At 67.5% G+C, this 115,343-nt stretch carries 90 protein-coding genes (1 of these 90 running past the window's edge); 57 read left to right on the plus strand and 33 right to left on the minus strand.

What is annotated here, in order from left to right:
* The 8 genes from LK539_RS17890 to LK539_RS17925 form a co-directional block, all read left to right on the plus strand.
* Nucleotides 1-1,251, plus strand: a 1,251-nt coding sequence (locus LK539_RS17890) for a multicopper oxidase family protein (RefSeq protein ID WP_227802416.1), incomplete at its 5' end; no start/stop codon positions are given.
* A gap of 29 nt (nt 1,252-1,280) precedes the next feature.
* Nucleotides 1,281-1,625, plus strand: a complete 345-nt coding sequence (locus tag LK539_RS17895; RefSeq protein WP_227802417.1) for a copper-binding protein — start codon at nt 1,281-1,283, stop codon at nt 1,623-1,625.
* Between the two features lie 14 nt (nt 1,626-1,639).
* The gene (locus LK539_RS17900; protein ID WP_227802418.1) at nt 1,640-2,098 is read left to right on the plus strand and encodes a DUF4440 domain-containing protein; all 459 of its coding nucleotides are present in this window, start codon (nt 1,640-1,642) and stop codon (nt 2,096-2,098) included.
* A gap of 84 nt (nt 2,099-2,182) precedes the next feature.
* Nucleotides 2,183-3,319 carry a DUF3616 domain-containing protein gene (locus LK539_RS17905; RefSeq protein ID WP_227802419.1) on the plus strand — a complete coding sequence of 379 codons (1,137 nt, stop codon included), beginning with the start codon at nt 2,183-2,185 and terminating at the stop codon, nt 3,317-3,319.
* A gap of 305 nt (nt 3,320-3,624) precedes the next feature.
* Entirely contained in the window at nt 3,625-3,990 is a 366-nt protein-coding gene (locus LK539_RS17910; protein WP_227802420.1) for a hypothetical protein, read from the plus strand.
* Between the two features lie 314 nt (nt 3,991-4,304).
* On the plus strand, nt 4,305-5,699 hold the full coding sequence (locus LK539_RS17915; protein ID WP_227802421.1) for an amino acid permease: 1,395 nt from the start codon (nt 4,305-4,307) through the stop codon (nt 5,697-5,699).
* A 134-nt stretch (nt 5,700-5,833) separates the two neighbouring features.
* Nucleotides 5,834-7,726 carry a CocE/NonD family hydrolase gene (locus LK539_RS17920; protein WP_227802422.1) on the plus strand — a complete coding sequence of 631 codons (1,893 nt, stop codon included), beginning with the start codon at nt 5,834-5,836 and terminating at the stop codon, nt 7,724-7,726.
* Nucleotides 7,727-7,730: 4 nt separating this feature from the next.
* Entirely contained in the window at nt 7,731-8,126 is a 396-nt protein-coding gene (locus LK539_RS17925; protein WP_227802423.1) for a GFA family protein, read from the plus strand.
* Between the two features lie 6 nt (nt 8,127-8,132).
* Here the strand turns inward: LK539_RS17925 and LK539_RS17930 are convergent, their stop codons facing one another.
* A complete protein-coding gene (locus tag LK539_RS17930) occupies nt 8,133-9,722 on the minus strand; it encodes an EAL domain-containing protein (RefSeq protein ID WP_227802424.1) in 1,590 nt (529 codons plus the stop codon).
* A 204-nt stretch (nt 9,723-9,926) separates the two neighbouring features.
* Here LK539_RS17930 and LK539_RS17935 point away from each other — a divergent pair, with 204 nt between their 5' ends.
* The 6 genes from LK539_RS17935 (at nt 9,927) to LK539_RS17960 (ending at nt 16,496) form a co-directional block, all read left to right on the plus strand.
* Nucleotides 9,927-11,159, plus strand: a complete 1,233-nt coding sequence (locus LK539_RS17935; RefSeq protein ID WP_227802425.1) for a 3-methyl-2-oxobutanoate dehydrogenase (2-methylpropanoyl-transferring) subunit alpha — start codon at nt 9,927-9,929, stop codon at nt 11,157-11,159.
* A gap of 2 nt (nt 11,160-11,161) precedes the next feature.
* Entirely contained in the window at nt 11,162-12,229 is a 1,068-nt protein-coding gene (locus LK539_RS17940) for an alpha-ketoacid dehydrogenase subunit beta (protein ID WP_373889564.1), read from the plus strand.
* 2 nt (nt 12,230-12,231) lie between these two features.
* The gene (locus tag LK539_RS17945; protein ID WP_227802426.1) at nt 12,232-13,590 is read left to right on the plus strand and encodes a dihydrolipoamide acetyltransferase family protein; all 1,359 of its coding nucleotides are present in this window, start codon (nt 12,232-12,234) and stop codon (nt 13,588-13,590) included.
* Between the two features lie 4 nt (nt 13,591-13,594).
* Nucleotides 13,595-14,995: a dihydrolipoyl dehydrogenase gene (gene lpdA / locus LK539_RS17950; protein ID WP_227802427.1), complete on the plus strand. Its 1,401-nt coding sequence runs from the start codon at nt 13,595-13,597 to the stop codon at nt 14,993-14,995.
* Nucleotides 14,996-15,236: 241 nt separating this feature from the next.
* Nucleotides 15,237-15,755, plus strand: coding sequence for an outer membrane beta-barrel protein (locus LK539_RS17955; RefSeq protein ID WP_227802428.1), 519 nt, complete (start codon nt 15,237-15,239; stop codon nt 15,753-15,755).
* A gap of 237 nt (nt 15,756-15,992) precedes the next feature.
* The gene (locus LK539_RS17960; protein WP_227802429.1) at nt 15,993-16,496 is read left to right on the plus strand and encodes an outer membrane beta-barrel protein; all 504 of its coding nucleotides are present in this window, start codon (nt 15,993-15,995) and stop codon (nt 16,494-16,496) included.
* Nucleotides 16,497-16,575: 79 nt separating this feature from the next.
* Here the strand turns inward: LK539_RS17960 and LK539_RS17965 are convergent, their stop codons facing one another.
* Complete coding sequence (locus tag LK539_RS17965; RefSeq protein ID WP_227802430.1) at nt 16,576-17,211, minus strand: TetR/AcrR family transcriptional regulator; 636 nt, start codon at nt 17,209-17,211, stop codon at nt 16,576-16,578.
* Nucleotides 17,212-17,291: 80 nt separating this feature from the next.
* On the opposite strand from LK539_RS17965, the gene LK539_RS17970 reads away from it, so the two are divergent.
* The 3 genes from LK539_RS17970 to LK539_RS17980 are packed head-to-tail and all read left to right on the plus strand — an operon-like array spanning nt 17,292 to nt 20,550.
* Nucleotides 17,292-18,791, plus strand: a complete 1,500-nt coding sequence (locus LK539_RS17970) for an NAD(P)/FAD-dependent oxidoreductase (RefSeq protein WP_227802431.1) — start codon at nt 17,292-17,294, stop codon at nt 18,789-18,791.
* Nucleotides 18,788-19,597, plus strand: coding sequence for an SDR family oxidoreductase (locus LK539_RS17975; RefSeq protein ID WP_227802432.1), 810 nt, complete (start codon nt 18,788-18,790; stop codon nt 19,595-19,597). The genes LK539_RS17970 and LK539_RS17975 overlap by 4 nt, the downstream gene beginning before the upstream one ends.
* Entirely contained in the window at nt 19,594-20,550 is a 957-nt protein-coding gene (locus LK539_RS17980) for an alpha/beta fold hydrolase (RefSeq protein ID WP_227802433.1), read from the plus strand. Before LK539_RS17975 ends, LK539_RS17980 begins: the two co-directional genes overlap by 4 nt.
* Before the next feature lie 7 nt (nt 20,551-20,557).
* Here LK539_RS17980 and LK539_RS17985 read toward each other — a convergent pair whose 3' ends face one another.
* The 3 genes from LK539_RS17985 to LK539_RS17995 form a co-directional block, all read right to left on the minus strand.
* Entirely contained in the window at nt 20,558-20,953 is a 396-nt protein-coding gene (locus LK539_RS17985; RefSeq protein WP_227802434.1) for a hypothetical protein, read from the minus strand.
* Between the two features lie 112 nt (nt 20,954-21,065).
* On the minus strand, nt 21,066-21,956 hold the full coding sequence (locus LK539_RS17990) for a flagellin (RefSeq protein WP_227802435.1): 891 nt from the start codon (nt 21,954-21,956) through the stop codon (nt 21,066-21,068).
* A 94-nt stretch (nt 21,957-22,050) separates the two neighbouring features.
* Complete coding sequence (locus LK539_RS17995; protein WP_227802436.1) at nt 22,051-25,269, minus strand: PAS domain S-box protein; 3,219 nt, start codon at nt 25,267-25,269, stop codon at nt 22,051-22,053.
* Nucleotides 25,270-25,437: 168 nt separating this feature from the next.
* Between LK539_RS17995 and LK539_RS18000 the strand changes: the two genes are divergently transcribed.
* From LK539_RS18000 to LK539_RS18010, 3 genes are all read left to right on the plus strand, one after another.
* On the plus strand, nt 25,438-26,022 hold the full coding sequence (locus LK539_RS18000; protein ID WP_227802437.1) for an NAD(P)H-dependent oxidoreductase: 585 nt from the start codon (nt 25,438-25,440) through the stop codon (nt 26,020-26,022).
* Nucleotides 26,012-27,811 carry a glutathione-regulated potassium-efflux system protein KefC gene (gene kefC, locus LK539_RS18005; RefSeq protein ID WP_227802438.1) on the plus strand — a complete coding sequence of 600 codons (1,800 nt, stop codon included), beginning with the start codon at nt 26,012-26,014 and terminating at the stop codon, nt 27,809-27,811. The genes LK539_RS18000 and kefC overlap by 11 nt, the downstream gene beginning before the upstream one ends.
* 154 nt (nt 27,812-27,965) lie before the next feature.
* Complete coding sequence (locus tag LK539_RS18010) at nt 27,966-30,755, plus strand: EAL domain-containing protein (protein WP_227802439.1); 2,790 nt, start codon at nt 27,966-27,968, stop codon at nt 30,753-30,755.
* Here LK539_RS18010 and LK539_RS18015 read toward each other — a convergent pair.
* The gene (locus tag LK539_RS18015) at nt 30,752-31,885 is read right to left on the minus strand and encodes an SMP-30/gluconolactonase/LRE family protein (protein ID WP_373889560.1); all 1,134 of its coding nucleotides are present in this window, start codon (nt 31,883-31,885) and stop codon (nt 30,752-30,754) included. The two genes, LK539_RS18010 and LK539_RS18015, sit on opposite strands and share 4 nt — an antisense overlap.
* 118 nt (nt 31,886-32,003) lie before the next feature.
* Between LK539_RS18015 and LK539_RS18020 the strand changes: the two genes are divergently transcribed.
* Together LK539_RS18020 and LK539_RS18025 are read left to right on the plus strand one after the other, a co-directional pair.
* Nucleotides 32,004-32,954 (plus strand): 2-hydroxyacid dehydrogenase, encoded by a 951-nt coding sequence (locus tag LK539_RS18020; protein ID WP_227802440.1) that lies wholly within the window; start codon nt 32,004-32,006, stop codon nt 32,952-32,954.
* 4 nt (nt 32,955-32,958) lie between these two features.
* On the plus strand, nt 32,959-33,939 hold the full coding sequence (locus LK539_RS18025; protein WP_227802441.1) for an alpha/beta hydrolase: 981 nt from the start codon (nt 32,959-32,961) through the stop codon (nt 33,937-33,939).
* Here the strand turns inward: LK539_RS18025 and LK539_RS18030 are convergent.
* From LK539_RS18030 to LK539_RS18060, 7 genes are all read right to left on the minus strand, one after another.
* On the minus strand, nt 33,902-34,867 hold the full coding sequence (locus LK539_RS18030) for a glycoside hydrolase family 43 protein (protein ID WP_227802442.1): 966 nt from the start codon (nt 34,865-34,867) through the stop codon (nt 33,902-33,904). The two genes, LK539_RS18025 and LK539_RS18030, sit on opposite strands and share 38 nt — an antisense overlap.
* 10 nt (nt 34,868-34,877) lie before the next feature.
* Entirely contained in the window at nt 34,878-37,706 is a 2,829-nt protein-coding gene (locus LK539_RS18035) for a TonB-dependent receptor (protein WP_227802443.1), read from the minus strand.
* Between the two features lie 163 nt (nt 37,707-37,869).
* Complete coding sequence (locus LK539_RS18040; RefSeq protein ID WP_227802444.1) at nt 37,870-38,877, minus strand: LacI family DNA-binding transcriptional regulator; 1,008 nt, start codon at nt 38,875-38,877, stop codon at nt 37,870-37,872.
* A gap of 29 nt (nt 38,878-38,906) precedes the next feature.
* Nucleotides 38,907-40,013 (minus strand): ABC transporter ATP-binding protein, encoded by a 1,107-nt coding sequence (locus tag LK539_RS18045; protein ID WP_227802445.1) that lies wholly within the window; start codon nt 40,011-40,013, stop codon nt 38,907-38,909.
* 14 nt (nt 40,014-40,027) lie between these two features.
* Nucleotides 40,028-40,873, minus strand: a complete 846-nt coding sequence (locus LK539_RS18050; RefSeq protein ID WP_227802446.1) for a carbohydrate ABC transporter permease — start codon at nt 40,871-40,873, stop codon at nt 40,028-40,030.
* On the minus strand, nt 40,870-41,751 hold the full coding sequence (locus tag LK539_RS18055) for a carbohydrate ABC transporter permease (protein ID WP_227802447.1): 882 nt from the start codon (nt 41,749-41,751) through the stop codon (nt 40,870-40,872). Before LK539_RS18055 ends, LK539_RS18050 begins: the two co-directional genes overlap by 4 nt.
* Before the next feature lie 8 nt (nt 41,752-41,759).
* The gene (locus LK539_RS18060) at nt 41,760-43,055 is read right to left on the minus strand and encodes an extracellular solute-binding protein (protein ID WP_227802448.1); all 1,296 of its coding nucleotides are present in this window, start codon (nt 43,053-43,055) and stop codon (nt 41,760-41,762) included.
* Between the two features lie 133 nt (nt 43,056-43,188).
* Between LK539_RS18060 and LK539_RS18065 the strand changes: the two genes are divergently transcribed.
* Nucleotides 43,189-44,187 carry a DMT family transporter gene (locus tag LK539_RS18065; RefSeq protein WP_227802449.1) on the plus strand — a complete coding sequence of 333 codons (999 nt, stop codon included), beginning with the start codon at nt 43,189-43,191 and terminating at the stop codon, nt 44,185-44,187.
* On the opposite strand, the gene LK539_RS18070 is transcribed toward LK539_RS18065, so the two are convergent.
* Nucleotides 44,110-45,921, minus strand: coding sequence for a family 43 glycosylhydrolase (locus LK539_RS18070; RefSeq protein ID WP_227802450.1), 1,812 nt, complete (start codon nt 45,919-45,921; stop codon nt 44,110-44,112). The two genes, LK539_RS18065 and LK539_RS18070, sit on opposite strands and share 78 nt — an antisense overlap.
* A gap of 299 nt (nt 45,922-46,220) precedes the next feature.
* On the opposite strand from LK539_RS18070, the gene LK539_RS18075 reads away from it, so the two are divergent.
* The 4 genes from LK539_RS18075 to LK539_RS18090 are packed head-to-tail and all read left to right on the plus strand — an operon-like array spanning nt 46,221 to nt 54,277.
* Nucleotides 46,221-48,464 (plus strand): TonB-dependent receptor, encoded by a 2,244-nt coding sequence (locus LK539_RS18075; RefSeq protein ID WP_227802451.1) that lies wholly within the window; start codon nt 46,221-46,223, stop codon nt 48,462-48,464.
* Between the two features lie 58 nt (nt 48,465-48,522).
* The gene (locus tag LK539_RS18080; RefSeq protein WP_227802452.1) at nt 48,523-49,890 is read left to right on the plus strand and encodes an oxygenase MpaB family protein; all 1,368 of its coding nucleotides are present in this window, start codon (nt 48,523-48,525) and stop codon (nt 49,888-49,890) included.
* Complete coding sequence (locus LK539_RS18085) at nt 49,887-53,351, plus strand: hybrid sensor histidine kinase/response regulator (RefSeq protein WP_227802453.1); 3,465 nt, start codon at nt 49,887-49,889, stop codon at nt 53,349-53,351. Before LK539_RS18080 ends, LK539_RS18085 begins: the two co-directional genes overlap by 4 nt.
* Nucleotides 53,348-54,277: a diguanylate cyclase gene (locus LK539_RS18090; RefSeq protein WP_227802454.1), complete on the plus strand. Its 930-nt coding sequence runs from the start codon at nt 53,348-53,350 to the stop codon at nt 54,275-54,277. Before LK539_RS18085 ends, LK539_RS18090 begins: the two co-directional genes overlap by 4 nt.
* Before the next feature lie 9 nt (nt 54,278-54,286).
* Here LK539_RS18090 and LK539_RS18095 read toward each other — a convergent pair whose 3' ends face one another.
* Entirely contained in the window at nt 54,287-54,997 is a 711-nt protein-coding gene (locus LK539_RS18095; RefSeq protein ID WP_227802455.1) for a hypothetical protein, read from the minus strand.
* Between the two features lie 360 nt (nt 54,998-55,357).
* Nucleotides 55,358-55,960 carry a DedA family protein gene (locus tag LK539_RS18100; RefSeq protein WP_227802456.1) on the minus strand — a complete coding sequence of 201 codons (603 nt, stop codon included), beginning with the start codon at nt 55,958-55,960 and terminating at the stop codon, nt 55,358-55,360.
* 126 nt (nt 55,961-56,086) lie between these two features.
* Between LK539_RS18100 and LK539_RS18105 the strand changes: the two genes are divergently transcribed.
* Entirely contained in the window at nt 56,087-57,043 is a 957-nt protein-coding gene (locus LK539_RS18105; protein WP_227802457.1) for a LysR family transcriptional regulator, read from the plus strand.
* Here LK539_RS18105 and LK539_RS18110 read toward each other — a convergent pair.
* Both LK539_RS18110 and LK539_RS18115 read right to left on the minus strand, forming a co-directional pair.
* On the minus strand, nt 57,040-57,423 hold the full coding sequence (locus LK539_RS18110; protein WP_227802458.1) for an OsmC family protein: 384 nt from the start codon (nt 57,421-57,423) through the stop codon (nt 57,040-57,042). The genes LK539_RS18105 and LK539_RS18110 overlap by 4 nt on opposite strands.
* A gap of 23 nt (nt 57,424-57,446) precedes the next feature.
* On the minus strand, nt 57,447-58,148 hold the full coding sequence (locus tag LK539_RS18115; RefSeq protein WP_227802459.1) for a pirin family protein: 702 nt from the start codon (nt 58,146-58,148) through the stop codon (nt 57,447-57,449).
* A 232-nt stretch (nt 58,149-58,380) separates the two neighbouring features.
* Between LK539_RS18115 and LK539_RS18120 the strand changes: the two genes are divergently transcribed.
* The 3 genes from LK539_RS18120 (at nt 58,381) to LK539_RS18130 (ending at nt 61,395) form a co-directional block, all read left to right on the plus strand.
* Nucleotides 58,381-58,899, plus strand: coding sequence for an ankyrin repeat domain-containing protein (locus tag LK539_RS18120; protein ID WP_227802460.1), 519 nt, complete (start codon nt 58,381-58,383; stop codon nt 58,897-58,899).
* 88 nt (nt 58,900-58,987) lie between these two features.
* Nucleotides 58,988-60,865, plus strand: coding sequence for a bifunctional diguanylate cyclase/phosphodiesterase (locus tag LK539_RS18125; protein ID WP_227802461.1), 1,878 nt, complete (start codon nt 58,988-58,990; stop codon nt 60,863-60,865).
* 68 nt (nt 60,866-60,933) lie between these two features.
* Nucleotides 60,934-61,395 carry a hypothetical protein gene (locus LK539_RS18130; protein ID WP_227802462.1) on the plus strand — a complete coding sequence of 154 codons (462 nt, stop codon included), beginning with the start codon at nt 60,934-60,936 and terminating at the stop codon, nt 61,393-61,395.
* On the opposite strand, the gene LK539_RS18135 is transcribed toward LK539_RS18130, so the two are convergent.
* Nucleotides 61,346-61,855, minus strand: coding sequence for a GNAT family N-acetyltransferase (locus LK539_RS18135; RefSeq protein ID WP_227802463.1), 510 nt, complete (start codon nt 61,853-61,855; stop codon nt 61,346-61,348). The genes LK539_RS18130 and LK539_RS18135 overlap by 50 nt on opposite strands.
* Nucleotides 61,856-62,035: 180 nt before the next feature.
* Between LK539_RS18135 and LK539_RS18140 the strand changes: the two genes are divergently transcribed.
* From LK539_RS18140 to purU, 5 genes are all read left to right on the plus strand, one after another.
* Complete coding sequence (locus LK539_RS18140) at nt 62,036-63,250, plus strand: sensor histidine kinase (RefSeq protein ID WP_227802464.1); 1,215 nt, start codon at nt 62,036-62,038, stop codon at nt 63,248-63,250.
* Nucleotides 63,247-63,993 (plus strand): response regulator, encoded by a 747-nt coding sequence (locus tag LK539_RS18145; RefSeq protein ID WP_227802465.1) that lies wholly within the window; start codon nt 63,247-63,249, stop codon nt 63,991-63,993. The genes LK539_RS18140 and LK539_RS18145 overlap by 4 nt, the downstream gene beginning before the upstream one ends.
* A gap of 133 nt (nt 63,994-64,126) precedes the next feature.
* Nucleotides 64,127-65,881, plus strand: coding sequence for a histidine kinase famiy protein (locus tag LK539_RS18150; RefSeq protein ID WP_227802466.1), 1,755 nt, complete (start codon nt 64,127-64,129; stop codon nt 65,879-65,881).
* 5 nt (nt 65,882-65,886) lie between these two features.
* Nucleotides 65,887-66,246, plus strand: coding sequence for a response regulator (locus LK539_RS18155; RefSeq protein ID WP_227802467.1), 360 nt, complete (start codon nt 65,887-65,889; stop codon nt 66,244-66,246).
* A 188-nt stretch (nt 66,247-66,434) separates the two neighbouring features.
* Nucleotides 66,435-67,331 (plus strand): formyltetrahydrofolate deformylase, encoded by an 897-nt coding sequence (gene purU, locus LK539_RS18160; protein ID WP_227802468.1) that lies wholly within the window; start codon nt 66,435-66,437, stop codon nt 67,329-67,331.
* A gap of 6 nt (nt 67,332-67,337) precedes the next feature.
* Here purU and LK539_RS18165 read toward each other — a convergent pair whose 3' ends face one another.
* Complete coding sequence (locus LK539_RS18165) at nt 67,338-69,104, minus strand: ABC transporter ATP-binding protein/permease (protein WP_227802469.1); 1,767 nt, start codon at nt 69,102-69,104, stop codon at nt 67,338-67,340.
* Nucleotides 69,105-69,282: 178 nt separating this feature from the next.
* On the opposite strand from LK539_RS18165, the gene LK539_RS18170 reads away from it, so the two are divergent.
* From LK539_RS18170 to LK539_RS18190, 5 genes are all read left to right on the plus strand, one after another.
* The gene (locus LK539_RS18170) at nt 69,283-69,696 is read left to right on the plus strand and encodes a hypothetical protein (protein WP_227802470.1); all 414 of its coding nucleotides are present in this window, start codon (nt 69,283-69,285) and stop codon (nt 69,694-69,696) included.
* Nucleotides 69,696-70,481, plus strand: a complete 786-nt coding sequence (locus LK539_RS18175) for a DUF2145 domain-containing protein (protein WP_227802471.1) — start codon at nt 69,696-69,698, stop codon at nt 70,479-70,481. Before LK539_RS18170 ends, LK539_RS18175 begins: the two co-directional genes overlap by 1 nt.
* Before the next feature lie 100 nt (nt 70,482-70,581).
* A complete protein-coding gene (locus LK539_RS18180; protein ID WP_227802472.1) occupies nt 70,582-71,106 on the plus strand; it encodes a (2Fe-2S)-binding protein in 525 nt (174 codons plus the stop codon).
* Nucleotides 71,103-72,107, plus strand: a complete 1,005-nt coding sequence (locus LK539_RS18185) for a xanthine dehydrogenase family protein subunit M (RefSeq protein ID WP_227802473.1) — start codon at nt 71,103-71,105, stop codon at nt 72,105-72,107. The genes LK539_RS18180 and LK539_RS18185 overlap by 4 nt, the downstream gene beginning before the upstream one ends.
* Nucleotides 72,104-74,425, plus strand: coding sequence for a xanthine dehydrogenase family protein molybdopterin-binding subunit (locus LK539_RS18190; protein ID WP_227802474.1), 2,322 nt, complete (start codon nt 72,104-72,106; stop codon nt 74,423-74,425). Before LK539_RS18185 ends, LK539_RS18190 begins: the two co-directional genes overlap by 4 nt.
* Nucleotides 74,426-75,134: 709 nt before the next feature.
* Here the strand turns inward: LK539_RS18190 and LK539_RS18195 are convergent.
* The 3 genes from LK539_RS18195 to LK539_RS24445 are packed head-to-tail and all read right to left on the minus strand — an operon-like array spanning nt 75,135 to nt 84,121.
* Entirely contained in the window at nt 75,135-76,292 is a 1,158-nt protein-coding gene (locus LK539_RS18195; protein WP_227802475.1) for a serine hydrolase, read from the minus strand.
* A gap of 27 nt (nt 76,293-76,319) precedes the next feature.
* Nucleotides 76,320-78,395, minus strand: coding sequence for a penicillin-binding protein 1C (pbpC, locus tag LK539_RS18200; protein WP_227802476.1), 2,076 nt, complete (start codon nt 78,393-78,395; stop codon nt 76,320-76,322).
* On the minus strand, nt 78,395-84,121 hold the full coding sequence (locus tag LK539_RS24445; protein ID WP_267877687.1) for an alpha-2-macroglobulin family protein: 5,727 nt from the start codon (nt 84,119-84,121) through the stop codon (nt 78,395-78,397). The genes pbpC and LK539_RS24445 overlap by 1 nt, the downstream gene beginning before the upstream one ends.
* Nucleotides 84,122-84,490: 369 nt before the next feature.
* Here LK539_RS24445 and LK539_RS18220 point away from each other — a divergent pair, with 369 nt between their 5' ends.
* The 3 genes from LK539_RS18220 to LK539_RS18230 all read left to right on the plus strand — a co-directional run bounded on the left by LK539_RS18220 (nt 84,491) and on the right by LK539_RS18230 (nt 87,542).
* On the plus strand, nt 84,491-85,468 hold the full coding sequence (locus LK539_RS18220; protein ID WP_227802477.1) for a tripartite tricarboxylate transporter substrate binding protein BugD: 978 nt from the start codon (nt 84,491-84,493) through the stop codon (nt 85,466-85,468).
* 87 nt (nt 85,469-85,555) lie between these two features.
* Complete coding sequence (locus LK539_RS18225) at nt 85,556-86,032, plus strand: tripartite tricarboxylate transporter TctB family protein (protein WP_227802478.1); 477 nt, start codon at nt 85,556-85,558, stop codon at nt 86,030-86,032.
* Between the two features lie 4 nt (nt 86,033-86,036).
* Nucleotides 86,037-87,542: a tripartite tricarboxylate transporter permease gene (locus LK539_RS18230; RefSeq protein WP_227802479.1), complete on the plus strand. Its 1,506-nt coding sequence runs from the start codon at nt 86,037-86,039 to the stop codon at nt 87,540-87,542.
* A gap of 202 nt (nt 87,543-87,744) precedes the next feature.
* Here the strand turns inward: LK539_RS18230 and LK539_RS18235 are convergent, their stop codons facing one another.
* Together LK539_RS18235 and LK539_RS18240 are read right to left on the minus strand one after the other, a co-directional pair.
* Nucleotides 87,745-90,126 (minus strand): DNA polymerase II, encoded by a 2,382-nt coding sequence (locus tag LK539_RS18235; protein ID WP_227802480.1) that lies wholly within the window; start codon nt 90,124-90,126, stop codon nt 87,745-87,747.
* Between the two features lie 4 nt (nt 90,127-90,130).
* The gene (locus tag LK539_RS18240) at nt 90,131-90,931 is read right to left on the minus strand and encodes a ferritin-like domain-containing protein (RefSeq protein ID WP_227802660.1); all 801 of its coding nucleotides are present in this window, start codon (nt 90,929-90,931) and stop codon (nt 90,131-90,133) included.
* Nucleotides 90,932-91,029: 98 nt separating this feature from the next.
* Between LK539_RS18240 and LK539_RS18245 the strand changes: the two genes are divergently transcribed.
* Both LK539_RS18245 and LK539_RS18250 read left to right on the plus strand, forming a co-directional pair.
* Nucleotides 91,030-91,587 (plus strand): cysteine hydrolase family protein, encoded by a 558-nt coding sequence (locus tag LK539_RS18245; protein WP_227802481.1) that lies wholly within the window; start codon nt 91,030-91,032, stop codon nt 91,585-91,587.
* 105 nt (nt 91,588-91,692) lie between these two features.
* On the plus strand, nt 91,693-92,253 hold the full coding sequence (locus LK539_RS18250; protein ID WP_227802482.1) for a hypothetical protein: 561 nt from the start codon (nt 91,693-91,695) through the stop codon (nt 92,251-92,253).
* Here the strand turns inward: LK539_RS18250 and LK539_RS18255 are convergent.
* Together LK539_RS18255 and LK539_RS18260 are read right to left on the minus strand one after the other, a co-directional pair.
* Entirely contained in the window at nt 92,216-93,001 is a 786-nt protein-coding gene (locus LK539_RS18255) for a LytTR family DNA-binding domain-containing protein (protein ID WP_227802483.1), read from the minus strand. The genes LK539_RS18250 and LK539_RS18255 overlap by 38 nt on opposite strands.
* On the minus strand, nt 92,998-94,116 hold the full coding sequence (locus LK539_RS18260) for a sensor histidine kinase (RefSeq protein ID WP_227802484.1): 1,119 nt from the start codon (nt 94,114-94,116) through the stop codon (nt 92,998-93,000). The genes LK539_RS18255 and LK539_RS18260 overlap by 4 nt, the downstream gene beginning before the upstream one ends.
* A 333-nt stretch (nt 94,117-94,449) precedes the next feature.
* Here LK539_RS18260 and LK539_RS18265 point away from each other — a divergent pair, with 333 nt between their 5' ends.
* From LK539_RS18265 to LK539_RS18275, 3 genes are read left to right on the plus strand one after another with little or no spacing between them, the layout of a single operon-like run.
* Nucleotides 94,450-95,613, plus strand: a complete 1,164-nt coding sequence (locus tag LK539_RS18265; protein WP_227802485.1) for a sialidase family protein — start codon at nt 94,450-94,452, stop codon at nt 95,611-95,613.
* Nucleotides 95,613-96,308 carry a hypothetical protein gene (locus LK539_RS18270; RefSeq protein ID WP_227802486.1) on the plus strand — a complete coding sequence of 232 codons (696 nt, stop codon included), beginning with the start codon at nt 95,613-95,615 and terminating at the stop codon, nt 96,306-96,308. The genes LK539_RS18265 and LK539_RS18270 overlap by 1 nt, the downstream gene beginning before the upstream one ends.
* A gap of 3 nt (nt 96,309-96,311) precedes the next feature.
* Nucleotides 96,312-97,124 (plus strand): hypothetical protein, encoded by an 813-nt coding sequence (locus tag LK539_RS18275; RefSeq protein ID WP_227802487.1) that lies wholly within the window; start codon nt 96,312-96,314, stop codon nt 97,122-97,124.
* A gap of 125 nt (nt 97,125-97,249) precedes the next feature.
* Here LK539_RS18275 and LK539_RS18280 read toward each other — a convergent pair whose 3' ends face one another.
* Nucleotides 97,250-99,745: a TonB-dependent siderophore receptor gene (locus tag LK539_RS18280; RefSeq protein WP_227802488.1), complete on the minus strand. Its 2,496-nt coding sequence runs from the start codon at nt 99,743-99,745 to the stop codon at nt 97,250-97,252.
* 194 nt (nt 99,746-99,939) lie between these two features.
* On the opposite strand from LK539_RS18280, the gene LK539_RS18285 reads away from it, so the two are divergent.
* From LK539_RS18285 to LK539_RS18300, 4 genes are all read left to right on the plus strand, one after another.
* Nucleotides 99,940-100,845: an alpha/beta fold hydrolase gene (locus LK539_RS18285; RefSeq protein ID WP_227802489.1), complete on the plus strand. Its 906-nt coding sequence runs from the start codon at nt 99,940-99,942 to the stop codon at nt 100,843-100,845.
* A gap of 91 nt (nt 100,846-100,936) precedes the next feature.
* Nucleotides 100,937-101,740: an SPFH domain-containing protein gene (locus tag LK539_RS18290; protein ID WP_227802490.1), complete on the plus strand. Its 804-nt coding sequence runs from the start codon at nt 100,937-100,939 to the stop codon at nt 101,738-101,740.
* 179 nt (nt 101,741-101,919) lie between these two features.
* Nucleotides 101,920-103,314 carry an APC family permease gene (locus tag LK539_RS18295; RefSeq protein WP_227802491.1) on the plus strand — a complete coding sequence of 465 codons (1,395 nt, stop codon included), beginning with the start codon at nt 101,920-101,922 and terminating at the stop codon, nt 103,312-103,314.
* A gap of 32 nt (nt 103,315-103,346) precedes the next feature.
* Nucleotides 103,347-103,940: a cyclopropane-fatty-acyl-phospholipid synthase family protein gene (locus tag LK539_RS18300; protein ID WP_227802492.1), complete on the plus strand. Its 594-nt coding sequence runs from the start codon at nt 103,347-103,349 to the stop codon at nt 103,938-103,940.
* 19 nt (nt 103,941-103,959) lie between these two features.
* On the opposite strand, the gene LK539_RS18305 is transcribed toward LK539_RS18300, so the two are convergent.
* The gene (locus LK539_RS18305) at nt 103,960-105,081 is read right to left on the minus strand and encodes an MBL fold metallo-hydrolase (RefSeq protein ID WP_227802493.1); all 1,122 of its coding nucleotides are present in this window, start codon (nt 105,079-105,081) and stop codon (nt 103,960-103,962) included.
* Nucleotides 105,082-105,499: 418 nt separating this feature from the next.
* On the opposite strand from LK539_RS18305, the gene zwf reads away from it, so the two are divergent.
* A complete protein-coding gene (gene zwf, locus LK539_RS18310; protein WP_227802494.1) occupies nt 105,500-106,966 on the plus strand; it encodes a glucose-6-phosphate dehydrogenase in 1,467 nt (488 codons plus the stop codon).
* On the opposite strand, the gene LK539_RS18315 is transcribed toward zwf, so the two are convergent.
* Nucleotides 106,891-107,310 carry a DUF2784 family protein gene (locus LK539_RS18315; protein WP_227802495.1) on the minus strand — a complete coding sequence of 140 codons (420 nt, stop codon included), beginning with the start codon at nt 107,308-107,310 and terminating at the stop codon, nt 106,891-106,893. The two genes, zwf and LK539_RS18315, sit on opposite strands and share 76 nt — an antisense overlap.
* 136 nt (nt 107,311-107,446) lie before the next feature.
* Here LK539_RS18315 and LK539_RS18320 point away from each other — a divergent pair, with 136 nt between their 5' ends.
* On the plus strand, nt 107,447-108,562 hold the full coding sequence (locus LK539_RS18320) for an alpha/beta fold hydrolase (RefSeq protein ID WP_227802496.1): 1,116 nt from the start codon (nt 107,447-107,449) through the stop codon (nt 108,560-108,562).
* Between the two features lie 107 nt (nt 108,563-108,669).
* Nucleotides 108,670-109,326 carry a trimeric intracellular cation channel family protein gene (locus LK539_RS18325; protein WP_227802497.1) on the plus strand — a complete coding sequence of 219 codons (657 nt, stop codon included), beginning with the start codon at nt 108,670-108,672 and terminating at the stop codon, nt 109,324-109,326.
* A gap of 10 nt (nt 109,327-109,336) precedes the next feature.
* Here the strand turns inward: LK539_RS18325 and bglX are convergent, their stop codons facing one another.
* Complete coding sequence (gene bglX, locus LK539_RS18330; RefSeq protein WP_227802498.1) at nt 109,337-111,580, minus strand: beta-glucosidase BglX; 2,244 nt, start codon at nt 111,578-111,580, stop codon at nt 109,337-109,339.
* 91 nt (nt 111,581-111,671) lie between these two features.
* Entirely contained in the window at nt 111,672-112,889 is a 1,218-nt protein-coding gene (locus LK539_RS18335) for a YeeE/YedE family protein (protein ID WP_227802499.1), read from the minus strand.
* 241 nt (nt 112,890-113,130) lie between these two features.
* Between LK539_RS18335 and LK539_RS18340 the strand changes: the two genes are divergently transcribed.
* Entirely contained in the window at nt 113,131-114,261 is a 1,131-nt protein-coding gene (locus LK539_RS18340) for an acyltransferase (RefSeq protein ID WP_227802500.1), read from the plus strand.
* Here the strand turns inward: LK539_RS18340 and LK539_RS18345 are convergent.
* Nucleotides 114,258-115,343, minus strand: partial view of an MFS transporter gene (locus LK539_RS18345; protein WP_227802501.1) — the 3' portion only. Its footprint extends 231 nt past the window's final position; only the last 1,086 of its 1,317 coding nucleotides appear in the window; the start codon falls outside the window, past its right edge — the gene reads right to left on this strand; its stop codon occupies nt 114,258-114,260. The genes LK539_RS18340 and LK539_RS18345 overlap by 4 nt on opposite strands.

The following is a 115,343-nucleotide window of genomic DNA, read 5'->3' on the forward strand; positions in this document are numbered from 1 at the left end:
GGCCGGCCGTACAACCCGGTCGTCACCCTGAACGGCTGGTCGCTACCCTGGCGCATGAACAATGGCGTCAAGGAGTTCCACCTGATCGCCGAACCGGTAGTGCGCGAGATCGCCCCGGGCATGAAGGCCAACCTGTGGGGCTACAACGGCCAGAGCCCGGGCCCCACGATCGAGGTGGTCGAAGGCGACCGGGTGCGCATCTTTGTCACCAACCGCCTGCCCGAGCACACCAGCATCCACTGGCACGGCCAGCGCCTGCCCAACGGCATGGACGGCGTGACGGGACTGACCCAGCCCGGCATCCAGCCTGGCAAGACCTTTGTCTACGAATTCGTCGCGCGCCGGCCCGGCACCTTCATGTACCACCCGCACGCGGACGAGATGGTGCAGATGGCGATGGGCATGATGGGCTTCTGGGTCACGCACCCGAAGAACCCGGCCCAGCATCGGGTCGATCGCGATTTCGTGTTCCTGCTGAACGCCTACGACATCGAGCCGGGCAGCTATACGCCACGGGTCAACGAGATGCTCGACTTTAACCTGTGGACCTTCAACAGCCGCGCCTTCCCCGGCATCGACACCATGAACGTGCGCCAGGGCGACCGCGTGCGCATCCGCGCCGGCAACCTGACCATGACCAACCACCCGATCCACCTGCACGGGCACGAGTTCGAGGTCACCGGCACCGACGGCGGGTGGACCCGGCCCGAGTCGCGTTGGCCGGAGGTCACCACCGACATCGGCGTGGGCCAGATGCGCGCCATCGAGTTCATCGCCGATGAACCCGGCGACTGGGCCTTCCACTGCCACAAGTCGCACCACACCATGAACGCCATGGGCCACGACGTACCGAACCTGATCGGCGTCGACCACCGCGGCGTGGCCGAGAAGATCACGAAGCTCGTGCCCGACTACATGGTAATGGGCGAGAAAGGCGGCTCCATGGGCGACATGGAAATGCCGCTCCCGGAAAACACCCTGCCGATGATGACCGGCCAGGGTCCCTTCGGCGGCGTCGAGATGGGCGGCATGTTCACCGTGCTCAAGGTGCGCAAGGACCAGAAAGCGGGCGACTACAAGGACCCGGGCTGGTACAAGCACCCGGCCGGCACCGTCGCCTACGAATGGAAAGGCGAGCCTCCGGCCGCGGTACGCAACCAGGGCGCGGGTGGCCAGTCCATGCCGGCGAAGAAACCGGCGGACGCGGAAGTCACCGTCCGCAAACCGGGCGGCCACAAGGGCCATCATTGAATAATAACCCACGATAAAAGGAGAACCCCATGAACGCAATTCCAACACTGATGCTGGCAGCCGTCATGGCCGCCGCAACTTCGATGGCGGTGGCCCAGGACAGCGGGCACGCGCATCACGAACATGCCGCCCAAGGCGCGCCGGCCGCCGCCGAACTGGCGGACGGCGAGGTGAGGAAGATCGACAAGGACGCCGGCAAGATCACGCTGCGCCATGGCGAACTCAAAAACCTCAACATGTCCGCCATGACCATGGTGTTCCGGGTCAAGGACTCGGCCATGCTGGATGCGGTCAAGCCAGGCGACAAGGTCAGGTTCGCGGCCGAGCGCGTGGACGGCGCCATCACGATCGTCCAGCTCCAGGCGGCCCAGTGAACCGGGAGCCCGGCATGGAAACCACCTCCGTCCTGCGGGCTGCGGCGAGGGCCCTGGCCCTCGGTGCTGTCCTGTTCACCGTATCCCCGCTTACTCTGGCGGCAACGCCGAAAGAGACGCTCGAAGCCTTCCACCAGGCTCTCGCCAGCGGCGACAAGGCCAGGGCCCTCGCCCTGCTGTCGCCGGAAGTGGCGATCCACGAATCCGGCTATGTCGAGCGTTCGCGCGACGAGTACGCCAGCCACCATCTAGGCGGCGACATGGAGTTCGCCAGGACCACGAGCCGCAAGCTGCTGAAACAGACCGAGCGTATCGACGGCAACACGGCGGTCGTGTGGGAAGAAACCGAAACCACGGGCACGTCGCGCGGCAAGCCCGTGCACCTGTTCGGCACCGGCACGGCAGTCCTGGAGAAGAAGGGCGATGGCTGGGCCATCGTTCACGTGCACTGGTCCTCGCGCAAGGCAAAGTAAGAGCACTCCAAGCCAGCCATGCGCCTGCCCCGGCGGGCGCATGCTATCGTGCCCCTGCAATGTCGCAGGCCAGCAGGGACACGCATGCACCCGTCGAACATCGTCCTCCTCGAATTCCATCCCGAACGCGACGAGCTTTGCTACGGCAAGGAGCTGCGCGACGGCCTGTCGGTGGCCCTGCGCACCGGCAGCTCGCTGTGGGTCGCCAACGACGAATCGGTCAGCCTCGAACGACTCACCGTGTGCGCGGAAGACAGCACCGGAAAAAGCAGCTTAACGCGCGATCATCGCCAGTACGCACTGCACGATTTTTTCAATCTGCCGCTGCCGCCGCACGGCGACACCCCGAACGATATCAACGAAGCCGACATCGAAGGCCTGGCCTGCGATGGCAAATACCTGTGGATCGCCGGCTCGCACAGCCTGCGCCGCAAGCAGCCGAAGGACGGCGACGGCGTGAAAAAGGCGCAGAAGCGCCTGGCCACCATCAGCGCCGACGGCAACCGCTACCTGCTCGGGCGCATTCCCCTGGTCAAAGACGGCGACGGCTATACCCTGGCCCGTGAAACCACCCACAAGGACAAGCTGCGCAGCGCCGCCCTGCTGCGCGGCGACGAACACGGCAACGAACTGACGGCGCTGCTGCGCGAGGATGAACACCTCGGTCCCTTCCTCGCCATCCCCGGCAAGGATAACGGCTTCGACATCGAAGGCCTGGCGGTGGCCGGCAAGCACCTGCTGCTCGGCCTGCGCGGCCCGGTCTTGCGTGGCTGGGCGGTGGTGGTGGAAATCGCGCCGGTGGACGATGCCGAACCGGGACGCCTGCGGCTCGGGCCGGTGGACGACGAGGGCCGCCCCTACCGCAAGCACTTCCTCGACCTGCACGGTCTCGGCATCCGCGACCTGTGCGTGCAGGGCAAGGACATCCTGGTGCTGGCCGGACCCACCATGGACCTGGATGGCCCGGTGACCCTGTTGCGCTGGCGTGGCGGGGCCGAGCCGGGCAAGGACTGCGTGCTGGCGGCGCAGGAACTCGAAAAGGTGCTGGAACTGCCCTACGGCCACGGCGTCGACCATCCCGAGGGCATAGCGCTGTTCGCCGACGACAGGCAGGGTGGCGCAGCGCTCCTGGTGGTGCACGACGCGGCCTCGCCGAGCCGGCAGATCGGCGACAGCACCCTGGTGGCGGACGTGTTTACGCTGCCGCGCCGCGGTAAATAGCCGCGCGCCGCTTAATGCCGGTCACTTAAGGCCATCGCTCATCCGTAGGGTGGGCGGGTCTTCCGCCCACGCGGTCAAATCACAGTACTGCAGCCTGTGCGGCTGTTCATATCACAACTATCACCGCGTGGGCGGGCAAGCCGCCCACCCTACCATTCTCACTAACTGACCGGCATAAGCGCGCCGCTACCCTTTGTGCATAAGCTTCACGACATTATGCATATTTCATCCGCTTCGTGAGTTTTGTTGAATTTCGTGCCCCGGGCCCGGTGGTATTCTCGCCGCCTTGCTTTAGCTTGCACCCAATGACACCCAAGAACACCCTGCTGGCGCTGCTCGCGCTGATGTTTGCCTGCGGCCTCACCCAGGCCATGTACGACGCCGCGCACATGCGCATGCCTTCCTGGTGGGCGATCCTGTCGGCCTTGCTGTCGAACTTCCTGCCTTTCTACTGGTACCGCCTCGACAGCGAAGCGCGCCGCTTCCGGCGCTCGCGCTGGATGAGTTCTGCCGTGGTCGCCGTCTCGCCGCTCGCCATTCCGCTCTACCTGCTGCGCAGCCGCCCGAAGGGCGCCCGCCTCGCTTCCCTGGCCCGCATGTCGGGATTCGTGCTGCTGATGCTGGGCGCCACCGTTGTCGGCGGCGTGGCCTTCTTTGCCATGCCCGGCTGAAGCGCGCGAGGCCTGCGCCCCATCCGCCGCGTTTTTGATAAGGTGGCCTCAACGCCGCGCGCCGCGCGGCCGCGGGGGATTCCCCGCCCTTTTCACGAATGGGAGAACAGCATGCGCAAGATGATCATGATGGCCATTGCAGGCCTGCTCTGGAAGAAGTTTGGCGGCAAGATGGCGCAACGTTACCCGATGGGCCGCGGCGGCTATCGCCGCTACTGACGCACGGACGGCCAAATGGCCGTCCCAAGCAGTCCACCTTGCAGTAGAATCGCTGGCTTTAAGGCAACTTTCGTATCACCACCTTAAGGCCGACGATGGAACACGCTCAGCAAGAACACCGCAACGAACTCCGGCGCGGGCTCAAGAACCGCCACATCCAGCTGATCGCCCTCGGCGGCGCCATCGGCACCGGGCTGTTCCTGGGCGTGGCCCAGACCATCCAGCAGGCCGGCCCATCCGCCCTGCTCGGCTACGCCATCGCCGGCCTGGTCGCCTTTCTGATCATGCGCCAGCTCGGCGAGATGATCGTCGACGAACCGGTCGCCGGTTCCTTCGGCTATTTCGCCACTAAATATGGCAGCCCGATGATCGGCTTCATCTCGGGCTGGAACTACTGGGTGATGTACATCCTCGTCAGCATGGCCGAGCTCTCGGCGCTCGGCATCTACGTCCAGTACTGGTTCCCCGAGATCCCGACCTGGATGTCGGCGCTGGCCTTCTTCTTCCTCGTCAACGCCTTCAGCCTGCTGAACGTGAAAGCCTTCGGCGAGCTCGAATTCTGGTTCGCGATTATCAAGGTGGCGGCCGTAGTCGGCATGATCGTGTTCGGCGTCTATCTCCTGGTCAGCGACACGGCCGGCCCGCAAGCCGGCGTGGCCAACCTGTGGCAGCACGGCGGCTTCTTCCCCTACGGCCTCACCGGCCTCGCGCTCTCGATGGCCGTGATCATGTTCTCCTTCGGCGGCCTCGAGATGATCGGCATCACCGCCGCCGAAGCGGACAATCCGGGTCGCACCATCCCGCGCGCGATCAACCAGGCCATCTGGCGCATCGCCATCTTCTATGTCGGCGCACTGGCCGTGCTCCTGATGCTCTACCCGTGGCAGAAGGTGGTCACGGGCGGCAGCCCCTTCGTCCTGATCTTCGCCGCGCTCGACAGCAATGTCGTGGCCAATGTCCTGAACCTGGTAGTGCTGACGGCCGCGCTGTCGGTCTACAACGGCTGCGTCTACGCCAACAGCCGCATGCTGTTCGGCCTGGCCGAACAGGGCAATGCCCCGCGCGCCCTGCTCAAGGTGTCGCGGCGCGGCGTGCCGCTGGCGGCGCTGGGTGTGTCCGCCATCGCAACCGGCATCTGCATCTGCATCAACTACTTCCTTCCGAAGGAAGCCTTCGGCATGCTGATGGGCCTGGCCGTGGCGGCACTGGTCATCAACTGGGGCATGGTGTGCTGGAGCCACCTGCGCTTTCGCCGCACCAAGGAGGCCGCCGGCCTGGCGACCGCCTTCCGCAGCCCGTTCTTCCCCTTCACCAACTACCTGTGCCTGGCCTTCCTGGCCGGCATCGTGGTGGTGATGTACCTGACGCCGGGCCTGCAGCTGTCGGTCTGGATGATTCCGGCCTGGCTCGCCCTGCTGGCGGTCGGCTACTTGCTCCGCCAGCGCAACGCGGCGGCGGTGGCGGGCGTGTTGGCCGTAGGCGAAGATTAGCGCGCGCGCCAACGGCGGTGCACTGGATTTAGTGCCGGGCTATTGCTACAGTATGCCGATGGGGCCGGTGTTGATCCGGCCCTCGATGTATTTACCGACCGTCATCACACCATCCACGCGCTGAAGGAAATGCCTTGAAGAAGATCGTCGCCAGTCTCGTCGCCCTCTCCCTGTTCTCCGCCGATGCAGTGTCCATCGCAGCGGCCCAGGACTATGCCAAGTACTCCGCCGAAGCCCTGGACAAGGAACTGGCCGCCATCGCCAGCGCGCGCCTGTCGGTGATGGTGCCGATGCGCGACGGCGTGGGACTGTCGACCGACATCTACCTGCCGAAGAATGCCACCGGCAGGCTGCCGGTCATCCTGTGGAAGACGCCCTACAACGAAGGCAAGCTGAAGGGCTCGACCCAGCGCTACGTGCTGGAGTCGGTCAAGCGCGGCTACGTCTTCGTCGTCCAGAACGAGCGCGGCCGTTACTTCTCGCAGGGCAAATGGGAAATCCTCGGCAACCCGCAGACCGATGGATACGACACCCTGTCCTGGATCGCGCAGCAAGCCTGGTCGAACGGCAAGGTCGGCACCCTCGGCTGCTCCTCGTCCGCGGAATGGCAGTTGGCCCTCGCCGGCCTGAACCATCCGGCGCACGCGGCCATGGTGCCGATGGCCTCGGGCGCCGGCATCGGCAAGGTCGGGCGCTTCCAGGAACAGGGCAACTGGTACACCGGCGGCGTGCCGCGCAACCTGTTCTTCGTCTGGCTCTACGGGGTCGACAATCCGCTGCGCGCCCAGCTGCCGGCGATCGCTAACGACAAGCTGCGCGCCCGCATCGAGGCCTACAACGACCTGAATCCGAGCAAGCCGCAAGTCGACTGGAACAAGCAGATCAAGCACCTGCCGGTCGACGGCTTGCTCAGCTCCCTGGGCGAACCCGCCGGCACCTTCGAACAGCTCATCAAGCGCACGCCAGGCGACCCGGCCTGGCGCCAGGGCGGCCTGTACCACGAAGGCATGGGCTGGGGCGTGCCGGCGCTGTGGTTCAACAGCTGGTACGACGTGTCGATCGGCCCGAACCTCGAGCTGTACAACCACGCGCGCGCGGCCGGCACCGACAAGGAAGCCAGCGCCAACCAGTACGTCGTGGTGGCGCCGAATACCCACTGCGCCTACGCCCGCCTGGGTCCGGACATGACGGTCGGCGAGCGCTCGATGGGCAACGCCAGCTTCGACGTCGACGGCGCCATCTACGGCTGGTTCGACCGCTGGCTCAAGGGCGATACCAAAGCCTTCCCGTCCACGACCGCGCATGTGCGCTACTTCGAGATGGGCGCCAACCGCTGGCAGAGCGCAGGCACCTGGCCGCCGGAGACGGCGAAACCGATGCGCCTCTACCTGCGCTCGGGCGGCCGCGCCAACTCCTTGTGGGGCGACGGACGCCTGAGCAGCGAAGCCCCAGGCGCGGGCGAGGCGGCGGACCGCTACCGCTACGATCCGATGAACCCGGTGCAGACCGTCGGCGGCGGCGACTGCTGCAATGGCGGCATCGTGGTGCCGGGCGCGTTCGACCAGCGTGCGGTCGAGGCGAGGAACGACGTGCTGGTCTACACCAGCGATCCGCTGCCCAAGCCGGTGAGCGTGGCCGGGTTCGTCGACGCCGTGCTGAAGGTCTCGTCCAACGCGAAGGACACCGACTTCGCCGTGAAGCTGGTCGACGTGGCACCGGACGGCATCGCCTGGATCATTGGCGACACCATCTTCCGCGCGCGCTACCGCAACGGGTTCGACAAGCCGGAAATGCTCGCGCCGGGCCAGGTCGTGACCATCCGCCCGACCCCGATCGCCACCGCCATCCAGTTCGGCGCCGGGCACCGGATCCGGGTCGAGGTGACGTCCTCGAACTTCCCGAAGTTCGTGCGCAACCTGAACACGGGCGGGCCGAACGAGAGCGAGAAGCAAGGCGTGGTTGCGGACAATGCCGTCCACCACGACGCGGCAAACCAGAGCTACATCGAACTGCCGGTGCTACGCTAGGTCCATGACCACCCGCCTCGCCTCCTGCACCTGCGGCCAGCTCACCGCGCAAGTAAGCGGTGAGCCGGTGCGCATCTCGATCTGCCACTGCCTGAACTGCCAGCGCCGCAGCGGTGGGCCGTTCGCGCAGAAGGCGCGCTTCCTGCGCGAGCAGGTACGCCTTGATGGGCGTTCGACCGAGTTCGTGCTGGCCGGCGACTCGGGCGCGCGCGCCCGCTTCCACTTCTGCCCCCAGTGCGGCGCCACGGTATGGTACGAGCCCGAGGCACTGCCGGAATACATCATGATCCCGGTCGGCGCCTTTGCCGACCCGGGCTTTCCCGCCCCGACGGTGTCGGTCTACGAGGAACGCATGCACGGCTGGGTGGTCCCGCCGCCGGACGCCGACCACTACCCTTGATGCCGGCTAACCGGCTGCCCCTAGCGCGGCCTCCGGTTCCGTCATCTCCTGCATCCGGCGCACGATGTCGGGAAAAGCCATCGGCCGCCCGAACAGCCAGCCCTGGGCATACTGCACGCCCTGCTTGCGCAGGAAGTCGGCTTGCGCCTGGCTTTCCACCCCTTCCGCGATCATGCGCAGCCCGAGGTCCTTGGCCATCCGGATGATGTGGCCGACCACCTGGCTGGTCGGCGCCCCGGTGCCGATCGCCTCGATGAAGCCGCGGTCGATCTTCAGGTAGTCGAGTTCCAGCGATTCCAGGTAGGACAGGCTCGAGTAGCCGGTGCCGAAGTCGTCGATCGCGAGGGCGAAGCCGTGGCGCCGCAGGACGCCCGAGGTCTCGCGCGCCACGACCGGGTCGAGCAGGCCGCGCTCGGTCACTTCGAGGATCAGGCTGGCCGGGCGCGCGCCCATGCGGCGCAGCGTGTCGTGCAGCTTCTCGACGAAACCCGGCGAATGGAAATCGGCCGGCGACACGTTGATCCCGATGTGGAAGCCCGGGTGCATCTCCAGGTAGAAACCCGTATCGCGACAGACCCGGTCCAGCACCTGGCGCGTCAGGCGCACGATCAGGCCGTTCTGTTCGGCGATCGGGATGAACAGGTCGGGCATGACGATCTCGCCGGTCGGCCGGCGCCAGCGCACCAGGGCCTCGACCCCGATCCAGGCGCCGCTATGCAGGTCGACCACCGGCTGGTATTCGAGGAACAGCTCCCGGCGCCGCAGCGCGGTCTTGACCGCCTGCGGCAGGGCCAGCTGCTGGCGCGCCAGGTACAGGATGGCCAGGGTGAGCGCGATCCCCGCAAGCAATCCTGCCGGCACCAGGCGCAGCGCCACATCGTGCGAACGTCCCTGCAGGTAATGCAGCGGCACCGCGGCGATCCCCGCTGCCCGATAGTTGGTGGAGCGCACCACCGCCACGATATGGCCGCCTTCCTCGAACACCACTTCAGGCGCGCCGCCCAGGCGTTGCAGCCAGCGCGGGTCGACCGGGCCGCGGGCGCTGATCGGCGCCGGAAAATCGAAGGACATCACGGCCAGCCCCACGTCCGGCTCGCTCTTGGCCGTGTCGATCGCCAGCTCCGAATGCAGGATGCCGGCAAAGCGCCCGAACTGGACCACCAGGAAGCGCTGCTGCGGCGCGAACGGAAAGCGCACCGCCCTGCGTACCAGTGCGCCAGACGCGCTCGTATAGTCCGGCGGACCGAGTTCGAGCACGGTTGCAGCGCCAACGATCGAGGAACACGGCATGCGGTTGCCCTCGACATAGCCGACCGCCTGGATATAGGTCGAGCCGAGGTCGATCTCGCGCATCTCGTCGATGCTGGCCGGCGAACACGGCGCCCGCGCATAACCTTCCAGCCGCGCGACGGCGGCCTCGACCTGGCGCCCTGTCTCATTGGCGCGCAGCACGACATCGCGGGCGTAACCTAGCGCATGGGCACTTTCCGCATTGAATGCCTGACGTTGCGACTCTTCGATGGCGAGCCAGATCGGCAGACCGATGCCGGCGATCGCCACCAGCAGCGTCAAGAGCATGACGGCAGTTTTTTTCATGTTCGCCTGCGAACGGGCATGAACGGGATGCTGCGCCAGTCCCATACTACAGACGCCGCGGCCGGCCCGCAAATCGCCGGCGTCCGCAGCATCCGGGGCCCTATGCTGCATAGCAATATGAAAATAGTTCGCCAGGGTCTTCGTGTGCGCGGCCGTAAGCCTTATCATGCTTGCCGCAAGTCACCTTACAAAGGGGAAGCGTTTATGAGTCAGAGTAAGCCTCTGTCGCTGCATGTACCGGAGCCTACCGGCCGCCCGGGATGCAAGACCGATTTTTCGTATCTGCAATTGAGTCCCGCCGGCGCCATCCGGCGCCCACCCGTCGATGTGGCGCCGCTCGACACGAGCGACATCGCAACCGGCCTGATCCGCGTCCTGGATGAGAACGGCGACGCCGTCGGCCCCTGGGCCCCGGAACCGGATCCCGAACTGCTGCGCTTCGGCCTGCGCACCATGATGAAAACGCGCATCTTTGACGCGCGCATGGTGATCGCCCAGCGCCAGAAGAAAATGTCCTTCTATATGCTGTCGCTCGGCGAAGAGGCCCTTGGCACCGCCCAGGCGCTCGCCCTGGAAGACGGCGACATGCACTTCCCGACCTACCGCCAGCAAAGCCTCCTGATCGCCAAGCAGGTGCCGCTGGTCGAGATGATCTGCCAGCTGCTGTCGAATGAAAAGGATCCACTCAAGGGCCGCCAGCTGCCGGTGATGTATTCGGTGCGCCGCGCCGGCTTCTTCACCATTTCCGGCAACCTCGCGACCCAGTACCCGCAAGCCGTGGGCTGGGCCATGGCCTCCGCCATCAAGGGCGACACGAAAATCGCCTCGGCCTGGATCGGCGACGGCGCGACTGCCGAATCCGACTTCTCCACCGCGCTCACCTTTGCCCACGTCTATCGCGCGCCGGTGATCCTCAACGTGGTGAACAACCAGTGGGCGATCTCGACCTTCCAGGCGATCGCCGGCGGCGAGAGCGTCACCTTTGCCACCCGCGGCATCGGCAGCGGCATCGCCTCGCTGCGCGTGGACGGCAATGACTTCCTGGCCGTGCTGTCGGCATCCAGGTGGGCGGCCGAACGGGCGCGTTCCAACCTGGGCCCGACCCTGATCGAATGGGTCACCTACCGCGCCGGCCCTCACTCCACCTCGGACGACCCGTCGCGCTACCGCCCGGCGGACGACTTCCAGCACTTCCCGCTGGGCGATCCTGTCGCCAGATTGCGCCAGTACCTGACCAAGCAGGGCTGGTGGTCGGATGAGGAGCACGAAAAGGTCCAGCTTGAGCTCGAAGCGGAAGTCCTCGCGGCCCAGAAAGAGGCCGAGTCCTACGGCATCCTGGGCGATGAGCGCGCCCCGAGCGCCGCCACGATGTTCGAGGACGTGTACAAGGAAATGCCGGAGCACCTGCGCCGGCAGCGCCAGGAACTGGGAGTCTGATGATGGCACGCGATGATCAAACGAAGGACCAGGAGAAGGACAAGGACGCGGCCACCATGCCGATGACCATGATCCAGGCGCTGCGCTCGGCGATGGACGTGGTGATGGAACGCGACAGCAATGTCGTCGTCTACGGCCAGGACGTGGGCTATTTCGGCGGCGTGTTCCGCGTCACCGATGGCCTGCAAGCGAAATACGGCAAGTCGCGTGTATTCGATGCGCCGATTTCCGAAGGCGGCATCGTCGGCACCGCGGTGGGCATGGCGGCCTATGGCCTGCGTCCGGTGGTCGAGATCCAGTTTGCCGACTATTTTTATCCGGCGACCGACCAGATCGTGTCGGAAGCGGCGCGCCTGCGCTACCGCTCGGCCGGCGAATTCACGTCGTCGATGGTGATCCGCATGCCCTGCGGCGGCGGCATCTACGGCGGCCAGACCCACAGCCAGAGTCCGGAAGCCTTCTTCACCCACGTGTGCGGCCTGCGCACCGTGATGCCGTCGAACCCGTACGACGCCAAGGGCCTCTTGATCGCCTCGATCGAGAACGACGACCCGGTGATCTTCCTGGAGCCGAAGCGCCTGTACAACGGCCCCTTCGACGGCCACCACGACCGTCCGGTCGTGCCCTGGTCCGGTCACCCGCTGGGCAACGTGCCGACCGGTCACTACACGGTGGAGCTGGACAAGGCCAACATCGTCCGCCCCGGCAGCGACGTCACCGTTCTGGCCTACGGCACCATGGTGTGGGTCTCGGAAGCGGCAGCGCGCGAGAGCGGTGTCGACGCGGAAGTCATCGACCTGCGCAGCATCTGGCCGCTCGACCTCGACACCATCGTCGAGTCGGTGAAGAAGACCGGCCGCTGCGTGATCGTGCACGAAGCCACCCGTACCAGCGGCTTCGGCGCCGAACTGGCGGCCCTGGTGCAGGAGCACTGCTTCTACCAGCTGGAGGCGCCGATCGAACGCGTTACCGGTTGGGACACCCCCTATCCGCACGCGCAGGAATGGGCATACTTCCCGGGCCCGGACCGCGTCGCGGCGGCCCTGAAACGCACGATGGAGGGTCGCTGAACATGGGTATTCACGTTATCAAGATGCCGGACCTGGGCGAAGGGATCGCCGAGGTCGAGGTCGTCGCCTGGCACGTCAAGCCGGGCGACACGGTCAAGGAAGACCAGGTACTGGCCGACGTCATGACCGACAAGGCCACGGTCGAGATCCCGTCGCCGGTGGCCGGCACCATCACCAGCCTGGGCGGCGAAGTCGGCCAGGCCCTGGCCGTGGGCGCGGAGCTGATCCGCCTCGAGGTCGAAGGCGCCGGCAACTATTCAGGCGAGCAAGCCAGGCAGCAAAAAGAGCAGGCCAAGGCGCCCGCCGCGACGGCGCCGGCCGAAGAAGTCGGCGATCCGCAGCTGGAAGCGGTGGCGCAGGCAGAAGCCAAGCAAGGCGCGACGGCGAAAGCGGCTGCTCCAGCTGCTGCGCCGCCGCCGAAGGCGCCTGCTCCGCAGCAGCGCAGCTACCAGAACGGCCCCACGCCGATGCGCGCCGAAGGCGAAAAGCCGCTGGCCGCACCGGCCGTGCGCCAGCGTGCCTGGGACCTAGGCATCGAGCTGCAGTTCGTGCACGGCACCGGTCCGGCCGGCCGCATCACGCACGCCGACCTCGACGCCCACGTGGCCGGCCGCCGCGGTGGTGGCCAGGGCGGCGGCAGCGACAATCGCTACGCGAAGCGTGACGGCGAACACGCCGCGCCGGTGATCGGCCTGCGCCGCAAGATCGCCGAGAAGATGCAGGAGGCCAAGCGCCAGATCCCGCACTTCACCTATGTCGAAGAGATCGACGTCACCGAACTGGAGCTGCTGCGCGCCCAGCTCAACGCCAGGTACGGCGCCGAGCGCGGCAAGCTGACCTTCCTGCCGCTGCTGATGCGCGCCGTGGTGCTGGCGCTGCGCCAATATCCGATGATGAACGCGCGTTTCGATGACGCCAACAACATCCTGACCCAGTATGACCCGGTCCATCTGGGTATCGCGGCCCAGACCGACGCAGGGCTGATGGTGCCGGTGGTGCGCCATGCGGAAGCGCGCGACCCGTGGGACAGCGCGCAGGAAGTCGCGCGCCTGGCCGACGCGGCGCGCACCGGCAAGGCCACACGCGACGAGCTCACCGGGTCGACCATCACCATCACCAGCCTGGGACCGCTGGGCGGCATCGTCACCACCCCGGTGATCAACCGTCCGGAAGTCGCGATCATCGGCACCAACCGCATCGTCGACCGTCCGGTCATCAAGGACGGCGCGATGGTGGCGCGCAAGATGATGAATCTGTCGTCCTCGTTCGACCATCGGGTGATCGACGGCCAGGTGGCGGCGAAGTTCATCCAGGCGATCCGCGGCTACCTCGAAACCCCGGCCACCATCTTCGTGGAGTGAAGCTATGGAGACCATTAATACAACCCTCCTGATCATCGGCGGCGGTCCCGGCGGCTACGTGGCCGGCATCCGTGCAGGCCAGCTGAACGTGCCGACCGTGCTGGTCGAAGGCGCCTCGCCCGGCGGCACCTGCCTGAACATCGGCTGCATCCCGTCCAAGGCGCTGATCCACGCGGCCGAGGAATTCTGCAAGGCCCGCAGCTACGCGGCCGAGACGTCGCCGCTGGGTATCACGAGTAGCGAGCCCAGGATCGACCTGGAACGCACGGTGGCCTGGAAGGACGGCATCGTCAAGAAGCTGACCGGTGGCGTCGGCGCCCTGCTCAAGAAGAACGGCGTCAAGCTGGTGAACGGCTGGGCCACCATCCTGGACGGCAAGACCGTCGAGGTGCGCCAGGAAGGAGAGCTCGAGGCCTCGGTGCGCATCCGCTGCGAGCACATGCTGCTGGCGGCCGGCTCGCTGCCCGTCGAACTGCCCTTCATGACCTTCGGTGGCCCGGTGATCTCGTCGACCGAGGCGCTCTCGCCCGACGCCGTGCCGCAGCGCCTGGTGGTGGTCGGCGCCGGCTACATCGGGCTGGAACTGGGTACCGCCTACAGGAAGCTGGGCAGCCAGGTGACCGTGGTGGAAGCAGCCGACCGCATCCTCCCCGCTTATGACGCCGACCTGGTCAAGCCGGTGGCGGCGGCGCTGGGACGCCTGGGCGTCGAGCTGCGCCTCGGCACCTCCGTGCTGGGCATGGACGGCAACAACGTCCGGGTACGCGATGCCTCCGGCGTGGAAGCGCTGCTGGAAGCGGACCGCGTGCTGGTCGCGGTCGGACGCAAGCCGCGCACCACCGGCTGGGGCCTGGAAAACCTGATGCTCGACATGATTGGGCCCGCGATCAAGGTCGACGACCAGTGCCGCACCTCGATGCGCAACGTATGGGCCATCGGCGACCTCGCCGGCGAGCCGATGCTGGCGCACCGCGCAATGGCGCAGGGCGAGATGGTGGCCGAGATCGTGTCCGGCAAGCGCCGCCACTTCGCCCCGGCGGCGATTCCGGCGGTGTGCTTCACCGACCCGGAGATCGTGGTAGTTGGCATGTCGCCGATGGAGGCGGACAAGGCCGGTGTGGAGATCGTCACCGCGAATTTCCCGTTCAGCGCCAACGGCCGCGCCATGACCATCGAAAGCACCGACGGTTTCGTGCGCGTGGTGGCCAGGAAGAGCGACCACCGCATCATCGGCTGGCAGGCCGTGGGCGGCGCCGTATCGGAACTGGCGGCCGGCTTCACCCAGTCGATCGAACTCGGCGCCCAGCTCGAGGACATCGCCGGCACCATCCATGCCCACCCGACCCTGGGCGAAGCGGTGCAGGAAGCCGCCTTGCGCGCGCTCGGACACGCCCTGCATATTTGAGGCATTCCTGTCTTCGCTTCCCATGCCGCCCCGAGAGGCGGCATTTTTCATTCTGAGCGCATGTTCTTTGCCAGCCGCCTTAGCATGGCAAACGTCATATGCATATTTTCTTACATTTGCAAACAATATTTGCAGTTTTGTGCCAAGTGAAAAATTGCGTGAAGTGTAACCCTGACGCAATAATCACTTTGCGCTCGGGAATGAGCCCCAGCGCGTCACCAAGATAAGAAAAGGCACAAACATGTTCAAGAATATTGCAGCCGCTACTGCCCTGATCCTCGCCGCATCGAGCGCCCTTGCCGCGCAGCCGAATACCTTCTACGGCGGCGTCGACGCCGGCCGCACCAAGATCGATGACTTCTCCAAGCGCGACACCAGTGTCGGTGCATTCGTGGGCTACAACATCAACCAGAACTTCGCCGTGGAGGGTGGCTATCGCCGCCTCGCCGACCAGGACATCTACCTCGACGGCGGCGCCGGCGTAGTAAAGGGCAGCGCGAAAGCCGACCAGGCGCACCTGTCCGTGATCGGCAGCCTGCCGGTCAGCGAGAACTTCAGCGTCTACGGCCGCCTCGGCCTCAACCGCCTGGAAGCCAAGGTCGACTCCAACGTGTACAGCGCCAAGGATCACACGACCAAGGCACTGTATGGCGTGGGCGTCAGCTATGCGATCACGCCGGCCGTATCGGCGCGGGTCGAGGTCCAGAAGCCGACCAGTGATTCGACCAATGTGAGCGCAGGCGTGGCCTTCCAGTTCTAAGCACAATGCCCGAAGGACGTGCCGCCTGCGGGCGGCATGTTTCATTCATCCGGCATATCTTTTGCATTTACGCCGCTTTGGCATAGGAGATATGCATACAAAGTTACATTTACAAACAATATTCGTGGTTTTTGCGCAAATCATGAATTGCGTAAAGTGTATCCTTAGTGCAATAATTCGCCCCGCGCTGGGAAATATTTTTCGGCCGCAATAACCAAGATAAAAAAAGGTACTAACATGTTCAAGAAAATCGCAGCCGCCACCGCCCTGATCATCGCTTCGTCGGCAGCCTTCGCCGCCCAGCCGAGCACCTTCTACGCAGGCGCCGATGTCGGCCGCACCAAGATCGACGACCTGGACCGTGACACCAGCTACGGCGCCTTCGTCGGCTACAACTTCACCCAGACCCTCGCTGTGGAAGCGGGCTTCCGCCGCCTGGCAGACGTGGACTACCGCGTCCTGAACGTGAACACCAAGGTCCGTGCCGACCAGCTGGCCCTGTCGGTCGTCGGTACCTACCCGATCGCTGAAAGCTTCAGCATCTTCGGCCGCCTGGGCCTGAACCGCCTGGAAGCCAAGGCAAGCGCCGGCGGCTTCAGCGCCAAGGACGACGAGACCAAGGCCCTGTACGGCATCGGCCTGAGCTACGCCTTCACCCCGGCCGTGTCGGCCCGCGTCGAAGTGCAGAAGCCTGCCAGCGACGTGACCAACGTCAGCGCCGGCGTGTCGTTCCAGTTCTAATCGGAACGTCGCTCCATGAAAAAACCCGGCCAAGGCCGGGTTTTTTCTTTGGCGCGCGCCCTAGATGTCGCGGAATGTATCAGGCGGCCGCCCGGCCCCTGCCCTGCGGCGCCGACAGCACCATGCCAAGCCGCAGCGCCGTGTCGACCACCTGCTCGATGTCGGGCGCGTAGCCCTTGTCGATCCAGCGCAGCGCGATGTGGATCACGCCGCCGACCACGCCGGCCTGCAGCAGCTCGTCGTCGGGTGCGCCCGGCGGCGCCACGATGCGCGCCACTTCGTGCCCGATCGCGCGCAGCGCACCGTCGAAGGCCTGGTCCACGGCGCGGCTGACGCCCCGGATCTCGACCAGGAACACGCGCGCCGACTGCGGCTCGCGCTGCAGCGCCGCGAAATACGCGTGCAGCATGGCGCGCGAACGCGCGATGCGCCCGCGCCCCGCTTCGCGCGCCGCCTGGGTGATCTCGTCCAGCACCGAATACGTGACGGCGTTGAAGGAGTCGATCAGCAGCGCTTCGCTGTTGGCGAAGGATTCGTAGAAGTAGCGCTCGGTCAGTCCGGCGGCTTCGCACACCGCCTTGACGGTGGCCTGGTGGTAGCCGCGTTCGCCGTAGACGGCGATCGCCGCGGCGATCAGGCGCGCCTTGCGGTCGGCGCGCCGCTCCTCCTGCGACATCCCGCGGTAGGAACGGGTGGTGGTGAGCTCTGGGTTCATGCCGACATTCTACACAGAAACTTGCCACGAAAATTCTGACAATGTACAGTGTCAACATAAGCTCAAAAATACGAGACAGCATGCATCCATCCGCACCTTCCCCCGCGTGGGCTGCGCCCGACCAGAGTCCGCTCGACGTCCTGATCGTCGGCGCCGGCCTGTCCGGCATCGGCGCCGCCAGCGCCCTGCAGCAGGGCTGCCCCGGCAAGCGCTATGCCATCCTCGAGGCGCGCGAGCGCCTGGGCGGCACCTGGGACCTGTTCCGCTATCCCGGGATCCGTTCCGATTCCGACATGTACACTCTCGGCTACTCCTTCCGTCCCTGGCTGGACGCCAAGGCGATTGCCGACGGCCCGGCCATCCTCGACTACGTGCGCAGCACCGCGCGCGAGAACGGCATCGAGCCCCACATCCGCTACGGCCACAAGGTGGTAGGCGCCAGCTGGTGCTCGCAACAAGCCCTGTGGACGGTCGAAGCGCAGCTGGCAAGCGGCGAGAAGCGCACGGTGCAGGCGCGCTTCCTCTACTTGTGCAGCGGCTACTATAGCTACGACGAAGCCTACCGCCCCCGCTTCGAGGGCGAGGACGGCTTCGCCGGCCGCATCGTGCAGCCGCAGTTCTGGCCCGAAGACCTCGACTACAGCGGCAAGCAGGTGGTGGTGGTCGGCAGCGGCGCCACCGCCGTCACCGTGGTGCCGGCCATGAGCGAACGGGCGGCCCACGTCACCATGCTGCAGCGCTCCCCTACCTACGTGGTGGCGCGGCCCTCGCGCTACCGCTTCGCCGAACGCATGCGCCGCCTGTTCCCCGAGCAGCTGGCCTACGGCCTGACGCGCTGGCGCGTGATCGGCGAGAGCATGTTCCTGTACTGGCTGGCGCGCAGCAAGCCGGAACTGGTCAAGCAGAAGATCGTCGAGATGGCCGGCCAGCAGCTCGGCTCCCAGGAAGCCGCGGCCGCCCACTTCACGCCCAGCTACAAGCCCTGGGACCAGCGCGTCTGCGTGGTCCCGGACGGCGACCTGTTCAAGGCGGTGCGCAAGGGCCGCGCCTCGGTGGTCACCGACCGCATCGCCCGCTTCACGCCGGGCGGGATTCAGCTCGAATCGGGACGCGAACTGCCTGCCGACCTGGTGGTCATGGCCACCGGCCTGACCCTCAAGCTGTTCGGCGGCGCCACCCTGGTGGTCGATGGCCGGGTGATCGACCCGAGCCGCGCCATGTCCTACAAGGGCATGATGCTGAGCGGCGTGCCGAATTGCGCGCTGGCCTTTGGCTACACCAACGCCTCCTGGACCCTGAAAGCCGACCTCACCGCCGCCTGGGTGTGCCGCCTGCTGCGCCACATGGATGCGCGCGGCCAGGCCATCGCGGTGGCGCACCGCGACCCGCAGGTTCCGGAAGCGCCCTTCCTCGACTTCAATTCCGGCTACGTCGAACGGGCCCGCCACATCCTGCCCAAGCAGGGCGCGCGCAAGCCCTGGCAGGTCTACCAGAACTACCTGCGCGACCTCCTGACCATCCGTTACGGCCGTATCGACGACGGCGTTCTGCGCTTCGGCGCGCAAGGAGCCATGCCATGAAACTCGCCAACCGCGTCGCGGTCGTTACCGGCGCCGGCGGCGGCATCGGCCGCGCCACCGCGCTCTCCCTGGCGCAGCGCGGCTGCCACCTGGCCCTGGCCGACATCGACGGCATGGCTGCCGCCGATACCGCCCAGGCCGCGCGCCAGCTGGGCGTGCGCGCCTCCAGCCATGCGCTCGACGTAGCCGACCGCGCAGCCGTGCGCGCGCTGCCGGAGGCGGTATTGGAAGCGCACGGCCGGGTCGACCTGGTCATTAACAATGCCGGCGTGGCCCTGGGCGGCAGCTTCGAACAGGTGCTTGAGACCGACTTCGACTGGCTCATGGAGATCAACTTCCACGCCGTGGTCCGCATGACGCGCGCCTTCCTGCCGCACCTGCACGCCAGCGACGACGCGCGCCTGGTGAACGTCTCGAGCATCTACGGCATCGTCTCGCCGCCCGGCCAGAGCGCCTACTCGGCCAGCAAGTTCGCGGTACGGGGTTTCAGCAATGCGCTGCGCCACGAACTCGAAGGCAGCAAGGTAGCGGTCAGCGTGGTCCACCCGGGCGGCATTGCGACTTCGATCGCGAAAAATGCCCGGGTGCCGCAGGGCGCCCCGGCGCACGAGATCGAGCGCGGCCGCGCGATCGCCCAGCGCCTGCTGCGCATGCCGCCGGAACGGGCGGGCGAGATCATCGTACGCGGCATCGAGCGGCGCCAGGCCCGCATCCTGGTCGGCAGCGACGCCAAATTCGTGGCCATGCTCGAACGCCTCAGCCCTGTCCATTACTGGAAACTTCTCAAGAAAGCGAGCGCCCGATGATTTCACCCCTGCTGTACGTGCTCGGCGGCCTCGCGCTGCTGCTGGTCCTGCTGGCTGTCTTCACCCGGCGCACCGCGCGCCGCATCGAAGCCTACCTGCCGCCCAGCGGCAGTTTCGTGGAGGTCGAGGGTGTGCGCCTGCACGTGCGCGACGAGGGCCGCGGCCCGGCCCTCCTGATGATCCATGGCCTGGGCGGCCAGATGGCGCACTTCAACTACGGCGCCGTGCGCGAACTCGCGCAGCGCTACCGCGTGGTGACCCTGGACCGTCCGGGTTCCGGCTACTCGACCCGCCCCGAGGGCGTGCCGGCCGACCTGGCGACCCAGGCGCGCGCCATCGCGTGTCTGATCGACAAGCTGGGGCTGGAGCGTCCGACCGTGGTCGGCCACTCGCTGGGCGGCGCTACCGCGCTCACGCTGGCGCTCGATCATCCGGGCCAGGTCGGCGCACTGGCCCTGGTGGCGCCGCTGACGCACGCACCAGGCACGGTGCCCTCGGCCTTCCGCGCCCTGACCATCGAAACCGGCTGGCTGCGCCGCCTGTTCGCCGCGACGCTGGCGGTTCCCTTGAGTATCGTGGCGAGCAAGGGCGTGCTGGCCGAGGTGTTCGGCCCGGAGCCCGTCCCGCGTGACTTCCCGACCCGCGGCGGCGGCCTGCTCAGCCTGCGTCCGGGCCAGTTCCTGGCGAGCAGCGCCGACCTGCAGGCGATTGGCGGCCACATGCCGCAGCTGGAACAACGCTACGGCGCGCTGCGCGTGCCGCTGCACATCCTGTTCGGCCGCGAAGACCGCCTGCTCGACTGGCGCGCCAACGGCCAAGCGCTGGCCGACAAGGTCGCCGGCGCACGCCTCGAACTGGTCGACGGCGGCCACATGCTGCCGGTGACCCAGCCCGAACTGACGGCGCGCTTCATCGAGGAAGCGGCGTCTACCCGCCTGGCCTTGGCCGGCTGAACGCGCTTTATTCGCGCGGCGCCGTACCCTGGTCGTACTGGTCGGCGTCGGTCTGGCTGCTGTCCTGGCCGCCCTGGCGGTTCTGGTCCTGGCCGGACTGCTGGCTCCCCGGCTGGCCGGACTGGCGCTTGCCCTGTCCGATGCCTTCCATCCCCGTCTGTACCTGGCCGGACTGGCTGCCGCCGCTGAAGGCCTGGTCGGCCTCCTGGTGCGTGGTGTCGCCGGCGAGCAGGTCATCGCTGCGGCTGGACTGCTGGTTGCCCTGGCCGACCGATTCGCTGCCCATGGCGCCGATGTCGCCGGTACCGCCGGTGCCGACACTGGCTGCGCTGCCCGTGCCGTCGCGCGTGGTCTGGTGGTAGTTGCGTCCCTTGGCGTTATTGCCTTCGCTTTGCATCGACATGCTGGCCTCCGTATTCATGGAATGATGCGAGCATCATAGACCCACGAGGAGCGCGCACGAATAGGCCGGCGCCTGCCGCGACTGTAGGAAGAGGCCGCCGGAAGACAGAAGTTTATTGCAGGAGGGATATGACCAACTGCGACATGCTGTTGGTTTGCTTGAGCATGGCAGTGCCGCTCTGCATCAGCATCTGGCTGGCCGTCATCGCTGCGGTCTCGCTGGCAAAATCCGTGTCCATGATGCGGCCGCGGGCGACCTCGGTATTGGTCTTGATGTTGCTGAGATTGCGATGCGCGCTTTCCAGGCGGTTGGCCGTGGCTCCCAGCTGGGCACGCACCTGCCCCACGTCCGCCAGTGCCTCGCCGACCTTGCCGACCAGCACATTGGCCGATGCACTGGAGGTCAGCTCGGTGCCGGCCGCGTCGACCGGGTAGCCTGCAAGATTGCCGCCATCGATCGCATAGTAGAGCGAGCCGTTCAGCCTTCCCAGTGCAGGACGGAAATCGACCGACATGGTCTCATCCGCGCTGGCGCCGATCTGGAACACCTGCGGGCCGCTGCCCAGCGTGCCCGGAGTGCTGACCGTATAGCGGATCAGCGGCGAGCCGTTATACGGCGTTTCGTGAATGGTGTCGAGCACCTGCTCGCTGAGCAGGACGTATTCCGCATGCAGGGCCGCACGGTCGTCGTCCGTACTCGAGGCGTCGGCAGCCTGGATCGCCAGGTCCTGGATGCGGATCAGGATGGTCCCGACCGTATCCATCAGCCCTTCCGCCGTCTGCAGCATCGAGATGCTGTTCCGGGTATTGCGCATCGCAACCGCCATCCCGCTGGATTGGGCCTTCAGGCGCGTGGCCACCTGCAGGCCGGACGCGTCATCCATCGCCGAGTTCACCCGGCGCCCCGTTGCGAGGCGGGTCTGGGACTGCGCCAGTGCCTGGCCCGAACGCTGGAGGGCGTTCTGGCTGACAAGAGAAGCGCGGTTGGTGTGGAGACTCAGCATGAAGCTGATTGTATCAGGAAATACATCTTGTCAAAAGGCAAGACGCCACATTACCCTTTCTGGGTGCGGCATCCTGCCAACCGTTTCCCTCCTGTCAAGCGGCCACTGCCTGTTGCCCCAGCACCCGCATCAGGCTCTGCAGGTCGTATGGCTTGCGCAAAACGAGCGCATCCGGCCAGTTCGCCACTTCTCCATTCCCGGTCGCGAACACGATGCGCACGCCCGGCGCATTGCTGCGCGCCTGGGCGGCCAGGGCGTCGCCCCACATGCCCGGCAGCTGCACGTCGGTGATCAGGACATCGGTGGCGGCGCTGATCATGGGCAGCGCGCTTTCCGCGTCGGGCGCCGACTGCACCCGGTGTCCCAGGTGCTCGAGCAGGGCCGCGGTGCTGGTCCGGATGTTTTCTTCATCCTCGACCAGCACGATCGCCAGGCCGGACGCCTTCGGCGGGGCCGGCGGCGCGGGCGGGGCCTCGGGCGCCCGCTTCTGGTTCGCCAGCACCTGGCGGATGCGCCGCGCCAGGCGCTCGCGGGTATAGGGCTTGCCCAGCAGTTCGACGCCCGGATCGAGGCGTCCGCCGTGCACGATCGCGTTCTCGGTATAGCCCGAGGTGAACAGCACCGCCAGGTTGGGCAGGCGCTCGCGCGCCATGCGCGCCAGCTCCGGGCTGCGCAGCCGCCCCGGCATGACGACGTCGGTGAACAGCAGGTCGATCGGCACGCCGCTGTCGATCACGGCCAGCGCGCTGGCGGCATCGGGCGCCTTCAGCACGCGGTAGCCCAGGCCCGACAGCATCTCGACCACGGTGGCGCGCACCGCTTCATCGTCCTCGGCCACCAGGATCGTTTCGCTGCCGCCAACCGCCTGCTGCTGCTCGACCGGGCCGAGCGGTTCTTCGGCGGCGGTGGAGCGCGGCAGGTAGAGCTTGACCGTGGTGCCCTGGCCGATCTCGCTGTAGATCTTGACGTGGCCGCCCGACTGCTTCACGAAACCGTACACCATCGACAACCCGAGGCCCGTGCCCTTGCCTTCTTCCTTGGTCGAGAAGAAGGGCTCGAAGGCGCGGTTGGCGACTTCCGGCGGCATGCCGCAGCCGGTGTCGCTCACCGCCAGCATCACGTACTGGCCGGGGATCACGTCGCCGTGCGCGCGGCAGTACAGGTCGTCGAGCACCGCATTGGTGGCTTCGATCGTCATGCGCCCGCTGCCCTCCATCGCGTCGCGCGCATTGATCGCCAGGTTCAGGAGCGCGTTCTCGACCTGGGCCACGTCGACCGCCGTGTTCCACAGGCCGCCCGAGATCACCATTTCGATCTCGATCTCTTCGCCCAGCGAGCGGCGCAGCAGGTCTTCCATGTTGGACACCAGGCGGCTGATCCTGATGACCTTCGGCTCGAGCGGCTGGCGACGCCCGAAGGCGAGCAGGTAGCTGGCCAGCTTGGCGCCCTTGTCCACCGCCAGGCGCGCGTTCTCGATCCAGCGCCCGCAGTCCGGGTTGGCGGCGCTTCTCGCCACGCCCGACATCTGCAGCAGCTGCAGGTTGCCCGAGATGATCTGCAGCAGGTTGTTGAAGTCGTGGGCCACGCCGCCGGTCAGCTTGCCAATGGTTTCCATCTTCTGCGACTGCTGCAGGGCCAGCTCGGTGCGGCGGATGGTTTCCACCTGCTCGCGATCGGCCGTGATGTCGCGCCCGATCGCATGCACGTAACGCTCGTCCGGCGACGCGGTCCAGGACAGCAGGCACCAGCTGCCGTCCTTGCGCCGGTAGCGGTTCTCGAACTTGTTGACGTAGGCGCCGCGGCCCAGCGCCGCCATCTGGGCGACGGTGGCGCTGCGGTCCTCGAGGTGTACCAGTTCGAGGAAGTTCTTGCCAAGGACGTCGGTTTCGGACCAGCCCAGCAGGGCGCCGAAGGCCGGACTGACCGCCTCCACCCGGCCATCGAAGGCGCACACCATCAGGATGTCCTTCGACAGCCGCCACATGCGGTCGCGCTCGGCCGTGCGCAGCGCCACCTGGCCTTGCAGGTCGTCGTTCAGGGCGGCGTAGCGCTGCGCCGTGTTCTTCTGCTCCTCGATGTCGGTATTGGTTCCCACCCAGCCGACCACCAGGCCATGCTCGCCGCGCAGCGGGACCGCGCGGTTCAGGTGCCAGCGGTAGCTGCCGTCGTAGCGGCGCAGGCGCACCTCGGCCTCGAACACGGTGCCGGTGGCCACCGCTTCGGTCCAGCGGGTGCGCACGGCGTGCAGGTCGCCCGGGTGGATCATGCGCCCCCAACCGTCCGCCGCCAGGTCGGCGTGGCTGAAGCCGCTGTAGCTGTAGATCTTTTCGTTGAACCAGTCGAGACGCCCCTGGGCATCGGCGCCCCAGACCTGGTTCGGCATCGCCTGCGCAAAGGTTCGGAAGCGCGCCTCGCTTTCGCGCAGGGCGCGCTCGGCCAGCACCCGCTCGGTGACGTCGTTGCCCTGTACGAAGATGCCGATTACGGCGCCGCCTTCTTCGCGTACCGGCTGGAACACGAAGTCGAGGTAGTGCAGGCAGCTCTCGCCAGAGGCGGCGGTGAGCCAGATCTCGGTGGCCTCGCCGGTGTGCGATTGGCCGCTTGCATACACCCGGTCGAGCAGCGCCAGGAAACCCTGGGCGGCGACTTCCGGCAGCACGTCGCGCACGGTGCGCCCGACCACGTCAAGCCGGTCGACCAGGCCGAGGTAGGCTTCGTTCACCAGCTCGTAGCGGTGCTCCGGGCCAAGCAGCATCGCCATGAAGCCGGGCGCCTGGGCGAACATCGCGCGCAGGCGGTCCTGCTCGCCGGCCAGGTAGCGCTCGGCCCGCACCTTGGCGGTGGTCTCCGTGAGCAGGGCGAGCACGCCGAGCACGCTGCCGTCCTCGGCGGCGACGGGCGAATAGTCGAGATTCAGCCAGACCTGCTCGGGTTCGCCGTGACGGCGCAGGTTCAGCTCGGCGTCGCGGTAGGACAGCGTGCCGCCGGCCAGGCAGACCCGCATCACGTTGTCGTTGAAGTCCGCTTCGTCGGGCCAGCTCTCGCGTACGGGCGCGCCCAGCTGCTGGGGATGGCGCTCGGCTGCGATTTCCGCATAGCCGTCGTTGTAGATCATCACACCGTCAGCGCCCCACATGGTCACCATCGGCACCGGCGAGCGCAGCATCAGCTCGACCGTGTTGCGCACGACGGCGGGCCAGCCGGCGATGGGTCCAAGACTGGTGGCGCTCCAGTCGAATTGCTCGATGAGTCTGCCGAGTTGGCCTGTGCCCTGAGCGAAAGGCCGGGATGCTGCAACTGCCGCTTGCGCCATGCTGAGTGATCCTCGTTTGTAGATAGGCAATTGTAATATCTATGCACTAACAATGAAACATGAATGTGACGCGTCATTACGCAGCGAAGACACATACCTGGAAAATGCGCCATGACATTCTTGCAATGTACAATCGCGCCATCCCAACGGCTTTCGCAGGAGCTGCCCATGACGCCCGACCAACCCGACGCGCCCGATTTGCGGGCTCTGGTCGTTTTCGCCGATCCCTCGCTGCACCGCTCGCGCATCAGCCGCCGGGTGGCCGAAGCCGTGGCCGCCCTGCCCGGGATCCAGGTCCAGGACCTGTACCAGCTGTACCCGGATTTCTACATCGACGTACGGCGCGAACGCAGCCTGCTCAAGGCGGCTCCGCTAGTCGTGTTCGTGTTCCAGCTGGCCTGGTACACGATGCCGGCCCTGTTGAAGGAATGGTTCGACAACGTGCTCAAGCCCGAGTGGACGCAGCCGCCGGGACGCCTGCAGGGCAAGGCGGTGTTCGCGGCAGTCGCCTGCGCCGGCGCTGCCATCGACTACCGCCCGGGCGGTGTCCATGGGCGGCCGCTGGAGGACTACCTGGCGCCGCTCGAACAAAGCGCGCGGGCCTGCGGCATGGACTGGCTGGCCCCGCACGTGTTCTACGGGGCCGACGCCCAGGACCTGGATGCCGCCGCACGCCACGCCGACGACCTGCGCTCGCTGCTGGCCCGGCATGCGGGCATCGATACCAAGGAAGGACTCGAGCATGGAGCATGACCTGCTGCTCAACGCGCTCGTCTACCTGAGCGCGGCCGTGATCGCGGTGCCGCTGGCCAAGCGCCTGGGCCTGGGCGCGGTGCTCGGCTACCTGCTGGCCGGGATCGCCATTGGTCCCTGGGGCCTGGGGCTGATCCGCGAAGTCGAGACCATCCTGCACTTTTCCGAGTTCGGCGTCGTGCTGCTGCTGTTCGTGATCGGGCTCGAACTCGAGCCGAGCCGCCTGTGGTCGCTGCGCCGCTCGATCTTCGGCTGGGGTACGGCCCAGGTGGTGGGCGTCACCGCCCTGCTGCTGCTTGCCGCCGTGCTGGCCGGGATCGGCTGGAAGACCGCCCTGATCGCCGCGCTCGGCCTGTCGCTGTCCTCGACCGCAATCGCGCTCACCACCATGCAGGAACGCAACCTGATCCCGACCCCGGCCGGCCAGGCGGGTTTCTCGATCCTGCTGTTCCAGGACATTGCCGCGATCCCGATGATCGCGCTGGTGCCGGTGCTGGGCGTGCCGGAAGCGCACGCGGGCTCGGGCTGGGTCGGCGTGCTCAAGGCGCTGGCCGTGATTGGCGCCCTGGTGGTGGCGGGACGCTTCCTGGTGCGCCCGCTGCTGCGCTTCATCGCGCGCACCGGCATGCGCGAGATCTTCACCGCCTGCGCCCTGCTCCTGATCATCGCGATTTCGCTGCTGATGGCCTCGAGCGGGATGTCGATGGCCCTGGGCGCCTTCATGGCCGGCGTGCTGCTGGCCGACTCCGAATACCGCCACGCGCTCGAAACCGACCTCGAACCCTTCAAGGGCCTGCTGCTCGGCCTGTTCTTCATCGCGGTCGGCATGTCGGTCGACTTCGGCGTGTTCCTGGCCCAGCCCTGGCGCATCGTCTTCATGGCGGCCGCCTTCCTGGCCATCAAGCTGGCCGTGCTGTGGTTCCTGGCGCGCTGGTTCAACATGAGCGGGCGCCAGCGGGTGCTGTTCGCCTTCCTGCTGTCGCAGGGCGGCGAGTTTGCCTTCGTCGTGTTCGGCGCGGCGGCCGCCGCCCGCGTGTTCTCGGCTGATACCGCGTCGACGCTGGTAGTCGTGGTGGCGCTGTCGATGCTGGCCACCCCGCTGCTCCTGATCCTGTACGACCGCGTGCTCGAGCCGCGCTGGCAGCGCCGCCACCAACGTGACGCCGATACCATCGACCCGAACCAGGGCCACGTGATCATCGCCGGCTTCGGGCGCTTCGGCCAGATCGTCGGCCGCCTGCTCCACGCCAACCAGGTGCCGCTCACCATGCTCGACCACGACCCGGACCAGATCGACACCCTGCGCGACTTCGGCTTCAAGGTGTTCTATGGGGACGCGACCCGCACCGACCTGCTGCACGCCGCCGGCGCCGGCCATGCGCGGGCCCTGGTGCTGGCGGTGGACGGCATCGACGACAGCCTGAAGCTGGCAGCCAGCGTGCGCGAGGAATTCCCCGACCTGCCGATCCTGGCGCGCGCCCGCAACGTCACCCACTACTACCAGCTGATGGACCTGGGCGTGACCGTGATCGAGCGCGAGACCTTCGAGTCGGCCCTGATGCTCGGACGCCGCACGATGGAGCAGCTGGGCTTCGGGGCCTACCTTGCGCGCCAGGCAGCGATGCGCTTCCGCGAGCACAACCTGCGGAGCGTGCTCGACGTCTACCCCTATTACAAGGACCGCAAGCAGTATGCGTCGATGGCGCGGCGCGCGCGCGAAGAGCTGCACGCCATGTTCGAGCGCGACTTCGTGGCGATCCGCGACGATCGCGAACCGGACCGGGATTGAGGGTCACCCAAGATACGGAAAGTTGCCTATACAAGTGTCGTAAATTCGCTCCCCCGGCACTGTTGCCCTAAGGTAACAGCTATACTCACGCATGCGGGGCGCATAAGCGGTCCTGCCATTCCAGGCGGCGCCGGCCGCGACACTCGTGAATATCTTGGACACTTCCACTGGCTCCACCGACGCTTCGGCGCTGCTCGCCGCCGAATACTCGGCCCTGATCGACAATGCGCTCGACCTCATGGTGGTGCACGACGGCGCCGGACGCATCCTGCGCGTGAACGCCGCCGCGCGCGCCCTGCTCGGCTACGAGCCGGAAGAACTGGCCGGGCGCCATTACACCGACCTCCTTGATCCCGGCCAGCACGCCGAAGCCCGCGCCATCGAGGCCAGCCTGCATGGCGATTGCCCGGAGCGTACCGACGTGGCCCTGCGAGTGCGGCGCAAGGACGGCAGTGTGATCCAGATGGCGAGCGCGGCGCGCTGGTCGGCCTCGCACCGCCGCATGTTCGTCACCGCGCGCGACGTCACCGGACAGCAGCAGGCGCGCGAAGCCTTGCTGCGCTCGGAGGCGGCGTTGGGCAGCATGTTGGAGAGCATCGGCGACGCCTTCTTCGCCATCGACAGCAACTGGCGCCTCACCTATGCCAATCGCAAGGCCGCCGCCTTTGTCGGCGTCGACGCCGCCGAATCGATCGGCAAGCCGCTGCTCGAGGTGGCGCCCGACCTGCAGCACTCGCCCTCGCTGCCGCGCTACCAGCGCGCGATGCAAACGCGCCAGGCCGACGCGTTCGAGGTGTTCTGGGAGCCGGGCCAGGTCTGGATCGAGGCGCGCGTCTATCCGCACGCGGACGGCATCTCGGTCTACTTTCACGAGATCACCGCCAAGCGCGAGGCCGAGCACGCGCTGAAGAAGAGCGAGCAGCGCTTCCGCAAGCTGTTCAACCAGGCCGGCGACAGCGTCATGATCGTCGACGGCGCGCTGCGCATCGTGTCGGTCAACGACCGCGCCTGCGCGCGCTTCGGCTACAGCCGCGACGAATTCCTCGGCATGCTGGCCACCGACGTCAATTTCGGCTTCCCCGAGGGTCGCGCCCTGCTGGCCGGCCTGCGTGCCGGCCAGGCACAGCTGCTGCGCACCGACAAGCGCTGCAAGGACGGGACCAGCTTCCCGGCCGAAGTGCAGATCTCGCGCTTCGACGATGAGGGCGAAGAATACTTCCTGGCGGTGATCCGCGACCTGAGCGACCGCGCCGAGGCCGAGCGCCAGCTGCGCGAGAGCGAACGGCGCTTCCGCGAGGTGATCGAGATGACGCCGGCCGGCTACCTGCTGGCCGGCCGCGACGGCGCCCTGCAGGACGTCAACCCGGCCCTGTGCGCCCTGTCCGGCTACCCGCGCGAGATGCTGCTGGCGCTGAGACTGGACGACCTGTTCGTGTCCTGCCCCTTGCCGACGCTCGACCTGTGGGACGCGGGGCCGGCCACGGTGCAGGGGGTGGAAGCGGTCCTGCAGCACCGCCACGGCTACCATATCCACGTGCTGTTCAACGGCAGCATCAAGCGTGACGACGAGGGTCGCGCGCTGTCGCTGACCGGCCTGATGACCGACATCACCGGACGCAAGGCGGCCGAGAACCGCCTGCAGGAACTGGCCACCCACGACACCCTGACCGGGCTGCCCAACCGCGCCCTGCTCGGCGAGCGGGTGCAGCAGATGCTCGATGCCGCCCCTTACGGCAGCTCGGTGGCGGTGATGTTCCTGGATCTGGACCGCTTCAAGGAAGTCAATGATTCCTTCGGCCACGAATCGGGCGATGTGCTGCTGTGCGAAGTCGCATCGCGCCTGCGCAAGGTGATCCGGCCGACCGACATCATCGCGCGCCTCGGCGGCGACGAGTTCGTGGTGGCGGCCCATTGCGCCACTGGCCAGGCGGCCGCGGCGCGCATCGCCGACAAGCTGCTCGACGTGCTCACCGCGCCCATTGCCGTGGGCGGCATCGATGTCATCGTCGGCGCCTCGATCGGCATCAGCATGTACCCGCAGGACGCGCAGACGCGCGAACTGCTGTTCCAGACCGCCGACACTGCGATGTACCGCGCCAAGAACAGCGGCCGCAACCGCTACCGTTTCTTCGAGCCCGAGATGACGGTAGCGACCCGCGAGCGCATGGCGCTCGAGGTCTCGCTGCGGCCGGCGCTGGCGCGCGGCGAGTTCGAACTGCACTACCAGCCGCGCTATGCGCTGGACGGGATGGCGCTGGTCGGCATGGAAGCGCTGATCCGCTGGAACCATCCGGAACGCGGCCAGGTCTCGCCCCAGCAGTTCATCGGTATCGCCGAAGAGACCGGGCTGATCGTCCCGATCGGGCGCTGGGTGCTGCGCGAAGCCTGCGCCCGCACGCGCCGCCTGATGGACGACTACGGCACCCGCGTCATGGTGTCGGTGAACGTCTCGGCGCGTCAGCTGGCCCAGCCCGGCTTCGCCGCCGAGGTCTGTGCGGCGCTGGCCGACAGCGGCCTGCCGCCGGCCTGCCTGGAACTGGAACTGACGGAAAGCGCCCTGATCGAGGACATCGAGCACACCGCCTCGATGCTGCGCGAACTGAAGCGGCTGGGCATCCGCATCGCTGTCGACGACTTCGGGACGGGATACTCCGGCCTGGCCTACCTGCGCCGCTTCCCGATCGACGTGCTGAAGCTCGACCGCTCCTTCGTCACCCAGCAGGACGAAAACGTCAGCACCTTCGACTTCGTGAAGGCCTTCGTGGACATGGCGCACGCGCTCAACATGGAGGTCGTGGCCGAGGGCGTCGAGACGCAGGAGGTGTGCGACTTCCTGCGTGCGGCGCGCTGCGACCAGGCCCAGGGATATTACCTGGCGCGGCCGATGCGGCTGGGGCAGTTGCGTGCACTCGTCGGCAGCCAGCCGCCGCCGAAGGAAGGCTAGAAGGCCGGACGTGGCAGCCAGCCCAGGGCCTTGCCGTCCACGTTGTGCAGGTAGAGCCGCTCGTCGGTTTCGGTCGCGCCGGTGATGGCAAGCGAAGCGCCGCCCGGGTCCTGGAGGCTGGCCACGACCGCGCCGTCGTCCGTGAATGCCAGCACGTGGCCATACGCCCGCGGCATGCGCCACAAGGCGCGCGGCACCCGCAGCACGAGTTTGCGCAAGAAGGGCCGCTCGCCCATCGCATCAAGGGCGTTGCGCTGGCCGGCCAGGCCAAGCCAGATCCTGCCCCCGCGCCCACGGGTCAGGTTGTCGGGGAAGCCCGGCAGGTTGTCGAGAAGGACGCTTGCCTCGGTGGACGCGATCCCGATGTCGAGCCGGTCCGAGGCCATCGCGATCTTCCACACCCGGTAGCGCCCCGACTCGGCCACGTAGAGCGAACGTCCGTCGCCGCCGACGGCGACGCCGTTCGCCAGCGAGAAGCCGTGGGCGACAATCCGGGTCATGCGCGTGGCCGGGTCGTATTCCAGCACGCGACCCGTCGCGCTCTGTTCGAGGACCTCCAGCAGCGCCGCCTCCTCGGTGCCACCCCATCGCCCCGGCGTGAAGCGTGTCGACGAGTCGGTAAAGTAGATGCGGCCATCGGGGGCGACCGTCACCGAATTGGCAAACGCGATCGGGCTCCCATCCACCGTGTCGCTCAGCACGGTCGTAGCGCCGTCCGGCGCTATCGAGAGCAGGCCCTTGATGGCATCCGCCACAATCAACGCGGCCTGCGCATCGAAAGCCAGGCCGAGCGGCCTGCCGCCGGTGGAAGCCACCAGCTCCCTGCCGCTGCCGTCTGCCTGCATGCGCAGGATGCGACCGTCCCGCAGTCCGGTGTAGATCCGGCCGTCGGGCGCCGCCAGCACGTGTTCAGGACCTTGTCCGCCCTCCAGCGCAATGAATCGCTGCTGTCCGAGCTTGTCGTTCGTGGCATAGGGCCCCGTGTAGCCAGGGGCGGGCAGCGCTTTCCAGGCAACCGGATCGACCGGCACCGGCCATAGGCTCAGGTAGGCGGCAAGCGCCAGGAGGATCAGCATGGCGGGAAGACAGCTGCGCAGGACAGCGACATGAGTGGCTCGTGATGGATGCACACCGGCAGTGTAGGTGCGATGTCCTGTTCCGGCAAATCGTCCCGCATAGACCCACAGGCAGCCATTCGGGCGAAACCGTGTAGGATGCGTCATCCGAACCAGAGATAGGTAAGCATCGATGAAACCGGCCATTGCGGTCTATGGGAATGTCTGGCCCGACGAGGCCTTGTCCGCGCTCGAAGCGGAATTTACCTGCTACGTGATGGGGCGCATGGCGCCGGCCGAGGTGGCGGCCTTCTTCGAGCGCGACGCGGCGCAGGTGCGCGGCGTGCTCACCACCGGCACCGTCGGGATCGATGCCGCGCTGGCGGCGCGCTTTCCGGCACTGGAAATCGTCGCCGTACACGGCGTCGGCGTGGATGCGGTCGACCTCGAGGCGCTGCATGCGCGCGACATCGTGGTCACCAATACGCCGGATGTGTTGACCGAGGACGTGGCCGACCTGGCCGCCACCCTGCTTCTCGCCGTGTCGCGCCGCATTCCCATGCTCGACCGCTACGTGCGCGCCGGCCACTGGCTGGAAAAGCGCCCCTTGCGTCCCGCGCGCAGCCTGCGCGGCAAGGTCGCCGGCATCTACGGCTACGGTCGCATCGGCCAGGCAGTGGCGGAGCGCCTGCGCGCCTTTGGCATGGCGATCCGCTATTACCAGCGCAGCACGGGGCCGGAGCCGGCGCTGCGCAGCGACTCGCTGATGGCGCTTGCCGCCGAGAGCGACTTCCTGGTGGCGTGCACGCCCGGCGGCGCCGCAACCGAGCGCAGCGTCGATGCGGCGGTGCTCGACGCCCTCGGTCCGGAGGGGACCCTGGTCAACATCGCGCGCGGCAGCGTGGTCGACGAAGCGGCGCTGGTGGCGGCCTTGCGCTCGGGCCGCCTGGGCGCGGCCGCGCTCGATGTGTTCGAAGACGAGCCGATCGTACCGCCGGCGCTGTGGGAGATGGACAATGTGGTGCTCACGCCCCACGTCGGCAGTCTCACGGTGGAGGCGCGCCAGACCATGCGCGAGCTGTGCTTCGACAACCTGCGTGCGCACTTCGCCGGCAAACCGACCCTCACCCCGGTAGCGCGCTGAACGCATGCAAGTCGACGAACGCATGCTGGAAGACCTGCGGCGCTTCAACCACAAGCTGGCGCGCGCGCCGCGCTTCAGCTACCGGCACCCGATCGTGCCCCGGCTTGGGCAGCTTCTCCTGCGCCTGAGCCAACTGGGCGCCGACCGCAAGTTGCGCCGCCAGGGCATTGCCGTCGAGCGGCTGACTGCCGTGGCGGATGGCATGCGGGTGCCGGTGCGCGTGCTGCGGCCCCCGGCTTCGCCGCGTGGCATCGTGCTGGACATCCATGGCGGTGGCTGGGTGATCGGCAATCCCGAGATGAACGACGCGCTGAATGCCGCCGTCGTGCGCGCCTGCCGGGTCACCGTGGTCTCGGTCGACTACCGCCTGGCGCCTGGAGCGTCGATCGGGGCCATGATGGATGACTGCCTGGCCGCGGCCAGGTGGCTGCTGGAAGGCGGCCTGGCCGCGAGCGCGCACTTGCCCGTGATCGTGCTCGGCGAATCGGCGGGCGGGCACCTGGCCGCCGCCACGCTGCTGCGGCTGAAGGCCTGGCCATCGCTATTGCAGCGGATTGCCGGGGCCGTGCTGTATTACGGCGTCTACGATCTGGCGGGCAGCCCCAGCGTACGCAACGCGGGCCGCGACACGCTGGTGCTCGACGGCCCGGCGATGCTCCCTGCCCTGCGCCTCTTGACGCCCGGGCTGGACGACACGCAGCGGCGCGCGCCGCCGCTGTCGCCGCTCTACGGCGACCTGGCCGGCATGCCGCCGGCGCTGATGTTCACGGGCGGGCGCGACCCGCTGCGCGACGACACGCTACAGATGGCTGCGCGCTGGCGCCACGTCGCGGACGTGGAATTGCAGGACCTGCCCGAGGCCCCGCATGGCGTGATCCACTTCCCCACTGCGATGGGCCGGGCGGCCTGCGCCCATGCCCATGCGTGGATCAATGCGCGCCTGGCGGCTAGAGCACCAGCCCGGCAGGCGCCGGCTGGCGCGTAAAGGTCGGTCCGGCGGTGCCCGGTTTGCCGCCGTCCCACACCAGGCGGTCGATGCACATCCGCCGCCCCGTCATGGCGGTGTCCCAGGCGTGGTACACGATCCAGTCCTGGCTGCCGTCGGGCGAGGCGGTGAAGGAATTGTGGCCGGGGCCGATCACGTTCCCGGGCCGCGAGCGCATCAGGAGCGCTTCGTCGCTCCCCTCCGGCCGGGTGAACGGCCCGAGCGGGTGGTCGGCCACCACGTAGCTCACGCCATAATTTTCCTTTTCCCAGGCGCCGCCGCTGTAGAAGCAGTAGTACTTGCCGCCGTGGACGAGCACCGAGGCGCCCTCCACCGTGTGCCAGTCGTACACCGCGTCGTACATCGCGCGCTGCTTCTTGAACAGGTGCCAGTCGGCGTGCGGGCGCGCCACCGTGCGCGGCTCTCCCGCCAGGCGGTCCATCGCCACCAGGCGGTCCACCACGATGCCGGTGCCGATGCGGTGGTCGTCCTCCAGTTCCAGGAAGTCGACGCAGTAGTACAAGTACCACTGGCCGTCCTTGTCGCGGAAAGGATGGGCGTCGATCGAGAATTGCAGGTTCGGCACCAGCAGCACGCCACAGTCCGTGAACGGGCCGACCGGATTGTCGGCCACCGCCACCCGCAGCTTCTGGTGCTTGCCTTCGATGTCGCCGCGCGAGTAGTACATCCAGAACTTGCCCTCGCTGTAGGCGACTTCTGGCGCCCAGAAGTGGTCGTCGCCCGGGGTCGTGATGGCATAGCAGGCGCGGTGCCAGTCGACCAGGTCGTTCGAGACCAGCACCGGGAAGCGCCCGCCCCCGGGACCGTCGGGGGCAGTGCCGTAGGCGTAGTAGCGTCCTTCGTGCTTGAGCACGAAGGGGTCGGCCATGATCTCGGGATAGACCGGGTTGCAGTAGGTCTTCAGCATCTGGCTTTCCTTACATTTGGTAGCGCAGGCTCAAGCCATACGTCGTCGGCGTGTAGCGGATGTCGCGCGGACGGATCGGGTCGCCCAGGTAGCTCTCGTAGCGTTCCTTGGTCAGGTTGATCGCGTCGAAATTCAGCGACAGGTTCGGCGTGATCGCATAGCCGATGCTCAGGTCGACATAAGTCGAGGCCTTGACGATGCGGTCCTGGCCGAAGCGCGGCTCGGCGATCTGCTCCACGAACTTGCCGCGCCGGGTGGCCGCCAGGCGCCCGGTCCAGCCGGCGTGCTCGTACAGCAGCGCGAAGTTGTAGCTCTGGCGCGCCACGTCGATCAGCGCGGTGGTGCGGTAGTCGCCGTTCGGGGTGCGGGTCTGGTTCTCGCCGTCGGTCCAGGTGTAGTTGAACTGCGCGCCCAGGCCGCTCCAGGCCCCCGGCAGGAAGTCGAAGAATTTCTGGATGCCGAACTCGGCGCCCTTCAGCTTGCCCTTGCCCGAGTTCTGCGGGCGGGTCACGCGGTAATTGACGCCGTTGATGGTTTCCTGCTGCTCGAAGCGCTGCAGGTAGCCGTCGATATCGCGGTGGAACAGCGCGATCTGGGCGTAGCCATTGTCCTTGAAGTAGTACTCGAGGGTCGCGTCGGTGCTGATCGACTCGGTCGGCGCCAGGTCCGGATTGCCGGCCGAACCGGTGCCCGGTGCGTTGACGGTCGGCGGAATCAGGGACAGGGCCGGATTCAGGTCCGCGAATGCCGGACGGGTGATGGTCTTGCCGATGCTCAGGTGCGACTGCAGGCGGTCGGTCCAGCTCACCACGGCCGAGGCGTTCGGCAGGAAGTTGGTCTCGTCGCTGTCGCGGTTGATCGGCGTGACGACGTCGCCGATGCGCTGGTTGCCTTCGAGCTTGCGGTCGACCTTGATCAGGCGGCCGCCGATATTGCCGGTCACGTCGATGCCGCCCAGCGCGGCCTTCCAGCGTGCGCCCAGGTGCAGCGCGGCGGTGCGCTCGCGCTGCTCGAATAGGCGCATCGGGTCGTCCGGCACCCGGCCCGCCGGCTGGCCGTAGAAGGCGCGTACCTGGTCGGCGTTATGGATCAGGAAGTCGCGCGACGGCGTGTACCACGGGCCGCCCAGGCGGTCCAGGCCCGGGGTCAGGTTCTGGAAGGACGGGCCAAAGGCGGCGATCGGCGACGGGCGCACGGCGCCGGCAGGCAGGTCGCTGGCGCGTTCGCCGCTATGGAAGCTGGCGTCGCGGGTGGACAGGCGGATGCCGCCGGTCAGGGCGGTAATGAAGCTGTCGCCGCCCAGGCGGTAGACGGCGTCGGTGCGGAACTGCGCCTGCTCGCCGCGCGACTCGGCCCAGTTCTGCACCATGCCGCGCAACACGAACTGGTTCGGATCGCGCAGCGGGTTGCTGGAAGTCGGCGTGGTGATGGCGTTGTAGCCGCCATGGCCGTCGCGCCCGTAGGTATAGACCGCGGAGCTGGCGCCCGGGATCTGCTGGTCGACGATCACGGTGTCGTTGATGAAGTCGGAGCGGGTGAAGGCCAGGTTGCTGTCGACCGACAGCGGGCCCTGGCGGTACTTCAGGCCAAAATTCAGGAAATGGGTGTCGGTACGCTCGCGCACGCCCCAGGTGCTGGTGGCGGTGTAGGGATCCCAGTCGTAGGGACCGCCGAACTGCGCTGCGGGCGCATAGGCCGACTGGATCGGGCAGATCACGCCGTCGGGCGTGTTGCAGTAGTCGCCCTGCGGGGCCAGCACCACGTTCTGCAGGCGCGGCGTCCAGGTGGCGATGTTCAGGATGTAGTCGACTTCGCTGCGCGACCGGTAGTTGGTACCGAGGTACTGGGCGGTGAATTCGGTCGCCGGGTTGAGCTTCCACTGGAAGGCGGCGTGCACGCTGCCGCGTTCCCGTTCGCCGGCATTGTAGATGCCGCCGATGTTCGGCAGTTCTCCCAGGCGGTCGCCCGGGCGCAGCGGGGCGATCGGCTGGTCGTCGTTCAGGCGGGTCGCGGTGCCGTCGGGGCTCACGGAGAAGATCCGGTCCGGACGGTCGACCCACTGCACCGGCATGCTCCAGTGGTTCTTGTTGTAGGCCACGTCCACCAGTACGCCGATCTCGCCGAGTCCGGTCTGCCAGCGGTTGCTCATCAACACGCCCAGGCCCGGGTTGTTCTTGTCCTTGGTGCCTTCGCTGCCCTCGACGTAGTTGCGGCGCGTCTCCAGGTAGCCGCTGGCGGTATAGCCCTTGAAGTCAAAGGGCGTGCGCAGGCGCACGTTGACCAGGCCCGCGATGCCGCCCTCGAACTGGTTGGCGGTCGAGGATTTATACACGTCCAGGCCGGCGATCGAATTCACCGGCAGGTCCTGGTAGGACAGGCGGCGGCCGGTACCCGTGAAGATCTCGTTGCCCTCGATGGTCGTGGCCACGTCCGGCAGGCCGCGGATAATCACGGTGCCGGTTTCGCCCAGGTTGCGTCCCACCTGGACGCCCGCGATGCGCTGCAGGGCGTCGCCGGCGGCGCGGTCGGGGAACTTGCCGATGTCGTCGGCGTTGATCGAATCGACCACCTGCTCGGCATCGCGCTTGATCTGCTCGGCCGAACGGATGCTGGCGCGGATGCCGCTCACCGTCACGGTGGCGACGCCGCCGCCGGCGGGGGCCGGCGCCGCGGCGCCGTCCTGGCCAGATTCTCGCGTGCCGCTTTCAGCGGTCGGCTGGGTAGCCTGGCCGGTTTCTCCTCCCGTTGCCTGGGTCGAAGTTTGGGCGGCGGCAAAGCCGACATGGGCGCACAGCAGCATGACGGCGGCGCAGACTGGCCGAACTTTCAAGGTGCTCATCGAGGTCTCCTGAAAAACGTGGCGATGCCGGCGTCCTCGTGGTGGACGGGCCCGCCCTTATTGGAATCGGGTTTGGTCATAAACATGAATTGCAATTCATAATTTATGACCAATATGACAAAACTATCCGAAATCGCACCGCAATGGCGCACTCAAGAAACGCTCAAATCCGGCAAAAAGGAGCGACGGAATCACGCTCCACCAGAGGGCAATCCATCTTCATGCTGGTGCGCCGGGCTACCCCGCCATTGACCTGGGCGACCAAACTTTCTGCAGCCCAGTGCCCCATTTCGTAGTTTGGTAACAACACTGTGGTGAGTGGCGGCTGGGTATAACGGGCGATGTCCTGGTCGTCGTAGCCGACCACGGAGACCTGGCGCGGCACGTCCAGCCCACGCTCGCGCACCGCTTCGATGGCGCCGACGGCCATTAGGTCGTTTGCGCAGAACAGGGCCGTGGGCGGGTCCGGCAGGTCGAGAAGCGCCCGCGCGTGCTCGTGGCCGCTGCTCACCTGCCAGTCGCCTTCGCACACCAGTTGCGCATCGAAGGGGACATCGCGCGTGGACAGGGCCTGGCGGTAGCCCTTGAGGCGCTCGGCGGCGGCCTCGATCCAGCCTTCGCCGTTGATCAGGCCGATGCGGCGGTGCCCGGCGTCGAGCAGGTGGGTGGTGGCCGCAAAGCCGCCCAGGACTTCGCTCGGCACCACCGAGGAGTACAGGCGCTCCCGCGTATGGCAGTTGAGCAGCACGGTCGGCACCCCGGCCAGCGGGGCTGGCACCGAGACCGAGCGCGTGAAGATGGTGGCGTAAACCACGCCCAGCAGGCTGGGGTCGCCCAGCACCCGCTGCAGGATGGTCTGTTCGTATTCGGGGTCGCTGCGGGTGGCGTACACGGAGAGCAGGCAGTCATGCTTCCACGCCGCGTCGCGGGCGCCGTCGATGGTCTGCATCGCGTGCGGGCTGGTGGACAGCTCGTCGGTGAGATACACGATCAGGTTGCGCTCGTGGACGGCGGCCGGATGGCCGGGCCGCTCCACCGGGTAGCCCAGCTCGCGCGCGATGCGCAGCACCTTGTTGCGGGTGGCGGCGGACACCTTGGCCCCGCTCATGTGGTTGATGACGAGGGACACCGTGGACTGCGACACGCCGGCCAGCTTGGCGATGTCGGTCATGGTGGGCCGCCGGGCGCGGCCCGTTTCGCTCATCGCGGCAGCGGCGCGCGCGGCAGCGCGGCGCCGTCGGCATCGAACAGGTGGCCGTGGGCTGGATCGAAGGCGAGCGTCACCCGTTCGCCGTTCTTCGGACAGGGCGCATCGGGACGGCACTTGAGCGACACCATCTCGGGCACGCCCTCGACCTGGGCGTAGACGATGGTGGAATCGCCCAGATACTCGACCAGGGTCACGGTGGCCGGGATCCCGGCGCTCCCTTCTCTCTCAACGCGCAGGTGCTCGGGCCGCACGCCCAGCGTGACCGCGCTGCCCGGCGCGGCATGGGCGGCGTCGGCGGCCACGTGAACCACGGCGCCGCCCGCGAGGCGCACATGGGCGGTTGCGCCCTCCTCGCCTGCCAGGGCCCCCGGCAGGAAATTCATGCGCGGCGAACCGAGGAAGCCGGCCACGAACTGGTTAGCCGGCCGCTCGTACAGCTCGAGCGGCGTGCCTGCCTGCTCGATGCGCCCGCCATTGAAGACCACGATCTTCTGACCCAGGGTCATGGCTTCGACCTGGTCGTGGGTCACGTAGATCATGGTCGCGCCCAGTTCGCGGTGCAGGCGCGCCAGCTCGACCCGGGTCTGGCCGCGAAGGGCCGCGTCCAGGTTCGACAGCGGCTCGTCGAACAGGAAGACCTCGGGCTTGCGCACGATGGCGCGGCCGATCGCCACGCGCTGACGCTGCCCGCCCGAGAGCGCCTTGGGACGGCGCTCGAGCAGGTGGCCGATCTGCAGGATCTCGGCGGCGCGCGCCACCCGTTCGGCGATCTCGTCGCGCGGGACCTTCGCCAGCTTGAGGGCGAAGCCCATGTTCTCTGCCACCGTCATGTGCGGGTACAGCGCATAGCTCTGGAACACCATGGCGATGCCGCGCCGCGCCGGCTCCACGCCGGTGCAGTCGCGGCCACCGATCTCCACGGTGCCGGAGCTGACGTCTTCCAGGCCCGCGACGATGCGCAGCAGGGTCGACTTGCCGCAGCCCGACGGGCCGACCAGCACCACGAACTCGCCGTCCGCGATGTCCAGGTCGATGCCCTTGATGACCAGGTTGTTCTCGTACTGCTTGGTAATGCCTTGCAGGCGCACAGATGCCATGCTCTCTCCGTCGATTAACCTTTGAGGCCGGTGGCGGCCAGGAAGCCGTGCGTCACCCGGCGCTGGAACAGCACATAGGCCAGCGCCACCGGCAGCGCGCCGAGCAGGGCCGCCGCCATCAGCTGGGCATAGATGACGCCATAGGCGTCGTAGGTCTGGGTCAGCCCGAGCGGGATCGTCATCATCTCGTTCGAGGTGACGATGATGAAAGGCCACAGGAAGTTGTTCCACGCGGCGATGAAGGTGACGATCGCCATCGCCCACACGATATTCCCCGAGAGCGGCAGGTAGACGCTCCACAGGATGCGAAGCGGCCCGGCGCCGTCCATCACGGCGGCTTCGCGGAAGTCCGCCGGCACGGTGTCGAAGAACTGCTTGAACACATAGATGACGACCGGCGCCACCACCTGCGGCAGCACGATCCCGGCATAGCTGTTGATCAGACCGAGCTGGTTCATGACGCGGAACAGCGGCACCAGCAAGGCTTCGAAAGGCACCAGGAAGGACAGCATCGTCAGGCCGAACAGCAGCGAGCGTCCGCGGAAGCGCAGCTGCGAAAAGGCGTAGGCGGCCATCAGGGACAGGGCCATCGTCGCCACCGTCACCAGCAGCGCCACCAGCGCGCTGTTGAATAGCCAGCGCCCGACCCGGCCCGCAGCCAGCACCTTGGCAAAGGCCGCCAAGGTCCATTGCTGCGGCAACCAATGGAAGACAGCGGAGACAGTCTCGTGCTCCGGGCGCAGCGCCGTGCTCATGGCCCACAGCAGCGGCGCCACCCACAATGCGACCAGCAGAACGGCCGCGACGGCGCCGACCATGCTCCAGCCGGCATTGGCGCGGGCGTGCAGCGTGCCCTTCATGCGCCCTCCCGCGACAGCCAGCGCGAGAACGCGGCCTGGGCCAGCGACAGCGCCACCACGATCGCCACGAACGCCATCGCGATCGCGGCCGCATAGCCGGCGTCGCTCTGGATGAAGGCGGTCTCGTACATGTAGTGCAGGGTCATGCGGGTGGTGTTGAAGGGGCCGCCGACGGTCAGGATATAGGTCTGGCCGAACACCTTCATCGAGGCGATCAGCTGCAGCACCAGGGCCAGGCCGACGACCGGGCGCATGGCCGGCCAGGTGATGGTCCGGAACAGGGTAAAGCCGCGGGCGCCGTCCAGCGCCGCCGCCTCGTACAGGTCGGCCGGAATGTTGCGCAGGCCAGCCAGGAAGAGCAGCATGTTGAAGCCGACCGTCCACCAGACCGTCGCGATGGCGACCGAAGGCAGGGCCCAGGTCAGGTCTGCCAGCCAGGCGCGCTGGGTATCGAAGATGTGGTTGATCACGCCCGATGATGGCTGCAGCATCCAGTCGGCGATCAGGGTCATCACCGAGATCGGCAGCACGTAGGGAAGGAAGAAGGCCCCCTGCAGCAGCGCGCTGGCGCGGGTGAAGTGGTCGACCAGCAGCGCCATCAAGAGGCCGAGCGCGGTCAGCGGCACCACGGTCAGCAGCGCGAAATAGAAAGTATTGCCGACCGCCGACCAAAAGGACGGGTCCTGCACCAGCGTCACGTAGTTGTCGATGCCGATGAAGGCATTGGTGCGGGTCAGGCTGCTCTCGGTCAGGCTCATGTAGAAGGTCTGGAGCGCCGGCAGCAAGAAGAACAGCAGGAACACGATGGCGAAGGGCGCCAGCAGTGTGAATGCCGACAGCGTGTCGCCGCGCCCGCCCTGGGTATGGTGCCTGGACATCGTCCCTCCTAGTAGCGCGGCGCGCGCTTGCGCAGCAAGAGTGCCGCTTCTGTTTCGAACATGCGCAGCGCCTGGGTAGGCGTGAGTTGCGACGAGAGCGCGGCCGGCAGGTACTTCGAGGCCATCGCCTCCAGCGGACCGGCGGCGCCCATGTACCAGGCGTCCGGCGCGTAGATCACGCTGCGCGCCACCTCCGCATACAGGCGATTGGGCATGAGGGACAACGCGGCCGGCGACTCGGCCACCGGCCGGTAGGCCAGCACGTGGCCGCCCTCGGCCCAGGTCAGCGAATTCTTGGTGACAAAGGCGATGAAGCGCATTACGGCGCGCAGCTTCTGCGGCGACATCGGCTCGCCTTCGTTGGCCGGGATCGCGAAGGCGTGCGAATCGGCCCAGACGCTGTCGTTGCCGTACATGCGCGGCAACGGCACGATGCCGTACTCGAAGCCGAGGGTGCCCTGCTTCGTCGCGCGCACCATCTCGGGCACTTCCCACACGCCGTTGATCATGAAGCCGGCATTACCGCCCATGAACTGGCTGGTCGAAGCCTGGTAGTTCAGCCCGGCCTGGGCATAGCCCTTGGCGAACCAGTCGCTGATGCGGGTCAGCGAATCCACGCCGGCGGCCCCGTAGGCGAAGCGCCCGTTCTGGATCAGCGGCACCTCGCGCTGGGCCAGCATCGAAAGCCACAACCGCAACACCGCGTAGGAACTCTGGTTGCTCTCCATCGTCATGCCGGGGCGGCCGGTGGCCTGGCGTACGGCGCGGAAGGCGCTTGTCAGGGCATCGATGCCTTGGATCGGCTTCAGATTGCCGCCCGCGTCGAGCAGTCCCGCGTTGCCGACCAGGTTCTTGTTGTAGTACAGGACCAGCGGGTGCAGGTCGAGCGGAATCGCATAGGTCTTGCCGGCGTGCTGGGATTTCTCCCACTGGCGCGGATAGAAGTCGCCCGGGTTCAGGCCCGCCTGACGCAGTTCGTTGGGCGCGATCGGGCGCAGCACGCCGCCGCCGGCCAGGTTGGTCATGCGCGACAGGTGCACGGTGGCGATATCGGGACCGGCGCCGACCACGGACGAGGTGATGAGCTTGGTGTAGAAAGGCTCGCCCCACTTCAGCGTGGTGCTGACCACCCTCACCTCGCGCTGGCTGGCATTGAAGCGTTCAACCAGCGCCGCCATGCGCGCACCATCGCCGCCGCTCAGCAGCGTCCACATGCGCACTTCGGTCTGCGCCAACGCGCACGTGGGTGCGCACAGCAGCGCTGCCAGCACCGCGCCGGCGAGGCGCAACGTGAATGGGGTCAAGCCTGTCTCCTGGTCGATCTGGTGGGATGCCACTCTTTTATCATTAATACTAGCAAATAATTATTAATAGGGGCTGTCCTGCAGGCATGAATGCGTGCGAGGTAGAATCAGCCTTTTTGGCGGGTGGACGGGGATGTGGATCGGTGTGCTGTGCGGCCTGGCTGCAGGGGCCTTGTGGGGCCTGGTGTTCATCGCGCCCGCCCTGCTCGCGGCGTTCTCGCCCCTGGAGCTGGCGGTCGGCCGCTATACCGCCTACGGCGCCATGGCCCTGGTGCTGCTGCTTCCGCGCCTGAAGTCCCTGCTGGCCAGCCTGCTGCCTGCCGATTACGCGGCGCTGCTGCGCCATGCGCTGGCGGGGAACATCGTGTATTACATGTTGCTCGCGGCCGGCGTGAAGTATGCCGGGGTGGCGCCGACTTCCCTGATCATCGGCATGCTGCCGGTGGTGGTCACCCTGATGGGCCGCAACGACCACGGCGCCCTGCCGCTGCGGCGCCTGGCGCTGCCGCTCCTGCTGGTGGCGGCCGGCATCGCCTGCATCAACGTCGACAGCTTCCTGCATGCCGGCCCTAGCACGTCTGCCGGCGACATCCTGCTCGGCATGCTGTGCGCGGCGGGCGCTCTGCTGTGCTGGAGCTGGTATGCCCTCGACAACGCGCGCTACCTGAAGCGCAATCCGCAGTTCTCCAGCACCCAGTGGTCGGCCCTGTATGGCCTCGCGACCGGCGTGATCGCACTGGCTCTGGGCTGCGTCGCCTGGGTCTTCGGCATCGGGGCGGACGCAGGGCCGGCGCGCGACTGGCAGCTGTTCTGGGCCTGCAATGCGCTGGTGGCGCTGGGCGCTTCGGTGATCGGCAACGGCCTGTGGAACGTGGCCAGCCGGCGCGTGCCGGTCACGCTGTCCGGCCAGCTGATCCTGTTCGAGACCCTGTTCGCGCTGCTGTATGGCTTCCTGTACCGCGGCCACGGCCCGCGCGCGCTGGAGCTGGCCGCGATCGTGCTGCTGGTGGCGGGCGTGACCTGGTCGGTGCACGCCCATGCAGCGCAAGACGACTCAGCGCGGCAGGCGCTCGATCCGGACCTCGTCGATCGTGACGGCGTGTCCGGCGCCGCCCATCGCCACCAGCCCTAGGCGGGCCTTGCCGCCCAGGCGGTGGGTCCAGGTCGTGCCGCCGACCCAGGCGCCCTTGGTCTTGCCCTCGGCCTGCGACCAGGCCGTGTAGTGCTCCTCGTCGCCGACGCGGCGGATGTCGATGCGCAGCCAGGTCCATTCGCCCGGCGTGCCGGCCACTGTGTTGCCGTAGCGCGGATAGCCCCTGGCGACCGGCGCCAGCTCCTTGCCGAACTCCACCTGGCGCAAGCCCTCGTGCGCCAGCTCCACCAGCTTGACGTAGTTGTCGTCGTCGCCCATCACCACGATCCCGGCTTGCACCGGCTTCTCGCAGCAGTCGAGCGGCGCGTCCAGGCGGATGCGCGCCAGGATGCGCAGGTCGCCTTCGGGCAGCGGCGTGGCCAGCACGGCGGCGCTGTTGGTGTCGACATGCAGGTCGGTCGGCTGGGTCGACAGGCGCAGGCCCGGCTGGCCGCTGCTCCAGCTGCCGGCTGCGCGCGGGCGGATCCAGCTCCAGCGTGCGTCCAGCTGGGCCTTGTCGAAGCGCTCGCTCCACAGCGGTGTGGTCGCCACCGGCGTAGGCGCCGCCGGCAGCGCCGCCGGCAGCGGTCCCGGGGTGACCGCAGGCCCCTGCATGGGGCGGTCCGACGGCCCGTCACCGCGGTTGATGACCGGCCACCCATCCACCCAATCGACACGGTCCAGCAGCAGCGGGCGCCGTGTGAGCTTGTCCTCGACGCTGAAATAACCCTGGTTGCGGTCCACCGCGTGGTACAGCGTCCACCACTGACCGGCCGCGTCCTGGAACACGCTGTTGTGGCCTGCGCCGACCCAGCGGTTAGCGTTCTGCGGCAGCACCGGGGTGCCGCCGGCGCGCGCGGCGGCCATGTCATTGCCCTCGCGGTCGAGGAAGGGGCCTTCCGGACTGGTCGCGCGGCCAACCATCAGGGCGTAACCGGTCAGCGGGCCGCGGCAGCAGTCGGTGGTGGACGCGAACATGTACCAGTATTTACCCACCCGCACCACTTCGGCGCCCTCGTAGCGGTTGGCGGCCCCCACGCGCACGGCATTGCCTTCGACCTGCAGCCCATCCTTCGACAAGCGCTGGACAAAAATGCCGCCGCCGTAGCTGCCGTAATACAGCCAGCGGTCGCCCTGCCCGTCCTCGACCACGTCCGGATCGAAGGTCCATTGGAAGTTACAGCCGGCGCCGGCGCGGCGCGGCGCCACCACCGGGCGCTCCACCGCTTTCCAAGGTCCGGCCGGCGAAGCGCTGGTCGCCACCGCGATGCCGCTGTCCGCCTCGCAGCCCTTTTCCGGGCTGTGGCGGTCGGCCACGTCGGTGACCGTGAAATACAGGTAGTAGCTGCCGTTCTGGTACACCGGCTCGGGCGCCCACAGCCCGGCCTTCGGGCCCGCGAGGCCGGCCGGGCGCCGGTCGAAGGAGTCGCGCACGAAGTGCCAGTTGACCAGGTCGACCGAGCGGTAGACCGGCATCATGCGGAACTTCCAGCCCGCTCCATCGCGTTCCTTGCGGCTGACCGGGTCCATGGTGCAGTACAGGTACCAGACGGTGGGCGACGAGGTGCGGTCGCGCAGCAGCGCCGGGTCGGCGCAGCTCTCGGCCAGGCTGCCGTCGGCCAAACGCAGCGGCAGCGGATTGGTATAGGTGCTCGCGGCAGCGGACTGGGCCGCGGCGCCGCAGGCCAGGAACAGCGCCGCCAGGCAGACGGGCAGTCGCAGGAATCGCATCATGGGGTCTCCTCGTGGGCGCCCGGGGCAGGACGCCTGTTATTGCCCAAAAAATATTCTATTCGTGTGTCCGGCGGCGCACGGGTGGGCCTCGGCCTTGCCATTCTGGCTAAATTGTCTAGTCAATCGTTGTAGCTGGATGATATTTTCGTTCAATTATTTTTGTAGGACTATTGCCCGTTGTCACTACCTGCTAGACTGCCCGGGCTGCATCCAAGCATCATCGCAAAGTTGTCGAAATAGAACAACAGGGATGCGGCCAAAGTGAGAGAATTAACAAGAAGAAACAGGGGAAGTCTGAAATGAAAGTCATGCAGGTCCGTCCGGCGCGCAAGCTGCTGGCGCTTGCCGTATCCAGCGTCGCCTGCGGCATGCTCAAGGCACAGGAAGTGCCGGCCGCCCACGAAGACGCCGTTCCGGAAGTCGTGGTCACGGCCCAGCGCACCGTTTCCACCATCTCGCGCACCCCGGTCGCGATCAGCGTGCTCCAGGGCGAGCAGCTGCGCGAGCTCGGCCTCGACAATCCGGCCTCGGTCGGTGCGCGGCTGCCCAACGTCCACGTCGACCAGGCCTTCTCGGGCCTGCGCGTGAGCATGCGCGGCATCAGCAATAACGACACCACCGACAAGGGCGACCCGTCCGCCGCCTTCATGCGGGATGGCGTCTACATCGCGCGGCCGGCCGGCCAGACCGCCAACTTCCTCGACGTCGACCGCATCGAAGTGCTGCGCGGTCCGCAGGGCACCCTGTACGGCCGCAATACCACGGCAGGCCTGATCAACGTGATCTCGAACGCGCCGACCGCACGGCTGGAAGGCCGCGTCGCCCTGGAGGCGGGCAGCTATCGCAACCGCAAGGTCGAGGGCGTCATCAACGTACCGGTGAACGATGCGCTGGCCCTGCGCGCCGCCGTCAGCGCGCGCAAGCAGGACCCTTTCCTGGAAAACCGGCAGGGCACGCGCTGGACGCCCGGCATGAACCGCGACGACCGCGATGCCCGGCTGAGCGCCAAGCTCGCGCTTGGATCCGACGCCGCGCTGCTGCTGCGCTACGACCACAGCCTCGTCACCGACAACAACGACCGCATCGTCCCCGACACCAATTTCTATACCGGCGTTTCGAGCGGCGCCCCGGCATGGAAAGCCGGTAGTACCGACGAGCGCCTGGCCATGGCCTTCCGCCCCGCGAACATCGCACCGGTGCAGGGCATGCAGGACCGCCGCGCGCGCGGCCTGTCGGCCGACCTGAGCTGGAAGCTGGGCCCGGCCACCTTCTACTACCTCGGCTCGCACCGTGAACTCGACCAGCAGATGGTCAACAATTACTATTACCGGATCGCGCCGACACTGGCCCTCGGCGTGATCAACACCTATGACGGCGCCAACGCCCAGGATTCGCACGAACTGCGCGTCGCCAGCAATGGCGATGGCCCGTTCAGTGCGCAGGGCGGCCTGTATTGGTTCAGCGAAGAATCCGACACCAGCTATGCCTTCCAGGGCCTGCGTCCGGTCGGCCTGCCGCCCTACTACTCCTTCCCGCTGCGTACCGAAGCGCGCAGCCGCGCCGCATTCGGCCAGTTGACCTGGCGCGCCCGCGCGGACCTGCGCCTGACCACCGGTGCGCGCCGCACGCTGGACCGCAAGTGGCGCGTCGGTTCGACCGACTTCCAGCAAGGCCCGGTGTTCAACCCGGCCCTTGATCGCCGAATCCTGAGCGCCGCCGACCTGTCGACAGGGCGCACGACCTGGCGCCTGGGCGCCGAGTTCGACCTGGCCCCAGGCACCATGGCCTACATCAGCCTGGCCACCGGCTACAAGGCGGGCGCCTTCAACGACGGCTGCGTGGCCGGCGCCAGCGCCCTCGGCATCGCCTGCCCGGCTGCCACCGCCGTCACGCCCGAGTACCTGTACTACCAGCCGGAAGAACTGCGCGCCTGGGAAGGCGGCGTCAAGTCGCGCCTGATGGGCGGCCGCCTCACGCTCAATGCGGCTGTATTCGACTACGACTACACCAACCTGCAGCTGACCGGCAATGCGATTGTCGCGGGCGCCCCGCGCCTCCTGACCCGCAACGCCGGCGCCGCGCGCAGCCGCGGCCTCGAGCTCGATGGCGAACTGCGCGTCGGCGCGGGAGGGCGCCTCAGCTACGGTCTCACCCTGCTCGACGCCCGCTACGTGCGCTATATGGCGACGCCGACCGTGTCCTGGGCAGGCCACAAGCTGGACCGGGCGCCGAGCCGCGTGATCACGCTCGGCTACCAGCAGCGGCTGGCGCTTGCGGGCGGCCAGCTCAGCGCCGGCGTATTCACGCGCGCCAGCAGCGCGTACATCCTCGGCATCCCGACCCAGCTGCTGACCTACCGCGTGCCCGCGCACACCAGCAGCGACGCCACGCTGGCGTGGGCGCCGGGAGCCGGCGCTTGGCGTCTGCTGGCGCGCGTGCGCAATATCGAGAACAAGGTGCGCCCGACGCTGATCGACAGCTTCGGCATGACCACGCCGAGCGCCCCGCGGACGGCCGACCTGCGCCTGGAGCTGCGTTTCTGACATGTGCCGGGAACCGCCCGGCTTTTCCTTATCCGTGAATTCTTCTGCTGGAGGCTGAATGAAGCGCGACGCCGTGCCCTTGACGTCCCCCTCGATGCGGGCCGACCCGCCCGCCGACGACACCGTCGCCCGCCTGCTGGCCGGCGCCGACGGTCCCCATGCACTGGCCGAGCGCGTCGCCGCGCTCAACCGCGAGCTCGCGCGCTGGGACAGCAACGGCGGTCTCGCAGCCTGGCAGCCAGGGCCGGATTGCGATCCGCAGCTCAGCGCTGCCCTGAAAGACTACTTGGCGCGCTGCTGGCAGCTTCCCGACTGGGCCGATGTGGAGAAGATCGACCGCGCGGAGCACCTGTTCATGGACATGAGCATGCTGTCCTGCACCCTGCTGTTCTGCGCAAGCCTGCCCGAGTGCTACGTGCTGCCAGACCTGTCCGCCGTGCTGCACGCCGCCGGCCAGCTGGAACAGCACACCGACTACCGGATCCGCTCCACCGCCGCCATGATCTTCCCGGTCATGATGCGCGGCGGCCTGACGTCGCCGCAGGGCTTCGGCGTGGCCCAGGCCCTCAAGGTGCGCCTGATCCACGCGACCATCCGCCACCTGATCCTGCGCGGCGCTCCGCCAGCTAGCGAAGCCGTGGCCGCGCCGCCGCTGGCGCCGCTGCGCCCGGCCGGCGGCGGCATGTACCACCTGCTCTACGCCCACGGCTGGGACAGCGCGGAGCGCGGCTTGCCCTGCAACCAGGAAGAACTGGCCTACACCCTCCTGACCTTCAACTTCGTGTTCCTGCGCGGGCTGCGCCGCCTCGGCCTGGGCCTCGAGCGCAGCGACGAGGAAGCCTACCTGCATGCCTGGAACGTGCTGGGCAACCTGCTCGGCATCGAGCGCGAGCTCATGGCCTGGACCATGATTGACGCCGAGGCGCGCTTCGCCGACATCCAGGCGCGCGCCCGCAAGGCGCCGCGCGAGAACGACCCGCGCCCGCCCCTCGCCGCGGCCCTCATGCGGGAAATGGAAAACCAGATCCCGCTGCGGATCCTGAAAAGCTTCCCGACCCTGTTGACGCGCCGCCTTTGCGGCCCCCAATCCAGCCGCGACCTCGGCCTCAACGGCCGCGTGTCGCTGGCCTCGCGCATCCTGTTCCGGCTGTGCTTCGGCGCCGTGCGCGCCTTCGACGCCGTGCTGCGCCTGTTCGTGCCGGGCTTTTCGATCAGCCGCATGCTGACGCGGGTAGCCGGCTACCGCCTGGTGTCGCGCTTCCTGATGGACCAGACCCGCCCGCTGCGCCTGCCCGATGCGCTGCTCAACCAGGTCGACGCCGCTTTCGAGGACTGGCGCAGCGACCCGGACGCACCGCGCTGGCTGAACCGGGTCGAGGACAGGCTCGCCGGCCGTTCCACCACGGCCGGAGGAACGCCCGCATGATCGCTACCCTCGCTATGCTGCGCGCGCACCTGCGCAGCTACCTGCTGCTGGCCCTGGTGCTGCTCCTGGCTTGCGCGAGCGCAGGCGCCGCCGCCCCCGCCCCGCTCGTGCTCGGCCCGGAAACCTCCAGCGTCGACGCCTGGCCCGCCACATCGGTGCTAGTCGACGAGGGTGGCCGGCTCGACGCCGCCGCCGCGCTGGCGCTTGGGGCCCGCTACGCTCCGCCGACCACCTCGCGCGGCGTGCTCAAGCTGGTTAAGGATCCCCACTGGGTGCGCATCCCGCTGCGCCTGGCCCCTGATGCGCCGCGCGACTGGGTGGTGCAGATCGACTTCGGCATGCTCGACGAAGTGGCGTTCTACCTGGAACACGAGGGGCGCCTGCGCAAGCTTGCCAGCAGTGGGCGCCGCCTGCCGGAAGACGGGGCGCTCAAGGGGCGTGTGCCGGCCGTGGCGCTGACGCTGGAACCTGGCGCCGACTACACCCTGCTGGTGCGGGTATTCACCGTGGGTTCGCGCGTGGCCCCGATCAGCATCATGCGGCCGGACGCCTACAACCGCGCCGCGCTGGGCGAGCAGATGCTGCAAGGCCTGCTGCTCGGCCTCGCGCTCTGCCTGGTCGCCTACAGCCTGGGCCAGTGGCTGGCCCTGCGTGAGACCCTGTACCTGAAATACGCCATGTACGTGGGCGGCCTGACCCTGTATTCGATGGCCTGGTTCGGCCTGGGCGAGCAGTTCCTGTGGCGTGGCCAGGCCTGGTTCAGCATCCACGTGCTGGGTATCGCCTCGCAGATCGGCTCCGCCGGCGCCTACCTGTTCGTGGAACAGATCCTGGCGCGGCCCGGCGTCGACCGCCGCTTCAGCCGCATCATGAGGGGCGGCGCGGCCGTCTGCATCCTGGCCGCCGTGCTGTGGGGCGCCGGCCTGGTGGGCCAACGCGCCCTGATGGTGTTCACCATGACGATCGGCGCCCTGCCGATGTTCCTCGGCCTGCCCGGCGCCTGGCGCCGCATGCGCGCCGGCGACGAGATCGGCTTGTTTTTCCTGTTCAGCTGGTTCTTCAGCGCAGGCGGCGCCGTGGTTCAGGGCATGCTGGCCGTGGGCGTGCTGCCGGCGAATTTCTGGACCCTGCACTCGCTGCAGCTGGGCGTCACGATCGACATGCTGATGTTCCTGCGCATGATCAGCATCCGCAGCAAGGCGACCCGGCAGGCGATGCTGCGCGCGGAAGCGGAGGCGCGCATGAAATCCGAATTCCTGGCCAACATGAGCCACGAGATCCGCACGCCGATGAACGCCATCATCGGCATGAGCCGCCTGGCCCTGATGGGCGACGCGCCGCCCAAGCTGCGCAACTATCTGAGCAAGATCCTGGGCGCGGGCGAGCACCTGCTAGGCTTGATCAACGACATCCTTGACTACTCCAAGATCGAAGCCGGCAAGCTGGCGATCGAGGACGTCGCCTTCGACCTGAACGAATCATTTGACCACCTCTCGAGCGTGATCAGCGTGAAGAGCGACGCCAAGGGTGTCGAGCTGGTCTTCCGAGTGGGCCCCGGCGTGCCGCAGCACCTGGTGGGCGACCCGTTGCGACTGGGCCAGGTGCTGGTCAACCTGGCCGGGAATGCCGTCAAGTTCACCGAACGCGGCGAGATCGTGGTGGCAGTCGAAGTGGTGGAACGCCTGGACGAGCGCGTGACCCTCGAATTCTCGGTGACCGATACCGGCATCGGCATGAGCGAGGAAGAGATCGCGCGCCTGTTCCAGTCCTTTACCCAGGCCGACAGCTCGACCACCCGCAAGTACGGCGGCACCGGCCTGGGCCTGTCGATCTCGCGCCAGCTGGTCGAGCTGATGGGTGGATCCATCGGCGCCACCAGCACGCCCGGCAAGGGCAGCCGCTTCGCCTTCACGCTGCCGCTCGGCATGCCAGCGGACGAGGCCGCGGCGGCGCGCCCGGTCGCCCTGCGCCAGGTGCGCGCCCTGGTGGTCGACGACAGCGCCACCGCGCGCGCGGCACTGGCCGAGATGCTGGACGCGCTCGGCGTGCAGACCGACACCGTTGCCTCGGGCGAGGAATGCCTGGCGGCGCTCGCCACGGCCCGCCAGGGCGACAAGCCGTACGGCGTGGTGCTGATGGACTACCTGATGCCGGGCCTGGACGGGGTCGAGACCATCCGCCGCATCCACGCCGCCAGCCCCGGCGCGGCGCCGCCGGCGATCCTGATGGTGTCGGTGTGCACCCGCGACGCCGTGCTGGAGCAGGAAGGCGAGCTCCCGGTTGACGCTTTCCTGCACAAGCCGGTTGCCCCGGCCCTGCTCTACCACAGCATGCTGCAGGCACTGTCTCCGCAGGGAGCGGGCCTCGGCCCGCTGGCCCCGCCCGCAATGGCGCCAATGAGCTCGGTGGCCGAGCTGCCGCGCCTCGATGGCGCCCGCATCCTGCTGGCCGAGGACAATGCCAACAACCGCGAAGTCGCACTCGACTTCATGGCCGCCGCCCGCATGCAGGTGGACGTGGCCTTCAACGGCGTCGAGGCGGTGCGCATGGCAAAAGCAGGCGACTACGACCTGGTGCTGATGGACATCCAGATGCCGGAACTCGACGGCCTGGACGCCGCCCGCGAGATCCTGGCCGATCCGCGCCTGCGCAAGCTGCCGATCGTGGCCATGACCGCGCATGCGCTGCCGAGCGACCGCGCCCGGAGCCTGGAAGCGGGCATGATCGACCACGTCACCAAGCCGATCGACCCCGACCTGCTGTTCTGCGCTCTGCTCAAGTGGATCGACCCGACGCGGCTGGCAGGACGCCCGCTGCCGGCCGCCCAGCCGCAACCGGCAATCCAGTTCGAGGGCCTGGCCGCGCTGCCCCGCGTGCCCGGACTCGACTGGCAGCGTGCGCTGGAAAAGGTCGACGGCCAGCGCAGCCGCCTGGAAAAGCGCGCCAGCAGCTTCGTGCGCGAATACGCCGATGCGCCGCGCATCCTGCGCGAAGCCCTGGGCTCCAGCGACCATCCGCGCCTGCAGTCGCTGGCGCACAACCTGAAGTCGAGCGCCGCCTACGTCGGCGCCTTCGAACTGGCGGCCAGCGCGCATCGCCTGGAACAGGACCTGCGCAACGGCCAGGCCGAGCGCCTGGCGACCCAGGTCCCGGGCCTGGTGCACGCCGCCGAGACCGTGCTGGCGGCCCTGGCGCAGCTGGCCGAGGCGGCGCAGCCACGCCGGGCCGACCCGGCCGCGCTGGCAGAGTTGCTGGGACGACTGCAGGAACACCTGCACCAGGACGACGCGCGCGCCGAGGACGTCCTGCGCGAGCTGGAAGCCCTGCTGCATGGTGGCGCCCACGACGCCGTGCTGGGCGAACTGCGGCGCGCGGTGCTGGACCTCGAATACGGCGCCGCCCTGGCGCCGCTGGCGCGCCTGGCCGCCAGCCTGGAACTGAGCATGGAGGACGCCCGATGAATGGGGTGGAGATGCAGAAGGTGCTGGTCGCCGACGACGACGCGGTCAACCGCGACGTGCTGGGCGAACTCCTGATGCCCGAATACACCGTACTGCTGGCCCGGAACGGCGCCCAGACCCTGGAGCGCGCCCTGCGCCACCTGCCCGACCTGATCCTGCTCGACGTGATGATGCCGGACATGGACGGCTACGAGGTGCTGCGCCGCCTGCGCGCCGAGCCGCAGACGGCGCACATCTCGGTGATTTTCATCTCGGGCCTGGACCGGCCGGAAGACGAAGCGAGCGGCCTCAAGATGGGCGCCTCGGACTACATCACGAAGCCCTTCAACCAGACCGTGGTGATGGCGCGCGTCGCGCTGCACCTGCAGGTGGTGCGCCAGCGCCGGATGCTCGAGCGCCTGGCCAACATCGATGGCCTGACCGAGCTGGCCAACCGGCGCCGCTTCGACGAAGTGTATGCGCTCGAGTGGCAGCGCGCGCGGCGCAGCAGCCGCCCGCTGTCGCTGGCCCTGCTCGACATCGACGCCTTCAAGCAGTACAACGACCGCTACGGCCACCCGGCCGGCGACCGCGCCCTGCGCGCGGTGGCGCGCCTGGCCGCGGGCGCGATGCGGCGCCCGGCCGACCTGGCGGCGCGCTACGGCGGCGAAGAGATGGTGCTGCTGCTGCCCGAGACCGGCGCCCTGGAAGCCTGCCAGGTGGTGGCGCAGCTGCGCGAGGCCGTGTCCGGCCTGATGATCACCCACGAAGCGTCGAGCGTCGCGCCGGTGCTGACCGCCAGCGTGGGCGGCGCCACCCTGGCGCCGGACGACCCAGGTTCGGCGGCCGACCTGTTCGAAGCTGCCGACGCCGAGCTCTACCGGGCCAAGCAGGCCGGCCGCAACCAGGTGGCCTGGCGCGGGCTCGATGCCTGCGCCGTCCAGTAGACGGAGCCTTCAGCCGCGACAGGCCAGGCCGTAGCGGGTCGCTTCGCAGCCGCGCTTGAGGCAGGCGGTGGCGTGGTAGCCCGCCGCGCGGCACATGCGCAGGGTTTCCGTGAGCGGATCGTCGACCGGCGGCGGCGCCGGCGGCGGTTCGGCCACAGGAGCGGCAGGCCTGGGCCTGACCGGCACGCTGGCCCGCGCCAGCACCCGTTCGCGGGGTGGGGCCGCCTTCGGCTTCGACGCGGTCTTTTTCAACTCGGGTCGCGGGCGCTTCACCGGTGCGGCGACGACCCGGCGCTCCGGCGGCGGCTTTGCAGCCACCGGCGCTTTCGGCTGCACGGTGGGTGGAGCGGGAGGGGGCGCGGCGGCAAGGATTTCTTCAGGCTCGGCGGCCGGTGCGGGAAGCGACGCCACAGCCACCGGCTCCGACGGCAGCATGCGCAAGGGCGGCGGCTCATCCTGCACGGCTGCGGGTGCGGGCGCTGGCGGCGGCGCAGCGATGGCGGGCGGCGCCGCCGCCGGCGTATGGTCGGCCACCACCGCCAGCGTCGACTGCACCTCGGTCTCGCGATACATCCACACGCCGGCGCCGGCCACGGCAAAGGCAGAAACCACGGCGGCCGTCCAACCCAGCACCTTGCGGCCCCAGCGCTCGGTCCAGGGCGCCGGTTCGGGCGGCAGCGGCCTGGCCCAGTCCGGCTGCGGGCTGGAGAACGAGGCCATCGCGGGGTCGATGCGCGGCCGCGCGGGGGCTTCGGGCGCGGGTGTGGGTTGTGGTGGAGGCGGCGGTGTCGGTGTCGGTGTCGGTGTCGGTGGCGACAATGCCGCGGCGTCGCGGCTGCGCCACACGCCCGCACGCTGGCGGGCGGCCGGCTGTGGAGCCGGGGCGATTGGCGCGGGGGCGGCAGCCGGGGCGCGGCGTAGCAGCCGTCGCGGCACGCTGGACTGGCTGTCGCCGAAATCTTCCAACAACTGATTCTTCATGGGCGGGCCTGCTTTGGAACAAGCCGAGTGTAGCCGAATCGCCGCGAACCTGCCTCCGCACGCCATGCTGCGGTGCGGCAGACACGCCACAACCCGGGTTCAAGCCTTGGCCGGGCGGTGCGTGACGACGCGGTAGAGGTACCAGGCCAGCAGGATGCCGAAGATGCCTTTCGAGATCGGGTCGATGTATTTCCCCACCTGCTCATAATTGCTTTCGAGCAGGTAACCGGCCCCGGTCAGCACGCCGGTCCAGGCCAGCGAACCGATACTCGAATACAGCAGGAACTGCCCGAGCGACATGCAGGCCAGGCCGGCGGGTACCGAAATCAGGGTGCGGATGGCGGGAATCAGGCGTCCGAACAGCACCACCGAGCGGCCATGCCTGTCGAAGGCGGCAATCGCCTTGTCGATGTCTTCGGAAGTGACGGTCATCCAGCGCGCGTGGCGATCGGCAAACTTCTTGAGGCGTTCCTTGCCGTAGACGCGCGCGCCGTAATACCAGGGCAAGGCGCCCGCAATCGAACCGGCAGTGCCGGCCGCCAGCACACCCACCACGTTGAGGTCGCCACGGGCGGCAACGAAGCCGGCAAAGGGCATGATGAGCTCGGACGGGATGGGCGGAAAAATGTTTTCCACTGCCATCAGGACAAAGACGCCCAGGTAGCCGCTGGTCTGGAGGAATTCGGTAATGAACTCGAACATGATTGGTCGCCACTCAAAACAGTCAGCCTGGACCTTATCATGTTGTCAAAAATACTTGCGCCCGCCTGCGCGTCCGGTACCATGCCGGATTAATTGCAAGCATTCTTACAGGAAAAAGGACCGCAATTGCTGAAGCTCAGCCTGGATGCCCTCGAAATCGTCGAAACCATCGCCCGCAAGGGTTCCTTCGCAGGCGCCGCGAAGGAATTGTTCCGCGTCCCTTCCACCATCTCATATACGGTCTCCAAGCTGGAAGACGACCTGGGCGTGCGCCTGTTCGACCGCTTCGGCCCCAAGGTGGCCTTGACGGCGGCCGGCAAGGAATTGCTGAAGGAGGGGCGTTTCCTGCTGCGCGCGGCCGGCGACCTGGAGTCGCGCGTGCGCCGCGTGGCGTCCGGCTGGGAAACGGAACTGGCGATCGGCATGGATTCGATGCTCGCACCGAGCGCCCTGGAAGACGACATCGCCGCTTTCTACGACGTGGCCGACCAGACCCGGCTGCGCATCGTGCGCGAGGTGTTGTCCGGCACCTGGGATGCGCTGCTGGACCGTCGGGTCGACCTGCTGGTGGGTGCGGCCGGCGAAGGCCCGTCGGGCGGCGGCTACACGGCCGAGCCGATCGGCAAGAGCAGCTTCGTGTTCGCGGTCGCCCCACACCATCCGCTGGCCGCGATCGACCGTGCGCTCGACAAGGCCGACCTGCTCGACTACCGGGCAGTGGCCGTGTCGGACTCGGCGCGCCAGCTGGGCCCGCGCACCGTCGGCCTGCTGTTCGGCCAGGACATGCTGGCGGTGCCGGACATGGAAACCAAGTACTCCTTCCAGCTCAGGGGAATCGGTTTCGGCTTCCTGCCCGAAGCCTGGGCCAGGCCCGCGATCGCGGCCGGCCTGCTGGTCGAGAAGCAGGTGGTCGAGCCCAAGCCGGACGAGACCTTCTATCTGGCCTGGCGCAGCGGCGAGGAAGGCGCCGCCCTGTCGTGGTGGCTCAAGCGACTGCGCGATCACCCGCCGTTCGCGGGGATGATCGCACGGCACTGTCACGAGGCTGAACGGGCACAGGCTGAGGGAGTGCGGGCGGGCTAGCGCGCTTCGGTCTCGATGCGGATGCTGCCGCTGAGCGTCTTGTGCACCGGGCACTTGTTGGCGATCTCGGTCAGGCGCTGGCGCTCCTCCTGGCCGAGACCACCCACGTACTCGATGTGGCGCCGGAAGGCGTATCCGCCTTCCTCCTGCCGATGCTCGATGCGCACCCGCACGTCGTCCAGCGCCATGCCCTTGCGCCGGGCATACATGGTGACGGTCAGCGTGGTGCAGGCCGCCAGCGCGGCGGCCAGCAGGTCGTGCGGTTCCGGCCCGCTGTCCTCGCCGCCGAAAGCTTCCGGCGCGTCGCTCAGCAGCTGGTGCCGGCCGACGGTGATTACCTGCTGCAGCTTGCCGCTGCCCTTCTGTGCGCGCACTTCCATGGCATTCCCCTTGTCGTCAATACTTACTGTGGCAGGTCGAACACCAGGATCTCGGCCGCTTCGGCGCCCTCCAGGCGCACTGCGTCCTCGTCGGTGACCTTCAGCGCGTCGCCGCCGTGCAGCTGCACGCCGTTAGCGCTGGCACGGCCGCGGATCACGTGCACATAGGCCTGGCGCCCTGCCGCAAGCGGGTGGCTCAGCGCGTCGCCGCCATTCATGATGGTGGCGTAGATCGACCCATCCTGGCGCATCGACACCGAACCCTCGCGGCCGTCGTTTGAGGCGATCAGGCGCAGCCGGCCCTGCTTGGAAGCGGTGTCGAAGTGCTTTTCCTCGTAGCCCGGCGGCTCGTTCGTGGTGTTCGGCTCGATCCAGATCTGCAGGAAGTGCACGCCCTCTTCCTTCGAGTGGTTGTACTCGCTGTGCACCACGCCGCTGCCGGCGCTCATGCGCTGGACATCGCCGTAGCGCAGCACCGAGCCGTTGCCCATGCTGTCCTTGTGCTCCAGCGCGCCTTCCAGCACATAGGAAATGATTTCCATGTTGCGGTGGCCGTGCGACTCGAAGCCGCGGCCCGGCGCCACGTGGTCTTCATTGATGACGCGCAGCGGACCGAAGCCCATGTGCTTCAAGTCATAGTAGTGGCCAAACGAGAAGCTGTGCTGGGATTTCAGCCAGCCAAAGCTGGCGGCGCCGCGTTCATTGCTTTTACGTACGTTCAACATGGTGTTCTCCTTGTGTCTGGTTGATCATCGACCGCTTCGATCCTCGGGTTCTCTCCCGTGCCGCTGTTCGTTCGATGCGATGGTCATTATGCGCGCCACACTCGGAATTGAAAAACGAGTAATTTACCGCCAATTAATCGAAATTTTCGATGATGCTCCTTGAGACCACCGCCCGTGCTCCCCGTGGCGCCGCCCTGTGGTCTAATCTTCGCATCACCCGATGGAGAAAACGATGCAGCAAGCCCCCGACCCGACCCAGCTCGACGAAGAGACGCTGGCCTTCGTCCGTTCCGTGTTCCAACACGCACGCACCGGCGAGACAGGGACGCTGGCCACGCTGCTGGGGCAAGGACTCCCGCCGAACCTGCGCAACGAACGCGGCGACAGCCTGCTGATGCTGGCCTGCTATCACGGCCATGCCGAGACCGCACGCGTGCTGCTCGAACATGGAGCCGATCCGGAACTGATGAACGACGCCGGCCAGACGCCGCTTGCGGGCGCCGCCTTCAAGGGCGACCTGCTTGTTGCGACGCTGCTGCTGGAGCATGGCGCCAGCGTGGACACCGCCGGGCCGAACGGCAAGCAGGCCCTGATGTTCGCGGCCATGTTCAACCGGCTCGACATCGCCCGCCTGCTGCTGGACCGCGGGGCCGATCCTGCCGCGCGCGATGCCGACGGCGTCTCGGCCATGGAGGCGGCACGGCGCATGGGCGCGGCCGACACCGCGGCACTGCTGGCGTCCCTGGGTTGACCCGGCAGTTCGTTTGCCTGCAGCAAGATTGCAAACTGTCTCTGGTTCTGGCGTAATACATCCAAGCAAAGAGATCGGACAACCCAGGATGGAACGACCCCGTATTCCGCTCGACGAAGCCCAGCGCCTCGCTGCCCTGCACGCCACCCGACTGCTCGGCAGCGCGCCGGAAGAAACCTTCGACCGCATCACCCGTACCGCCGCACGCCTGCTCGGCGTGCCGATCGCCCTGGTCTCCCTGATCGACAAGGACCGCCAGTGGTTCAAGTCGCGCACCGGACTCGACGCCTGCGAAACACCACGCGACGTGTCCTTCTGCGGGCACGCCATCCTGGCCGACGAGCCCATGGTGGTCCCTGACGCCGCCCAGGACGCGCGCTTCGTCGACAATCCCCTTGTCACCGGCTCGCCCCACCTGCGCTTCTACGCCGGGGTGCAGCTGTATTCGGTAGACCGCAAGAAGATCGGCACCCTGTGCGTGATTGACCGTGAGCCGCGCGAACTGAGCCCGGGCGACCTGGATGCGCTGCGCGACCTGGCGCGGATGGTCGAGCAGCTGGTCTACCACCGCCAGCTGGCGATGGCGGCGCAGTCCCTCAGCGAGCGGCTGGCGGACGAGACCTCCCCTGGCAAGGGCGCCCCGTCCGGCGAACTGGCCTGGCTGGTGGCGCACGACCTGCTTACCGGCCTGCCCAACCGCCAGGCCCTGCTGCGCGCCATCCAGCACAGCATCGCCGCCTGGCGCGAGGACGGCACGCCGGCCCTGATCGCCTGCATCAACGTCGACCGCTTCAAGCGCTTCAACGAAACGCTCGGCCACCGCGCCGGCGACGAGATCCTGGTGGCGCTGGCCACCAGCCTGCAAGCGCTGCTGCGCGAAGGGGACATGCTGGCGCGCGCCGGCAGCGACGAATTCCTGGTGCTGCTGCATGCACGTGGCGAGCACCCCGAGCCGGAACGGGCGCTGGAGCGCATCAGCGCCGCCGCCAACCGCGCGGTGCCGATCCCGGGCGGCGAGATCGCCCTCACCTGCAGCATCGGGACCACCCTGCTGCCGCAGGATGGCGAGGATGCCGACGCCCTGCTCAACAACGCGGTCACCGCCATGCGTCACGCCAAGGCCCAGGGACGCGGCGCTATTCAGCGCTTCACGCCTGACCTGCGCACCGAGCATGGCCGCCGCCTGACCCTCGAGAGCCACCTGCGGCGCGCGATCGCCCAGGACGAACTGTTCGTGCAGTACCAGCCCAAGGTCGACCTGAGGAGCGGCACCCTGGCCGGTTTCGAGGCCCTGGTACGCTGGCGCCATCCGGAATACGGGGTGATCCCGCCGGACGAATTCATCCCGATCGCCGAAGAAAGCGGCATGATCGTGCCGATCGGCGAATGGGTGCTGCGCACCGCCGTGGCCCAGCTGGCCGCCTGGCGTGCGGAGGGTCTGCCGCTGGCGCCGGTGGCGGTCAACCTGTCGGCGCGCCAGTTCCTGCAGAGCGACGTGATCGCCATGGTGGGCGACCAGCTGGCGCAGTCGGGGCTCGCCCCGGAACTGCTGGAACTGGAGCTGACCGAGAGCGTGTCGATGGCCGACCCGGAACGCAGCGTGGTGGTGATGCAAGGCCTCGGCGAGCTCGGCGTCATGCTCAGCATCGACGACTTCGGCACCGGCTACTCCAGCTTCGGCTACCTGCGCCGCCTGCCGCTCGACAAGCTCAAGATCGACAAGTCCTTCGTGCAGGACATGGCGTCCAGCGCCGAATCCTCGGCCATCGTGCAGGCGATCGTGGCGATGGCGCACCGGCTGCAGCTGGCCGTGATCGCCGAGGGTGTCGAGACCGCCGAACAGGTGGCGGCGCTGCGCAAGGCCGAGTGCGACCAGATCCAGGGCTACTACTATTCCAGGCCGCTGGCGGTCGAGGACTGCGCCGCATTCATCCGGCGCTACGCGGCCGAACCGGTGGGCGGCTGAGAACCCGTCCCGCCGGGCCGGCTTGTCGATATAATCCTTTGCTTGTGACAAACAAGCGAAGGATGACGATGAAAGCACTGCCCCTTTTCCTGCTCCTGCTGGCCGGCTCCGCATGCGCCAGCGATGCCGATGTGCTGAAGTGCCGCGCGCTCGCCGACACCGGTGCGCGCCTGGCCTGCTACGACGCGATTCCCGTCGGCGCGAAGCCTGCAGTGGCCACTGCCGCCCCTGCACCTGTTGCTGCGCCCATGCGCAACAAAGAAGAAAGCTTCGGCATGGAAGCGAAGAAGCAGCGCGAGGAAGAGCCGAAGTCGATCACCAGCACCATCGCCGGCGAATTCCAGGGCTGGGGCCCTGGGGCGCAGATCCGCCTCGCCAACGGCCAGGTCTGGCGCGTCATCGACGGCAGCGAAGCCGTGCTGCCACGCACGCGCGACCCGAAGGTCACCATCGAGCGCAACATGTTCGGGACCCTGTTCCTCAAGGTCGAAGGGACGAACAGCTCGGCGAAGGTACGCCGGGTCCAGTAAGGGGGCGCACCATGTAGCGCGCCTGGCCCGGGTAGGTCGCCAGCGCATCGGCACAGGCGCTGTTCGCGGGCCGGTAGCCGAGCGTTGTCCAGAAGCCTGCGGTGTCCTGCACCGAAACCAGCGCCGACGCCGACAACCCTTGTGCCCGCGCCAGGAGGTACGCGACCAATCGCCGCGCCAGGCCGCGGCCATGTACGCGCGGGGCTACTGCCAGGTCGTGCAGGTAAAGCGTGTCCGCATCCGCTGCGGGCGCGAACTCCGCGCCGAGCGGCGTCACCATCCCGAGCGTGCTCGGATAGGCGAACAGGTAGGCACACACCCCGCGGTCATCTTCAGCCACGATGCAGGTGTCGCCTGCCACCCGCATCCGCTTCCGAAGCACATCGCTCGCCTCCTGCATCGAAGGCGGATAGCAGGCCGCCTGCACCAGCACTACAGCTGCGTGGTCGTCGGGTTGCATCGGGCGGATTGTAAATGCTGGCATTGGCAGGTCTTTGCGAGTGGGCCGGCATGGTAGCACGGCCGCGCTTTCGTCCCTCGTCACCTCCCTTTCGTCGTCTGTCGCCTTTCAGTTCCGCCGACGCCTCCCAGTTTGTACACTGGCTCCATTGCCTTATAGTATTGAACAAAGGAGAACATCATGTGGCGCAAGCTGGTCAATTGGTATGACGCGCTCGAGAACGAACAGATTGCTGTCCTGGAGCGTCCGGAACTGGCGGAACTGGCGGCTCCGGGCTTTCGACGCTGGAACGCCAGGAAACTGGCGGCCCTGCCGCCGATCGAACGCGCGCGGGTGCGCGAGTTTTGCCTCACCTACCGCGGTCGCCGGCTGCACAAGGCGCTGGCGAAATGGGCCGCCTTTTTCACGCTGGCTGGTGTGCTGCTACACCTGGTCCGGGGCGCACCGGGGTTATTGGAAGCGACCCTGCTGGCCAACCTGATAGGCTTCGGCCTGCTCCCCGCGGTGCTCACGCTGTGGTACGCGCCGAGCGAGATCATGAAGACGAAACGCACGGTTCTGATCGGTGCCACGGGCGGCGCCCTGATCGGCGCCTTTGGCGCGTTCGCAGCGCTCATGCTGGCCAAAGGGCGTCCTGTGGACGCGATCTTTCCGCGGCTACAGGAACTGGCCATCGGCGCCGTCGTGGCGGGGCTGGCACTTTGGCTGCCGATGCTGCTGGTGAGCGCCTACCGGCGCCGCCACTACGTTGAACAGGCCGCGCGGCTGCAGCGCGAGGCCGAGCGCGAAAAGCTGGCGCGCGAACTGAGCGAGGCGCAGTTGCGCATGCTGCGCGCCCAGATCGAACCACACTTCCTGTTCAATACCCTCGGTGCGGTGCAGCAACTCTCGGCCGACGGCGCCCCGCGCGCCGCCGCGCTGACAGCCGACTTGATCGCCTTCCTGCGCGCGAGCTTCAGCGACATGCGCGCCGAAACGGTAAGCCTGGCGAGTGAATTTACCACCGTCGCTTCCTACCTGCGCGTGATGCAGGCACGCATGGGAGCGCGCCTGCGCTTCGAACTGTCGCTGCCCGACGCCCTGGCGCGGACCGCGGTGCCGAGCATGATCGTCCTGACCTTGGTCGAGAACGCAATCAAGCACGGAATCGAGCCTTCGCTGCATGGCGGCGAGATCCACTTAGCCGCGATGGGCGACGGCGACAGCATCCGCATCCGCGTGCACGACAGCGGTGTCGGCATGAGTGACACCCCGGGCAATGGGGCGGGCCTGGACAACGTGCGCCGGCGCCTGCAGCTGGCCTACGGCGACACAGCAGGCCTGGCGCTGCTCGATGCCGATCCCGGCCTGGTTGCCGAGATCACCATTCCGGCCACGGTCGAGGTGGCGGCGTGACCCGGGTCCTGATCGCCGAAGACGAGCCGCTGATGCGCGAGCGCCTCGCCGGCCTGCTCGCAACCAGCTGGCCCGAGGCCGAGGTGGTGGCGCTGGCCGAAAACGGCAACGACGCCTGGGACGGATTCCTCGAGCACGAACCCGAGGTCGTGTTCCTGGACATCCGCATGCCAGGCCTGTCCGGCCTGGAAGTGGCCGAACGCATCGGCGACAGCGCCCACGTGGTGTTCGTCACGGCCTATGACCAGTACGCGGTCGACGCCTTCGATGCCGGCGCCGTCGACTACCTGCTCAAGCCGGTGCAGGCCGACCGGATGGAGCGCGCCGTGTCGCGCATCCGCGCGAAACTGAGCAAGCCGCCGGCCGACCTGGGCGACCTGCTGCGCCACCTGAAAACCGCCCTGCCCGGCGCCCCGGCAGAGAAGATGAAGTGGATCAAGGCCACCGTCGGCAAGCAGATCCGCCTGATCGACGTCGAAGAAGTGCTGTTCTTCCAGTCCGATACCAAGTACACCCGCGTGGTGCTGACCGACTCGGAAGCCTTGGTGCGCATCCCCCTGAAGGACCTGCTGGGCGGCCTCGACCGCGACCGCTTCTGGCAGATCCACCGCGGCACCCTGGTCAACGTCGGCGCCATCGCGGCGGTGGAGCGGATCGATGCCGAACGCATGCAGGTGCTGCTGCGCGGCTGCGAGGAGAAGCTGCCGGTGAGCCGGACTTTTACCCACCTGTTCCGCGACTGAGTCACCCTGCAGTCCCCGAAGGCGCGCGATTCCGTCAATTCCGGACTTGTAAAATTGCCTCTGTTATATAATTCACACGGGAGTCCGATCCTCCAGGTGCGTCGGCCTTCTTTCCACAATCAAGGGGGCCGCATTGGCGACAGGGAGCAGCAAGGAAGAACGGGACCGTCTGCCGCATGACGATGCGCACAGCCGTGGCCAGAGCGAAGGCGTGCCCAGCGCCGGCACGCTCGAAGGCAGCGCCTTCAATCCGCTCGGCGACCCCGGCATCCGCCACTGGCAGGCGAGCCAGATCTCGCGTCCCGGCTTCGAAGAGCGCGGCAACATTTTCTTTGCCGCGATCGAGATGACGCGCATGCCGATGGTGGTGACCGACCCGAACCAGCCGGACAACCCGATCGCCTTCGTCAACCGCGCCTTTCTCGACCTCACCGGCTACGAGGAGCGCGACGTCCTGGGCCGCAACTGCCGCTTCCTGCAGGGCGAGCAGACCGACCCGCATACCATCGACGAGATCCGCGCCGCCCTCGCCGAGCAGCGCGCGGTGGCGGTCGATGTCCTCAACTACAAGGCCGACGGCCGGCCGTTCTGGAACGGCCTGTTCATCGGCCCCGTGTTCGACGACCATGGCAAGCTGCTGTACTACTTCGCCTCGCAGATGGACATCACGCGCCGGCGTGTCTCCGAGCAGTCCTACCTGCAGGCGCAGAAGATGGAAGCCATCGGCCAGCTCACCGCCGGCCTGGCCCACGACTTCAACAACCTGCTGCAGGTCGTCGCCGGCAACCTCGAACTGGCCGCCACCAACCTGGACGACCGCGTCACGGTCGGACAAGCGATCGACCGCGCGCGCCAGGCCAGCGACCGGGCCGGCAAGCTCACCCAGCAGCTGCTCACCTTCGCGCGCAAGCAGCGCCTGGAGCCGAAGCGCCTCAACCTGAACTCGCTGGTAGTCGAGTTCAGCGAAATGCTGGTGCGCACCCTGGGCGACAAGGTCGACCTGCACCTCGACCTGAAACCCGGCCTGCCGTCCTGCACGCTCGATCCGACCCACATGGAGATGGCGCTGCTCAACGTCCTGATCAACGCGCGCGACGCCATGCCGGACGGCGGCAAGGTCACCGTCGCCACCTCGACCATGGACGACCCCGAGCGGCTCGAGCGCCTGCGCCTGGCGCCCGGGCGCTACGTGGTGCTGTGCGTGATCGACGAAGGCGAAGGCATGTCGCCGGAAGTAGCGGCGCGTGCGACCGAGCCCTTCTTCACCACCAAGGGCCCCGGCACCGGCCTGGGCCTGGCGATGGTGCACGGCTTCGTGCAGCAGTCGCACGGTCGCCTCGAGATCGACAGCGCGCCGCAGCGCGGCACCATCATCCGCATGGTGTTCCCGCAGGCCGCCAAGTCGGGCATGGAAATCATGGGCGAGCGCGCCGGCAGCGGCGCAAAATGGACGCCCGAGGCGATCCTGGGCAAGCGCACCGTGCTGGTGGTCGACGACAGCGAGGAAGTGCGCGAGCTGGCCGAGACCCACCTGCGTGCCAGCGGCTACCGCGTGCTGGGCGCCCCGAGCGGCGAAGCCGCGCTTGAGATGATGGACCGCTACGGCAGCATCGACTTGCTGTTCACCGACATCATCATGCCGGGCGGGATGAACGGCCTGCGCCTGGCCGAACTGGTGCGCGAACGCCAGCCCGAGGTACCGGTGCTGCTCGCCACCGGATACATCGATGCGCTGCCCGCTTCCAAGGGCGAGGCCAGCGCCTTCCCGATCATGACCAAGCCCTACCGCCTGAACGAACTGGCCGAGCGCATCCGCCAGGCGCTGAAGGTCGAGAAACGGACCCAATCCGCGGTCGACCCGGCCGACGGTTTCACCCACGAGGGCTGAAGACGATGGCGCATATCCTGCTGGTCGACGACGAAGAGGCCATTACCTACGTCTTCAAGCGCTACCTGGAGCGGGCCGGTCACCAGGTGACGGCGGCCGTCGATCCGGTCGAGGCGCTGACGATCGGCCTGGCAGGCGGGATCGACCTGCTGGTCACCGATTTCCGCATGCCCGGCATGACCGGCGCCAGCCTGATCGGCCGGCTGCGCGAACATACGCCGCAGCTGCCGGCCCTGATCGTGACCGCCTACGGCGCCGAGGTCGGGGTGACTGCCGCCGACATCCGTGTCCTCAACAAGCCGCTGCCGCCCCAGGACCTGGTCGACGCCGTGGCCAGCGCCCTGCGGCCGGGCGGCGCGTCCTGAGCGGCAAATCGTGCGCTCCTTGACGACAGCATCCGCATCGGCGATGCTAGCAAAATGACAAGGTCTGCACCGTCCACAAGGCTTGCACGGCGGCGCCAACGGCATGCGGCTACCCGTCGCGGCGCCGCGGCGTCACCGGCAACAGCGCAGGCACCCACCCGCCACGAACGCACCGACAGGACAGAAGCATGACGCCGAACGAAAACGCCAGGGCCCCCAACGCCCCGATCGAATACATCCTCAACGCCAGCTGCCGCGCCGGTATCGGCATCGTGGCCGCCGTTGCGACCTTCCTCGCGGAGCGCGACTGCTACATCTGCGCCCTCGAGCAGTTCGACGACGATTCCACCGAGCGCTTCTACATGCGCGCCGTGTTCCGCCTGCAGGCCGGCTCTCCCACCATCGAGAACATCCGCGAGCAGTTCGGCGAAGGCTGCGGCGCCCGACTGCAGATGCAGTGGAAGATCCACGACCCTTCGGACGCGGTGAAGACTGTGATCATGGTGTCGAAAGACGACCACTGCCTCGACGACCTGTTGTACCGCCGCCGCAACGGCGAACTGAACATGTCGCTTACGGCGGTGGTGTCGAACCATCTCGACCTGCGCCCAATGGTCGAGCGCGAAGGCATCCGCTTCATCTTCCTGCCCGTCACAAGAGAAAACAAGGCGCAGCAGGAAGCGCGGCTGCTGGAAGTGGTCGAGGAAACCGGCGCCGAGCTGGTGATCCTGGCGCGCTACATGCAGATCCTGTCGGACGAGCTGGCGCGCCGCCTGGCCGGGCGCTGCATCAACATCCACCACTCCTTCCTGCCCGGCTTCAAGGGCGCCAAGCCCTATCACCAGGCCTTCGACCGCGGCGTCAAGCTGATCGGCGCCACCGCGCACTACGTCACGCCCGACCTGGACGAAGGTCCGATCATCGAGCAGATGGTCACGCGCGTGGACCACAACTTCCGGCCCGAGCAGCTGGTGCGCGTGGGGCGCGACAACGAATGCATGGCGCTGGCCGCGGCGGTCAAGTTTCATATCGAGCGCCGCGTCTTCCTGCACGGGAACAAGACCATCGTCTTCCGCGGGCCCTGAGCGCCGTCAGCGCGCTGCGTCCTCTTCCATCCGCTGCTGCAGCAGCCACAGGCGCGCATACGCGCCCTTGCGGCGCAGCAGTTCCCCGTGCGTGCCCTGCTCCACGATGCGTCCCCGGTCCATCACCACGATCGTGTCGGCATTGACGATGGTGGACAGGCGGTGCGCGATTACCAGGGTCGTGCGGTGCTGCGACAGCCGGTCCAGCTCCTGCGTGATGGCGTGCTCCGAGTCGACGTCGAGGGCCGAAGTGGCTTCGTCGAAAATCAGGATCGGCGGATCCTTCAGCACGGCGCGTGCGATCGCGATGCGCTGTTTTTCGCCACCCGACAGGTTGACGCCGCGCTCGCCCACCGGCGCGTCGTAGCCGCCGGGCAGCGCCTCGATCACCTCGTGCAGGTGGGCCGCGCGGCAGGCCGCCACGACCTCCTCCAAGGTGCTGCCGCTGCGGCCATAGGCGATGTTGCTGCCGATCGTGTCGTTGAACAGGGCCGTATCCTGCGGCACCACGCCAATCGCCTGGCGCACGCTGGCGGCGCTGCACAGGCGGATATCCTGGCCGTCCACCAGGATGCGGCCATTGGCCGGGTCGTAGTAGCGCAGCAGCAGGCGCGCCAGCGTCGACTTGCCGGAGCCGCTGCGTCCCACCACCGCCAGCGTGGTGCCCGGAGCGATGCGCAGGCTGACGTCGACCAGCACCGGGCGCGCCGCCTCGTAATGAAAGCTGACGTGCTCGAACACGATCTCGCCGGGGCCGGGCTGCAGCGCCGGGCTGCCTGGCGGATCGTCGATCTCGGGCCGCTCGCGCAGCAGTTCGAACAGGCGCTCGGCATTGACCCAGGCGTCGCGCGCCTCGCGGTAGGTGAAGCCGAGGGCGTTCAGTGGCAGGCAGACCTGCAACGCATAGGCATTGATCAAGACCAGGTCGCCCACGCTCATCTGGCGCGCCAGCACCGCCTGCCCGGCCAGCACCATGATCGCCGCCACCCCCAGCGCGATGATGGCGCTCTGCCCCACGTGGAGGGTGAACAGGGCGCGCTGGTTGGCCGCGCCGGCATCGACCCAGTCGCCCATGATGGCGGCGAAACGCCGGGCCTCGCGCGCCTCGCCGCCGAAGTACTTGACCGTGTCGTAGTTGATCAGGCTGTCGGCCAGCCGCCCCTTGGCGGTGGAATCGAGCTTGTTGACGCGGCGCTGGTAGAACACGCGGCGCGCGGTGAACACCAGCGTGAAGCCGGCATACACCAGGAAGGTGACCAGGATGATGCCGGCGAATCCCGCCGCGTAGCGGTTGAGCATGATGGCCAGCACCAGGCCGATCTCGACCAGAGTCGGCACGATGGTGAACAGGCCCACCCCGAGCAGGAAGGCGATGCCGCCCGTGCCGCGGTCGATGTCGGGCAGCAGGCTGCCCAGCTTGCGCCGGGCGTGAAAGCGCGGCCCCAGCGCATGCAGGTGCGAGAAGGTCTTCTGGGCGTATGCCGACACTGCGGCCAGGGTGACGCGCACGAACAGCAGGTCGCGCCACTCGTTGAACAGGGTGGACGAGAAGCGCAGCAGCGCATAGCCGACCAGCAGGTAGAGCGGCAGGCTGGCCGGCAGCGAGGCCGTCGACAAGGCATCGATGATCCGCTTGAGCAGCAGCGGCACCGCGACCGTCGCGAGCTTGGCCACCAGCAGCAGCGCGACCGCCGCCGCGATGCGCCAGCGGTGGCGCCGCAGCACTTCCCACAGCTCGGCGCTGATGCGGCCGCTACGCTCCCCTTCCTTCATCCCGCCCCTCCCTGAGTCAGGATGTTGGACCAGCCTTTGCTGCCCACCGTTCACCGGGACCACCGTCCGGTATCGCAATCCGATACCGCAGCGTCAGTACCGCGCTACTTCGTGCGTTTTTCTTGCAAGCATCACATCGGGTGGCGATCATGCCAACACTTCAACGAAGGAGCACACCATGAAACGGATCATCTTCGCTACCCTGCTCGGCCTCGCCTGCGCCGCCACCCAGGCGGCGGGCCACGCCGGCCAGTCGGGCCAGTCGGCCGTGTCGAACGCCAGCGCCAACCTGTCGGGCGTGGTGGTCGGCGGTTCCATCCTGGCCGTTGCCGCTACCGGCAGCGTGGTCGTGGCCAGCGTCAAGACCGTCGGCGACGGCCTGGAAGTGGTACTGGAAAACGCGGCGGACGCCAGCCGGGCCACCGTGCGCCTGTCGGGCAAGGCCGCCGGCGGCCTTTCCGTGGCGGTCGGCAGCACGCTGGAAGTGGTCACCGCCTCGACTGGCTACGTGCTGGTCGCCTCGGGCAAGGCGCTCGCCTTCATCCCGAACGAAGCAGGCAAAGCCCTGCTGCACCATGCGAGGGCAAGCTGATGCGCCCGCTGCTTGCCGCGGCCCTGCTCGGCGCACTGGCTGCGACTGTCCCGGCGCACGCGGGCCAGCCCTGCGAAGAACGTCCTCTCGCGCCGCACGAGGTGGTACTGTCGATGGACCTGGCCCAGCGCACCGTGCAGGCCCTGGAGGCCAGCGGCGCCCAGGTTGCGCTGGTCTCGCGCGCCGGCCAGGACCTCAGCAAGTATCGCCTGCGCTACTCGCACATGGGCATCGTGGTGCGCGACCATCCGGCGGGGCGCTGGATCGTCGTGCACGAACTGAACGACTGCGGCAGCGCCAGTTCGGCGCTGTACAACGAGGGCATGGGCAACTTCTTCCTCACCGACCTGTACCGCTTCGAGGCGCAACTGGTGATTCCGGGCCCGGAGATGGGGGCGAAGCTGGCCAAACTGGTGGCGACCCGCACCCCGGTGCGCCTGCACGAGCCGAACTACAACATGCTGTCCTACGTGTACTCGACCAGGTACCAGAACTCGAACCAGTGGGTGCTGGAGAACCTCGCCGCCGCTTTCGCTCCCGCTGGCCAGGTAGAGACCCGTCTTGAAGCCCAGAAATGGCTGCGCTCGATCGGCTTCCAGCCGCCCACCGTCGAGGTGCCGGCGGCGGTGCGCCTGGGCGCGCGCATGTTCCGCGCCAATGTCGCCTTCGACGACCACCCGTTCGAGCGCCGCATGGCGGGGCAAATCGACACCGTCACCACCGACGCCGTGGTGCGGATGCTCCGCATGGTGGACCCGCAGGCGAAGACCCTGACTGTGGATTGAACCGCCGAGGCCGCGATGGTACGTGTGTGAACTAACCGAACAGGATCGGGTGGACGGTTAAGGTAGTGGCTTCGCTCAAGGATATTACGAAGGGACGGCCATGGAACTGCACCAACACCCGATCCGGCTGCGCATCAACGGGGAGGACCGCGAGTATTCGGTCGAACCCTGGGTGACGCTGCTCGACCTCCTGCGCGAACGCGCAGACCTCACCGGCACCAAGAAGGGCTGCGACCATGGCCAGTGCGGCGCATGTACCGTCCTGCTGGACGGCAAACGCATCAATTCCTGCCTGTCGCTGGCGGTGATGCACGACGGCAAGGAGCTGACCACGGTCGAGGGCCTGGCTGACGGCGACACCCTGCATCCGCTGCAGCAGGCCTTCATCGATTGCGACGCCTTCCAGTGCGGTTACTGCACCCCCGGCCAGCTGTGTTCCGCCGCCGGCCTGATCGCCGAAGGCCAGGCCAGGAGCGTCGACGACGTGCGCGAGCTCATGAGCGGCAACGTGTGCCGCTGCGGCGCCTACCCACAGATCACCGAAGCGGTGATGCAGGTGATGGGCATCCAGGGCAAGCCTGGCGAAGGCGAAAAGCCGTTCACGACCGGTCCGGTGCTCGCATGAATCCGTTCACCTTTACCCAGGCCAGCGACGTGGACGCCGCGCTGGCCCGCCTGGCGTCAGGCGCGCGTCCCATCGCGGGCGGCACCAACCTGCTCGATTTGATGAAGGAAGGTGTCATGCGCCCAGGCGAGCTGGTCGACATCAACGGCCTCGGCCTTGACACGGTCGAAGAAGCGAACGGCGGGCTGCGCCTGGGCGCCCTCGCCCGCAACGCCGACACCGCCTATCACCCGCTGGTACGCGAGCGCTATCCGCTGCTGAGCGCCGCAATCCTGGCCGGCGCCTCGCCCCAGCTGCGCAACATGGCCACCAACGGCGGCAACCTGCTGCAGCGCACCCGCTGCTATTACTTCTACGACGTCGGCACGCCCTGCAACAAGCGCGAACCGGGCACCGGCTGCCCCGCAAAGGACGGCCTGAACCGCCTGCACGCCATCCTCGGCACCAGCGAACACTGCATCGCAACCCACCCGTCGGACATGTGCGTGGCCCTGCGCGCCCTCGACGCCGTGGTGCACGTGCGCTCGCAGCGCGGCGAGCGCGACATCCCCTTCGCCGACTTCCACCGGCTGCCGGGCGACCGGCCCGAGCTGGACAATACGCTGGAGCCGGGTGAACTGGTCACCCACATCACGCTGCCGGACGCCGCCCGCTTCAGGGCGCATTCCGCCTACATCAAGGTGCGTGAGCGCCTGTCCTATGCGTTTGCCCTGGTGTCGGTGGCGGCGGCACTCGACGTCCAGGGCGGCACCATCCGCGCCGCCCGCATCGCCCTCGGCGGCGTCGCCCACAAGCCCTGGCGCGTCGAAGAGGCGGAGGAAGCCCTGGTGGGCAAGACGCCGGGACTGGAAACCTTTGGAGCTGCGGCCGACATCGTGCTGCGCGGCGCGAAAGGCCATGGCCAGAACGACTTCAAGCTGACGCTGGCCCGCAATACCATCGAACAGGCATTGACGACCGCCGCGCGCGGCACCGAGTACGCCAAGGGAGAACAACGATGACCGACCTGATTCCAGAACTGCGCACCCCGACCGCGCCCGAAGGCACCGGCCGCGTGCGCAGCGGCATGCCGGTCTCCCGCGTCGACGGCTACGCCAAGGTGACCGGCCAGGCGAAATACGCCGCCGAGCACGAGGCGCCCGACCTGCGCTACGGCGTGGTGGTGAGTGGCACCGCGGCGCGCGGGCGCATTAGCGCCATCGACACCCGCGCCGCGCTCAGCGTCCCCGGCGTGGTGGAGGTGCTCACCCACCTGAACCGCCCCAAGGTCCGCTCCTGGGACCTGGCCTACAAGGACATGACCGCGCCTGCCGGCTCGCCCTTCCGCCCGCTGTTCAGCGACCGCATCTTCTACAGCGGCCAGCCGGTCGCCCTGGTGGTGGCCGAGACCTTCGAGGCTGCGCGCCATGCGGCCCAGCTGGTGGACGTCAGCTACGAGGAAGAGGAGCACGAAACGAACCTGCTGGAGAGCCTGGATCAGGCCTACAAGCCGCGTCCGCTGAAGGCCGGCTTCACGCCTCCCAGCTCCACCGGCAACGCCGACAAGGCGTATGAACAGGCCGAGGTCAAGATCGAATCGCAGTTCTATCACGGCGTCGAGCACCACAACCCGATGGAGATGCATGCCACCACCGTGGTGTATGGCGAGGACGGCCACCTGACCATCTACGACAAGACCCAGAGCTCGCAGAACAACCGCTGGTACGTGTCGCGCGCCTTTGGTTTGAAGAAGGAAAAGGTCACGGTGCGCAACCCCTACGTGGGCGGCGCCTTCGGCTCCGGGCTGCGTCCGCAGTACCAGCTGCCCCTTGCCGTGATGGCGGCGCTGAAGCTGAAATGCTCGGTGCGCGTGGTGCTCACGCGCCAGCAGATGTTCAGCTTCGGCCACCGGCCCGAGACCTGGCAGCAGGTCAAGCTGGCCGCCAATCAGGATGGCAAGCTGCAGGCCATCGTGCACGAGGCCATCCACGAGACCTCGCGCCTCGAGGATTACGTCGAAGTGGTCGTCAACTGGTCGGGGCAGCTCTACGCCTGCGACAACATCAAGCTCGGCTACAAGCTGGTGGCGCACGACCGCCACTCGCCGATCGACATGCGCGCCCCCGGCGCCGCCCACGGCATGCATGCGCTGGAAGTGGCGATGGACGAACTGGCCTACAAGTTGCGGATGGACCCGCTGGAGTTCCGGCGCCTGAACTATGCCGACCGCAATCCGCTCGAGGACAAGCCCTATTCGACCAAGGAACTGAGCCAGTGCTACGACAAGGGCGCCGCCCGCTTCGGCTGGAAGGACCGCCCGATCGAGCCGCGTTCGATGCGCGACGGCGACGAACTGGTCGGCTGGGGCATGGCCACCGGCATGTGGGATTCGCTGGTGATGCTGGCGCGCGTGAGCGCCGTGTTCCATGCGGACGGGCGCCTGGTGGTAAGCAGCGCGGCGTCCGACATCGGCACCGGCACCTACACGGTGATGTCGATGATCGCGGCCGAGAGCCTGGGCCTGCCGCTGGAGCGCGTCACCTTCCAGCTGGGCGACTCGACCCTGCCTTTCGCACCGGTCGAAGGTGGTTCTTCGCACGTCTCGACGGTGGGCAGCGGCGTGCACAGCGCCTGCGACAAGCTCAAGAAGAGCCTGATCAAACTGGCCAAGAAGATGCCCGGCTCGCAGCTGGCCAAGGCGCGGCCACAAGACCTGGAGTTCGCCGACGGTACCGTGCGCCTGCGCAACCGGCCGGAAACCGCGATGCAGCTGCGCGAAGTCCTGGCTTCCGCGGGCGTCGACCGGGTCGAGGAAAAATTCTTCATGAAGCCCTCGATGCTCAAGCAGCGCAAGTACACGCGCGCCGTGCACTCGGCAATATTCTGCGAAGTGCGGGTCAACGAGAAGCTGGGCATCGTACGCGTCACGCGCGTGGTCAATGCGGTGGCGGCCGGCCGCATCATCAGCGCCAAGACCGCGGCCAGCCAGGTGATTGGCGGCGTGGTCTGGGGTATCAGCCAGGCGCTGCATGAGGAGAGCTTCACGGACCACCGCTTCGGGCGCTTCATGAACCACAACTACGCCGAGTACCACGTGGCGGTGAATGCGGACGTCCACAACATCGAGGTGATCTTCGCCGACGAGGACGACCGCATCGTCAGCGAACAGCTCGGCGCCAAGGGTGTGGGCGAGATCGGCCTGGTGTCGGTGTCGGCGGCGATTAGCAATGCGATCTTCCACGCCACCGGACGACGCCTGCGCAGCACGCCGATCACGCCGGACAAGATCCTGCTGGGGGATCTGGAGATTCCGGTGCAGGACCCGCCGCAGGTCAGTTAGGAGAGTGTTGGCCGCGAGACCGTCGCACCGGCGAAGGCCGGTGCCTATGTTCGTCGTACCCCGGAAACATTCAAAACTTGCAGCGACCCATTGCATCCCTGCCCGCAAATCTTGTGACTAAAACTCTTCGTCAGATGTGAAGTCCTGCTCCAAGAGACCTTTTTCTTTTAAACGCTCTTCCAGTTTGTCGATACGAGAGTAGGAAATCAAAGCGAAAGCGAACCCGATCAATCCGAACGTAAATCCTATTATTGTCACAACATTCCCCAAGCTTCGAAAGTAGCGGCAAGCGCAAGCTGCGCTTCAACTCAGCCGAATTATCCACTTCTGGACAGTTCCGGCACTGAGCTCAGCATAGCAGGTCGCCAGGAACGAACAATCACAGACTGTCACGAAAGATCGGAGCGGACCCGGAGCGGATCAGGTAATGGATGGCAGCCGTCAGCAAACCCTAAGCGTGCTTCCTGAGTAACTTGTAGACCACCCACACAATCAAGCCGACAGAGATGAAGAACGAGGCTTGTAGCGAATACGCCTCAATCGTTTGGGGACAGCCCCACATGCATACAGAAAAGTTGAAGATTGCTGATAGCGCTAGTCCAACGACCAATGCAACCAGTGCGAACCAGAGCAACAATTTGTTCATAATGTCCCTGCCATTGAGTACCGCGAGTTAGCTATGACTGACCGCTTCAAGGCAAAATACCGGTCACGGCACTGCCCAACTGTGCGGTCCATATTCCCAGCTCCAGGGCATGCCCGTCTCGCCCAGGACCATGCGAACGATCCCCGGGAACAACGGTTCGGCGCGCACATCGTTCGACAGGATCACTACGCAGCTTTGTTGACGTTCCAGGCACACCCAGGTATTGCCGGTGGAATCGTTGTGTCCGCCTTTTTGGAATCCACGACCCTGCGGCCCGTCGAAGGTGATGACGCCAAGCCCCACGGCAAGGTCGCGGTGCCGTCGCTCCGGCGGGGCAATGGCTTGCAATGAAGGAAACTGTGAGGCAGTCAGGATGGGCAACTGGGGCCGCGTCAGCTCAGCCCGGGATCCTGGCTGCAGGCCGTCGCCGCGGACGTAAGCAGCGGCAAACTCGGCGAAATCCCTGATCGTCGTGTCCATCGAACCGGCAGCGCGTGTCTTGCTGCGCTCGTCGTGTGCTTCGACGCTGCCATCCTCTTTCCACCCATCGGCAAGATTCGTGGCGAAATCCGGACGCCAGGTCATGCTGGTTCGCTTCATGCCGAAGCGATCGAACACACGCCGCTGCATCTCCGTGCCCAAGTCGAGACCCAGCCCACGTTCAATGACGAACTGCAGCAGGATCAACCCATCGCCGGAATAAGCGTACCGGGAGCCGGGATCGAAATGGAACTTCAATTTTCCGTCAGGTTCGAGAAACCCGAAATTCGAAAAGCCGGCGCTGTGGGTGAGCAGGATGCGTGGCGTGAGTTTTCGCCAGCGCTCATCGCCGGCGAGATGCTGCCAGGCGGCGTACCTGCCTGCTTCGCCCGCATACTCGGGAAGCGGTTTCGGAAGATAGGCCGCGATCGACGTATCCAGGTCAAGCTTGCCTTCCTCGACGAGCTGCATCACCGTATAGGCAAACACGGCTTTGGTGAGCGACGCGCCATACATCACTGTATCAGGCGTGAGGGGCTCGCCGCGGGCGTTGCGCTTTCCCCAGGCATCCACCCGCGTCACGACACCGTCGCGGATGACCGCGATCGCCAGTCCCTGCGCACCGGTTTCCCGCATACCCTGGATCACGTACTTATCCAGCGCCTGCCCCGAATCACCCGTAGCGCACCCAGTCAGCAGCAGGCACGAGACCAGAAACGATCGAATGAATGTAGGTGTCATTGCTGAGCCTTCTCGTTTGCACGTTTGCTAGTTACCCCGCACCTCGAAGCGGCTGGTCGATACGGCCTTGCCTGAACCATCCACCAGTTCCAGGCGGTGCGCGCCGACGGCAGGATGCCAGGCCAAAGGATTGGACGCCAGGCCGACGTCCTTCCCGTCGAGTCGCCAGCGGTGCTCGCCCGCCCCCTGGGCCTGGAACAGCACGCGTTCCACGCCGTCCGGGATGTCCGGGTCCACCGCCATGATGCTGCCATCCACCGGATACACGATGCGCGGTGAACGGCGCGCGGCCGGCACGGCTTCCACAAGCGCCGTCTCGGTCCCGCGCAGGAACCATTCCTCACGCGCCGGCTCGTGTGCGGGCTGGTAGCTGACGGCTTTGCGCACCACGCCCGCCGGCGCCGCAGCCTGCCGTCCGGGCTGATCGCGGTGCAAGAAGTCCATCACATCTCGCCACACTGGCGCCGCTCCGGACACGCCCGACACGTCCCACATCGGCTGGCCATTGAAGTTGCCCACCCAGACGCCAACCGTGTAGCGGTCCGTATAGCCGATGCACCAGTTGTCGCGCATGTCCTTGCTGGTGCCGGTCTTCACCGCGCTCCAGTAGGCAGTGGCAAGGTCGCTGCGTAGCCCGAATGTCGGGCTGCGGGCGCCGCGGTCCGCCAGGATGTCGCCAATGACGAAGGTGGCGGCGGGATCGAGCAGTCGTATCAGCGGCTCTTTCGCGCGCGGCCGCAGCGTCGGCGTCCCCTGGCGCCCGCCATTCGCCAGGGTCCGGTAGGCATTGCTCAGTTCCAGCAGCGTCACGTCGCTTGAGCCCAGCGCCAGCGAGGGGCCGTAGAAGTCGGCGTCCTCGCTGAGGGTGCTGATGCCCAGCGCGCGCAGGCGCTCGTGGAAGCGCTCGCCGCCGGCCAGCAGCAGCGTGCGCACGGCAGGCACGTTGAGCGAACTGGCCAGGCTGGTGCGCACACTGGCATAGCCCCGAAATGCGCGGTCGTAGTTCTGCGGCACGTAAGAAGCGCCCCCTAGCGCGATGTCGACCGGGCTGTCGTCCAGCAGCGAAGCGGCCGTGAGCAGGCGCCGCTCGAGCGCCAGCTGGTACAGGAAAGGCTTGAGGGTGGAACCGGCCTGTCGCGGCGCGGCGACGCCGTCGACCTCGCCCTTGCCGGTATTGGCCACATAGGCCAGCAGCTCGCCGCTGGCATTGTCGATGACGACCACGGCGCCGTCGCCGACGTTGCGCTCGGCCAGTTCGCGCACATGGCGGCGCAGCGCGTCGAGCGCGGCGGCCTGCACCCGCGCGTCGAGGGTGGTGCGTACGCCGCTACCGGCGTTCCCGAGCAGCCGGCGGAGCGCAGGCGGTGTGTTTGCCTGGGCTGCTGGGGCGGGACGCGCCAGGGCCACGGCGGCGCGCCATTCGACGGCGGCGCAGTCACCGGGCAGTTTCAGCTCCTTCGCCAGCTGGCAGGCGCGCCGCGCCACTGCTTTCGGCGCGGCGGAAGGTGCGCGCAGCAGCGCGGCCAGGATTGCCGATTCGGTGCCGTCCAGGCCCGAGGGCGCCTTGTTGAACAGCGCACGCGAAGCGGCGCCGACGCCCTGCAGCTCGCCACGGAAAGTCACCAGGTTCAGGTAGGCTTCCAGGATCTGCTGCTTGCTCCAGCCGGCCTCGATCTCCCGCGCCGCCAGCACCTGGTCGAACTTCTGCGTCCAGCTGCGGCCATCCTTCGCCGCCCGCAGTTCCGCATCGAGCAGGCCGGCCAGCTGCATGGTGATGGTCGACGCGCCGCGCGGGCGCTGGCGGAACAGGTTGTCCCAGGCCGCCTGCCCAGCCGCGCGCAGGTCGATGCCGCCGTGCTGCATGAAGCGCTGGTCTTCCGCCTGCAGCACGGCCACCCCGAGTGCGGGCGAGATATCGGCCAGGCTCACCCAGTTGCCGCGCCGGGCCTTCAGGTCGACGCGCACGGAATCGATGGCCACGCCATTGCGGTCGAGCAGGCGCGCCTCGGACGGCTGCCAGGCCGCCCGCACCTCGGCGGGTGTGGGCATTGCCGCCACGGCGAGCGCCGGCAACAGCAACAGCAGCGCAGGAACGAGGCGCATCAGCGTCCCACCACCACGGGCGGATTCGGCGCCTCACCGAACATCTCCGGGTTGTACATGGCTTCCACCCGGGTCGGCGGCAGCGCGAAGCGGCCGTCGTTGTTCAGGCGGACCGTGTACTCGATGCTCCACTTGCCCTTCGGGACCCAGGCATAATAGGCGCGGAAGGCGCCGGCGCTGCGTTCCTGGAAGTCCGGCTGCACCCAGCCGCGCTGGACTTCGCCTCCGGTAGCGATCTGCGAGTCGCCGCCCAGGCCGCTGCCGAGGATGCTGGCGCTGGCGGGAATCGGGTCATCCACCACCACCCAGCTCATGTCGGCCTGCGCTTCCAGGTCCAGGCGGACCCGGTAGACGTCACCGCGGGTCCACACGCCGGCCGTCTGCTGCTCGACCGAGGTGATGCTGCGCGCGATCCTGTAGCCGCTCGAGAGCGGGGCCTTGAGCGGGATCGCGGCCAGGCTCTGGACCGTGGCCCAGGGCTTCCCGCTACCCTCGTGGCGGATCGAGACCGGCGCGGCGGCCTGCGGCCAGGCCTGCAGCACGCTGCCGGGCACGCTGCCGCTCCAGTGGTTGCCGGCCAGCTGAACGCTGCTCTTTCCCGTAACCGGAACCGCTTCGAACTTGTCCGAGAACTTGCGCATCGCCAGCACGCCCCAGGCATTGGCCAGCGTGGTCTCCCAGTGGCCGCGCTGCTGGCGCCCGAGGCTGCCGCGCGCGATGCGCCCCATGTCGGCCTGCCAGGCTGGATTGTCGAGCATGGCCAGCAGCAGCCGGTTGGCGTTCGCGTCCGGCGAGGCCATCAGCCACCACCAGTCGTCGCTGCGCTCGGTGGAAAAGCCCATGGTGGTGCCCTGCAGGTTCAGGCGCGAGCGGAGGATGTGCTGGGCCTGGGCCAGCAGCTCGTCGCGGCGGGCGAGCCCCTCCGAGCGCTGCAGGATCAGGTACCAGTCGACCACGGCGGACGTCGGCCACAGGTTCGGCTGGATCTGGAAGGATTGCAGCCAGTTGTCGCGCACCGGCTGGCTGCGCGACAGGGCTTCCAGTGCCGCGATCTTGCGCACCGCCAGTTCGCCGGTGCGCAGGCTGCTCCCGCGTACGATGCGGCCTTCGACGAAGGCGACCAGGGCCGCTTCCATGCGCTCGCGCTGTTCCGGCGCGATGTCGTAGCCTGCTTCCGCCGTCACCGACAGTACATAGGCAGTCAGGGCGTCGTCGCCCAGGCCCATGGTTGCGAAGTATTTCAGGAGGCCGTCGCCGTCGAGATGGGCCGGCAGCGTCGCCACCACATCGCGCCACATCTTCTCGTCGCCGAGCGCCACCGCCTTTGAGGTGCGCTGCTCGAAGCAGGAATACGGATAGCGCGCCATGTAGTCGCGCACGCCGGCCATGCTGCCGGCCAGCTGCGGGCTGAAGCTGGTACGCACGCCGCCCTTGCCGGGAATTGCATCGGCCGGGCGCTGCACGGTGATCGACTTGGGACCGTCGACCTGCAGCAGGGTCGCCTGGTAGGTCCGCACCGGCACCGCTTCGCCCACCTTCTGCGTCACGCGGATGCTGTCGCGTGCGGAAGCGCTGTTCGCCTCGACCTGCCAGCGCAGGCTGCGCGCCTGCGGCACCGTCACGTCCCAGAACACCTCGCGTGCCTCGCCCGGCTCCAGCTTCACGACCTGCGCCGGCAGTGCCTGCGGTCCGCGCTCGTCCGCCGCCATACTGGCGCCCAGGCGGACCTCAAAGCCTGCGTTCGAGGCATTCCGCACCGTGAAACCGGCGCGCAGGCGGTCGCCCTCGCGCACCAGCGTGGGCAGGCCGGACAGGAGCATCAGGTCCTGGGTGCTGCGGATGTCGGCAGAACCGGTGCCGAACAGGCTGGTCCCCGCACTGGCCACCGCCACGATACGGAAACCGGTCAAGGAATCGTTCAGCGGCACCGTCACCTCTGCCTCGCCGTTCGCATCCAGCACGACCTTGCCCTTCCAGAGCAAGAGGGTGTCGAACAGCTCGCGGCTGGCGCCACGGCCGCCGCCGCCGCCATGCGCCACCGACTTGCGGCCGAAATGGCGCTTGCCCACCACCTGCATCTGGGCGGTCGAGGTCTCGACCTGCTGGCTGCGCGGACGCATCATGGCGTCCAGCAGCTTCCAGCTGTCGTTGGGCTTGAGTTCCAGCAGGCCCGTGTCCACCGCCGCCAGCGCCAACTCGGCCCCAGCGGGCAGCGGCTTGCCATCAGGTCGCATGACCTTGACCCGGACACTGGCGCGTTCGCGCACCTTGTACACCTGGCGCTCGGGCAGCACCTGCACGTCCAGCTCATGCGCGGCCCAGCCTACCTTGACCGGTGCGATGCCAAGCTTGTAGGCGGGTTTGCCCAGGTCGACCAGCGCGGTCGGCTTGACCCCGGCCACGCGCCCGCGCACCACCAGCGCCGACACGAACACATTGGGCGCATAATTGGCCTTGACCGGGATCGAGATGGTCGGGTCCTTGCTCGATACGCGCCGCACATAGGTGTCGAGGATGCCTTCGCGCTCCACCGTCACCAGCACCGTGGCATCGCGGAAGGGCGAGCGCACCTGGAAGCTGGCCTGTTCGCCCGGTTCGAAACGCGGGCGCGAGGGAAGCAGGTCGATGCGGTCGTTGTCGGAGACGTCGAACCAGCTCTCCTTCCTGCCCACCACGTAGACCTCCTGCTGGCTCACGGCGGCGCGCCCTTCCGCATCCTGGACACGGGCGCGCAGGATGATGTTGCCCTCGCCCGGGGCCGGTACATCGCACAGCAGCAGGCCACGGACGTCGGTGCGGCCCGAGCAGGCGCCATCGATGCGCTTGATCTCGCTGGTCGATTCGTAGGCATAGAAGCCGCCGACCAGGCGCCGCCGGTGCGAGCTGTATTCGCGCCGGAAGAAGTCGACCGTCGCCTCCGTGCCTGGCGCCGGCCTGCCGTCGACGTTCACCACAGCCACCTGGAACTTCAAGCGGTCGCGGTTCATCCAGTCGCCGTTGCGGATGCCGACCGCCAGCGCCGAGGGCCACAGCGGCACCCGGGTCGAGGCGGTGAGGGTCTCGCCGTTCGGGTCCTGCCAGCTCAGTTCCGCCAGCAGGGTGCGCGGCCGGTCCAGCGCCGGCAGCTCGGCTACCTCGATGCGCGCCGCTCCGTTGCGGTCCAGGACCACGCGCTGCGTGCGCGGCGCCACGCCGGTACGCTCGCCTTCAAGCGGCATCCCGTCCTCGCCCTCCCCTTCATCATCGGCGTATTCGCCGCCGCCCTCGCCCGTCTTCTCGATGCCTTCCTTGACATCGCCGCCACCAAAGCTAAAGCCTTCGAAGGCGTCGAAGTGAGTGTATGAATCCTCGACTACGGTGCGCAGGGTCGTTTGGGTCTTGCCGGCCGGGCCGCCATTCAGGTAATTGAGCTGGGCGTCGATCGCCAGTGAGCGCGCCGCGACGACGGGTCTTGCGGGACCTTTCAGCACCGCCTTCATGGTCGGCACACGGAACTGCTCGACCCGGAACTCGCCCGCCACCTGGTTGCCGAATACCACCTGGTAGCCCCCGAGCTTCGATTCTTCAGGTATCTTCCATTCCCCGTGGGCCTGGCCTGCAGCGTCCCAGCTGAGTGGCAGCGCGATCTTGTCGCCGCTGCCCTGGTGGACGAGCCAGGCCTTGCCTGGCACCGCCGCGTCTTCGACGGTGTCCTCGCCCAGCCAGGCATAGTCCGGCCGCGGCGCCTTGTCCTTCGTGTGGACCAGCGCCATCCCGCTGCCGACGCGGCGCCGCAGGAAGTGCTTCATGTGCACCGTTTCGCCGGCGCGCAGCAGGGTGCGGTCGAACACGGTGGCGACAATGCGGGTGTCCTCGTCGAGGCTTCCCTGCTGCAGGTTGAAGCGCCAGGGCTCGATGCCCTGCTGCCAGGTCGACAGGGTGAAGGTGAAGTCTTCGCCCTTGCGCGCACTGACAAACAGATTGTCACCGCACTTGGCGCGCGGCAGCGCTTCGCGGATCCGTGCCACGCCGTCGGTGCCGGTGACGCCCGACCACAGCTGGCGGCCGTCGCAGTCGCGCAGCGCCACCCGGGTGCCCGCCACCGGCCGGCCCGTGTCCAGCGAGGTCACCCACACCAGCGACGACTCGGCGCCGCGCTTGAGGTGGGCCGCCATATTGGTGACCAGCGCTGCCGTGCGCACGTAGGCGGTCTGCTCCTTGTCATTCAGCGCCTTGCCGAGCAAGGGACTCGCCACCTCGACCACATAAAAGCCCGGCTTCTTCAGGGGAATGCCGATGACTTCGAAGGCGCGCCTGCCGCCCGGCTTGGGCAGGGCGAATCGCTCGATCCGGCCGGCGTCGTCCTTGGCGACGTTCCGGCCCAGCAGCGACACCTTGAGGTTGCCCTCCGGCTGGCGCCAGGGATCGCGTCCATAGGTGTTCAGCCTGGTCAGCCAGGCCAGCACGTCCTGCTCGCGCTCGACCCGCAGGCTGGCGCCGTTGCGCACGGCCGTGGCCAGCGCGGGTTCGACGTTGCGCACCGTGACCGGCAACAGGCGGTCGCCGCGCGCTTCCAGGATGCCGAAGGGTGCTGCGAACTTGACCAGCGGCGGCTGGCGGTCCACCCTCAGGCTGAGCGATTTGCTCCGCACGGCCAGGGGGCGCCCGACGTCGTCGCGCAGGGACTCGGGAACGCGTAGTTCCAGCGTCGCCAGCTCGCGAAATGGCCCGGTGAAGCGCACCGACGTGGCAAAACCGCCCTTCGCTTCCTCGTCCAGCACCGGGGCGTGGCGCCTGCCGCCGCTTTCCTCCAGCACCAGCTTGCGCAGCTCCTCGCTCGCTACCGGGGCACTGAACTCGACCCGCACCGGCAGGAAGGGCACGCAGCCGGCGCGCGCATTGGTGCGCTCGCAGTGCAGGCTGAAACGGAAGTCGGGCCGGGTGCGGAAGGCCAGCTCCTGGTCCTCGATGGTGGCGACGCCGTTCGGCGCCGCCACGCCCTTGCCCCAGACCAGGGTGACGTCGGTGTCCGCAGGCAGCGTGCGGCGGCACTGCAGCGCCGCCACCGGCAGCTCCGCATCGATCTTCGCGCGCAGCGGCGCCTTGGCTACCCAAACCTGGCCGCGCGCCTTGAACCACACGATCAGATGACGGTCGATGAAGTCACGCCGCAGCGCCAGCAGGCGCTCGCGTTCTTCGCCCTCCAGCAGGCGCACGCCGATCTTCTCGTTGACACCGCCCGCGCGGCACCAGGCATGGCGCTCGATCGATTGCGGCGTGGCCGGCGCGTCGAGCGCCAGCAAAAAGACCTGATTCTCGTCGAGCTGGCTGCCTTCGAAAGGCTGCATGCGGATCACGGCCGGGCCACCGGTGGTGAAGGCGAAGGCACGCTGCCCGCCCACCGGCTGGCCGGCCAGGTCGCGCAGGCCCTCGCGCAGCGTGAAGCGGCAGACGCTGGCGCCCGGCAGGTCGCGCTCGAAATCGTAGCTCCAGATGCTGCCGTCGACCCAGCGCCCGGCACCCCCGATCGCCAGGCCGGGACAGTCGACCGTGAACGGGCTGTCGCCCCGCGGGTCGCCGAAGGCCGCCATCGGCTGCGAGAAGCGCGCCACCACCTGGCGTACCCCCTTGACCTGGCCCTCGGGACTGAAACTCTCGACGACGGTCGGGGCCGGGCCTTGCGCGAGCGCGCCGTGCGCGCACAGGAACAGGGCCAGGGGCGCCAGCAGGCGGTTCAGGGCACGCATTGTCTCTCCAGGAGCTGCCGGGCCCGGGACGGTGTCCCGGGCAAACCCGGCGATGCTCGACAGTACAGACGAGTGTGTCGAGCGTGTATGTTTTTGTCAACACAGAGTGCAGCTGATTTGCCAGAACATGCCGGGCGCATGGCGCTGGATGCGCGTCAGGACGGCAGTTTTCAAATTGTTCAGAATCTTTTCCGGCATGCCATACGGGTTTCCACGTAGTTGCAAATCTATCTATTTGCTGGTACAACAAGCCGTACGTATGGACGCGCTCCATGGCGACTGGCCCGATTCGTCGCGGCCCGTCTCGTGCTTGTCCCTGCGTCGCCAACACAATAAACCGAGACAAACCGAGGTTAGAGGAAGACACCGATGAAAACCACATTCCTGCGCTCCGTCGCCGCCATCGCCCTGGTGGGCGCTGCTTTCGGCGCTTCGGCCCAGAACTACCCCACCAAGACCATCACGATGATCGTGCCCTTCGCTGCCGGCGGACCGACCGACACCGTGGCGCGACTGGTCGCCCAGTCGATGGGCAATACCCTGAAACAGCAGATCATCATCGAAAACGTCGGCGGCGCCGGCGGCACCATCGGCGCCGCGCGCGTGGCCAAAGCCTCCCCGGACGGCTATACCCTGCTGCTGCACCACATCGGCCACTCGACCGCCCCGGCCCTGTACCGCAAGCTGAGCTACAACGCGCTCACCGACTTCGAGCCGATCGGCCTGGTCACCGACGTGCCGATGACCCTGATCGCCAAGAAGGACTTCCCGGCCAAGGACTTCAAGGAGCTGCTGGCCTACGTGAAGGCCAACAAGACCAAGGTCACCTATGCCAACGCGGGCCTCGGTTCGGCTTCGCACCTGTGCGGCATGCTGTTCCAGACCGCCATCGGAGTCGACCTGACCACGGTGCCGTACAAGGGTACCGGCCCGGCCATGAACGACATGCTGGGCGGCCAGGTCGACATCATGTGCGACCAGACCACCAATACCACCAGCCAGATCAAGAGCGGCAAGGTCAAGGTCTACGGCGTCACCACCAAGCAGCGCCTGGCCTCGATGCCGAACGTGCCGACCATGAACGAAGCCGGCCTGCCGGGCTTCGAGGTGTCGGTGTGGCACGGCGTGTACGCACCGAAAGGCACGCCGAAGCCGGTGGTCGACGCCCTGTCGAACGCCCTGCGCGTGGCGCTCAAGGACCCGACCGTGAAGCAGCGCTTCGCCGACCTCGGCACCGAGCCGGTAGCCGAGAACCGCGCCCGTCCGGAAGCCCTGCGCGCCCACGTGAAGGCGGAAGTCGACCGCTGGGGCCCGATCATCACCAAGGCCGGCCAGTACGCCGACTGAGCGCTCGCCAGCTCCGCGGGAGGCCGCGCGGCGATTGCCGTGCGGCCTTGCACCACCTGACAACAACAAGCAACAAGGGGTTTCGCTGTGGCTTCCACCATCCGCCATCCGAAGAATTTCTGGATCGGCATCATCTTCGTCACCTTCGGGCTCGCCGCCGTGTATTTCGGCCGCGAGCTCGGCATGGGCACCGCCGGCCGCATGGGCCCCGGTTATTTTCCGACCGCCCTCGGCTGGCTGCTGGCCTTCGTCGGCCTGATCGACATCGTGCGCGCCTTCATCGGCCGCCATTCCGAGGCACACGACGCAATCGGCACCTTCCATCTCAAGGACATCGCCATCATCCTGGGCGCGGTGCTGCTGTTCGGCGTCCTGATGCGCGGCGCCGGCCTGGCCGTCGCCGCCTTCGTCCTGGTCATGCTGAGCGCGTATGCCAGTAAAAAGTTCCAGCTCGGCAGCACGCTGCTGCTGGCGGTCGGGCTGACCCTGTTCGCCGTGGTCCTGTTCGTCAAGCTGCTCGGCTTGCCGATGCCGATCATCGGCCCCTGGCTGAACGGAGGCTGACAACATGGAAATCATCGCCAACCTCGGACTGGGCCTGGAAACGGCCTTCACCCTGACCAACCTGTTCTACTGCCTGGTCGGCGTCTTCGTCGGCACCGCCGTCGGCGTCCTGCCCGGCCTGGGCCCGATCGCGACCATCGCGATGCTGTTGCCGGCCACCTTCGGCCTGCCGCCGATCTCGGCCCTGATCATGCTGTCCGGCATCTACTACGGCGCCCAGTACGGTGGCTCGACCACGGCCATCCTGGTCAACCTGCCGGGCGAATCGTCCTCGGTCGTCACCGCCCTCGACGGCCACCAGATGGCGCGCAACGGCAATGCCGGCAAGGCGCTCGCCACCGCTGCGCTGGCCTCCTTCTTCGCGGGGACCGTTGCCACCGTCCTGCTGGCCCTGTTCGCGCCGCCGCTGGCCGAACTGGCCCTCAAGTTCGGCTCGGCAGAGTACTTCTCGCTGATGGTGCTCGGCCTGGTGGCCGCGGTGGTGCTGGCCAGCGGTTCGCTGCTTAACGCGATCGGCATGGTGCTGCTCGGCCTGCTGCTCGGGCTGATCGGCACCGACGTCAACTCGGGCGCCCAGCGCTACACCTTCGACCTGCCGGAACTGGCGGACGGCATCAATTTCGTGATCGTCGCGATGGGCATGTTCGGCATCGGCGAGATCATCCGCAACCTGGAGCATGACGAAGACCGCACCTTGATGATGAAGAAGGTCACCGGCCTGATGCCGTCGAAGAGTGACCTGAAGCGCATCGTGGCGCCGGTGCTGCGCGGTACCGGACTTGGCTCAGCCCTCGGCATCCTGCCGGGCGGCGGCGCCATGCTGGCGTCCTTCGCGTCCTATTCGATCGAGAAGAAAATCTCGCCGAATGCAAAGGAATTCGGCAAGGGCGCGATCGAAGGCGTGGCGGCCCCGGAGGCGGCCAACAATGCCGGCGCCCAGACTTCGTTCATCCCGATGCTCACCCTCGGCATCCCGTCGAACCCGGTGATGGCCCTGATGATCGGCGCCATGATCATCCAGGGCATCCAGCCGGGGCCTGCGGTGATGACCGAGCAGCCGGCCCTGTTCTGGGGCCTGATCGTGTCGATGTGGTTCGGCAACCTGTTCCTGGTCGTCCTGAACCTGCCGATGATCGGCCTGTGGATCAAGATGATCATGGTGCCCTACCACCGCCTGTTCCCGGCGATCCTGATGTTCTGCGCGATCGGGGTGTTCAGCCTGAACAACAACCAGTTCGACGTCTACCTCATGGCGCTGTTCGGGCTGTTCGGCTACATCTGCGCCAAGCTGGGCGCGGAACCAGCGCCGATGCTGCTCGGTTACATCATCGGGCCGATGATGGAAGAACACCTGCGCCGCGCGCTGCTGCTGTCGCACAGCGACCCGACCGTGTTCGTGACGCGTCCGATCAGCGCCACCCTGCTGGGCATGGCTGCCCTGTGCCTGATCGTGGTGATGCTACCGGCGCTACGTAAGAAACGCGAGGAAGCCTTCCAGGAAGAAGACTGACCACGAAACGCCGCCCACCCGGGCGGCGTTTTTCATTCGGAAATTGTAGGGTGGGCGGGTTCCCCGCCCACGCGGTCATAGTTATGATACGAACAGCTGCACGGGACGCAGTGCTGTGGATTGACCGCGTGGGCGGGAGACCCGCCCACCCTACGGATGAGCGATAACTCTGGCATTAGTCCATCTGGGCGGCATTTTTCATTCAGAACAGCGCACCCTGAGGACTGGTAAGGCGCGCGAAGCTGTCGCCCAGGAAGGGCAGGATGGCGTCGGCGATCGGCTCGAGCTGCTTGGTGAGGTAATGCTCGTAGTCGATCGGCGCGCGGCGAAGTTCGAGCGGTTCCGGTCCGGCGGTCGTCATCACGTAGCGGATCCAGCCACCCCTGCGGTACTGCGCAGGACGACCCTGGCCCGTGTGGAAGTCGTCGGCCATGCGCGCCGCGCGCACGTGCGGCGGGACGTTGCGCTCGTACTCGTCGAGCGGGCGGCGCAGGCGCTTGCGGTAGACCAGCAGCTCGTCCAGCTCCCCGCGCAGGGTGCGCGCCACGTAGTCGGCCACCCAGGCTTCGTAGGGCTCGCGCTTGAAGACGCGCAGGTACAGCTCCTGCTGGAACTGCTGGGCCAGCGGCGACCAGTCGGTGCGCACCGTCTCCAGTCCCTTATACACCACCTCCTCGCTGCCGTCAGCGTGCGTCACCAGGCCGGCATAGCGCTTCTTGCTGCCTTCGTCCGAGCCGCGCACGGTGGGCATCAGGAAGCGCGCGTAATGGGTGTCGAATTCCAGTTCCAGGCTGGATGCCAGCCCGTACTCGGCCTCCAGGTGTTCGCGCCACCAGGCGTTGACCTGTCCGACCAGGGCATGGCCGATGCGCTCGGCCTCTTCTTGGCCGTGCGGCCCGCCCAGCCACACGAAGGTGGAGTCGGTATCGCCATAGATCACGCTGTAGCCCTGCTCCTCGATCAGGGCGCGGGTGCGGTGCATGATGTCGTGGCCGCGCATCGTGATCGAGGAAGCCAGGCGCGGGTCGAAGAAGCGGCAGGCGGTGGTACCAAGCACGCCGTAGAAAGCGTTCATGATGATCTTCAGCGACTGCGACAGCGGCGCATTGCGTTCGCGCTTGGCCGCTTCGCGCCCCTCCCACACCTGGCGCACGATGCCGGGCAGGCAGTGGCGCGTGCGCGAGAAGCGCGCGCCGCGAAAGCCGGGCACCGTCGCATCCTCCGGTTCGGCCAGGCCGGCCACCAGCCCGACCGGGTCGATCAGGAAGGTGCGAATGATGGAGGGGTACAGGCTTTTATAGTCGAGCACCACCACTGAGTCGTACAGGCCCGAACGCGAATCCATCACGAAGCCGCCCGGGCTGTCGCCGGCGGCGACGTCGCCGATGTTCGGCGCGACGAAGCCCTGGCGGTGCATCAGCGGCATGTAGCGGTGCTCGAACGCCGCCACCGAACCGCCGCTGCGGTCCACCGCCAGTCCGGTAACGCTGGCGCGCTCCAGCAGGAAGCGGCACAGCTCCGTCTTTTCGAAGATGCGGGTGACGAGTTCGCAGTCCTTCAGGTTATAGAAGGCCAGGGCCGGCTTGTCTTCCGCGAACATGCGGTTGATCTCGTCCATCCGGCTGTAGGGATTGTCGATCGCCTTGCCTTCGCCCAGCAGGGTTTGCGACACCGATTCGAGGCTGAACGAGGGAAAGCTGTAGGTGGCCGAGCGCAGCGCCTCGATGCCATCGATGACGAGGCGCCCGGCGATCGACACAAAGAAATGCTCGGAGCGCCCGTGTTCGCGGGTCTCGATGGCGCTGCCGTCGCGTCCCAGCTTCAAGGGACGGCCGGCGCGTTCGGCGGCCTGCACCAGCATGCGCATGTCGAACTGGATCACGTTCCAGCCGATGATCGCATCCGGATCGTGGCGGCGCATCCAGTCTTCAAAAGCGTCGAGCAGCGCCGCGCGGCTCTCGCAGTATTCCAGCTCAAAATCGGGCACCATACCGCGCGCCCTGCCAGTTCCGTTCGGTTCGCCCAGCATGTAGACCTGGCGCTGGCCGCAGCCCTGCAAACCGATGCAATACAGCTCGCCGTGCTGGTTGGTCTCGATGTCGAGCGAGACCAGGCGCAGCTGCGGGCGGTAGTCGCCGTCCGGTTTGAGCTGCGCATCGACGATCAGGCCGGGATCCTGCCCATCCGGTGTGCCATGCACCAGCACCGGCGCGGTGATGAAGCGCTCCATCAGGTAGCGCTCGGGCGGACGCACGTCGGCCTCGTAGACGTCGACGCCGAATTCGCGCAGGCGCTTCTCCACCCGCAGCAGCTGGCGGTACTGGCGGCAGTACAGACCCAGCACGGGCCGGTGATGGAAGTCGCACAAGCTCAGTTCGCGCAGCTCGCAGCCGCGCTCCGTGCCGAGCACCAGTTCGGCCGCCTTGCGCTGCTCCAGCGGCAGGAAGGCGACCGGGGTCTGGAGGGGCAGGCGTACCCGGCGCGCACCCTGTTCGGTCGCGATCCAGAAGTCGACCTCGACCCCGGCGTCCGTGTCGCGCCAGTGGCGCGTCAGGAGAAAGCCCTGCAGCGGCGTGGTATCCATGGGTCTAGGCGAAGCGCGCCAGCTCCGCTTCGCTGAAGCCGGCCTGGCGCCGAGCTTCGATATTGAAGGGCCCCTTGAGCACCGGCGCTTTATAGCGCACCGTCAGCTCGCCGTAGGTCGCGATCGGCTCCAGGCCGCGCAGGCCGCACAGGTACAGGTACCAGCGGTTGCCGATCTCGACGTGGCCCACTTCGTCGCGCAGCAGCACGTCGAGGATGGCTGCCGCCTCCAGGTCACCGGCCTGGGCCAGCTTGGCGCGCAGCGGCGGGATCGCATCCAGCCCGCGCGCCTCCAGCGTGCGAGGAACAAGGGCCATGCGCGCCAGCACGTCGCCGCGGGTCTTCTCGACCATCTCCCACAGGCTGTCGTGGCCCGGGAAGTCGCCGTAGGCGTAGCCGAGCGTGTTCAGGTGCTCACACAGCATCTCGAAGTGCAGCGCCTCCTCGCCCGCCACCCGCAGCCAGTCGCTGTAGTACTCCGGCGGCATGCCGGGAAAGCGCCACAGGGCGTCCAGCGCCAGGTTGACGGCATTGAATTCGATATGCGCCAGCGCATGGATCAGCCTGGCCCGGCCCTCGACGGTGGCCATCGAACGCCGTCCCACCAGTCGCGGCGGCACCAGTTCCGGGCGTGCAGGCCGTCCGGGGATGCCGTCCGGAGCGCCGGGCGGCGCGTCACGATCGAGGGTGGTCTCGCCGCGCGCGTGGGCCGCGACCAGCGCCGCCACACCCGCCGTCTTGGCGGCTGGATCAAGGGCGAGCAGGGATTGCAGAGCGCATGCGCGAAGCTCCAGCGGTTGCGCCATCATGGTATGCAGTCGAACAAAAACGCTAGTGTACCAAAGCGTAACGGCGGCCACCGGATGCGCTACCATGGGAGCCCAAGCATTTTCGGCCCAATCCCATGCAACGCGACCACCCTGCCCTCCTGATCATCGACATGCAGCAGTGCATGGCCGACCCAAGCGCCGGCGCCCGCAACAACCCGCAGGCGGAAGCCAATATCGACCTGCTGCTGGACGCCTGGCGTGGCCGGCGCGGGCCGGTGGTTCATGTGCGCCACATGTCGCGTTCGCCGGACTCCGGCTTCGCTCCCGGCCAGCCGGGCGCCCAGTTCCAGCCGGTGTTCGCGCCGCGTCCGGGCGAACACGTGGTGGAGAAGAACGTCCCGGACGCCTTCATCCAGTCCACCCTGGAGCGCTGGCTGCGGGTGCGCGGCATCGAGCGGCTGGTGGTGGCGGGCGTGAGCACCAATATTTCGGTCGAATGCAGCGTGCGCAGCGCCGGCAACCTCGGTTTCCAGGTGATGGTCGCCGCCGACGCCTGCTTCGCCTTTACACGCCGCGATTACACGGGCGCGCTGCGCAGCGCCGACGAGGTCCACGCGATGTCGCTCGCCAACCTCGCGGCCGAATATGCCAAGGTGGAGACGACGGCCGATATCCTGGGCATGCTCGACTAAGGGCGCCGAGCCATTTTACCCACGGCGAGTTGTGGCAAAACAAGCAAGTGCGCTAGGATCGACGCATCGGCCTCCCGATCCCTGCCTTTGCGAAGGAAACGCGCCATGCTCGACCGCCCTGCCCCGCAGTCTCGCCTTATCCTCGCTGCCACCGCCCTCGCCGCCGAACTATGCCATCTGGGCTGGGAATACACGCACGGCGGCGTACCGGCCCACCACCTGCTGAACAATCCGGACCTGCCCGCGATCTCCAACTGGTGGGGCCTGCTGGTGGTGCCGCTGTTGGTATGGCTCCTGGTCGGCCGCATCCAGCGCCGCGCCGCCAGCCTGACGCAGGGCGGCAGCCGCGGGCGCTTCTTCACCCAGGTGCGCCTGCGCTTCGGCGCCGCCCTGCTGTGGGGCGCGGCGCTGGCGATCGCCTTCACCCTCGGCCACCCGGCGGTTACCTGGATTTTCTTCGGCGCCTTTGCGGCTGGCCTGGTCGCGCATGCTTATCGCGCGGAATACGTACTTGGCTTCGCGCTCGGCATGACGTTCACCTTCGGCGCAGTGCTGCCGGTGCTGATCGCCTCAGTCATTGCCGCCTGCTCGTTCGCGGTCCACCTGGTGTTGGGGGCCGCGCTGCGGCTCACATCTGCCGGAACAGGTGGGCGTAGACCGGGCTGACGCGCGGCTGCTCGGGCCGGTGCTTCAGCTTGAGCATTACCTTGCCCATGTCGTCGCGCGCGGCGCTCGTCACGCAGGCCATGTTTACGACCATGCTGCGGTTGATCTGCCGGAAGCGCGCCGGGTCCAGTTGCGGCAGCAGCTCCTTGAGCGGCACCCGGATCAGGGCTTCGTTCTCGGCGGTCGCCACGTTGACGTACTTGTCGCTGGCCTGGAAGAACACCACCTCCATGACAGGGATCATGCGCACCACGTTGCCCACGGCCGCGCGCACGAAGTCGAGCCGTTCGGGCGCGACTGGTGCCGGCATCAGCGCCTGCAAGCGGCCGACCAGCTGCTCGAGCGGGTCGGCGTCCTGGCGGCGGCTACCCAGCAGCGCCTGCAGGCGCTCCACCGTGCGCGCCAGTCGCGTCTCGTTGACCGGCTTGAGCACGTAGTCGGCCGCGGCCTGCTCGAAGGCCTGCACCGCGTAGTCATCGTAGGCGGTGACGAACACCACGTGCGGGAACGGCGCGGGACCTTCCCAGCGCTCGGCCAGCTCCTCGGCCGCCTCGATCCCGGTCTGGCCCGGCATCTTGATGTCCATGAACAGGACGTCGGGCCGCGCGGCCAGAGCCTGCTCGACGGCCGCCACGCCGTTGGGCGCGGTGCCGACGATCTCCAGGCCGGGCCATAGCGTGGTGAGGGTCCGAGCCAGGGTAGCGGCCAGGATCGGTTCGTCTTCTGCAATCAGGGCGCGGATGTTCATGCGGTCTCCAAAGGTAGGGTCAGGCGCACCAGCGTGCCTTGCGGCTGGCCTGGCGCGAGCAGGATCGATGCGCGTTCGCCGTACAGCACGCGCAGGCGTTCGCGGGTGGTGGACACGCCCACGCCGCCGCCCTTGCTGGGCGACTGGCCCGGACCCAGCCCGGTGTCGAGCACGGTGATATCGAGCAGGCCGTCGCGGCGCTCGGCGGCGAGCGTGACTTCGCCACCCTCGATCTTCGGCTCCAGCCCATGGACGATCGCGTTCTCGACCAGCGGCTGCAGCAGCATCGGCGGCAGCCGCAGCTGGCGCAGCTCCGGCGGCAGCGCCAGGCGGTAGCGCAGGCGCTCGCCCATGCGCACGCCCATCAGGCCCAGGTAGGCTTCCATCGCGGCGAACTCCTCGCCCAGCGTGGTGCTCTCGGCGCGCGAGACGCCGAGGGTGGCGCGCAGGTACTGGATCAGCTGATCGAGCATGGCGTTGGCCCGGTCCGGGTCGATCGCGATCAGGCCCTGCAGGTTGGCCAGGGTATTGAAGAGCATGTGCGGCTCGATCTGGGCCTGCAGCAGGCGCAGCTGGGCCTGCACGGCCTGGCGCTCGATGGTCTCGGCGCGCAGCTGGGCCGCATGGTGCTCCAACCTGGCGCGCTGCAGGTTCTCGCGGTGTTCGATGGTCCAGGTGCCGGCGACCAGCACCATGAAGGTCAGCACTACCATGCTCAGGCGCGGCAGGGTCGGATACTCGAACAGCGAGGGTGTCGGATGCAGGAACAGCGGGCCGACCGCCTGCACGGCTGAAAAGTGGACCACGGGAGCGGTCAGCGCCGCCAGCGCTACCAGCGCCGCCCACTGGGCGCGGGTCCGGGCCGGCCCCGGCCACAGCAGCAGGCGCGCGCTGTCGACGATGGCGAAGCCCGTCACCGAAATGAAGCACGAGTACAGCAGCTGTTCGTACAGGGTTTCCGGATGCCCGACCACCAGGGTGATGATCAACGCCGCCCCCGCGCCGACCACGGCGGCGAAGCGCAGGTCGCGCAGCAGGCGCAGGGCGAAGCGTGGCTCAGCCGGAGGCGGATGATCGAGGTGGCGGCTTGCTGTGGCCTGGAGCAGGCTGTTCATGCTGTCTCGCTTGAATGTGTTCAGGATGAGCGCATTCTGCCGAGCCGATGCTATTGCGGCAAGTCGCAGGGCGACGAAGTCCCGAAACCGGCCCGTGAACCGGCTTCCCGTTCGACCGAAGTGTGGCGCAGGAGCCCTGTAAATACGAAAGTTCCATGTCACATTGGGTGCTCTTTCCTGTAGGATAGCGGCTTTGCCAGGTTATAGCTCAGCCAGCTTCGTCCCGAAAGAGACCGCGGAACGCCCGTTCCGCCTGGACGCGAACCCTGCAGTTCTCAAACCTGTAACAGTCAACGTGTCGCGGACCCGGCCAGCCCGGTCCGCCGGGAGTGTATGGAGCGTCCCCTGCCACCGCGCGCTGCTGCGCGCAGCCGCATCGCCCTTGCCTGCATGACCGTGGTGCTGGTCATTGGCGCCGCCGAAGCGGCGCGCTGGACCCGCAGCGCCCGCGCCGCCGCCGCGCCGTCGACCCTGCCGTCGGTCGTGCCCGGGCGCGCGACCCTGTCCGAGCTGTCGCGCTCCCTGATCCCGATGCCGCGCAACACGCCCTCTGCCCACGCCAGCGCCATGGCCACCCTGCCGGGCGACCGCATGGTGACCTTCTGGTGGGCCGGCAGCCGCGAGAGCGGTCCGGACGTCAAGGTCTACGCATCGCAGTGGCACAACGGCAAGTGGGGCGAGCCCTGGGAAGTCGCTAGCCGCGATTCGCTCGGCAAGGCACTCGGCTTCGGCGTGCGCCGCATCGGCAACCCGGTGGCCTGGACCGACCGCAGCGGACGCATCCACCTGTACGTGGTTGCCACCGGCCTGGGCGGCTGGGCAGCCTCGCGCGTGGCCCACATGGTGTCCTCCGACGAAGGCGCTTCGTTCCAGATGAAGCGCGTGCTGCCGATGTCGCCGCTGTTCAATACCAGCGTGCTGGTGCGCACCAATGCCGTCGGGCTGGTCGACGGCGGCTGGTGGTTGCCGGTCTACTTCGAGCTCGGCATCAAGTACCCGATGCTGATGTCCTTCGGCCCGGACGGCGAACCGGCCGGCCTGGGGCGCATCGGCGCACGCACCACCACGCTGCAGCCGGCCATCGTGCCGGTCTCGCGCAACGAGGTGCGCGCCTGGATGCGCGACGCCAGCGACGAACGGCGCGTGCAGCACGCCTACAGCCGCGACGGCGGCGCCAGCTGGGAAGATTTGCCGCCGCTGGACCTGAACAACGAAAGCACCTCGCTGGCCGCGCTGCGCCTGGCCAACGGCGACTTCCTGATGCTGCACAACCACATGGGCGCCCGCGATTCCTCGCGCAGCACGTTGCGCCTGTCGCTGTCGAAAGACGGCCAGACCTGGCAGAAGGTGGCGGACGTCGCCACCGGCGGCGCCGGCGACGAGTTTTCGTATCCAACCATGCAGCAGGTCGGCAATGAGCTGCACGTTACCTATACCTTCCAGCGCCAGGCGATCGCGCATCACCGGTACCGGATCAGCATTGGGGAGAACATCTGATGGCATTGCCTGAACTCGGATTGCAGTTCGTGTACGCCCGCCTGGCCTGGGGCCTGGTGCTGGCCGCGCTGGTCGCGGGTGCCTGGCCGGCAGCCTGGCGCATGCCGCCGCGCGCGCTGGCCGGCATCGTGGCGGGCAGCCTGCTCCTGATGGCGCTGCCGGGTGCGGCCTCGCCGGCCTGGCACCTGGGCCTGGCCTTCCAGTACCCGAGCGCGCTGCTGGCCGCCCTGTGCGTCGCCCGGCTCCATGCGCGCTGGCGCGGCGAACGTCCAGGGACCATGCCGCCCCAGCTGGCGGCCGCACTGGCGCTGGGCGGCGCGCTGCTCTACCTCGACGCCTTCGGCCTGCTCTCGCGCGGGTTTTACTATGCGGGTTTCGGTCCTGGTGCGGCGCTGTGCGCCGTGCTGCTGGCCGGGGCCTGCGCCTGGTCCGTGCTGAAAGGCCGGGCGACAAGGCCGTCCTGCGCCGTCCTCGGCGCCCTGCTGCTGTTCTCGCTCCTGCGCCTGCCGAGCGGGAACCTGGCCGATGCGCTGCTCGACCCGCTGCTGTGGGCCTGGGCCCTCGCGTCCCTCGGCGCCGCCGCCCTGCGCGCCCTGCTCGGCCGCACTAGCCGCGCGCAGCCGGCCGCGGTCCAGCATGAGCTGCCGGCGCTGCACAGCACCGGCAACGAACCGTTTTCACCCATCAAGGAGTAATCAGTGGCCAACAAGCAGTCGCTTCTTCATCCCGCCATCGCCACCGGGATCGTCATCAATCTCTTCATCCTCGTCCTGGCGCTCGCCAACCGGGGCGACACGGCCGCCCTGTGGCACATCCTGATCGAGGATGGCATCGTCGAATGGATGCAGTTCCTGTGCTTTACCGTGATCTCGATGCTGCTCGGCTTCGCCTTTTTCGAACGCCTGAAACGCGCCGACCGCGGCGTGCTGGAACTGCTGGCGCTGGGCGGCCTGAGCCTGCTGTGCGCATTGGCCGCGCTGGAAGAGATCTCCTGGTTCCAGCGCATCCTGAATGTGCAGTCGTCCGAATACTTCCTGCAGAATAACCGCCAGGGCGAGACGAATATCCACAACCTCGCGGTCGGCGACGGCAGCCTGCACAAGAACGTGCTGCTCAAGCTGATCGCCATCGCCGGCCTGACGCATAACCTGATCCTGCCGCTGGTGGCGCGCTTCAAGCCGGGCGTGCGCAGCTGGGTCGAAAGGCTCGGACTGTACCTGCCGCCGCTGTCGGCTTCCATCATCTACCTGGTGCTGGTGGCGCTGTCGCACGCGCTGATCGAGCATCCGCGCAAGGGCGAGCTGGGCGAGATGTTCGGCGCCGTGCACTACCTGGCGACCGTGTTCGCGGCCTACTTCGCCGGCGTCCAGTACACCCGCCCGACCCTGTTCGAGAACCCGGCCGACATCCGCCGCTTATCAAGGCTGTTCGCCAGCTGGATGGTCTTCCTGCTGCTGCTGGCCTGGCTGCTGAGCGCCGGCGCGGGCGCCGGCGCGCCTCCTGCCGTTTGATGTTCTTGTAGGGTGGGCGGATTCCGCCCACGCGGCGATAGTTAACGGCCAGATCATCCGGCCCGTCCGCGGAGCTGCAACAATCACCGCGTGGGCAGGAGACCTGCCCACCCTACAACGTCCCCTTAAAAGCCGTAGTTCATGCGGGCGTAGATGAAGCGCCCGCCACGCCCGAAGGGCGCGTAGTTCGCGAACGGCGTGTTGCCGGTGGTGTTCAGCGCCGGCGGCTGGGTTTCCGGATACTGATCGAACAGGTTATCCGCACCCAGCGCCAGGCTCAGTTTCGGCGTGAGCGCCACCCGTCCTTCCAGGTCCACCACCGTCTTCGCCCCCATCCAGAAGTCCAGCGCCGCCGTGGTGCCGGGCGAGAGCACCTTGCCGTAGCGGGTGGCGCGGAAGGTCGCACCCCACTGGCCGAGCTTCCAATTCACGTTGGCGCTGATCTTGTTCTCCGGCTGGCCTTTCTCCAGCGAGAGTACGTTCAGGCGGTCGAACAGCACCGGCGCCGGGTTCAGGGCTGCGAGCTGCGCCGTCACCGGGGTCTTGGTGACCTTGGTGTCGGTGAAGTTGCCGGCCACGGTGAAGTCGAAGTTACCGGCAGCCGCCGTCTTCCACGGCCAGCTCACCACCACGTCCACGCCCTGGGTGCGGGTATCGACGCCGTTGATGAAGAAGCGCCCGCCACCGACGCCGTTGATCCCTTGCGCGATGATGTAGTTGCGCACGTTGGTCTGGGTCAGGTTCTCGGACAGGACGATGCGGTCCTCGATCTCGATGCGGTAGGCATCGATCGTGATGCTGAACGGATCGAAGCGCAGCACCGCGCCGAGCGAGGCGTTGATCGACTTCTCCGCTTCCAGCGGCCGGGCGCCCAGTGCCACGGCGACCCGGTCGGTCGGCTTGAAGGTCGTGATCTCGAAGGGCACGCCGTTGATGAAGTTGGTCGAGGTGGCGGTGAAGTTCTGCTGCTGCGGCGACGGCGCGCGGAAGCCGTTCTGGATCGCGCCGCGCAGCGCGAAGGACTTGCTGAAGTCGTAGCGGCCGGAGAGCTTGCCTGCCAGGCTGTTGCCGAAGTCGGTGTAGTGTTCGCCGCGGACGGCAACCGAGGCCAGGAACTCGGGCGTGATGTTCGCTTCCAGGTCGACGAAGGCGCCGACTGCGCTGCGGTGTGCATCGACCTCGTTCGAGGGACGGAAGCCCGGAAACACCTGGGCGCCCGGCGCCGCCGGCACGCCGCTCGGCAGGATCTCGGGACCGGCGCGCCAGGAATCCGGCTCGCCCGCGAACAGCTCGTAGCCTTCGCGCCGCGCCTCCACGCCGACCGCGAGGTTCAGCGGAGAAGACAAGGCCCCGACATCGAGCGAGCGCACGCCGGTCAGGTTGAACACCAGCTGGTCGTAGGCATAGCCGCCGGCATAGAACTCGCGTTTGCTGGTCGGGCCGATCGAGCGGTTCAGCGTGTTCTGGATGTCGTACTTCATCTTGTTCTTGCCGTAGCCGAGCGAGGCGTCCATGTCCCAGCTGCCCTGGGTCCAGGTGACGCCGCCGGTGAGCGCGAAATCGTCGACGGTGGGCGCGATGATCGGCAGGAAGCCGTCCGGGTAGATCGAGATGATGTTGCGCGCGTCCTGGGCCGGGCGGAAGAAGCCGCCGGAACGGGCCTCGCGGTTCTGGTAGCTCGCCCAGCCGTACAGCTTGACGCCGCCGCCCAGGTTGGAGCCCGCATTGGCAAAAACGGTCGCCTGCTCCATCTCCGGTTCGCCATACCAGGCGTTAAAGCGGTTGATGGTGAGTTCGCGCGGATCGAAACTGCCGTTGGCCAGGCGCGGGTACTGCTGGCGCATGTCGTAGCCGCTGCGCTCGGTGCGGTGCTGGTCCTTGTACTCGGCCGCGATGGTCAGGTAGCCGTCCACGCCCAGGGCCAGGCCCTTCCACAAACTGACGGTGGCGGTCTGGCCGTCGGTGCGTTCGCGCGAGCCCGGTGCGGTCCAGCTTGCGCCACTAGGTGCGACATCGTTCCACAAATCGTATTCGGTCTTGCGCGCGCCGTAGACAACGCTCGCCTCGCCGCCGCTGCGGTCGGTGCGCAGGCGCAGGTTGACCACGCCGGAGATCGCGTCCGAGCCGTATTGCGCGGCGGCGCCGTCGCGCAGCACCTCGATGCTTTTCACGATCGCGGTCGGGATCGTGTTCATGTCCACCGCCGCCGAACCGCGCCCGATCGAGCCGTTCACGTTCACCAGCGAGGACGCGTGGCGGCGCTTGGAGTTCACCAGCACCAGGGTCTGGTCCGGCGCCATGCCGCGCAGGGTGGCCGGACGGATGGTGTCGGTGCCGTCCGTGATCGCGGGGCGCGGGAAGTTCAGCGAGGGCAGCGCGATCGACAGCGCCTGGTTGATTTCGGTGCTGCCGGTATTTTTCAGGGTCTCGGCCGAGATGATGTCGACCGGTGCGGCGGTGTCGAGCGCGGTGCGGTTGGCGACGCGGGTGCCGGTCACCACCACCGTGGCCGCGGCGCCGGGATCGGTGGACGCGGGCGCGGCGTCCTGGGCGTGGGCGCTTGAAAACAGTGAGGCGATGGCGAGGGCAAGGACGGTTTTTTCCGTTACAGTTTTGTGCATCGTGATTTTCCTCTTGTTGTTGGACCGCGCCGGACTCGCTGCATGCGAAAGGCGCCATTCGATACTGCTGGGCACGCTAGAGGATGTCAATTCGGAAACTTGCAAACCAGCATATTTACAACAGTCAGGCTGGCGTAAGGATGTGCTGCCGCGCCCTGCTACACTTTTCACTCTCACACTGAGCAAATATCGATATGCAAAACGCGTTGTTTCCAGGCTTTCGCCAGTTTCGTATTCCGGTCGACGACAGCGTGTCGATCGCGGGCGTCGTGGGCGGGGCGGGTCCGCCCCTGCTGCTGCTGCACGGCCATCCGCAGACCCATGCGATCTGGCACAAGCTTGCGCCCGCCCTGCAGCAGCACTTCACTGTGGTCGCCTGCGACCTGCGCGGCTACGGCGATTCATCCAAGCCGGCGGGCGCGCCTGACCATATGAACTACAGCAAGCGCACCATGGCCGCCGACATGCTGGCCGTGATGCGCGCACTCGGTTTCGATGACTTCCGCGTGATGGCGCACGACCGCGGCGCGCGCGTGGCGCACCGTTTGATGGCCGACCATCCACAGGCGGTGCGCCGGGCCGTGCTGCTCGACATCGCGCCGACCCTGGCGATGTACGAAGGCACGGGCGAAGCCTTCGCGCGCGCCTACTGGCACTGGTTCTTCCTGATCCAGCCGGCGCCGCTGCCGGAACGCCTGATCGAGGCCGATCCGGCTGCCTACCTGCGCGACGTGATGGGCCGGCGCAGCGCCGGGCTGGCGCCCTTCGATGCGCGCGCGCTGGCCGAGTACGCGCGCTGCCTGGCCCTGCCCGGCACTGCCCACGGCATCTGCGAAGACTACCGCGCGGCGGCCGGCATCGACCTGGAACATGACCGTGCCGACCGCGACGCGGGCCGCCGCATCGACACGCCGCTGCTGGCGCTGTGGGGCGCGCAGGGCGTGGTGCAGCGCTGCTTCGATCCGCTGCTGGAGTGGCGCAAGCTGGCCACCCGGGTCGAAGGCGAAGCGCTGGACTGCGGCCACTACATCCCGGAAGAAGCGCCGGACGCCCTGCTGGCGCGTGCGCTGCCCTTCCTGCTGGGCACCCAGCCTGCGTGAGAAACCGAGGATTTTCGCTCTTCCAACTCTGGTATCGTTCGTGCGCGCCCGTCCATACGGCGCGTCCAAGACATACCTGAAGGAGAGAAGAATGAAAAAGCTGTACCTCGTCATCGCCTTGGCAGCCGCCGTCGGCGTCCTGGCCAGCGGCTGCACCATCGTCGACACCGGCGAAGTGGGCTTGCGCGTCAACTTCGACAAGACCATCGAACCGGAGGAACGCGTCGCGGGCAGCTTCAACCAGACCATCGTCGGCAAGATCCTCACCTTCCCGGTGAAGGACGTCACCGTCGACGTGCAGAACCTGACCCCGCTCGCGGCCGACAACTCGACCATGAAGGAATTCGACATCAGCGTGATCTACAACATCACACCCTCGTCGGTGTCCGACCTGTACATCAACAAGAGCCGCTCCTTCCATACTGTGGACGACAGCGGCGACATCTACCTGATGCATTCCTACATCTACCAGACCGCGCGCAATGCCGTGTACAAGACGGCGCGCAAGTACGAGGCGCTGAACATGAACGACAACCGCGCCCAGATCGAGCAGGAGATCCAGGAAGTGATGGCGGCCACGCTCAACGAGGAAAAGCTGAGCGGCATCGTGATCTCGCAGGTGCGGGTCGGCAGCATGGTGCCGAGCGACGCGGTCAAGGCCAGCGCCGACAACCTGGTGCGCGCCAAGAACGAAGAGAAGACCAAGGAAGTCGAGGTCCAGATCGCGAAGAAGGAAGCCGAGCGGATCGCCGCGCTGAACGCCAACGCGGGCGCCATCAGCTACATGCAGGCCCAGGCCCAGATGAAGATCGCCGAAGGCATTGCCGAAGGCAAGGTGCAGACGGTCGTGATTCCATATGACTTCAAGGGCATGGTCAACATCACGTCGAAATAAGCCGGTTCACCCGCCGGCATGGACGGACCGGCTCCCGTCCACGCGTTTCAGGCGCGCGCCACCCCGGCGGGCGCTTCCTTATAATCGGTCGCCGCAGGTCCTCGCACGGGCCTGTGCACGATGCTCCCGGGCCGGCGCGCTTGCCGGCAAAGTTCCCTCTCAAGTGTTGATCGGCACCCATGGACCGTACCGACGAGGACTTGTTTGCATCGACCGGCGACGGCACGGCGCCCCGACGCGTACTTGATTTACGCCAGGCAGTTGCCCTGATCGTTGGCGTGGTCATCGGCGCCGGCATCTTCAAAGCCCCCTCCATCGTCGCCGGACTCAGCGGTAGTGCCGACTGGATGTTCCTCATGTGGATACTCGGCGGACTGATCTCGCTGGTGGGCGCCCTGTGCTATTCGGAACTCACGACCGCCTATCCGCACCCCGGCGGCGACTACCATTTCCTGCACCGCGCCTACGGCCGCGGCACCGCCTTCCTGTTCGGCTGGGCCCGCTTTGCGGTGATCACCACGGGGTCGATCGCGCTGCTGGCCTTCGTGTTCGGCGACTACATGCAGCAGGCCGTGCCGCTGAGCATGCTGCCGGACGGCTGGGGCGCGACCGCCTATGCGGCCGCCGTGATCGTCGTGCTGTCGCTGCTCAACCTGCAGGGCCTGCGCGCCGGCGCCGGCGCCCAGATGTGGCTGACGCTGGCCGAGATCGGCGGGCTGGTGCTGCTGGCCCTGGCCGCGGCCTTCTTCACCGATCCGGCGCCGGCCATCGCCGCCCCGGCGACCGCGGCAGCGCCGGTGTCCTTCGGCCTGGCCATGGTCTTCGTGCTGCTCACCTATGGCGGCTGGAACGAAGCGGCCTACATCAGTGCCGAAGTGCGCGGCGGCGCGTCTTCCATGGTGCGCGCGCTGACCTTCTCGATCCTGATCATTACCGTGCTCTACCTGATGGTGACCTGGGCCTGCCTGCAGACGCTCGGCATGCAGGGCATGGCAAAATCCGAAGCACTGGCCGCGGACGTCATGGGCCTGGCCTTCGGCGCCTCCGGCGAGCGCGTCATCTCGGTGCTGGTCGCCATCTCGGCGCTGACCTCGATCAACGCCACCATGATCGTCGGCGCCCGCACCGGCTATGCGATGGGGCGCGACTGGCCGCCCCTCCGCCGCCTCGGGCGCTGGGACGGCGAACGCGGCACCCCGGCGGTGGCGATGTCGATCCAGTGCGCCGCCGCGCTGCTGCTGGTCGGCATCGGCGTCGCCTTCGGCAGCGGCTTCAAGTCCATGGTCGAGTTCACGGCGCCGGTGTTCTGGCTGTTCTTCCTGCTGAGCGGCGTGTCGCTGTTCGTGCTGCGCCGGCGCGAGCCCGACCTGCCGCGCCCGTTTCGCGTGCCCCTGTATCCGCTGCTGCCCCTGCTGTTCTGCGCCACCTGCGCCTGGATGCTCTGGTCCAGCCTGTCCTACGTGTACAGCCAGTCGCTCGGCGGGCTGAACGCGGCCTGGATCGGGGTGGCCGTGCTTGCCAGCGGATCGTTCCTGCTGCTCTTCCTCGACCGCAAGGAACGATCCCGCCCCTAGACATTCCCGAACCCACCTGAAGGAGATTGCACATGCATACCGACCAACGCCGTCGTACCCTGCTGCTGTCCGCCGCCGCCACGGCGGGTTCGCTCGTCCTGCCGATGCGCGCCTCGCTCGCGCAGGACGCGGTCGAGCCGAAGAATCTCGATGTGCCCTACGTGCCCACGCCCCAGGACGTGGTCGACCGCATGCTGGAAATGGGGCGGGTCGGCAAGAACGACGTGCTCTACGACCTCGGCTGCGGCGACGGCCGCATCGTCGTCACCGCCGCCAAGGCGCGCGGCGCGCGCGGCACCGGTATCGACCTGAATCCCGTACGCATCGCCGAGGCCCAGGAAAACGCCAAGAAGGCGGGCGTGAGCGACCGCGTCAACTTCAAGGTGGGCGACCTGTTCCAGGCCGACGTATCGCCGGCCACCGTCGTGACGCTCTACCTGCTGCCCTCGGTGAACGTCAAGCTGCGCCCGCGCCTGTGGCAGCAGCTGAAGGTCGGCACCCGGGTGGTGTCGCACGCCTTCGACATGGGGCCGGACTGGCCGCCCGAGAAGAAGGACGAGGTCGACGGCCGCACGATCTACTACTGGACCATCACCCAGGCCAACAAGAAGGCGGTGAAGGCCTGAGCCGGCCCAGGCTCGGCTCTTACGGGGCGCCGCTCGCGGCCGGCGCGCGCGGCCCGAGGCGAAGCGTCTCGCCGATCGCCAGCACGCCGAAGGCATCGTCCGCCACGCCCTGCGCCTGGCGCGCAATGGCGAGGTCGCGCGGCGCCTGGTCGATCCGCTCCTGGCCCATCGGGAAGGTGCCCCAGTGCATGCCGACGCTGCGCCGCACGCGCAGCTCGCGGTGGATGCGCACGGCCTCGTCCGGGCTGACGTGGGAATTGCGGTACCACACCGGCTGGTAGGCGCCGATGCCGATCGCGGCCAGGTCGAAGCCGTCGGGGAAGCGCGCGGCAATGTCCTGGATATCCCTGGAATAACCGAGGTCGCCCGAGAAGAAGAAGGCGAAGCCGGGACGGGTCATGGCCCAGGCGCCCCACAGGGTTTCGTTGCGATCCCAGGGCGTGCGCGAGGACCAGTGCTGCACCGGCAGCAGCTGCAGTTCCAGGCCGCGGTAGCTGGCCTTGTCCCACCAGTCGAGCCGCACGATGCGTGAACGGTCGCCGCCGGTCACATGCCTGGCCAGCCACAGGTCGATGCCGAGCGGCGCGTAGAACATCGGCGCCCCGCCCTTCTGGCGGTACAGCGCGCGCAGCGAATCGAGCGACAGGTGATCGTAGTGCGAGTGGCTGATCAGGACCGCGTCGATGTGCGGCAGGTCGCCCAAGGCCACGCCGGGCGCCTGCAGGCGCTTCGGGCCGGCAAAGGAGACCGGCGAGGCGCGCTCGTCGAATACCGGATCGGTCAGGATGTTCACGCCGTTGCCGGTCTGCAGGAGAAAAGTCGCGTGGCCGATCCACGTCAGCGCCGTCTCGCTGCGGTTCTGCTGCAGCCAGCCCAGGTCCGGCTCTACCTTCGGCACCGAGGCCAGTGGAGCACGTTCGGCGCCATCCGAGGTCCAGTTCCTGATCCTGCCCGCCCAGCCGGCGAAGAAGCCGGTATTCGTGCTCACGGGCCGCTGGTAGGCCGGATTCGGCGCGTAGTTGTTGGCAAAGCCTTGCGGCCGGTGGTGGGATTTGCTGGCGTCGTAGTAGGGATTGACGCTGCTGCAGCCTGCGGCGAGCAGGACAGTAGCAAAGGCGGCGACGCGGAAAAGACGCTGCATGGGGTGCACTGGGCAGTGGGAAAGGGCCAGTATAAGCGAAGCTCCGTGCACGCCCCGGCACTGCCCGGGCCACCGCACCCGATGCAAACAAGATTTGCATGGATGAGCTTCCATGCAAATATTATTTGCAATTTATGCAAAACTACGCGCCCCCGCCCGCATTTTGCCATTTCCTTATTATTGTCCAGGATGTAAGCTTGAGGGTCCAGCCCACGCGCTGGCACCGCCCGCGGCCCCAACCCTGCGCCCCGGGCCCCGTCTGGCCATGAGCGGGACCGCACGAGGGACAATCCGTGCGCGTCCGCTGTCATTCTGCTACCGTATCAGGGGCGGCGACAGCAGACCAGCCTGGCCGGGGCGCGCAGCGCGCCCGTGTGCCGCGTTTTTCACTCATTTGGCGATTCAATTGGCTTTCAATATGACCCCTTCGACAGACACTGATACCGGCCTCCCCCTCGACATGATCATCTTCGGCGGCATGGGCGACCTGGCGATGCGCAAGCTGCTGCCGGCGCTCTACATGGCCTTCCTGCACGGTAACCTGCCGACGCCGACCCGCATCATTTCGACCGGCCGCCAGGAATTCGACCGCGAAGCCTACCTGGCCCACATCGAAGCAAACTCGCGCAGCTTCATCGCCAGCAACAACTTCAACGAAAAGACCTGGGACGGCTTCCTGCAGCTGCTCGAGTACGTGCGTCTCGACGTCCAGCAGGCGCCCGATTTCAGCGCCCTGGCCCGCGCCACCCATCCGGGCGCCCAGCGCGTGTTCTACCTGTCGACGGCGCCGGCCCTGTTCACCACCATCTGCGACAAGCTGGCGGATGCCGGCCTGGTCGACGCCAAAGCCCGCGTGGTGCTGGAAAAGCCGCTGGGTCACGACCTGGCGTCCGCCATCGAGATCAACGAAGCGGTCGGCAAGCACTTTGCCGAATCGCAGATCTACCGCATCGACCACTACCTCGGCAAGGAAACCGTGCAGAACCTGATGGTGCTGCGCTTCGGTAACTCGATCCTGGAACCGCTGTGGCGCGCGCCGAACATCTCGAGCGTGCAGATCACGGTGGCCGAGGAAGTGGGCGTGGGCAGCCGCGCAGGTTTCTACGACGGCACCGGCGCCATGCGCGACATGGTACAGAACCACCTGCTGCAGCTGCTGTGCATCGTTGCCATGGAGCCGCCGACCTCGCTGTCGCCGGACGCCGTGCGCGATGAAAAGCTGAAGGTGATCCGCTCGCTGCGCCGCTTCGGCCTGGCCGACATCGCCCGCGACACCGTGCGCGGGCAATATACCCACGGCGTCAGCGGCAACCAGGAAGTGCCCGGCTACCACGAAGAAAAGAACGTCCCGGCAGACAGCAAAACCGAAACCTTTGTTGCCCTGCGCGCCCACATCGACACCTGGCGCTGGTCCAAGGTGCCGTTCTACCTGCGCACCGGCAAGCGCATGCAGCGCCGCTCGTCCAAGATCGTGGTCGAGTTCGCCAACCCGCCCTTCCCGCTGTTCCCGGACATGCCGGGCGGGGTCGCCAACCGCCTGGTGATCGAGCTGCAGCCGGAAGAAGCGATCAAGCTCCAGCTCATGGCCAAGCAGCCGGGCAGCGGCATGCAGATGCAGCAGGTGGCGCTGAATCTCGACCTGCAGTCCGCCTTCCAGCAGCGCCGCGCCGAAGCCTACGAGCGCCTGCTGATCGACGTGGTGCGCGGCCGCCTGACGCACTTCATGCGCCGCGACGAACTGGAAGCCGCCTGGGAATGGGCCGACCCGATCATCGAAGGCTGGAGCACGCTGGGCGAGAAGCCGCACCCTTATCCGGCCGGTTCCTGGGGCCCGTCGGAAGCCTTTGCCCTGCTGGCGCGCGACGGCTTCTCCTGGTTCGAGTAAACGATCCAGCCATATAGGCCAGCATTGATGAGAAGCACCGCGGCCGCAAGCAGCTGCTGCAGGCCGCGGCTCATCTCTCCCGGATAGATCAGCGGCAGCAGGTAGTGGTCGATGAAGCCGCCGCTGTAGCCCGAACCGCCGGCCAGCAGGCGCATGTGGTTCTCGAGGTAGGTCAGCGGGCAGATCGCGCCCAGCACCTCGATGCCGAAGCCCCAGGCCGCAGCAAGCAGGTGCAGCAGCAAGAGGCGCGGCCAGCGCGCCACCAGCAGCGCGCCGAACACGACGAACAGGATGAAGGCGAGGTGCGCGAGCAACACGGCATCCGCCAGGAAACGATAGACCACGCTTTGTCGATCTCTCGGGAAAGCTTCGGGTCTTGCAGTTTAATACGCCGCAAATGCCGCCGCCATTCCAAACGTGCGCGATTGAAGGCGCACCGCGGGCGGCGTAGAGTAGCTCTCCCAATCCGACGAGACCGCCATGCACGCACCGACTTCTCCGCAAGCAGCCGCACTTCCCGCCCTGCCCTCGTTTGGCGCCTGGGGCGCCGCGGCCCTCAAGAACATGGACCGTACGCGCCAGGAGCGTGGCCGGCTGCTCGACCGCGCCGGCTACGGCCCGCAGGAAACGCCCTTCACCCTCCTGCACAGCGAGCCCGGCCTGAACCTGCGCCGCTACGGCGACGAGCAGCCCGACGGGCCGGCGGTCCTGCTCGTTCCGGCGCCCATCAAGCGTTCCTACATCTGGGACCTGGCGCCCGAGATCAGCGTCGTGCGGCGCTGGATGGAGCAAGGCTACCGGGTCTACCTGGCCGAGTGGACCCAGATAGCGGACGACGACGACCCGGACTTCGGCCTGGACGACTACGGCGACCGCCTGCTGACGGCCTGCCGCCAGGCCATCGCAGCTGACAGCGGAAGGGACAGTGTCGCCATCGCCGGCCACTCGCTGGGCGGCATCCTGGCCGCCATCCACGCCTGCCTGCATCCGGAGCAGATCGACGCCGTCATCCTGCTGGAGTCGCCCCTGCACTTCGAGCACGGTTCCTGCTGCTTCCGGCCGCTGGTGAACGCGACGCCGCACGCGCGCCAGGTTGCGGACAACTTCCGCCAGGTGCCGGGCGTGTTCCTCAATCTCATGAGCGCCATGGCGGAACCCCACGCCTTCCAGTGGGAGCGCATGCTCGATCGCTGGCTGTCGCTGTCCAACCCGCAGCTGCTCGCCACCCACATGCGCGTGGAGCGCTGGACCCACGACGAATTCCCGCTGCCGGGACGGCTGTTTACCGAGCTGGTCGAGGAGCTCTACCGCAAGGATGCCTTCATGCGCGGCGAACTCGCGATCGGGGCGCGCCGCATCGGCCCGCAAGACCTGCGTTCGCCGCTGCTCGGCGTGGTCGACCCGCGCAGCAAGCTGATTCCTGAAGCGGCACTCGTTCCCTTCTGCGAAGCGGCGGCAAGTACACGCAAATGCCTGCTGCACTACGGCGGCGACATCGGCGTCAACCTGCAACACGTCGGGGTGCTGGTGGGCGCCAACGCCCACGCGCAGATCTGGCCGGCGATCTTCCGCTGGCTGGCATCCCGCGACGACTGAGGAGGGTGTCGGGGCGGGCTCTTCTAGGGTACCATGGCGGGTTTCGTCTTTCACTCGTATCAAGGACCGCCGTGTTTGAAGTACTCGCTCTCGACATGGGAGCCGCCATGAAAACCCTCGTGCTGACCCTCGACCTGGTCGGCACCTTCGTGTTCGCGCTCAGCGGCGCGACCGCCGGCGCCCGCCGCCGGCTCGACATCTTCGGCGTGCTGGTGCTCTCCTTCGTTGCCGCCAACTCGGGCGGCATCGTGCGCGACCTGCTGATCGGCGCCACCCCGCCGGCCGCGATCAGCGACTGGCGCTACCTCGCGGTTTCGATCCTCGCCGGCCTGGTGATCTTCTTCTGGTACCCGCTCATCAACCGGCTGCGCAACGCGGTCCTGATCTTCGACGGCGCCGGCCTGGCCCTGTTCTGCGTGGCCGGCGCCCAGAAGGCCCTGGTGTTCGGGCTGGAACCATGGATGGCGGCGCTGCTCGGCATGCTCACCGGGATTGGCGGCGGCGTGGCGCGCGACGTCCTGCTGAACGACGTGCCGGCCGTGTTCCGCTCCGACATCTATGCCGTCGCGGCGCTTGCCGGGGCCGCCGTGGTCGTGCTCGGCGACGCCCTGCAGCTGCCCACCACCGCCACCGCCTGCGCCGGCGCGGCCCTGTGCTTCGGCCTGCGCCTCGCCGCGATCCGCTTCGGCTGGCACCTGCCCACCGCGCGCACGCCGGAACACGGGGAAGAAGACAAGGATCCGAACCGCGGCGGCTTCCGCTGACGCCGCGCGGCTAGCGCTCGGTCAGGGTGATGCTGTCGCGTAGGCGAATGTCGTCCGACGCGCTTCCCACCATCAGCTCGAACTTGCCCGGTTCCGCGACCCACTCCAGCTTGCGGTTGTGGAAGGCCAGCGTGTCGCGATCGATGCTGAAGCTGACGGTCTTCTGCTGCCCCGGCTGCAGTTCGATGCGCTGGAAGCCCTTCAGTTCCTTCACCGGCCGCACGACCGACGCGAGCGGATCGCGCAGGTAGAGCTGCACCACCTCGGCGCCGGCCACCTTGCCGGTATTGGCCAGCGTGAACGAGAGCGTCAACTTGCCGTTCGGCGCCATCGCGCTGGCCGACAGGCGCAGGTCGCGGTAGGCAAACCTCGTGTAACTCAGGCCATGGCCGAAGGCATAGCGCGGCGTGTTGGGCGAGTCGATATAGGCCGACTTGTAGACGATGTTCTTCTCGTCGCGCACCGGGCGGCCGGTTTCGTACTGCTGGTAACTGATCGGCACCTGGCCCAGGTTGCGCGGGAAGCTCATCGGCAGCTTGGCCGAGGGGTTCACGGCGCCGAACAGCACGTCCGCGATCGCCCGCGCGCCTTCGCTGCCCGCGAACCAGGCATACAGGATCGCGTCGGCCTGCTCCGCGACGTTTTCGAACGTCATCGGGCGCCCGGCCATCATGACCACCACCGGGGTCTTGCCGATTGCGCGCAGGGCGTCGAAGAGTTCGCTCTGGCGGCCCGGCAGCCCGATGTCCGCGCGCGACTTGGCTTCGCCCGACATGTCCCAGCTCTCGCCGACGGCCAACACCACGGCGTCGGCCGCACTGGCCGCATCCAGCGCGGCCTTGAAGCCACGGTCGTCGCGGCAGGCCACGTCGCAGCCTGGCGCGTAGGTGACGCGGGTCCCGGGGCCGGCCTGCTCGCGCACCGCGTCCACCAGGCTGGCCAGATTTGCCGCGTCGGATTTCACGATCCAGCCTCCCTCGAGGTCGCGCCGGGCATCGGCCAGCGGGCCGATCACGGCAATCGACCCCAGGCCGCGGCGCAGCGGCAGCGCCGCCTTTTCATTCTTGAGCAGCACGATCGACTTGCCGGCAATGCGGCGCGCGGCCTGGCGATGGCGCGGGTCGTTCAGCGCCGCGCGTTCGCGCTCCGCGTTCGAGAAACGGTACGGGTCGTCGAACAGGCCCAGCTCGAACTTCTTGGCCAAAACGCGCCGCACGGCATCGTCGACCAGCGCCTCGGGGACCTTGCCGGCCCTGACCTGGGCCGCGAGGCCGGTCGAATAGGCGTTGCTCTCCATGTCCATGTCGCTGCCCGCCACCAGCGCCTTGGCGGCGGCGTCCGGCAGGTCGGCCGCGTAGCCGTGCACCACCATCTCGCGCACCGAACCCCAGTCGCTGACAACGAAGCCCTTGAAGCCCCAGGCGCCCTTCAGGATGTCGCGCTGCAGGCCGCTGTGGGCGGTGGCAGGAATGCCGTTCAGGGTATTAAAGGCATTCATGAAGGTAGCGGCGCCGGCATCGAGCGCCGCCTTGAACGGCGGCAGGTAGGTCTCGTGCAGCAGATGCTCGCTCATGTCGACGGCGTTGTAGTCGCGTCCCGCGATCGCCGCGCCATAGGTGGCGAAGTGCTTGGCGGTGGCCATCACCGATTCCACGCCGCCCAGCTGCTTGCCCTGGAAGCCGCGCACGCGGGCGGCGGCGATGCGGGCACCGAGGTAGCTGTCTTCGCCGGCGCCTTCCATGACGCGGCCCCAGCGCGGGTCGCGGCCGACGTCGACCATCGGCGCAAAAGTCCAGTGGATGCCGGAGCCGGCAGCTTCGCGCGCCGCGATGCGGCTCGACTCCTCGATCTCCTCCATGTCCCAGGACGCCGATTCGCCCAGCGGCACCGGGAACACGGTCTGGTAACCGTGGATGACGTCGAGACCGAACAGCAGCGGGATCTTCAGGCGCGACTGCAGGGCCAGCGCCTGCAGGCGGCGGGTATCCGGCACGCCCTTGATGTTGAGCATGGACCCGACCCGGCCACTGCGGATCTCGGTTTCCATGCTGCGCACCTTGTCGGTGGCCGGGCCGGTGAACTCCTTGCCGGAGAGCTGGTTCAGCTGACCGACTTTTTCCTCCAGCGTCATCTGGCGCAACAGCGCCTCGACGCGTTGCGCCACATCGCCCGCCTCCGCAGCCCCGGCCGGACCGGCGCCGAGCGCCAGGGCAGCCGCCGCAGCGGCTGCGGCAAGCCTCCATCCATGCTTCATCCATGTCCCCTATAAAACGTTTTACGCATTATGTTCCTACAAAGCTTCCCAACAGGACTATAACGTTAGGTTAAACGTTTTACAAGGTAACTCAGCAGCCGCTCGCTTTCACCCGTTCGACCTCGAGCCCGAACCACGGACGCAGGCGGGTACCGAAGACATTCCCGGCGAACGCCGCCACCAGCCACAGCCAGCCATGCAGGCTGCCGGACAGGATGCCGCTGAAGTAGGCGCCGATGTTGCAGCCGTACGCGAGCCGCGCGCCATAGCCGAGCATCAGGCCACCGACGACCGCCGCCGCCAGGGAGCGCAGCGGCAGGCGCCACACCGGCGCGTAACGTCCAGCGAGGGCCGCCGCCAGCATGGCGCCGACCACGATCCCGAAGTCCATCACCGAGGTGATGTCGTGCGAGACCGGCGCCGCCAGCGCCGCCGCATTCGATTTGCTGCTCCAGTAGGTCCACCTGGCGATGTCGATGCCCATGCCGGACGCCGCCTTGGCGCCCCACAGCGCAAAGGCCGAGGTGACGCCCCAGGGCCGCCCGGCCAGCGCCAGGGTGGCGAAGTTGAGGATCACGAGGGCGATGGCGCCGGCCAGCAGCGGCCACGGCCCATGCAGCCAGCGCGATCCCTGGACCGGCTGGACCTCGCTAATCACCAGGCGGCCGTGGCGGCGCTTCTCGACCGCCACGGTGATAGCCGCAATGGCGGCGAACACCGCCAGGTTCAGCACCAGCGCAGGCACCAGCCCGAGCACGGTCACCAGCGATATCGGCTTGAGCTGCGGCTGCGCGGTCCAGAACGGCATGTGGGCGGTGGCGATCACCGAGCCGGCGATGAAGGCGATCAGTGTGACGACCATGCGCGTGCTGCCGCCGCCAACCGTATACAGGGTGCCTGAGGCGCAGCCGCCGCCCAGCTGCATGCCGATCCCGAACAGGAAGGCGCCGACGATCACCGAGGTGCCGGCGGGCGACACCAGGCCGCTGACCGGATTGCCGAACAGCGTGCCGCTGGCCAGCACCGGGAAGAACAGCAGCACGCCGATGCCGAGCATGAGCATCTGCGCGCGCAGCCCGGCCCCGCGGCCGTCGGCGATGAACACCCGCCAGGCCGAGGTGAAACCAAAGGAGGCGTGGTACAGCGACACGCCCAGCAGCGCGCCGACGATGAACAGCGCCGACTGGCGCGGCCCGACCTCCTGCGCCAGGTACCAGGCGCCCAGCAGGATCAGGAGCAGCGAGACCCCGAGGGGCTTGAAGTTGATGTCGATGCGGCGCAGCGACGGTAGAGTTGTGGAATGGAGCATGATGAGTTGGCGTGCGAGCGACGAAAGCCGCCATTTTCGCGCGTTTCGTGTCGCGACGCGGGACGCGGGCGATATCCGTGCGGCTTGCAGGTCTTGGAGGCATGCGCACTCGGCGATTGAAGCATGTGGTAAGCTGCCGCCGAGCCAAAATTGTAATGCCAATAAGCATTGTTTTTCCTGGAACTGAGCATTTTTTTGTATCCGGAAAACCCTCGCAAGCAGATCCGCACTTGTTATCCTGATGACCCCTATTACCGATACGCGACCTAAACTGGCCTGGATCCAAGCCTTGCGTGGCATTGCTGTCGTGCTAGTCGTCTTGACCCACGCGCGCTACTTTTTCCTCGACACGCCAAGCTGGGAACTGGCTGAACAATGGCTTCGTCCCGGCGCCATGGGCGTCGACCTGTTCTTCGTAATCAGCGGCTTCATCATGGTCTACACGACCCGTCACATGGCAGGGACGCCGGCAGACGCGGTCGATTTTCTGGTGCGACGTTTCGCCCGCATCTGGCCACTATATGCGCTCATCACGGTGGTTTGGCTCACAGTCAACAACCTCGGACCAGGTTGGCTTCGCAACCCGTCGCAAATCAAGGCTCTCATGCTCAGCCTGAGCTTTCAACCAGTGAACCTGGAAAAAGCTCCCTTCTTCGACCCCGCGCTTCCCTTGGGCTGGACCTTGAATTTCGAAATGTATTTTTACCTCGTCTTCGGGCTGTGCCTGCTGCTCGGCCGCTGGCGCCTGCTAATGCTGGCAGGCTGGATCGTCCTTACCGTGATCCTGCTTCCTGCCGTCAAACGCGACCTGAGCTTCGACATTCTGACCAACTTTCACTTCTCGCTCGGCTACCTGAACCTGATGACCAACCCGATCATTCTCGAGTTTCTCGCAGGGGTGGGCATCGGCTGGCTGTTTCTGCAGGAGTGGTTCCGGCTGCGTTCGCAGACGGTCGCTCGGCATGTCGTGTTCCTGGCGCTGTGCGCGGCGGTATGGGCACTCTGGGGAGGGCCAGCCAATTTCCATGGGCCAAAGCAATGGGGCGCGGTGGCAGCGCTGATGGTGCTGGCGCTCGCGTTGGCGAGCAAGACCGTCACGCTGGTGCCGCCTGCCGTGCTGGTATGGTTGGGGACGATCTCTTTTTCCCTCTACCTGACCCATACCACCACCCAAGCGCTCGTCCATCACGCAGTCGCCGCAATCGGGGGCGAGGTGCACAGCTGGGGCCATGTGCTGCTCAGCACTGCCGTGGCGATCTCGGCTGCGGCCGCCGTCTACCATTACCTCGAAGTACGGCTGTCGAACGCAAGCACTGCGGCCTTGCGCGCGCTTAGCCTTGTCATGCTTAAGCGCATCGCTGCAAAAACCTAGTCCAAGGCGCGCTTGCGCGACTCGATGTCGACCATCCCGATCGCAGCGGCCCCGATCGCCAGGAAAGCCGCCAGCATGCCGAGCGCCAGCGTGAAATGCGTGGCCATCACCGGCGCCACGATGCTCGGCGCGAACAGGCCGCCGAAGCGGGCCACCGCCCCGGCCATGCCCATGCCGCTGGCGCGCAGTTCGGTCGGGTAGACCTCCGGCGTGAAGGCGTACAGCGCGCCCCAAGTCCCCAACAGCGCAAAGCTCATCAACAGGGTCGAGCCCACGACCAGCCAGGTGGCACTGCCCAGGCTGTAGGCCATGCAGCCGGCGGCGCTCAGCAGCAGGAAGCCGACCAGGGTCGGCTTGCGTCCCCAGCGCTCCACGCCATAGGCCGACAGCGCGAAGCCGGGCAGCTGCACCAGCGCCAGCACGATCAGGAATTCCTGGCCGCGCATGAAGGCAAAACCCTCCGCCGACAGGCGCACCGGCAGGTAGACGAACACGCCGTAATAGGCGATCGAGATCAGGCCCCAGGCCACAAACAGGGCCAGGCTGCGACGCCGCAGGCCGCCGGCAAACAGCGCCCCGAGCGAGCGTTTGACGGGATGCTCGGGCGCCAGCTGCGGGATCGGGCTTGTGCGGCCGTTGGTGCGGGCGACCCGTTCGAGCACGCTGCGCGCCTGCTCGCTGCGCCCGCTGCGGTTCAGGTACATGGGCGACTCCGGGACATACAGGCGCAGCACCACGCCGATCAGGGCTGGCAGGCCGGTCACGAAAAAGATGAGGCGCCAGGCGTCCTCACCCCAGCTGACGGCGACCAGGGCCAGCGCCGCCAGCGCGATGGTGCCGACGGCCCAGAAGGATTCGAGCAGCACCAGCCAGCGTCCGCGGCGGTCGCTGGGCAGGAATTCCGCCATCATCGTGTAGTCCACCGGCAGCGTGCCGCCGACGCCGATGCCGGTCAGGAAGCGCAGCGCCAGCAGCCAGGTGAAGTCCGGGGCGAAGGCCGATGCCACGCCGAAACAGGCGTCGACCACTACCGCCGCCATCAGCACCGGGCGCCGGCCGATCCGGTCGGCCAGGCGACCGAA

It is taken from the genome of Massilia sp. IC2-476 (genome assembly GCF_020707295.1).
Taxonomy (GTDB): domain Bacteria; phylum Pseudomonadota; class Gammaproteobacteria; order Burkholderiales; family Burkholderiaceae_D; genus Telluria.

Coding starts and splice junctions, on each gene's coding strand:
- LK539_RS18230 (WP_227802479.1), top strand. CDS start 86,037: ATGGAAATCATCGCCAACCTCGGACTGGGCCTGGAAACGGCCTTCACC.
- LK539_RS18305 (WP_227802493.1), bottom strand. CDS start 105,081: ATGCAGCGTCTTTTCCGCGTCGCCGCCTTTGCTACTGTCCTGCTCGCC.
- LK539_RS18250 (WP_227802482.1), top strand. CDS start 91,693: ATGCTCGACCGCCCTGCCCCGCAGTCTCGCCTTATCCTCGCTGCCACC.
- LK539_RS18295 (WP_227802491.1), top strand. CDS start 101,920: ATGGACCGTACCGACGAGGACTTGTTTGCATCGACCGGCGACGGCACG.
- LK539_RS18055 (WP_227802447.1), bottom strand. CDS start 41,751: ATGTCCAGGCACCATACCCAGGGCGGGCGCGGCGACACGCTGTCGGCA.
- LK539_RS18125 (WP_227802461.1), top strand. CDS start 58,988: ATGGAACGACCCCGTATTCCGCTCGACGAAGCCCAGCGCCTCGCTGCC.
- LK539_RS17960 (WP_227802429.1), top strand. CDS start 15,993: ATGTTCAAGAAAATCGCAGCCGCCACCGCCCTGATCATCGCTTCGTCG.
- LK539_RS18140 (WP_227802464.1), top strand. CDS start 62,036: ATGTGGCGCAAGCTGGTCAATTGGTATGACGCGCTCGAGAACGAACAG.
- LK539_RS18095 (WP_227802455.1), bottom strand. CDS start 54,997: ATGGCCTCGTTCTCCAGCCCGCAGCCGGACTGGGCCAGGCCGCTGCCG.
- LK539_RS18260 (WP_227802484.1), bottom strand. CDS start 94,116: ATGAACAGCCTGCTCCAGGCCACAGCAAGCCGCCACCTCGATCATCCG.
- LK539_RS18220 (WP_227802477.1), top strand. CDS start 84,491: ATGAAAACCACATTCCTGCGCTCCGTCGCCGCCATCGCCCTGGTGGGC.
- LK539_RS18280 (WP_227802488.1), bottom strand. CDS start 99,745: ATGCACAAAACTGTAACGGAAAAAACCGTCCTTGCCCTCGCCATCGCC.
- LK539_RS18340 (WP_227802500.1), top strand. CDS start 113,131: ATGACCCCTATTACCGATACGCGACCTAAACTGGCCTGGATCCAAGCC.
- LK539_RS18065 (WP_227802449.1), top strand. CDS start 43,189: ATGTGGATCGGTGTGCTGTGCGGCCTGGCTGCAGGGGCCTTGTGGGGC.
- LK539_RS24445 (WP_267877687.1), bottom strand. CDS start 84,121: ATGCGTGCCCTGAACCGCCTGCTGGCGCCCCTGGCCCTGTTCCTGTGC.
- LK539_RS18120 (WP_227802460.1), top strand. CDS start 58,381: ATGCAGCAAGCCCCCGACCCGACCCAGCTCGACGAAGAGACGCTGGCC.
- LK539_RS18245 (WP_227802481.1), top strand. CDS start 91,030: ATGCAACGCGACCACCCTGCCCTCCTGATCATCGACATGCAGCAGTGC.
- LK539_RS18265 (WP_227802485.1), top strand. CDS start 94,450: ATGGAGCGTCCCCTGCCACCGCGCGCTGCTGCGCGCAGCCGCATCGCC.
- bglX (WP_227802498.1), bottom strand. CDS start 111,580: ATGAAGCATGGATGGAGGCTTGCCGCAGCCGCTGCGGCGGCTGCCCTG.
- LK539_RS18130 (WP_227802462.1), top strand. CDS start 60,934: ATGAAAGCACTGCCCCTTTTCCTGCTCCTGCTGGCCGGCTCCGCATGC.
- LK539_RS18185 (WP_227802473.1), top strand. CDS start 71,103: ATGAATCCGTTCACCTTTACCCAGGCCAGCGACGTGGACGCCGCGCTG.
- LK539_RS18320 (WP_227802496.1), top strand. CDS start 107,447: ATGCACGCACCGACTTCTCCGCAAGCAGCCGCACTTCCCGCCCTGCCC.
- LK539_RS17905 (WP_227802419.1), top strand. CDS start 2,183: ATGCACCCGTCGAACATCGTCCTCCTCGAATTCCATCCCGAACGCGAC.
- zwf (WP_227802494.1), top strand. CDS start 105,500: ATGACCCCTTCGACAGACACTGATACCGGCCTCCCCCTCGACATGATC.
- LK539_RS18180 (WP_227802472.1), top strand. CDS start 70,582: ATGGAACTGCACCAACACCCGATCCGGCTGCGCATCAACGGGGAGGAC.
- LK539_RS17990 (WP_227802435.1), bottom strand. CDS start 21,956: ATGCTGAGTCTCCACACCAACCGCGCTTCTCTTGTCAGCCAGAACGCC.
- LK539_RS18135 (WP_227802463.1), bottom strand. CDS start 61,855: ATGCAACCCGACGACCACGCAGCTGTAGTGCTGGTGCAGGCGGCCTGC.
- LK539_RS18175 (WP_227802471.1), top strand. CDS start 69,696: ATGCGCCCGCTGCTTGCCGCGGCCCTGCTCGGCGCACTGGCTGCGACT.
- purU (WP_227802468.1), top strand. CDS start 66,435: ATGACGCCGAACGAAAACGCCAGGGCCCCCAACGCCCCGATCGAATAC.
- LK539_RS17925 (WP_227802423.1), top strand. CDS start 7,731: ATGACCACCCGCCTCGCCTCCTGCACCTGCGGCCAGCTCACCGCGCAA.
- LK539_RS18300 (WP_227802492.1), top strand. CDS start 103,347: ATGCATACCGACCAACGCCGTCGTACCCTGCTGCTGTCCGCCGCCGCC.
- LK539_RS17970 (WP_227802431.1), top strand. CDS start 17,292: ATGCATCCATCCGCACCTTCCCCCGCGTGGGCTGCGCCCGACCAGAGT.
- LK539_RS18325 (WP_227802497.1), top strand. CDS start 108,670: ATGAAAACCCTCGTGCTGACCCTCGACCTGGTCGGCACCTTCGTGTTC.
- LK539_RS18080 (WP_227802452.1), top strand. CDS start 48,523: ATGAAGCGCGACGCCGTGCCCTTGACGTCCCCCTCGATGCGGGCCGAC.
- LK539_RS17995 (WP_227802436.1), bottom strand. CDS start 25,269: ATGGCGCAAGCGGCAGTTGCAGCATCCCGGCCTTTCGCTCAGGGCACA.
- LK539_RS18285 (WP_227802489.1), top strand. CDS start 99,940: ATGCAAAACGCGTTGTTTCCAGGCTTTCGCCAGTTTCGTATTCCGGTC.
- LK539_RS17945 (WP_227802426.1), top strand. CDS start 12,232: ATGGGTATTCACGTTATCAAGATGCCGGACCTGGGCGAAGGGATCGCC.
- LK539_RS17955 (WP_227802428.1), top strand. CDS start 15,237: ATGTTCAAGAATATTGCAGCCGCTACTGCCCTGATCCTCGCCGCATCG.
- LK539_RS18000 (WP_227802437.1), top strand. CDS start 25,438: ATGACGCCCGACCAACCCGACGCGCCCGATTTGCGGGCTCTGGTCGTT.
- LK539_RS18165 (WP_227802469.1), bottom strand. CDS start 69,104: ATGAAGGAAGGGGAGCGTAGCGGCCGCATCAGCGCCGAGCTGTGGGAA.
- LK539_RS18100 (WP_227802456.1), bottom strand. CDS start 55,960: ATGTTCGAGTTCATTACCGAATTCCTCCAGACCAGCGGCTACCTGGGC.
- LK539_RS17930 (WP_227802424.1), bottom strand. CDS start 9,722: ATGAAAAAAACTGCCGTCATGCTCTTGACGCTGCTGGTGGCGATCGCC.
- LK539_RS18050 (WP_227802446.1), bottom strand. CDS start 40,873: ATGAAGGGCACGCTGCACGCCCGCGCCAATGCCGGCTGGAGCATGGTC.
- pbpC (WP_227802476.1), bottom strand. CDS start 78,395: ATGCGCCTCGTTCCTGCGCTGCTGTTGCTGTTGCCGGCGCTCGCCGTG.
- kefC (WP_227802438.1), top strand. CDS start 26,012: ATGGAGCATGACCTGCTGCTCAACGCGCTCGTCTACCTGAGCGCGGCC.
- LK539_RS18030 (WP_227802442.1), bottom strand. CDS start 34,867: ATGCTGAAGACCTACTGCAACCCGGTCTATCCCGAGATCATGGCCGAC.
- LK539_RS18240 (WP_227802660.1), bottom strand. CDS start 90,931: ATGGCGCAACCGCTGGAGCTTCGCGCATGCGCTCTGCAATCCCTGCTC.
- LK539_RS18115 (WP_227802459.1), bottom strand. CDS start 58,148: ATGTTGAACGTACGTAAAAGCAATGAACGCGGCGCCGCCAGCTTTGGC.
- LK539_RS18190 (WP_227802474.1), top strand. CDS start 72,104: ATGACCGACCTGATTCCAGAACTGCGCACCCCGACCGCGCCCGAAGGC.
- LK539_RS18085 (WP_227802453.1), top strand. CDS start 49,887: ATGATCGCTACCCTCGCTATGCTGCGCGCGCACCTGCGCAGCTACCTG.
- LK539_RS18045 (WP_227802445.1), bottom strand. CDS start 40,013: ATGGCATCTGTGCGCCTGCAAGGCATTACCAAGCAGTACGAGAACAAC.
- LK539_RS18110 (WP_227802458.1), bottom strand. CDS start 57,423: ATGGAAGTGCGCGCACAGAAGGGCAGCGGCAAGCTGCAGCAGGTAATC.
- LK539_RS18025 (WP_227802441.1), top strand. CDS start 32,959: ATGCAAGTCGACGAACGCATGCTGGAAGACCTGCGGCGCTTCAACCAC.
- LK539_RS17900 (WP_227802418.1), top strand. CDS start 1,640: ATGGAAACCACCTCCGTCCTGCGGGCTGCGGCGAGGGCCCTGGCCCTC.
- LK539_RS18155 (WP_227802467.1), top strand. CDS start 65,887: ATGGCGCATATCCTGCTGGTCGACGACGAAGAGGCCATTACCTACGTC.
- LK539_RS17975 (WP_227802432.1), top strand. CDS start 18,788: ATGAAACTCGCCAACCGCGTCGCGGTCGTTACCGGCGCCGGCGGCGGC.
- LK539_RS18070 (WP_227802450.1), bottom strand. CDS start 45,921: ATGATGCGATTCCTGCGACTGCCCGTCTGCCTGGCGGCGCTGTTCCTG.
- LK539_RS17935 (WP_227802425.1), top strand. CDS start 9,927: ATGAGTCAGAGTAAGCCTCTGTCGCTGCATGTACCGGAGCCTACCGGC.
- LK539_RS18035 (WP_227802443.1), bottom strand. CDS start 37,706: ATGAGCACCTTGAAAGTTCGGCCAGTCTGCGCCGCCGTCATGCTGCTG.
- lpdA (WP_227802427.1), top strand. CDS start 13,595: ATGGAGACCATTAATACAACCCTCCTGATCATCGGCGGCGGTCCCGGC.
- LK539_RS18075 (WP_227802451.1), top strand. CDS start 46,221: ATGAAAGTCATGCAGGTCCGTCCGGCGCGCAAGCTGCTGGCGCTTGCC.
- LK539_RS18290 (WP_227802490.1), top strand. CDS start 100,937: ATGAAAAAGCTGTACCTCGTCATCGCCTTGGCAGCCGCCGTCGGCGTC.
- LK539_RS18090 (WP_227802454.1), top strand. CDS start 53,348: ATGAATGGGGTGGAGATGCAGAAGGTGCTGGTCGCCGACGACGACGCG.
- LK539_RS18235 (WP_227802480.1), bottom strand. CDS start 90,126: ATGGATACCACGCCGCTGCAGGGCTTTCTCCTGACGCGCCACTGGCGC.
- LK539_RS18270 (WP_227802486.1), top strand. CDS start 95,613: ATGGCATTGCCTGAACTCGGATTGCAGTTCGTGTACGCCCGCCTGGCC.
- LK539_RS17985 (WP_227802434.1), bottom strand. CDS start 20,953: ATGTCGATGCAAAGCGAAGGCAATAACGCCAAGGGACGCAACTACCAC.
- LK539_RS17965 (WP_227802430.1), bottom strand. CDS start 17,211: ATGAACCCAGAGCTCACCACCACCCGTTCCTACCGCGGGATGTCGCAG.
- LK539_RS17940 (WP_373889564.1), top strand. CDS start 11,162: ATGGCACGCGATGATCAAACGAAGGACCAGGAGAAGGACAAGGACGCG.
- LK539_RS17980 (WP_227802433.1), top strand. CDS start 19,594: ATGATTTCACCCCTGCTGTACGTGCTCGGCGGCCTCGCGCTGCTGCTG.
- LK539_RS18040 (WP_227802444.1), bottom strand. CDS start 38,877: ATGACCGACATCGCCAAGCTGGCCGGCGTGTCGCAGTCCACGGTGTCC.
- LK539_RS18195 (WP_227802475.1), bottom strand. CDS start 76,292: ATGACACCTACATTCATTCGATCGTTTCTGGTCTCGTGCCTGCTGCTG.
- LK539_RS18255 (WP_227802483.1), bottom strand. CDS start 93,001: ATGAACATCCGCGCCCTGATTGCAGAAGACGAACCGATCCTGGCCGCT.
- LK539_RS18020 (WP_227802440.1), top strand. CDS start 32,004: ATGAAACCGGCCATTGCGGTCTATGGGAATGTCTGGCCCGACGAGGCC.
- LK539_RS17910 (WP_227802420.1), top strand. CDS start 3,625: ATGACACCCAAGAACACCCTGCTGGCGCTGCTCGCGCTGATGTTTGCC.
- LK539_RS18170 (WP_227802470.1), top strand. CDS start 69,283: ATGAAACGGATCATCTTCGCTACCCTGCTCGGCCTCGCCTGCGCCGCC.
- LK539_RS17895 (WP_227802417.1), top strand. CDS start 1,281: ATGAACGCAATTCCAACACTGATGCTGGCAGCCGTCATGGCCGCCGCA.
- LK539_RS17915 (WP_227802421.1), top strand. CDS start 4,305: ATGGAACACGCTCAGCAAGAACACCGCAACGAACTCCGGCGCGGGCTC.
- LK539_RS18335 (WP_227802499.1), bottom strand. CDS start 112,889: ATGCTCCATTCCACAACTCTACCGTCGCTGCGCCGCATCGACATCAAC.